Here is a 110887-nt window from a genome sequence, read left to right on the forward strand (position 1 = left end):
CACGCCCTTGCGCTCACGCTTGGCGCTGGCGTGGCGCAGCAGGTCCTCGCTCTCCGCCGCAAAGCCGACGCAGAACAGTTGCCCCGAACGCGCGCGCTCGGATTTCGCCACCTGGGCCAGGATGTCCGTGTTCTCCACGAACGCCAGCGCAGGCACCTCGCCGGAGCCGTCCTTCTTGATCTTGTGGCGGGCCGCCTGCGCGGGGCGCCAGTCGGCCACGGCAGCGGTTGCTACAAAAACAGTAGCATCCGAGGCATATTCCACTACGGCATCGAGCATGTTTTGTGCCGATTGCACGTCCACGCGGCGCACGCCGCGCGGTGTGGGCAGGTGCACCGGCCCCGCCACCAGCGTGACTTGCGCGCCGGCCTCTCGCGCGGCGCGGGCGATGGAAAAGCCCATCTTGCCGCTGGAGCGGTTGGTGATGCCGCGCACCGGGTCGATGGCCTCGAACGTGGGGCCCGCCGTCACCAGCACGTGCTGGCCGGCCAGTACCTTGGGCGCGAAGAACGCCGTCAGTTCCTCCAGCAGTTCGGCCGGCTCCAGCATGCGGCCGTCACCGGTCTCGCCGCAGGCCTGGTCGCCGTTGCCCACGGCCAGCACCACGGCGCCGTCGCGCGCGACCTGCGCCAGGTTGCGCTGCGTGGCCGGGTGCGCCCACATCTCGCGGTTCATGGCGGGGGCGAGCAGCAGCGGCACGCGGTCGATGGGCCGGGCCAGGCAGGTCAGGCTCAGCAGTTCGTCGGAGCGCCCCTGCGCCAGGCGCGCGATGAAGTCCGCGCTGCACGGCGCGATGACGATCGCGTCGGCCTCGCGGCCCAGGTTGATGTGCGGCATGTTGTTGGGCTCGCGCGCGTCCCACTGCGAGTGGTACACCGTGCGCCCCGTCAGCGCCTGCATCGTGACGGGGGTCATGAACTGCGCGGCCGCCTCGGTCATCACGACCTGCACGGTGGCCCCGGCCTTGATGAGCAGGCGGGCGAATTCGGCCGATTTGTAGCAGGCGATGCCGCCGGAGAGTCCCAGGAGAATGTGTTTGCCGGCGAGCTCGTTCATGGCGCGCAATTTAGCAGACGGAGCCTGCGGGCTTGCAAAGCGCTGGCTGGGGCCTGGATGGCCGCCCTCTATAATCCCGATTTCCCACCACCAAAAAAGACATGACCAAATTTGTCTTCGTCACCGGCGGTGTGGTGTCTTCCCTGGGCAAGGGAATCGCCTCAGCCTCCCTTGCCGCGATCCTCGAATCGCGGGGCCTCAAAGTCACCCTCATCAAGCTCGACCCGTACATCAACGTGGACCCGGGCACCATGTCCCCGTTCCAGCACGGCGAGGTCTTCGTCACCGACGACGGCGCCGAAACCGACCTCGATCTCGGCCACTATGAGCGTTTCATCGAAACGCGCATGAAAAAGACCAACAACTTCACCACGGGCCGCATCTACCAGAGCGTGCTGGAGAAGGAACGGCGCGGCGACTACCTCGGCAAGACCGTGCAGGTCATTCCGCACGTCACCAACGAAATCCAGGAATACATCAAGCGCGGCGCCGGCGTGGGCACGGGCGACGCGGTGGACGTGGCCATCGTCGAGATCGGCGGCACGGTGGGCGACATCGAGTCCCTGCCCTTCCTGGAAGCGGTGCGCCAGCTGAGCCTCAAGCTCGGCCCCAACAACGCCGCCTTCGTGCACCTGACCTACCTGCCGTGGATCGCCGCCGCGGGCGAGCTCAAGACCAAGCCGACCCAGCACACCGTGCAGGAGCTGCGCAAGATCGGCATCCAGCCCGATGCGTTGCTGTGCCGCGCCGACCGCCGCATTCCCGAGGAAGAGCGCGGCAAGATTTCGCTGTTCACCAACGTGCCCGAGTGGGGCGTGATCAGCATGTGGGACGTGGACACCATCTACAAGGTGCCGCGCATGCTGCACGAGCAGGGCCTGGACGGCCTGATCTGCGACAAGCTTCGCCTGAACACGCCGCCCACGACCCTCAAGCGCTGGGACCAGCTCGTCTACGAGACCGAGCATCCACAGGGCGAGGTCACCATCGCCATGGTGGGCAAGTACGTGGACCTGTCCGACAGCTACAAGTCGGTGAACGAGGCGCTGCGCCACGCCGGCATGAAGAACCATGTGCGCGTGAAGATCGAGCACATCGACTCCGAGACCATCGGCGCGGCCGACGCGGCCGAAAAACTCGCCAAGTACGATGCCATCCTGGTGCCCGGCGGCTTCGGCGCGCGGGGCGTGGAAGGCAAGATCAGCACGGCCCGCTATGCCCGCGAGCACCAGGTGCCCTATCTGGGCATCTGCCTGGGCATGCAGGTCGCCACCATCGAATACGCGCGCCACGTGGCCGGCCTCAAGGACGCCAACAGCACCGAGTTCGAGCCTGCCACGCCCCACCCCGTGATCGCCCTGATCACCGAGTGGAAGGACGCCGACGGCACGATCAAGACGCGCAACGAGAACTCCGACCTGGGCGGCACCATGCGCCTGGGCGCGCAGAGCTCGGACGTGGCGTCCGGCACGTTGGCGCACGAGATCTACGGCAACATCGTCACCGAGCGGCACCGCCACCGCTACGAAGCCAACGTCAACTACCTCGACCAGCTGCGCAAGGCGGGCCTGGTGATCTCGGCGCTCACGCAGCGCGAGCAGCTCACCGAGATCGTCGAGCTGCCCAAGAGCGTGCACCCCTGGTACATCGGCGTGCAGTTCCACCCCGAATTCAAATCGACGCCGTGGAACGGCCACCCGCTCTTCAACGCCTTCATCAAGGCGGCCGTGGAGCGCCAAAAGAGCCAGCAGCCAGCCCTCGCGGCGGCCTGAAAGCCTTCTTCCGAAGCAACGACGAGAAAAGAAAGAACCCCTGCCATGAAACTCTGCGGCTTCGACGTCGGCCTGGAACACCGCTTCTTCCTCATCGCGGGCCCCTGCGTGATCGAGTCCGAGCAACTGCAGATGGACGTGGCCGGCCAGCTCAAGGAGACGGCGGCGGCACTGGGCATTCCGTTCATCTTCAAGAGCAGCTTCGACAAGGCCAACCGCTCTTCGGGCACCAGCTTTCGCGGCCCCGGCCGCGAGAAGGGCCTGGAGATCCTGGCCAAGATCCGGCGCGACCTGGACGTGCCCGTGCTGACCGACGTGCACACCGAGGACGACATCACCGAGGCCGCCAAGGTGGTCGATGTGCTGCAGACGCCCGCCTTCCTGTGCCGCCAGACCGACTTCATCCGCGCGGTGGCGCAGTCGGGCAAGCCGGTGAACATCAAGAAGGGCCAGTTCCTCGCGCCGCACGACATGAAGAACGTGATCGACAAGGCCCGCGCCGCCGCGCTGGAAGCCGGCCTGCCCGAGGACAGCTTCATGGCCTGCGAGCGGGGTGCGAGCTTCGGCTACAACAATCTCGTGTCCGACATGCGCGGCCTGGCCATCATGCGCGAGACCGGGGCGCCGGTCGTGTTCGACGCCACCCACTCGGTGCAGTTGCCGGGCGGCCAGGGCACGAGCAGCGGCGGCCAGCGTGAGATGGTCCCGGTGCTGGCCCGCGCCGCCGTTGCCGTGGGCGTGGCGGGCCTCTTCATGGAAACGCACCCCGATCCGGCCAAGGCCCTGTCGGACGGCCCCAACGCCGTGCCGCTCAAGCACATGAAGGCGCTGCTGGAAACGCTGGTGGCGCTGGACACCATCACCAAGCGCAACGGATTCCTCGAAAACAACTTTGGAGCCTGAGCCATGAGCAGTGGTTACGTCATCGCATCCGTCACCGTCACCAACCCGACGCAGTACGAGGAGTACAAGAAGTGGAGCACCCACGCCATGCAGGTGCATGGCGCCGAGGTCTGCATCCGCGGCGGCAAAGTCGAGGTGCTCGAAGGCGACTGGAACCCCGGCCGCACCGTGCTGCTGAAGTTCCCGAGCTTCGAGGCGGCCCGCGCGTTCTACGACACGCCTGAGTACCAGAAGGCCAAGGCGGCCCGCGAAGGCGCGGCCGTCATGCGCATGGTGTGCGTGGAAGGCGTGTGAGCCGAGAACCTTCATTTTGCTGATTGATCAAATCTGCTGCACTCGCAACCAGCCGATGGCTTACTTTCCAGTGGTCGTGCTGTCTTCAGTGGTGATGGGGTTGTTGCTTACTCCAATGATCTATGTCGCCATCGGTGCGCTCAGCGGTTTCGCAATGGGATTTGCGTTGCTCTCCTTGCCAGCGCTGCTTGCCTGCACGCTGATTCTCTCGTACCGATTTCTTGCGCGGCCTGGGGTGCGCGAGTCTTCAAGAGCAAGATTCTCAGCAGTCGAGTCCATTGCCTGGCTTTTGGTGGGCTCTTTCTTGTTCGTCATTTCAGATTTCACCCTGCTGACTCCCTCAGAGCGCGTCGGCCTGTTTTGCACGTTGCTGTTGATCGCATCCTTTTTGGCTGCGCCCTGGATGGCACTGCGCCCCTGCGCGCTGGTGGTCCGCATCGCGCAATGGCCTAAACCACTGGTTTTGGCATGCTCATTGAGCGCAACCGTGCTTTTGATCATGGGTTCCGCAATCTACCTATACAAGCCCGACCCATTTTTGTAGCCCCACACCCTTTGCTGCATGGGTGAGTGCGGAGGATGGTAGCGATCGTCGTTGCCATTGCCAGAGCACTACCTGGGGCCAATCGATAATTCTTTAAAACTGGAGAACCTTGAATGAGTGCCATCGTTGATATCGTAGGTCGCGAAGTGCTGGACAGTCGCGGCAACCCCACCGTCGAATGCGACGTGCTGCTGGAATCGGGCGTGATGGGCCGCGCGGCCGTACCCTCGGGCGCCTCCACCGGCAGCCGCGAGGCCATTGAGCTGCGCGACGGAGACAAGGGCCGCTACCTGGGCAAGGGCGTGCTCAAGGCCGTGGAGCACATCAACACCGAGATTTCCGAGGCCGTGCTGGGCCTGGACGCCTCCGAGCAGGCCTTCCTGGACAAGACCCTGATCGATCTGGACGGCACCGACAACAAGAGCCGCCTGGGCGCCAACGCCATGCTGGCGGTTTCCATGGCCGTGGCCCGCGCCGCTGCTGAAGAGTCCGGCCTGCCCCTGTACCGCTACCTGGGCGGGATGGGCGGCATCCAGTTGCCCGTGCCGATGATGAACGTCATCAACGGCGGCGCGCATGCCAACAACAGCCTGGATCTGCAGGAATTCATGATCGTCCCCGTGGGTGCGCCGAGCTTCCGCGAAGCCGTGCGCTGGGGCGCCGAGGTGTTCCATGCCCTCAAGAAGATCATCAACGACCGCGGCATGAGCACCGCCGTGGGCGACGAGGGCGGCTTCGCCCCCAGCGTCGAGAACCACGAAGCCGCGATCCAGCTCATCCTGCAGGCCATCGATGCCGCCGGCTACACCGCCGGAGAACAGATCGCCCTGGCCCTGGACTGCGCGGCCAGCGAGTTCTACAAGGACGGCCACTACGTGCTGGAAGGCGAAGGCGGCATCCGCCTGACGGCCCAGCAATGGACCGACATGCTCGCCGCGTGGGTGGACAAGTACCCCATCATCTCCATCGAAGACGGCATGGCCGAAGGCGACTGGGACGGCTGGAAGCACCTCACCGAACGCCTGGGCGAGAAGGTGCAGCTGGTGGGCGACGACCTGTTCGTCACCAACACCAAGATCCTGAAGGAAGGCATCGACAAGCGCATCGCCAACTCGATCCTCATCAAGATCAACCAGATCGGCACGCTGACCGAAACCTTCGCCGCTATCGAGATGGCCAAGCGCGCCGGCTACACGGCCGTGATCTCGCACCGTTCGGGCGAGACCGAGGACAGCACCATCGCCGACATCGCCGTGGGCACCAACGCGGGCCAGATCAAGACGGGCTCGCTGTCGCGCTCGGACCGCATCGCCAAGTACAACCAGCTGCTGCGCATCGAGGAAGACCTGGGCGACATCGCCCACTACCCCGGCCGCGCTGCGTTCTACAACCTGCGCTGACCTGAACCCACCGCCGTGGCACGCTCCTCCCTCCTTCTGTGAGGGCCGTGCCACGGGCGGTGACCGATCCCTTTCCTGCCGCCTGATCTGACCGCCATGAGTCCCCGCATCGTTCCGCTGGTGCTGCTCCTCCTCCTCGTGGGGGTGCAGGCGCAGCTGTGGTCCGGCCGCGGCAGCGTCCACCACGTGCAGGAAATGAAGGAAAAGATCGCCGCGCAAAAGCAGGCCAATGCCGAGGCGCGCCAGGCCAACGAACGCCTTACCTCCGAAGTGCACGACCTGCGCGAAGGCCTGGACATGGTCGAGGAGAAGGCGCGCAACGAACTGGGCATGGTCAAGCCCAACGAGATCTACGTGCAGGTGACCCACCGCTGAGCGGACAGGTCTCTGCAGCGTTCATTCCCCCCGCCACCCCCGAGTCCCTTGGCCGCCGATCCGGTCCGCATCGCCCTGCTGGGCGCCCCCGGCACCGGGCTGGAGGCCTTGGCGCGCGCGGTGGCTCGGCACCTGCAGCCGGGGCATGCCATGGTCGATCCCTGCCCGGCGCTGCACGCGGCCGTGTCGCATTGCCTGGAGGCACCGGTGGGCCCCTTGCAAGATGCGGCGCAGCAGGCGCTGGCAGCGCTGGCGGCGACCCATGCGGCAACGTGCCGAGCCACGCTGCTCGGCGGACTGGATGGCGCGACGCCTTCGAAAGCCTCGGGCCAGACACCGCAGCCCTCCGGGCAGGAGCGGTTCGATGCCTGCCTGCGTGGGGCGCTTTCCGAGGCCGGCGTGGCTTATCGCGTGCTGTACGGCAGCGAGAACGAGCGGCTGCGGGCCACCCTGGATGCTATTAAAAAAATAGCACCCAAGGTATATGATCCGCCGGCACCAGCAGTTTTTGATCAAGAAACGCCGGCACGGCCTGCCCGCCTTCGCGCATGGTCGTGCGAGAAGTGCAGCGACCCCGAGTGCGAGCACAAGCTCTTCACGGCGCTGCGCGGCTGATGCGGTGCCCGCGGGCCTTGCCGCCGGCGGTTACTGAACGCTGGACGGCCCCGGCAATTGCTTGCCGGGCTCGGTGAAGATCTGCGCCGCATCCACCGCGTCGTAGCGGTACTGCTGGCCGCAGAACTCGCAGGCCACCTCGATGTCGCCGCGCTCGGCGAGGATGCTCTCGGCCTCTTCCACCCCCAGGCTGCGCAGCATGTTGCTGACGCGCTCGCGGCTGCAGGTGCAGGCGAACCGCGGGCCGTCCACGCCCTGCTGGGGCACGAAGCGCAGCAGTTTTTCTTCCCAGAACAGGCGGCGCAGGATGGTGTCCACGTCCAGGCCCAGCAGTTCGTCGCGCGTCAGGCTGGCGGCCAGGGTGGCGATGCGGTTGTAGTCCTCGTTGTGGCCGATCTGGTCCTCGTTCTCGCGGTGGGTCAGCTCGCCGGCCAGGTTGCCCTCGCCCTTGATCGGCATGCGCTGGATGAGCAGGCCGGCGGCCACCTGGTCGTCGGCGGCCAGCACCAGCGTGGTGTCCAGCTGTTCGGACTGCAGCATGTAGTGCTGCAGCACGTCGCTGAGCTTTTCGATCTTCTCGTGGTGGTCGCCATGCAGCGGCACCACGCCCTGGTAGGGCTGCCGGCCCGGCAGGCGGTCCTTCGGGTCGAGCGTGATGGCACAGCGCCCGCCGCCGCCCACGTTCACCATGTCGCTCAGGCGGGCACCGTCCGGCACTTCGCCGTTCACCGAGGCCGTGGCGCGCAGGCTGAGGTCCGACTGCACCTCGGCCACCGCCAGCTTGACGGGGCCGTCGCCGAAGACCTGCAGCACCAGCGCCCCGTTGAACTTGATGTTGGACTGCATCAGCACGCCGGCCGCGGCCATCTCGCCCAATAGCTCGCGCACGGGCGGCGGGTAGGCGCCGGAGGTGGTGTTGCCGGCGCGCCGCGCGAGGATCTCGGTCCAGGCGTCGGTGAGGCGCACGATCATGCCGCGCACGGGCAGGCCATCGAAAAGAAACTTGTGGAGTTCAGACACCCTGGTTTTCCTGAAATGTTGGCGCCGCTCAAGCCAGCTTGCGCAACCCGGCGCGAAAGCGCTGGGCGTTGTCGATGTAGGTCTGCGCATTCCGGCGCAGGCCCTCGATCTGCTCGGGCGAGAGCTGGCGCACCGCCTTCGCGGGACTGCCGATGATCATGGAGCCATCGGGAAACTCCTTGCCCTCCGTCACCAGCGCGCCGGCGCCGACGAGGCAATGCCTGCCGATCTTCGCACCGTTGAGCACCACTGCGCCGATGCCGATGAGCGATTCGTCGCCCACTGTGCAGCCATGCAGCATGACCTTGTGGCCGATCGTCACGCGCTCGCCCAGCACCAGCGGCTGGCCGGGGTCGGAGTGCAGCACGCTGCCGTCCTGCACATTGGTGCCGGCGCCGATGGTGATCGGCTCGTTGTCGCCGCGCAGCACGGCCTCGAACCAGATGCTGGACGACTCGCCCAGCACGACGTGGCCGATGACTTCGGCACTGTCCGCCACCCACGCCGACGGCGCGGTGCGGGGAGAAATGCCATCGAGTTCGTAAAGCGCCATCCAGGTCTCCTTTTTTGTCAGCAGGGCCGAATCCTAGAATTGTAGGGATGGACCTTCGCCAACGTGCCCTCGAGGCCCTGTGCCTGACAGACCCCCAGGCCAAAGCCGCCGCCACCCTGGACCTGCACGCGCGTGCGTCCGACCATGCCGTGGCCGCAACTGGCCCGCAGGGCCCCGCCGACCCCGCCGCCCTGCCCGGCCGCCCCGAGCGGCCCGCCCTGCTGCGCCACACCGAGGTGGCGCGCCGCTCGCCCGCCACGCACGAGGGCCGCGCGGTGCTGATGCACGCCATCGCGCACATCGAATTCAACGCCATCAACCTCGCACTCGACGCGGTCTGGCGCTTCGACGGCATGCCGCCGGCCTTCTACCTCGACTGGCTGCGGGTGGCGGCCGAAGAGGCCAAGCACTTCGGATTGCTGCGCGAGCACCTGCGAAGCATGGGGCACGACTACGGCGATTTTCCCGCCCACCAGGGCCTGTGGACCATGTGCGAGAAGACCGCGGGCGACATCGTCGCGCGCATGGCCCTGGTGCCGCGCACGCTCGAGGCCCGGGGCCTGGACGCCACACCGCTCATCCAGCGCAAGCTGCAGCAGGTAGGCACCGCCGATGCGCTGGCGGCCGTGGACATCCTGGACATCATCCTGCGCGAGGAGGTCGGGCATGTGGCGATTGGTAACCATTGGTATCACTTCCTGTGCGATCGGGAAGGGCTGGACCCGCTGGCGCATTACGCCCTGCTGGTCCGGCGCTACGAGGCGCCACGCCTGAAACCGCCCTTCAACGCCGATGCGCGCCGCGCGGCGGGGTTCAGCGACGCCGAAATGGAGTGGCTGCAGCATGGCTGACCCGGCCGCGTGGGCAGCCGTTCTTTCCTACAATGCGCCCAAGCCCCGCAGCCCCTTTGCCGAAGGGACGCGGCCCCTCCACCGATCGCTTTCAGTTCGCCATCCATGCCCCACACGCCTGTCGCCGGCAATTCTCCGTCCATTGCCCCCGAGAGCAGCCCTGCCGGCGCCATGATCGCCCGCCAGGCGATCATGAACGGGCAGCAGGCCGTGGTGGGCTATGAACTCTTCAACCGCTCGCGCTCCGGCCACGGCCACACGGCGGCGACGGACGTGTTCCTGGTGTTCACCGCGCTGTCGCACGCCGGGAGCGAGGAACTGGTGGGCAAGAAGCTCATCTTCGTCAACTGCACGCACGAGAGCCTGTCCGGCGGCCACCTCGAGCTGGTCGATCCCGACAAGGTCGTGCTGGAGATTCCCCCCTTGGGCCACGCGGCCGCCGAAGAGGTGAGCACGCGGCTGCCGATCCTGTCGGGCCTGCGCGAACGGGGCTTCCACCTGGCCTTCAACCACACGGTGCTGGAATCGGCCTATGCGCCGTGGCTGCCGCTGGCCGACTACATCAAGCTCGACCTGTCCGTGCTGGCGCCCGACCAGCTGGCCGTGCTCATCAAATACGCGGGGCGGCACTCCAAGGCCGAGTTGATCGCCGAGAAGGTGGAGACAGCCAAGCAGTACGACATGGCCTCCAGCAAGGGCGTGCAGCTGTTCCAGGGGTATTGGTTCTCCCGCCCCTCGCTGGTGGAGGCCAAGCTGCTCACCCCAGCGCAAAGCAGCATCATCCAGCTCATCAACCTCGTGCGCCAGCAGGCCAGCACGGACGAGATCGAGGAGGTGCTGAAGAAGGACGCGGGCCTGGCCTTCAACCTGATGCGGCTCATCAATTCGTCGGGCTTCGGACTCTCCCGCGAGATCACCTCGTTCCGGCAGGCCGTGATGCTCATGGGGCTCAAGAAGCTGTTCCGCTGGGCCGCGCTGCTGCTCACCGCCTCGCGCGCGGGCGGCATCTCCGCCGCCGTCGGCCACACGGCCGTGGTGCGCGGGCGGCTGATGGAGCTGCTGGCCCTGGAGACCATGTCGCAGGAAGACGCCGACCAGGCCTTCGTGGTGGGCATCTTCTCGATGCTCGACCGCATGCTGAGCATGCCGATGGAGTCCGCCGTGGGGCTGCTGCACGTGCCCGGCACCGTGTCGGAGGCCCTGCTGCACCGCACCGGCACGCTGGGCGAACTGCTGCGGCTGGCCGAGGCCTGCGAATCCAGCGACGACGCCGCCTTCGACCAGGCCGCCAGTTCGCTGCAGCTGTCCAGCCAGCAGATCAACATGGCCCATTTGCAGGCCCTGGCCTGGGCAGACCAGTTGACGGAATGAGCCCCAGAGTGGGCGACAGCGTGCGGCTCTGGTGGTAAGGTCACCGAATTCATCCCACTCACTGACGCAGACCCTCCATGTCGAGCAACTCAGACAACGTACCGGCTTTCGAGAACACCGCCCCGCAAGGGGAAGACGAGGACTCGAGCAACCTGGCGATCATTGCGCGCCAGGCGATCGTGGATGAGCAGCGCGCCGTTTTCGGCTACGAGCTGTTCGACCGTTCCACCGCCTCCGATGCCCACACCGCGGCCAGCGATGCTGCCCTGCTCTTCAATGCCCTGTCGTATGCGGGCACCGAGGCCCTGGTGGGAAAGAAGACGGTGTTCATCAACTGCACGCACGAAAGCCTGGCCGGCGGCCACCTCGAACTGATCCACCCCGAAAAGGTGGTGCTGGAAGTGCCGCCTTTGGCCGACGGCGCAACGGCCGAAGAGATCGAAGGGCGCGTTTCCACGCTCGAAGGCCTGCGCACGCGGGGCTTTCGCCTCGCCTTCAACCAGAACGTGCTGCGCCGCACCTATGCCAGCTGGCTGCCGCTGGCGGCCTTCGTCAAACTGGACATGCAGGCGTTCCGGGCCGAACTGGCCGAGCCCCTGGTGAAGTTCGCGCGCGCCAATTCCAAGGCCACGCTGGTGGCCGAAAAGGTGGAGACCGCCGAGCAGCACGAGCGCATGTCCGCCCTGGGCGTGAAGCTGTTCCAGGGCTACTGGTTCGCCCAGCCCGCGCTGGTGAAGGCCCAGACCATCCGGCCTTCCCAGGCGACGATCATCCAGCTCATCAACCTGGTGCGAAAGCAGGCCAGCACGGCGGAGATCGAGGAACTGCTCAAGAAGGACCCCACGCTGTCCTTCAACCTGCTGCGGTTCATCAACTCGTCGGGCTTCGGGCTGTCGTGCGAGGTCACGTCGTTCCGGCACGCCGTCATGATCCTGGGGCTCAAAAAGCTGTTCCGCTGGGCGGCGCTGCTCATGACCACCTCGCGTGCCGGCGGCTCTCCGCCCGCCGTGGGCCAGACCGCCGTGGTGCGCGGCCGCCTCATGGAGTTGCTCGCCGCCGAACTGCTGCCACCCGAGGAGTGCGACAACGCCTTCGTGGTCGGCGTGTTCTCACTGCTGGACACCATGCTGGGCGTTCCGCTGGAAAAGGCGCTCGACTCCGTTGCCCTGCCCCAGCCCGTGATCGATGCGCTGCTGCACAACACCGGCGTGTTCGCGCCGTTCCTGGAACTCACCAAGGCCTGCGAAAGCGGCGACGAGGTGGCGTTCGCTCGCTCGGCCGATGCGCTGCACCTGTCCAACCGGCAGGTGAACTGGGCCCACTTGCAGGCGCTGACCTGGGCGGAAAGCCTGGGCGAGTAACGGCCCGGCCGGCTTCGCAGCGCCCCGGCGCGGCCAGGGCACATGGCGTTTTTCCAGGCGCGCAGCGCGCGCCTGACAGGGCGCCCCGCGCCCCTTTCGATCAGTTCATCTGAATGCCCGCCGCGCGGATGATGCGGGCGTTGTTCTGCGACTCTTCGGCGATCTGCCGGGCGAAGTCGGCCGCCTTGCCCCCTTGGGGCACGTTGTCGGTGGCTTCGAGCCGGGCGCGCAAGTCCGGCAACGCCAGGGCCCGGTTGATCTCGGCGTTCAGTCGCTCCAGGATCGGAGCCGGCGTGCGGGCCGGCGCGAACACGCCGAACAGCGAACTCACGTTGGCGGCCGGAATGCCCAGTTCGGCCAGGGTGGGCACGTCGGGCAAAGTGTCGAGCCGGGCGGGTGCGCCCACGGCCAGCGCGCGCAGCTTGCCGGCCTGGATGTGCTGCATCACCGCGGGCCCGGCATTGGTGGACAGCACTTCGAACTGCCCGCTGAGCGCATCGTTGAGCTGCTGGCCGCCACCTTTGTAAGGCACATGCGTGATCTTCGCCTGGGTGGACTGCATGATCTGCTCCAGCATGATGTGCCCGAGCGACGCCAGCCCCGAGGTGGCCCAGCGCACCGCCCCTGGCTGCGCCTTCGCGGTGGCGAGCAACTGGCGGAAATCCTTGGCCTGGCTGGCGGACGTGCCCAGCAGCAGCACGGGAGAGACCATCACGCTGGCCACCGGCGCGATGTCCTTGGCCGGATCGAACGGCGATTTGCCCAGGTGCGGGTTCAGCACCAGCGGGCTGATGGACGAAAAGCCCAGCGTGTAGCCGTCCGGCGCTGCCTTGGCCACGGCATCCATGCCGATGGAGCCGCCCGCTCCTGCCTTGTTGTCCACCACCACCGAAGTGCCCAGCTGGGCCGACAGCTTGTCGCCCAGGGCCCGGGCGACCACGTCGCTCACCCCGCCGGCGGGATAGGCCACGACGATGCGGATGGGGCGGGACGGCCAGGCGGCGGCCTGCTGGGCGTGGGCAGCGAAAGGCAGCGTCGAGAGCCAAGAACAGCTGGCGGCCAGCATCCATTGCCGGCGGGAAAGATCGGTCATGAAAAGACTCCGGGTGCGCAAAAGGAACCGCGATTGTCCGCGCGCTGCGGGGCCTGCACCGGCTCCCCGATGCCGGCCTATCCGCGGGGGTGGTGCTGCGCGTGCAGGGCCTTGAGCCGCTCCCGCGCCACGTGGGTGTAGATGGTGGTGGTGGAGATGTCCGCATGCCCCAGCAGCAGCTGCACCACGCGCAGGTCGGCCCCGTGGTTGAGCAGGTGCGTGGCGAAGGCATGGCGCAGCGTGTGCGGCGACAGCGGCACGGTGATGCCCGCCCCATGCGCCTGCTTTTTCACGATGACCCAGAACATCGCCCGGGTCATGCCCGCGCCGCGCTGCGTCACGAAAAGATCGTCGGTCTGCTGCCCGCCCAGGATGGCCGCGCGCGCCTCGCCCAGGTAGCGCTCCAGCCATGCCGCCGCCTCGTCGCCGAAGGGCACCAGCCTCTCCTTGCCGCCCTTGCCCATCACCCGCAGCACGCCTTCGCGCAGGCCCAGTTGGAAGGTCTTGAGCGTGACCAGCTCGGTCACGCGCAACCCGCTGGCGTACATCAGCTCCAGCATGGCGCGGTCCCGCAGCCCCAACGGGTGGCCGGTGTCCGGGGCCCGTAGCAAGGCCTCCACATGGGCTTGCGAGAGCGTCTTCGGCACGCGCAGCGGCTGGCGCGCGGCCTGCAGCCGAACGGTGGGGTCGGCCACGATGCGCCGCTCGCGCAGGGCCCAGTGGAAATAGCGGCGCAGCACGGTCAGGCGCCGATTGGCCGAGGTGGCCCGGGTCTGCGCATGGCGCGCCGCGAAGTAGCCCTGCAGGTGGTGTTCCTGCGTGCCGTCGATGGCCAACGCGGACGGCTGCTCCGCCAGCCACTGGGCATACAGCGTCATGTCGCGCCGGTAGGCCGCCAGGGTGTTGCGCGAGAGGCCGTCCTCCAGCCACAGCGCGTCGATGAAGGTGTCGATGGAGGTCTGGCTTTCGGGCAGCATCGCAAAACCATAGCACGATAAAAAAGGCCCGCGGGCGGTACCGGCGGGCCTGGTCTGAGCAAGCGAAGACGCGCTGGCTCAGTCGAGCGACAGCTTCTGCTTTTGCACCACGGTCTTGTAGACCTCGAACTCGGCCTTGATCTGCTCGGCGAACTGCTCGGGCGTGTTGCCGATGATGATCGAGCCGGTGTCCTCGATGCGCTTGCGCACGGCCGGATCTTCCAGCGCCTTGCGCACGCCGGCGTTGATCTTGTCCACCACGTCCTTGGGCAGGTTCTTGGGGCCGAGGATGCCGTAGTACGCCATGCGGTTCACCGGCTCCAGGCCCACTTCCTTGAAGGTGGGCACGTTGGGCAGCGCCGCCACGCGCTGGGGCGCGGCGACCACGATGGGCACCAGCCGACCGTCCTTGATGAAGGCCAGCGCCGAAGGCAGGTTGTCGAAGATCATCGGCACCTGGCCGGCCACCGTGTCGTTCAAGGCCGGGCCCGCGCCGCGGTAGGGAATGTGCGTGACGAAGGTGTCGGTCAGGCTCTTGTACAGCTCCATCTGCAGATGGCCGATGCCGCCCGTGCCGGACGACGAGTACGAATACTTGCCCGGCACCTTCTTGATCTCGGCGGCGAAGCTCTTGTAGTCCTTGGCTGGAAAGCTGGGGTTCACCGCAATGATGTTGGGCGTGGCGGCGATGTTGATGATCGGCGTGAAGTCCGTCAGCGGGTTGTAGGGCGTCTTGGGGTTGATCGCCGGGTTGGCCGCCGTGGTGGACACGGTGGCGATGCCCAGGGCATAGCCGTCCGGCGTCGCCTTGGCCGTCTCGGCCGCGCCGACCACGCCACCCCCACCCGCGCGGTTGTCCACGATCACGGGCTGGCCCAGCGCGCGCGACAGCGGATCGGAGATCACGCGGGCGATGATGTCGGTCGTTCCCCCCGGAGCAAAGGGCACCACCAGCCGGATCGGTTTGGTGGGATAGCTCTGGGCCATGGCACTGCCCGTGGCCACGAGGACGGCCAGACCCAGCCAGTTTCGGCGCTGCATAGAAGTCTCCTTGTACTGCTTGAACACGATGAAAACGATGGTGTGCATCCTAATCGCTGACGCACGCCGATCGTGGTCCGCATGGCAGTCCACAGTGAGGGATTTCCCGCACGCGCAAGGGCGGTTCCCGTTGGCAGGAGATGGGTTCAGTGCCGTCGTTGAGGGGGTGGCGTTGCTCCTTGCAAGTGAGGGGTAAGGGCCGGGCGGACCGCGGATGGAAGACGGTCCGGCATCACACCATCGCGTCCCAGATCAGCTTGACGCCGACCAGCATCGTGCCTGCCAGGAAGACGGTTTTCATGCGCTCGGGCGACAGCACCCGGGCCACCCAGGCGCCCATCACACCGCCCAGGGCGCAGCCGATGAAGAGCGGAATGCCCCACTGGAAATCGACCGCGCCGTGGGTGATGAACGTCGTCACGGACGAACCCACCACGAGCAGGTTGAGGCGCGTCATCACCGAAGCGCTGTCGGAAAACGACAGGCCGAAAAAATGCATCAGCGCAAAGATGAGAAAGGTGCCGAAGCCCGCGCCGAAAAAGCCCGAATACACGCACAGCGCGAACACCGTGGCGATGCCGGCCAGCGGCAGACGTGCGGCCGGCGCCGGGGTGGCGGTGCGTGCGGAAAAATCCGTCCGGTAGGTGATCCACAGCACCACGGCCATCATGGCGGCGACGATGATGCGCAGCACCCGGTCATCGACCCCGGTGACGATCAGTGACCCCATCACGGACCCCGCCACCGCCAGGGGCCAGAGCACCCAGGGAATGCGCACCGGGGCCGCCACGGCCCGGCGGTGGGCCAGCGTGCCGGTGAAGAACGAGCCCACGAGCGCGAACTTCACGGTGGCGATGGCCGCGGCGGCGGAATGCCCCATCAGCAGCAGCAGCGGCACGCCGATGGTGACGCCCCCTCCGACCGTCACGGCCACGCCACCCACAACGAGCCCCATCAGGGCCATTGCGCAGAGCATCACCATGCGAGGGACAACTCGTCGTTGCTGAGCACGTCGATCGCGCGGCGCGACAGCGCATCCGCAGCCAATCCCCTGGCGCCACCACCGCCACTGCCGCCAGTGCCGCCGCTTCCTCCCCCCTGCGGCTGCGTCATGTAGCGCCGCAGCACGGCCATGCGCAGCGGCACGCCGTAAGCGGCCTGCAGGAAATACTTGTTTTGCGGGGTCGCGTCCACGTCGGTGTCCAGCTCGTCCGTGCGGGGCAGGCAATGCATCACCGCCAGCCACGGCGGCGCCTTGGCCAGCAGCGCGCGGTGCACGCGGCATTTGTCCAGCTGGCGCTGGTACAGCGCGGCGTCGCTGAACATCTCGCGCTGCACGCGCACGACGTACAGCAGATCGACATGACCCAGCATGGCCTGCACCGAATCGTGCAGATGGATGGGGCGCCGCGCCGCAGCGGCGAGGTCGGCCGGCAAAGGGCTGCCGTCGTCGGCTTCGCTGGCGGCATCGACGGCATGCAGTTCGACGTCGCGAAACTGCCCGAGGCCGACCAGCAGCGACTTCACCGCACGCGAGTAGCGCAGGCCGCCCACCAGCCCCACGCGCAGCCCATCGAGGGTGTCGAAATGCTCGCGGGCGGTGTACAGGTCGATCAGGGTCTGGGTAGGGTGCCGCGCGAGGCCTTCGCCGGCATTGATCAAAGGCACGTCGAGGGTGGCCTTGATCTGCTCCATCACACCATGGTCGGCGTGCCGCGCGACCAGCGCGTCGGAGTAGTAGCCTGCCATGCGGGTGGTGTCGAGCAGGCTTTCGCCCAGGGGTTGGCGGGTGCTGTGCATGTCGCAAACGCTCAGCACGCGTGCACCGAGGCGGTAGGCCGCGGATTCGAAACTCAGCCGCGTGCGCGTGCTGGGCTGGCAAAACAGGGTGAAGACGATCTTTCCGGCCAGCGCATTTCCGAACTCTCCGGGAAACCGCCGAATGTCGTCGGTATCGGAAAACAGCGACTCGATTTCGCTGCGCGAAAGGTCTTCGATGGATATCAGGTTTTTTGAGGCCATGCGCCATCAATCATTGCAGCCGACAAATACAAGGCGCTATCGGTGCGCCAATGCGCACCGATAGCAGCTTGCTCCTCCCCTCCCGGCTTTTTATTCAAGTCTCTGGAGTTTTTGCACAGGATGAATATTGACGGCATTCAATCCATAAGTGAAGATTTGCCGTCTTATACAAAACATAAGCTAAGCCTATGGAACGTACCTTGGATCTCGATCAATTACGGACCTTCGCGCTGGTGCTGGAATTGGGGAGTTTTTCTGCTGCGGCGCAACGGCTGGGGGTGACCCAGCCCGCGGTGAGTCTGCAGGTGAGAAATCTGGAGCGCCGCCTGTCGGTGCGCCTCATCGAGCGGGTGGGCCGCCGCGTGGGCCCGACCTCTGCCGGCGCGGATCTGCTGGCCCATGTGCCGCATGTGACGGCCGCCGTGGCCAATGCCGTGAGCGCCGCCACCTTCCACTCGGCCGGGGTGACGGGGCGCGTGCGGCTGGGCACGGGCCTGACCTCGTGCCTGTACCTGCTGCCGCCCATCCTGCAGGACCTGCGCAAGCGCTTTCCATCGCTGAGCATCCTCGTGAGCACGGGCAACACGGAGGACTACGTGCGCCGCATCGAGGACAACTCGATCGATGCCGCCATCGTGACGCTGCCCATTGTCTCGCGTGCGGTCGCCGTGGTCCCCATCCTGGAGGACGAGCTCATGGCCATCTGCCGCCGAGGCACCTGCCACTGGCCGCGGGCGGTCACCGCGCAGATGATGAACCAGCACCCGCTGGTGAAGTTCGAGACCGGCAGCAGCACGCGCGGGATCGTGGACGACTGGTTGAGCGCTGGCGGCACCCTGCCCACGCCCGCGCCCGTCATGGAATTCGACAGCGTGGAGGCCATCAAGGCGATGGTGGCGGCGGGCCTGGGCTGCGGCATCCTGCCGCGCATGGCGCTGTCGGGCCACAGCCGCCGCCATGAAGACCTCGAACTGCGGCCGCTGGACCCGCCCCTGTACCGCACCCAGGCCCTCATCACCCGCCACGACAAGCCCATGAACCGGGGGCTTCAGAAGGTGATCGAGGCCATCGTCGAGGGCGGCAGGGCCGCGGCGCGGGCCGGTCCCTGAGGCGTCACCCGCGCCCGGCTTCGGGGGCCACCGGGGCGGGCCGCGCGGTATCCTGCGGGCCGTGAATTACGCGCAGCTCCTCCTTCCCGACTTTGCCCTCATCCTGTGCGGTTACCTGGTCTGCCGCTACACGGCCCTCAACCGCGCCGTGTGGCAACCGGTGGAAAGCCTGGTGTACTACCTGCTCTTTCCCATCCTGCTGTTCCAGTCCATCGTCAAAAGCCCGATCCAGATCGGCGAGGCCTCGGGGCTGATCGGTGCCGGCGTGGCGACGGGCCTGGTCGGCATCGCACTGGCCTACAGCCTGCCGCGGCTGCCCGGCCTGCGTGGCCGCATCGACCCGCGCGACCACGCGGCCAGCGCCCAGGTGGCGTTCCGCTTCAATTCCTTCATGGGCCTGGCGCTGGCGGAACGACTGGCGGGCCCACAGGGCCTGCTGCTCATCGCCGTGCTGATCGGCGTGTGCGTGCCGCTGTTCAACGTGGCCGCGGTGTGGCCCATGGCGCGCGCGGGCCAGCACGGTTTTTTCAAGGAGCTGCTGCGCAACCCGCTGATCGTGGCCACCGGATCTGGGCTGGCGGCCAACCTGCTGGGCTTTCACATTCCCGTGTGGATGGAGCCCACGGTGAGCCGCATCAGCGCGGCGTCGCTCGCGCTCGGACTCATGGCAGCCGGCGCGGGCATGCAGTTCGGCCTGCTCACGCGCGGCAAGCTGCTGTCGGCATCGGTGCTGGCGATCCGCCACCTGGTGCAGCCGGTGATCGCGTTCGGCATGGCGCGGCTGCTGCGGCTGGACGGGGTGCAGACCACGGTGCTGATGGCTTTCTCCGCCCTGCCCACCGCGTCCACCTGCTACGTGCTGGCGGCCCGCATGGGCTACAACGGACCCTACGTGGCCGGGCTGGTGACGCTGTCCACCGTGCTGGGGGTGGTCAACCTGCCCTTCGCGCTCGCCGTGCTGCGCTGACAAACCCATGCGGCCCACGGGCCGCTCACCACACGCCGACCCAGTGCAGGAGCGCCGCCATCACTGGCATGAGCAGCGCCGTGGCGATGCCGTTGAGCGCCATGGCCAGCGCGGCGAACGAGCCGGCGGTGGCGTTGGTCTGCAACTCACGCGCCGTGCCGATGGCATGCGCCGTCAGCCCCACGGCGAAGCCGCGCACCACCGGGTCGCCATCGAGCCGCAGCACGCGCAGCAGCGGGCCGGCCATCACCGCGCCGGCGATGCCGGTGACCGCCACGGCCACCGCAGCCAGCGATGCGATGCCGCCCAGCCGCTCGGCCACGGCGGTCGCGATGGGAATGGTGGCCGACTTGGGCGCGAGCGACATCAGCGTCTGCATCGACCCGCCCAGCGCCCACGCCACGAGCACGGCCGATCCGATGGCCGCCACCGATCCGGCAAGCAGCGCGATCACCACCGGCCGCCAGATCTGCCGGATCCGGCCGAGTTGCCCGTACAACGGCACCGCCAGCGCCACCGTGGCCGGGCCGATGAAGAAATGGATCAGCTGCACACCCTCGAAGTACACCGGGTACGGCACGCCGAGCGCCAGCAGCACGCACACGATGCCCACCACGGCCGTGAGCACAGGCAGCAGGAACGGGTTGTGGCCGCTGCGCCGGTACAGCCACAGCGCCGCGAGGTAGGCCAGCAGCGTGAGCGTGAGCCAGGTCAGCGGGGAGCGCTCCAGCGCCCCCAGCGCGGCCAGGCCGGTGGCGGGATCCGTCATGCAGGCGCCTTCATGCCGACGGACCCGCGCGCCGACCGCGCGCCAGCAGCCAATGCAGGGTGAGCGCCGTCACGGCCATCGTCACCGCCGCACCGACGATGCAGGCGATGAGGAAGGGCTTCCACTCGTCCGCCACCCGGCCGAAGTGCACCATCACGCCGGTCACGGTGGGGATGAACAGCAGCATCATGTGCTGCAGCAGGGTGGACGCGGTGGTGGCCAGCGCTTCGGGCACGCGCCGCCGCCAGGCGAGCCAGGCCAGCAGCCAGAGCATGCCGACCAGGGCGCCCGGCAACGGCCAGCCCGTCAGGCGCACCGTGGCCTCTCCGAGCAACTGGAAGGCGATGAGAAGGCACAGGGCTTGGATCATGGGCAGGCCGGTATTGTCGGCCAGCTGCAGCCCACTCGCACCCGGGCGTTTTGCCGCAGGCGAACGCTATTTATTTGATAGCACGATGCCCTAGTACTTATTGTGCTGGAGGCCATTTTTGCTCCAAGCCCCAGGCCACGTGCTCCCGCACCAGGGCGCTGGCGTCGGCGGCGCGGGACCGCAGCGCGGCCTCGACGCCGGCGTCCCCCGTGGCATGCAGCGCATTGCCCAGCGCCACGGCCACGTTGCGCAGCCACCGTTCGTGGCCGATGCGGCGGATGGGGCCGCCTTCCGTCATGCGCAGGAAGGTGGGCTCATCCCAGGCGAACAGGTGCGCGAGCTGCTGCCCGCCCAGGCCGGGCCGCGCGTCGAAATCGGACAGCCCGCTGACCTGCGCGAACTTGTTCCAGGGGCAGATGAGCTGGCAATCGTCGCAGCCGTAGATGCGGTTGCCCATCGGGCGGCGCAGTTCGACGGGAATCGGCCCCGCATGTTCGATGGTGAGGTAAGAGATGCAACGCCGGGCGTCCACCCGGTGCGGCGCGACGATGGCCTGCGTGGGGCACACGTCAATGCACGCCTGGCAACTACCACAATGCGCGGTCACGGGCGCGCTGGGCTCGAGCGGCATGTCCACATAGATCTCGCCCAGAAAGAACATGGAGCCCGCCTCGCGGTTGAGCACCAGCGTGTGCTTGCCGCGCCAGCCCTGCCCGCTGCGGCTGGCCAGCTCCGCCTCCAGCACGGGCGCCGAATCGGTAAACACCCGGTGCCCGACCGGCCCCACGGCCTCGCCGATGCGGTCGGCCAGCCTCTGCAGCCGCTGGCGCAGCACCTTGTGGTAGTCGCGCCCCCGGGCGTACACCGACACGATGCCTTCGGAGGGGCGCTCCAGCCGCGCAAACTCCACGGCCTGCCAGCCGGGGCCGGCGCCCGGCGCGCCGTGCGCCGGCCCGGCTGGCGTGTCGCGCGGCAGGTAGTCCATGCGCGCGGTGATCACGCTCACGGTGCCGGGCACCAGTTCGGCAGGCCGGGCGCGGCGCAGGCCGTGGGTTTGCATGTAATGCATGTCGCCATGGAACCCTTGCGCCAGCCACTGCATCAACCCCGGTTCTGCGGACGACAAATCCACACCGGCCACGCCGATTTGGGAGAATCCCAATTCGCGGGCCCAGCCTTGCATTTGAGGAACGAGTTGACTGCTGCTGAACATCACCCCCGGATTGTAGAAAGCCCCCCCGCGGACACGCCCGTCGCGCTGCGCTGGGAGAGCGAGGAAGACACCGCCGCCTTCGCCGCCCGGCTGGCTGCCCAAGCCCCGATCGCCAATGCCTTCATCACCTTGCACGGCGATCTGGGCGCCGGCAAGACCACGCTGGTGCGCCACCTGCTGCGTGCGCTCGGCGTGCAGGGCCGCATCAAGAGCCCGACCTATGCCGTGGTGGAGCCGCACGAGGCACCGGGGCTGTCCATCTGGCACTTCGACTTCTACCGCTTCAACGACCCGCGCGAGTGGGAAGACGCGGGCTTTCGCGACATCTTCGCGGGGCCGGGACTCAAGATCGCGGAATGGCCCGAAAAGGCTGCCGCGCGCATCCCCGTTGAAGACCTTGCTATACACATTGAAGCAGGGGATGATGGCGAGCGGCACGTCACCCTGCAGGCCCGCACCGCATCGGGCCGCACCCTTGCACAAGGATCGAAGGCATGAGCGAAGCGCCACCCCCCCATCCACCCAGCCGGCGGTCGCTGCTCCAGGCCGGCACGCTGGTGCTGCTGCTGGGCACGCAGCAGATCGCGCGCGGTGCCAGCATCCTGGCCGTGCGCGTCTGGCCGGCGCAGGACTACTCCCGCGTCACCATCGAATCCGACCGCCAGCTGGTGGCCAAGCAATTTTTCGTGACCACGCCGCCCCGCCTGGCAGTGGACATCGAAGGCATCGACCTGAACCCCGAGCTGCGCGAACTGGTGGCCAAGGTGAAGGCAGACGATCCCAACATCGCCGGCATCCGCGTGGGCCAGAACGCGCCCAACGTGGTGCGGCTGGTGCTGGACCTCAAGCGGCCCGCCCTGCCCCAGGTGTTCACGCTGCCGCCGATCGCGGCCTACCAGCACCGGCTGGTGTTCGACCTGTACCCGGCCGAGCCCGAAGACCCGCTGGAGGCCCTCATCGCCGAGCGCCTGCGCGAAGCGCCGCCGACCGCGCCCCTGCCCAACATCGCCGCCGCCAAGCCCGGCACGGCGGGCGATCCGCTGGGTGAGCTGATCGCCCAGCAGATCCAGCGCCCCGGCGCGCCGCCCCCGCCGGTGGGCCTGCCCGCCCCGGCCGCGCCCGCCGCACCGCCAACGGCCGTGGCAGCGGCCGCTGCCGCCCCCACCCCGCCGCACGCGCCGTCGCCGCCACCGGCCACGCCCGCCATCGCGAAGGCGACCGACCGGCTCATCATCGTGGCGCTGGACCCCGGCCATGGTGGCGAAGACCCCGGCGCCACCGGCCCCGGCGGCACACGCGAGAAGGACATCGTGCTCAAGGTGGCGCACCTGCTGCGCGACCGCATCAACGCCACCACGGTCGGCGGCAATCCGATGCGGGCCTTCCTGACCCGCGACGCCGACTATTTCGTGCCGCTGGGCGTGCGGGTGGACAAGGCCCGGCGCGTGCAGGCCGACCTGTTCGTGAGCATCCACGCCGACGCCTTCACCACGCCCGCGGCGCGCGGCGCCAGCGTGTTCGCGCTGAGCCAGGGCGGCGCCTCCAGCTCGGCCGCGCGCTGGCTGGCCAACAAGGAAAACCAGTCCGACCTCATCGGCGGCCTGAACGTCCGCGTGCAGGACCGGCACGTGCAAAGCGCCCTGCTGGACATGAGCACCACGGCGCAGATCAACGACAGCCTGAAGCTCGGCAGCGTGCTGCTGGGCGAGATCGGCAGCATGGCCAAACTGCACAAGCCGCGCGTGGAGCAGGCCGGCTTTGCCGTGCTCAAGGCGCCGGACATTCCCAGCGTGCTCGTGGAAACCGCCTTCATCAGCAACCCCGAGGAAGAGGCCAAGCTGCGCACCGCCGCCTACCAGCAGCAATTGGCCGACGCGCTGATGCGCGGCATCACGCGATACTTCGCCAAGAACCCGCCGCTGGCACGCAGCCGGTCCGTCTGACGGCTCGGCGGGCCTGAGCGCGTGACCTGAAACCACGAGGAGAACCCCATGGCCCTGCACCACGCACGTTCCGGAGAAGTCGTCAGCCTGAGCCCGCTGGGCGACCGGCTGGCGAGCGCCGCCACCACGGCCATCATCAAGGCCACCCAGCTGGAAGTGATCCGCGTCGTGCTGGCGGCCGGCAAGGATTTGCGCCAGCACGACACGCCCGGCGAGATCACCGTGCAGTGCCTGGAGGGCGAGGCGGAGTTCCACACCGCTGGCGGGGCGCGCCTGCTGCGCCCGGGCGACTTCGTGCACCTGCAGCCCCGTGCTGCGCATTCGCTGCGCGCGGTGAGCGATGCCTCGCTTCTCGTGACCATCTGCCTGGCCCCGGGCTGATCCGCAGGCCGCGGTCAGGTGGGGCACCTCCTACAGCACGCGGCCTCGCCTGCCTACACCGCAGTCGCGGCGCCGGGGCGATAGTGCAGGCATGGGTTGGGACAGGCAAATGCAGCGGTTTGAATGGATCGCTGCCCTGTCCGGATCCCATGCCCTCACAGATACCAGGAGCCAAGTCATGAACTACCGCCATCTCGTTTCCGCCGCCGCTGTCGCAGCCGCACTCGGCCTCGTCGGCTGCTCTTCCAACCCCACCAATGCACAGATCGGTACCGGCGTAGGCGCCGTCGCCGGTGGCGTGCTGGGCAGTGCCGTCGGTGGCACCACCGCGACCGTGATCGGTGCCGGCGCCGGTGCGCTGGTCGGCCACGAACTCGGCGAAGACCGCGATCAACGCCGCCGCTGATCTCACAGGGATGGTTTAACCCCCATCCTTTCGATCACAAAACGCCTGCAGGGCCCCAGTGCCCTGCAGGCGTTTTTGCGTGGGTGCCAAGCGGAGCGTCTCCCAAAAGCACGGATGCAAAACGATAAAGCGTCTCGCCACTAACCGATACGGTTTAGTACATTTAAAGCGCGTGGGTGCGGCTAACATTCTTGGCTTGTTCCACTCTGCAGAATGCATTCCATGCGCCCGTCGTCCCTGGCCCCCGCCAACGAACCTCTTTCGCCCGAGCCTGCGCTGAGCCGCCGCCGTGCCGCACTGCAACTGATGGCCATACCCGCCGCCATCGCGTCGGGCAGTGCCCTGGCGAACGGCACGGCGGATGCGGCGAGCGCTGCAGTCAAGAAGCGATTCACCACATCGCAAGGCTGCCACCTGCACTACCAGGATCGTGGCCGGGGCCCGGTCGTGCTGCTCGGGCACAGCTACCTGTGGGATTCTTCGATGTGGGCGCCCCAGATCCTGGCGCTGTCGCGCCACTTCCGGGTCATCGCGCCCGACCTGTGGGGCCACGGCGCGTCGGGGCAACTTCCCGTCGACACGCAGGACCTGAAAGGCCTGGCGGCGCAGATGCTGGAACTGCTCGACGCCCTGCACGTCCGCGAATGCGCCGTGGTCGGCCTCTCGGTCGGCGGCATGTGGGGGGCGGAGCTGGCGCTGAAGGCGCCGGACCGAGTTCGCAGCCTCGTAATGATGGACACCTACCTCGGGGCCGAGCCCGAGGCCACGCGCCTGCGTTACTTCAGCCTGCTCGATGCGATCGAGGCCGGCGGGCAGATCACCCAGCCGCTGGTGGATGCCATCGTGCCGATCTTCTTTCGGCCCGGCACCGATCCCTCGAGCCCCCGCCCCGCCGCGTTCGGCCGCAGCCTGGCGGCGATGGCGCCCGATCGATTGCGTCAATCGGTGGTGCCGCTGGGCCGCATCATCTTCGGCCGCGCCGATGCGATGGACCGGCTGGCTGCGCTCCGCCCCCCGACCACGCTGCTCATGTGCGGCGACGAGGACATTCCCCGCCCGCCGCACGAGATGCACGCCATGGCCGAGGTGATCGGCTGCGATGCCGTGGTGATCCCCGAGGCCGGCCACATTTCGAACCTGGACAACCCGGAGTTCGTCACCCGCCAGCTGCTGCAGTGGCTGGACCGCACGATGCGCTGACAGCGCATTCGCTTTGGCATCGGGGATGGGGCGCGCGGTGCCCCCGGCGCCCGCTCAGGCCGTTTTCTGGCGGCCGGCGCGCCAGCCGCCGTAGAGCGCGATCAGGCCCGGCACCAGGATCAGCGCCCAGATGATCTTGTCCAGATTGGCCTGCACCCACGGGAAGTTGCCGAAGAAGTAGCCCGCCGTGCAGATGCCCAGCACCCACAGCAGCGCACCGCCCACGTTGAACGCCGTGAACTTCGCCCGGCCCATCTCGGCCACGCCGGCCACGAAGGGCGCGAAGGTGCGGATGAAGGGCATGAAGCGCGCCAGCACGATGGTGACGCCACCGTAGCGTTCGTAGAAGTCGTGCGCCTGCTGGAACGCGCGCCGGTTGAACCAGCGCGAATCGGGCCACTGGAACACCTTGGGCCCGAAATAGCGCCCGATGGTGTAGTTGCACTGGTCTCCGAGAATGGCCGCCGCGATCAGCACCGCGCAGGCCAGCGGAAAGTTCATGAGCCCCGCACCGCACAGCGCACCGACGATGAACAGCAGCGAATCGCCGGGCAGGAACGGCATCACCACCACACCCGTCTCGACGAAGACGATGAGGAACAGCAACGCATACACCCACGGGCCGTAGGCGCTGACGAAGGCCGCCAAGTGCTTGTCCACGTGCAGGATGAAGTCGATCAGGAACTGGATGATTTCCAAGGGCGGACCTTCTGAGGAAAGTGGGATGGCGGGATTGCCAATGCGGCGCGTACTCTAACCGCACTGCCTAGAATGCCGGGCAATGACCACAGAGCCCACCCTGCGCCGACCGATCCGCGACCTGCCCGACGAACTCATCAGCCAGATCGCGGCCGGCGAGGTGGTCGAAAGGCCCGCCTCCGCCGTGCGCGAGCTGGTGGACAACGCGCTCGACTCCGGCGCCACCCAGATCGCCGTGCGCCTGCTGGCCGGCGGCGTGCGGCTGATTTCGGTGGAAGACGACGGCAGCGGCATCCCTCAGGAAGAACTGCCGATCGCCCTGCGGCGCCACGCCACCAGCAAGATCACCAATCTGCACGACCTCGAATCCGTGGCCACCATGGGCTTTCGCGGCGAGGCGCTCGCCGCCATCGCTTCGGTGTCGGAAATGGCCCTGCTGTCGCGCACCGCGGAGCAGGCCAGCGCTTTCCTGCTGGATGCGCGCAGCGGCGAACTGCGGCCCGCCGCACGCAGCCAGGGCACGACGGTGGAAGTGAAGGAACTGTTCTTCGCCACGCCAGCGCGGCGCAAATTCCTCAAGACCGACGCGACCGAACTGGCCCACTGCATCGAGGCCGTGCGCCGCCACGCGCTCGCCCGTCCCGATGTGGGCTTCGCCATCTGGCACGAAGGCAAGCTGGTCGAGCAGTGGCGCGCCACCCTGGCCGCTGGCGACGAGTCCGATGGCGCGCTGCAGCAGGCGCTCAACCGGCGGCTGGCCGACGTGCTGGGAGACGACTTCCTCGCGGAATCGGTCGCTGTGCGCCACCGCCACGGCGCCATCACGGTGACCGGCCGCGCCGGCCTGCCGGATGCGGCCCGCTCGCGCGCCGACCAGCAGTTCTGCTACGTGAACGGCCGCTTCGTGCGCGACAAGGTGCTCACGCACGCCGCGCGCGCCGCCTATGAGGACGTGCTGCACGGGCAGAAGCAGCCCGTGTATGCGCTGTACGTGGCCATCGACCCGCTGCGGGTGGATGTGAACGTGCACCCCACCAAGATCGAGGTGCGCTTTCGAGACAGCCGCGAGGTCCACCAGGCCGTGCGCCATGCGGTGGAGAACGCCCTGGCCGTGCCCCGTGCCCAGGCACTCGCCACGAGCGGCTCCACCGAGACGGTGCCAGGGGCGGCCGCCCCGGCCCCTGCTCCCGGCATCGCGCCCGGCTGGAAGGCGCAGGCGGCGATCCGGTTCGATGAGCCTGTGGTCGGCCACCGGGTGACCGACCTGCAGGCGCTGTGGGGATCGCCGAAGGGGCCCGGCGCCGGCGCACAAGACAGCGCCTTCCCGGCCGGTGTGCAGGAGCCGCGCGCCGAATGGGGCCATGCCGGCGCAGCCGGCGCCGCGGCGGCCGGCACCGTTGCCTGGACTCCGCCCCCCTCCCCGCAGACCACCCCCTCTTCAGCCGCCGACGTGACGCCTGCGCCGCCCGCGCCGGACGACGACGCGCCGGCCTGGCCCCTGGGCCGCGCCGTGGCGCAGATCCAGGGCGTCTACATCCTGGCGGAGAACGCCCACGGCCTGGTCATCGTGGACATGCATGCCGCGCACGAACGCATCGTGTACGAGCGGCTCAAGGCGCAGGTGGACGGCAGCGAGCGCATCGCCAGCCAGCCGCTGCTGATCCCCGCGACCTTCGCCGCCACGCCGCAGGAAGTGGCCACGGCCGAAGCCCAGGCCGACACGCTGTCGATGCTGGGGCTGGAGATCGCCCCCTTCTCCCCGAAGACGCTGGCCGTGCGCGCCGTACCCACCTCGCTGGCCCAGGGCAATGCGGTGGAACTGGCACGCAGCGTGCTCGCGGAGTTGTCAGCACACGACGCCAGCACCGTGGTGCAGCGCGCCCGCAATGAAATTCTGGGTACGATGGCCTGCCACGGCGCGGTGCGCGCCAACCGCCGGCTCACCCTCGACGAAATGAACGCCCTGCTGCGCCAGATGGAAGTCACCGACCGATCCGACCAGTGCAATCACGGCCGCCCCACCTGGCGGCAACTGTCCATGCGCGAGCTGGACGCCCTCTTCCTGCGCGGACGCTGATCCCCGGGCGCCGCAGGCCATACGGATTCCACCCATGCCACTGCGCCGCCACCACCCCCATCACCTTCGCTCCGCCTGCCAGGGCTATGGCGTGGCGGGCCTGGCGGCCATCGCCGCCGTCACGCTACCGGCCCACGCGGGGCGGCCCCTCTCGGTGGACGACGCCGGCGTGAATGCCCCGGGCGAAGGGCACGTGGAAGTGTGGTGGGAGGGCGTGCACCGCGACCGCGGCGCCTTCTACGTGGCCCCGGCCTATGCCCCGGCGGCGCTGCCGGGCCTGGAACTGGGCGCCCTGCTGGCGCGCGATCTGGACGGCCGCGCCACGGTGCAAAGCGTGGTGGCCAAATGGCAATGGACGCCGCCGCCCGAGCAAGGCTGCCACGCGGCCAGCAGCGTGGGCCTTTGGCACACCCACCGCGAGCCGCGCAGCACGCGGGCCTTCAACCTGCTGGGTACCTGCATCGCCAGCTGGGGGGCCGTGCACGCCAATGCCGGCACGCTGCACACACCCGACCACCGCTGGCTGCCCACCTGGGGTGCCGCGGTCGAATCCACCTGGGGTGCGGTCACGGCGCACATCGAGGCGTTCGGCCAGCGTGGCAGCCCGCCCACGTTCCAGACCGGCGCGCTGTGGGAATGGACACCGGGCTGGCAACTGGACGGGGTCGTCGGGCGCCGGCAGGGCCGAACGCTGCTAAGCATCGGCGTCAAGCACAGCTTCTGACGCGCACCGAAACGGTGGCGAGCCGGCGGCGCTGCCGCCGGCAGGCCGTCGACCGAGGGATCAGTCGTCCCGCGCCGCCTTGGCGTGGTCGGGGAAGTCCGCGAACACGCCGTCCACGCCCAGGCGGTAGAACATGCGGTATTCCGCCTTCGGGTCGCCCTTGAAGTCGGAAGCCAGGCGGCGCGCCTCGCTGCGGAAGGTGTATGGATGCACGAAGAGGCCGGCCGCGTGCGCGTCGGACACGACGGAGGTCGCGGGCATCATCACGCGGTCGCGCTCGTCGATCTTGCCGTCGCCGTTCAGGTCGTCGGGCTGGCCGTCCTTGTTGTCATCCACCAGCTTCGAGGGGATCAGGTATGGCTTCCAGGGGCCGATGCCGTCCGCATAGGTCTTGACCTCCTTCAAGCCCGCGGGCGTCAGCAGGCTGGCGAAGGTGCGCTGGTCGCCGGCCACGGCGAAGTCGTAGGGCTTGTCGTAGGGCGCGGTCAGGTCCATGCTGCCGTCGGCCTTGATGTCGTTGGCATCCACCAGCTGCACCAGGCGCACCTGGGTCTTGGTGCGCAGGTACTTGAGATTGGACACTTCGAACGACTGCAGGATGACGGGGGACGTCGCGGTGGTGTAGCCGTACTGCGAGAGCGTGGTGAGCAGCCGGTCCTCGAGCTTGAGGTTCAGGTTGGCGTGGTAGGTGGGGTGCTTGGTTTCGATGTACACGCCCACGGTGCGGCCCACGCGCGTGCCTTCGGACCGGGCGAGGTCCAGCACTTCGACCAGCGTCGGGATCTGGTACTTGCCGTTGAACGACTGGTCGCGCTCGGCCAGGGGCTGGATGGCGCGCAGGGTCTTGATCTCGGCCAGGGTGAAGTCGGAGGCGAACCAGCCTTCTTCCTGAACGCCATCGACCATTTTCTTGGTCTTGCGGCTGGCGAACTCCGGGCGCTGCGACACGTCGGTGGTGCCGGTTATGTTGGGTTCGTGCCGTGCGATCAGCACACCGTCCTTGGTGGCCACGAGGTCCGGTTCGATGAAGTCCGCGCCCAGCTCGATGCCCTTCTTGTAGCCTTCCAGCGTGTGGTCCGGCAGGTAGCCGGCGGCACCGCGGTGGCCGATCACCAAGGGCTTGGCGCCGTTCAGCGTGGGGAAATCATCGTCGTTGCCGCCACAGGCGGCCAGGGCGGCAGCGGCGGCCAGGGCCAGCGCGGCCCCTTTGAAACCAGACAGGTGCATTGCTCTACCTCATTGATCGTTGAAGTGCGCCACTGTGGAGGCGCCACATGACAGGACGGTGACTCGGGGAACTTTGTCGCCGCAGCGGTATCTCGGCGCCGAACGCACCATTGTTGTGCGTTGTTGCCCCACCTTGCCCCCCGGAGTGCGCATCCTACGGGCCACCCCGTCCAGCCGTCACGGCCTATCGATGCTGCGCTGCAGCGTCAATCAGCGCTTTTCCGGGCTCCGGCCCTGGGCAGCGGTGCCGAAATCAGGCCATCTCTCCAGCACAATCCGGATGTAACAAAGCGCATCGACGGGCGCGTTTCTTGCAAAAGCCGGGGATTTCCCGATTTGCTATTGAAAAGTGAGCAACCAAGGCAATCAAAACGCCGGCATACCCGCTGAAACCCTGCCATAGAACTTTCCCGACACCGCGGCACTCAGTCCTACCCATGAAACGCTGGCCCCTCCTTTCATCCATCGCCCTCGCCATGGCCGTCACGGCAGGTTGCGCCACCCTCGACGCCAAGCAGCGCGAGTGGATCTTCCAGCCCAGCGACCGCGCCTGGGGCGGCGCCCAGTCCACCGACGACATGGAAGACGTCTGGATCGCATTCGACTCGCAAGCCACCGGCAAGGCCGAAAAGCTGCACGGCCTGTGGCTGCCGGCCGCCAAAGCCGATGCGCCCGTGCTGCTGTACCTGCACGGCGCGCGCTGGAACGTGTCGGGATCGGCGGGCCGCATGCGGCGCATGCAGAGCATGGGGTTCTCGGTGCTGGCGGTCGACTACCGCGGCTTCGGGCGCAGCAGCGCGGCCCTGCCGTCGGAGACCACGGCCCTGGAGGACGCCCGCGCCGCGTGGGACTGGCTCGCGCAGCGCGCGCCCGACCAGCCGCGCTACATCTTCGGCCACTCGCTCGGCGGCGCCATCGCCATCGACCTGGCGGCGATGGTGAACGACGAGAAGGGCACCATCGTGGAAGGCACCTTCACCAACATCCCCGAGGTCGTGGCCACGTTCAAATGGGGTTGGCTGCCGGTGTCGGGCCTCATCACGCAGCGCTTCGAGTCGGCGCGCAAGGTCGCGCACATCGGCTCGCCGCTGCTGGTGGTGCACGGCAGCGACGACAGCCTGATCCCGCCCACGCTCGGCCGCAAGTTGTACGACGCCGCCCAGGAGCCCAAGCGCTTCGTGCTGGTGGAAGGCGGCACGCACCACAGCACGAACACGGTGGGCGAGCCGCAGTACCGCGCCGCGCTGGCGGACCTGTTCCAGGTGTACTGATCCGGCCGGCGTACGCGGGCGAAGGCCGCCTGCGCACCCGGTCGGGCGGTGCCCATCTGGTAGGCTCGCCCGCATGTCCGTTCCCCCCTTCGCCGCGACGGGCCAGGAGCCGCCGGCCGTCGCCGTCGCGCCGGGTCTGGCCATCACCGTGCTCGCGCTGCTGCTGAGCCTGCAGCCCGTCACCACCGATCTCTACCTGCCTGCGCTGCCCTCCCTCACGCGCAGCCTGGACGCACCCGTGGCGTCCGCCCAGCTCACGCTCAGCGCGCTGCTGCTGGCCTTCGGGTGCTCGCAGCTCGTCTGGGGGCCGCTGTCGGACCGCTTCGGCCGCCGGCCGGTGCTGCTGGCGGGTCTTTCCATCTACACCCTGGCATCGGTCGCCAGCGTGCTCGCCCCGTCGATGCAATGGCTGATCGGCTGGCGCGTGGCGCAGGGCGCGGCCATGGGCGCGGTGGTGATGTGCGCCCGCGCCATCGTGCGCGACCTCTACACGCCGGCGCTGGGCGCGCGGGCGATGTCGCGGGCCCTCAGCGGGCTGGGCATCGCGGCCAGCCTGTGCGCACCGGTGGGCGGGCTGCTGACGGAGTGGCTGGGCTGGCGCGCGGCGCTCTCGGCCCTCACCGCCTACGGCGTGGCCACGCTGGCCGTGGTCGCCCTGGGCCTGCCCGAGACGCTGGCGCGGCGCAACCCGCACGCCCTGCGGCCGGCCACGCTGGCACGCACCTGGGCCACGGTGCTGCGGCACCGCACGTTCTGGGCCTATTCGCTGCTGACCACGGCCAGCTACGGCGGGCTGTTCACGTTCCTGGCGGCATCGTCGTTCGTCTTCATCGAGGCCCTGGGGCTTTCGCGACCGCAATACGGCGCCGTGCTGCTGTCGACCGCGCTGGCGTACCTGGTGGGCACGGTGCTCTGCCGGCAGCTGCTCGCGCGCCTGGGCGTGCGGCGCACCGTGGCGGTGGCCGGTGCCGTCAGCCTGCTCGGCGGCACGCTGATGGCCGCGGCGGCCTTCGCCGGCTGGCATGCGCCGCTGGCACTGCTGCTGCCGATGTGCGTGTTCATGGTGGCGCATGGCATTCACCAGCCGTGCGGGCAAAGCGGTGCGGTGGGCCCGTTTCCACAGGCGGCCGGCGTGGCCTCGGCCCTGAACGGCTTCATGATGATGCTGGTCGCCTTTGCCGTGGGCCGATGGGTCGGCGCGCGGCTGGACGGCACCGTGTGGCCGCTGGTGTACGGCGTGTGGGCCTGCTCGGCCGCGCTGGCGCTGACCGCCTGGACGCTGGTGCAACGACACGGAGAGCCCCATGCGCCTGCCTGAGACGCTGCCCTGCATCGCGCTGGCCGGCCCCACCGCCTCGGGCAAGACGGCAGGCGCCCTGGCGCTGGCCGCATCGCTGGCACCGCATTGCCCGGTGGAGATCGTGAGCGTCGATTCGGCGCTGGTGTACCGCGGCATGGACATCGGAACGGCCAAGCCGACGCCCGCCGAACTGGCTGCGGTGCCGCACCACCTGATCGACATCCGCGACCCGTTGCATGCCTACAGCGCGGCCGAGTTCGTGGCCGATGCGACCCGCCTCATCGCGCAGATCCGTGCCCGCGGCGCGCTGCCGCTGCTGGTGGGCGGCACCATGCTGTACTTCAAGGCCCTGCTGGACGGCATCGACGACATGCCACCCGCCGATCCCGCCGTGCGCGCCGAACTGGAGGCCCAGGCCGCCGCCATCGGCTGGCCCGGCATGCATGCCGAACTGGCCCGCGTGGACCCGATCACGGCCGCGCGCCTGGCACCGGCAGACAGCCAGCGCATCCAGCGCGCGCTGGAGGTGTGGCGCATCGCAGGGCAGCCGCTGTCGAGCTTTCATACGATTAAAAAAGGAGCAGAAGACGGCGCCAATACGGCGGTGGATGCCCTTTTCTCTCTGGAGCCCGAAGACCGCGCCTGGCTGCACGGGCGCATCGCCCAACGCTTCGACGCCATGCTGGACGCGGGCTTCGTCGATGAAGTGCGCCGGCTCCGGGCGCGCGGCGACCTGCACCCCGACCTGCCCTCCATGCGCTGCGTGGGCTACCGCCAGGCCTGGGAGGTGCTGGATGCCGAGGCGGCCACCGGCGCGCTGGACCTCGCCGGCCTGCGCGAGCGCGGCATGGCCGCCACCCGCCAACTGGCCAAGCGCCAGGTGACCTGGCTGCGCAGCATGCCGGCACGCCACACCATCCCCTGCGATGCCCCCGGCGCCACCGAGCGGCTGGTGCAGGCCGTGCACCGGCGGCTGGCCGACGAGGCCGTGGCATGAGCGCCGCACCGTCCAGCACCGCCGGCTCCGCGAACGCCGTGCTGCGCGTCGAACAACTGGGCAAGCGCTACAGCGAGGCCGACGTGTTCGCGCAGGTGGACCTGGCCGTACACCCCGGCGAGTTCGTGGCCATCGTGGGCGAATCGGGTGTGGGCAAGTCCACGCTGCTCAACTGCCTCGCGGGCCTTGATACCTGGGACACGGGCCGCATCGTGCACGGCGGCACCGACCTGTCCACGCTGGACGACACGCAGCGCGCCCTTTGGCGGCGCGCGCACGTGGGCTTCGTGTTCCAGGCCTTCCATGTGCTGCCGCACCTGGACGTGGCGCAGAACGTGGCGCTGCCGCTCATGCTGCTGGGCCGCACCGATCCGGCACGGGTGGCGCACATGCTGGCCGCCGTGGGACTGGAGGGCCTGGGCGATCGCCTGCCCCAGCAACTGAGCGGCGGGCAACTGCAGCGCGTGGCCATCGCCCGCGCGCTGGTGCACCGCCCGGCCCTGCTGCTGGCCGATGAGCCCACGGGCAACCTCGACCCCGCCACGGCCGCCCGCGTGATGGACCTGCTGCTGGCCCAGACGCGCGAACACGGCGCCGCGCTGGTCCTGGTCACCCATTCGGATGCCGCCGCGGCCCGGGCGGACCGGCGGCTGCGCCTCACGGCCAGTGGCATGGCACCTTCCGCCGGCCAACCCGGTCCGGTTGTGCCGCCCGCGACCTGACCGGCACTGCCCCCCCATTCCCATGCTCCGCCTGCTGCGCACCTTCTCCTGGCAGGAACTGCGCCACCACCCCTGGCGCGCCGCCGCCGCCGTGGCCGCCGTCATGCTCGGCGTGGCGTTGGCCTTCGCGGTGCATGTGATCAATGCATCGGCCCTGTCAGAGTTCGCGCAGGCCGTGCGCAGCATCAACGGCCAGCCCGACCTGGAACTGCGCGCCACGCAGGGCAGCTTGCCCGACGCGCTGTATGGCCCGGTCGCCACGCACCCGCTGGTGGCACGCGCCGGGCCGGTGCTGGAAACGTCCGCCCAGGCCAGCGTGCCTGGAACGGCGGGGGCCGCGGCGGTGGCCTTGCGCGTGCTGGGCGCCGACGCGTTGCTGCTGCCGGCGATGGCCCCCGCCCTGGTGCCCCGGGCCTTCGAAGGCGCCGACCGGCTGGCGCTGCTGGCGCCGGCCACGGTGTTTCTGAACGGCGCGGCCCTGCAGGCACTCGGGCTGCGCGGCGATGCCGTGGTGCCGGCACTGCAGCTGCGCACGGGCCTGCAGGTGCACACGGTTCGCGTGGCGGGCACGGTGGCCGCGGGCGGCGCGCCGCTGGCCGTGATGGACATCGGCGCGGCGCAGGACCTGTTCCAGCGCGGCGGGCAACTGAGCCGCATCGACGTGCAGCTGCGCCCCGGCGCCAGTGCCGACGCCTTCCGCCAGGCGTTGCAGGCCCTGCCCGGCGCATCGGCCGGCGTGGCCGTGCTGCAGCCCGGGGATGCCACCGCGCGCACCAGCAACCTGTCGCGCGCCTACCGCGTCAACCTGACCGTGCTGGCGCTGGTGGCGCTGTTCACCGGGGCCTTCCTCGTGTTCTCGGTGCTGGCCCTGAGCGTGGCGCAACGCGCGCCGCAGTTCGCCCTGCTGGCCGTGCTGGGCGCCACGCCCCGCCAGCGGCTGGCCCTGGTGCTGGCCGAGTCGGCGGCGCTGGGCGCGGCAGGCAGTGCAGCGGGCATCGCGCTGGGCACGGCACTGGCGGCCCTGGCGCTGCGCTGGCTCGGCGGCGATCTGGGCGGCGGCTACTTCGCCGGCGTGCAGCCGGCCCTGCAATGGAGCGCGCCGGCCGCGCTGCTGTATGGCCTGCTGGGCCTGGCCGCAGCGCTCGTGGGCGGCTGGTGGCCGGCCCGCGCGGCCCAGCAGTTGCCGCCCGCGCAGACACTCAAGGGCCTGGGCGCATCACTGGGCGGAACGCAGCGCGGCGGGCTGGCGTTGCTGCTGATGGCGGGCGGCGCGCTGCTGGCCGGCGCGCCGCCCGTCTTCGGCATTCCGCTGGCCGCCTATGCCTCGGTGGGCCTTTTGCTGGTGGGTGGCATCGCCCTGCTGCCGTGGATCGTGGGCGGGCTGCTGCGCGGGCTGGCCCCCCTGGCCGGGCGGCACCTGCTGCCCTTGCTGGCGCTGGAGCGCGCCCGCCGCACGCGTGGCACCGCCGCCGTGGCGGTGGGCGGCGTGGTGGCCAGCCTGAGCCTGGCCGTGGCGCTCACGGTGATGGTGAGCAGCTTTCGCGGATCGGTCGGCCAGTGGCTGGATGCGGTGCTGCCCGCGCCGCTCTACCTGCGCCTGGCCAGCACGTCGGGTGCCAACGCCGGGACGGACGATGCCGCGGCCTTTCCCCCCGGGTTCGACACCGCGGTGGCCCGGCTGCCGGGCGTGGCGCGCGTGCAGGCCCTGCGCACCAGCAGCCTCTTGCTGGACCCCGCCCGCCCCGCCATCGCACTGCTGGCCCGTCCGCTGGACGGCGACCCGGCCCAGGCGCTGCCGCTGGTGGGCACGCCGCTGCCCGTGCCGCCGGGGCGCATCGGCGTATACGTGAGCGAGGCGGTGCTCGACCTGTACGGCGTGCAGCCCGGCATGGACTGGCCGGCGCTTTCGCAGTCTTTTCGGCCGCTGGCGCAAGAAAGCTCCCGGCAGGTTGCTCCGTTTTTCATAGCAGGCGTCTGGCGCGACTACGTGCGCCAGTTCGGCGCGGTGACGCTGGACCGTGCGGACTTCGTGCGCCTGACCGGCGACACGCGCACGAATGACCTGGCGCTGTGGCCGCAACCGGATGCGGACGAGGCGGCGCTGCGCCAGTCGATCGAGCGGCTGGCCAGTGCCTCATCGGACGCAGCGGCAGCGGGCGGCACGGCGATCCCGGCGGAGGGGGCTCTGGAATTCGCCTCGGCGGCGGGCATCCGCGAGCGCTCGCTGCGCATCTTCGACCGCAGCTTTGCCGTCACCTACTGGCTGCAGGCGGTGGCGATCGGCATCGGCCTGTTCGGCGTGGCCGCCAGCTTCAGCGCCCAGGTGCTGGCGCGGCGCAAGGAATTCGGGCTGCTCGCGCACCTGGGCCTGACGCGCCGGCAGGTGCTGGCGGTGGTGGCCGGGGAAGGCGCCGCGTGGACCGCCATCGGCGCCGTCGCGGGCACGGTGCTGGGCCTGGCCGTGTCGGTGGTGCTGGTGCACGTCGTCAACCCCCAGAGCTTTCACTGGACCATGGACCTGCGGGTGCCCTGGCTTCGGTTGCTGGCCCTTTGCGCCGCCGTGCTGGCCACCGGCACGGTGACCGCCTGGATGGCGGGGCGCGCGGCCGGGGGACGGCAGGCGGTGCTGGCCGTGAAGGAAGACTGGTAGGCGGGACTGACCTGCATCAACGAAAGCGTGATCTGCCTTCGCCATGGGCGTTTTCCCGAGTGATGCACCATCGTCACAGGCGTTAAATTTTGTTTGCAAGACAGTATTTATTTAGCGATGATTCGGTGTCGATAGTCAATTAGAAAACCGCAATGCGGACTCTCACGGACATGGCTGACCGGGCAGGAGTGACCCGGTCGTCCAGCCTGTCCGATCAATTCAAGGAATTCGGTATGAAACAAGCACTCGGGCGGCTCCTGGTTGGGTTGACGACCGCTTTGGTCCTGTGCAGCCCCGCTGCCGCGCAATGGGTCTTTCCACCCGGCTCGTCGCTCGACGTTCCCGCGGGAGGCCAGACGGATCTGGGCTGCTCCGCACTCGACATGCAAGGCACGCTGAACCTCAATGGCGGCACGGTGACCGTGGACACCGACGCCACCTTCAGCTCGGGCTCCAACGTCACGGGCAGCAATGGCGTGATCTCGGTGGGCGGCAACCTCATCTCCGGCGGCAACATCAATACCGGCAACAACACCGTGGTGCTGCGCGACGGCTGCGATCCCGGCAACACCAGCCAGATCAGCGGCAACTTCGTGTTCCAGAACCTGACGCTGTCCAGCACCACCGGCCGCACCTTCGTGCTGCCCGCCGGCACCAACATCACCGTGCTGGGCACGCTCACCGTGCAGGGCGCTCCAGGACAGAACGTGCAGCTCGTGTCGTCCAACGGCACGACGGCCGTGGTCAACCTGGGCCCCAACGCCACCGTGGTGCGCAACTTCGCCACGGTGACCGGCACCGTTCAGTTGGGTGCATTGCCCAATCTGGCCGCCATTCCCACCCTCAGCGAGTACGGTCTGATGCTGCTTTCGCTGCTGATCGGCATGGCCATGTTCTGGAAGCGGCGCGACATTGAGGCGCATGCTCGCCGGATCAGCTGACGGGCATCGCCAGCGGATCCAACCGCTGGAAAAAAGACATTCAACACACTGCTAGACAAGAGAGGGTTTCACCATGTCCAAGAGTCGCCCGCACCGCTACTGGGCCGTTCCCGCACTGAGTTCCGTCCTGGCCCTGCATGCCGCCGGTGTGCTGGCCGCGGACATCACCGTCACGCCCCCTGCCGGCGGAGGATTCGTGGTCAAGGGCCAGGGCGGCCAGGAACGCCTGCGCGTGCAAGGCACGGGTGAGGTCTATGTGCCCGGCCTGTCCGCCTCGCCCACCAACGCCAGCCTGACTTGCTACAACGCCGCCACGGGCCAGCTGACGCAATGCGCCCCAGGTGTGGGCACCGGCGCGACGGGCGCCACCGGAGCCACGGGGGCCACCGGCCCCACCGGCGCGACGGGCCCGGTGGGAGCCACCGGGGTGACGGGTGCCACCGGCGCGGGTGCGACAGGCGCCACGGGGGTCACCGGTGCCACTGGCGTCACGGGTGCGACCGGCGTGACGGGAGCCACCGGCGCGACAGGGACGACCGGGGCCACGGGCACGACCGGCGCCACGGGCGTGACGGGGGCGACAGGTCCGACCGGTGTCACGGGCGCCACGGGCGTGACCGGTGCGACGGGCCCCACCGGCACGACGGGGCCGACGGGGCCGACCGGGCCTCAGGGTACTCAAGGCAATCAAGGCGTTCAGGGCATCCAGGGCGTTACGGGGCCGACGGGTGCCACCGGCGCGACTGGAACCACGGGAGCCACCGGTGCCACGGGCGCGACCGGTGCCACGGGCTCTGGAGGAGGCCTGATGTGGAATACCGCAGCCGCCTTGCCCTCCACGTCGGCCGCGACGATCTTCCTGCCCATGGGCGTGAGCGGACTCGGGGGGGGTACTTTTGATTATTCTGCCTGTACCGGCGGGCCGGCCAGTGGATGCCCAATCAATCCGACGGTCTACGCCAATGCCTCATCGCCGGTGTACAAGACCTGCACGACCAAGTCGCTGTATGTGCGCAACTACACCAATCAGTCAGGCACGCCGTTGGCCATGACAGTGACTCTGTTCCGCAGCGGCACGGCCACGGCGCTTGCTTGCACCGTCGCGGCGACTCGGGCCGCAACCTGCACCAGCAGCTCGGCCGTTGTGCTGGACAGCAGCGCGGACACCGTAGCATTGCAGGTCAGCACGACCAATAGTGGTGGATTTCAGACCTCGGCCCCGGCCGCTATCGAAGGCGTGTTGTCTGCCACAGTCTACTGCGAATGAGCCATTGACCCGGTCTGCTGGACTGCAGCGGCGCAGCCACTGACTTGCGCTGCAACATGCGCCCTCGCATCTGCCTGAACATGATCGTGAAGAACGAGGCACCGGTGATCACCCGGTGCCTCGCTTCGGTGCGGCCGTTCATCGACCATTGGGTCATCGTGGACACGGGCTCCACGGACGGTACGCAGGACATCGTTCGCCGCTTCCTGCAGGACCTTCCCGGCACCCTGCACGAGCGCCCTTGGAAGAATTTCGCGCACAACCGCAACGAGGCCCTGGAACTGGCCCGGCCGCACGCCGACTACCTGCTGTTCATCGACGCCGATGAGCAGCTGCGCATGCCGGCGCAGTACCGGTGGCCTGCGCTCGACGCGGACGGCTACCTCTTCCTGTGCGACATGAACGGCTGGGAATACCAGCGCAACAGCATGGTGGCCACGCGCGTGGACTGGCGCTGGGAAGGCGTGCTGCACGAATACCTGGCCGCGCCCGCGCACGGGCCCTGGCAGACGCTGGCGGGCCCGGTCATCGAGGTGGCCCATGACGGCGCGCGCGGGCGCGATCCCGACACCTATCTGCGCGACATCGCGGTGCTGGAGCAGGACCTGCGCGAGCACCCGGACAACACCCGCAATGTGTTCTATCTGGCGCAAAGCTACCGCGATGCGGGCCGCCTGCAGGACAGCCTGGAGTGGTACCGCCGCCGCGCTGGCATGGGCGGCTGGGAAGAGGAATCCTGGTACGCGCTGTTCCAGGTGGCGGTGCTGACCGAGCGCCTGCAGATGCCCGACAGCGCGGTGCGCGACGCCTACCTCGCCGCCTACGGACAGCGGCCCCAGCGCGCCGAACCGCTGTGCGAGCTGGCACGCTACCACCGCCTGCGGTCGGAGTTCGCGCTGGCGCACCTGTATGCCCAGCAGGCCGCGCGCATCCCGAGGCCGGCGGACATCCTGTTCGTGGACGGCGCGGTGTACGCCTGGCGCGCGCTGGACGAACTGGCCGTCAGTTCCTTCTACGCCCCCGGCGCGCAGGACCAGGGCCGGGACGCCTTGCGCCAATTGCTGCGCGATCAGCGCTTTCCGGCGTCGGAAGCCACGCGCATGCAAGCCAATCGCACGTTCTACGGGCTGTGATGAGCCGCTGAGGGACGGTCACAGGCATTGCGGCGCACCCCGCCAGCCACCCACCACGAGACGGTCTGCCGACCTCAGCCACTGCGCCATGGGGCCGGCCCTGTGCAGGCCCCGATCGGTCTGCGCCAAGCGCTTTTTTTCGCGCGGTGACAATGGCTGGATGCGCCTGCCTGCTTTCGTCGTCCGCCTCACCGCCCGCCGCACCCTGCGCGCGCAAGGCCACCCGCCATGCACCCCATGAAACTGCCAGCGCCCCCCGCCCCGCCCGCCGGCTGGACGCGCCGCGCCTGGTTGGCGGCCACGGCCCTGGCCGGCGGCGCGCCCTGGCTGCCCGCCCACGCCCTCGCGCCCCGCACGCTGGTGTTCCCGCAGGACCATGGCAGCCATCCGGCGCTGCGCACCGAGTGGTGGTACATCACCGGCCAGGCGCGCGCGGCGGGGCGGCTGTGGGGGTTTCAGGTGACGTTCTTTCGCTCGCGGGTCGAGGCCGCCCAGCCGCTGCAGTCGGCCTTCGCCGCCAAACAACTGGTGTTCGCGCATGCCGCTCTGACCGACCTGGGCGGCGCCGCGCTGCACCATGACCAGCGCATCGCACGCGCCGGCTTCGGCATCGCCGGAGCCAGCGAAGCCGACACCGACATCCACCTGGGCGACTGGACGCTGGCTCGCACTCCCCGCGGTGCGGGGAGCCGCTATGCGGCCCAGGTTCGCGCGGCCGACTTCGCGCTGGACCTGCAGTTCGACACCACGCAGCCCGTGCTGCTGCAGGGCGCACAGGGCCTGTCGCGCAAAGGGCCGGACGCCACCCAGGCCAGCTACTATTACAGCCAACCCCAAATGGCCGTGACCGGGCACCTGCAGCTCGCGGGCCGGCGCATGGCCTTGGAGGCCGCGGCACCCGGCAGCCTGGACAACCGCGCCTGGCTGGACCACGAATGGAGCGATGCACTGGTGCACCCCGATGCCGTGGGCTGGGACTGGATCGGCATGAACCTGCAGGACGGCAGCGCGCTCACGGCGTTTCGCCTGCGGCGCGGCGACGGTTCGGCGCTTTGGGCCGGCGGCTCGCTGCGCGCGGCCGGGGGCACCACGCAGGTGTTCGGGCCGCAGGCCGTCGCGTTCACCCCGCAGCGCCACTGGACCAGCCCCGCCAGCCAGGCACGCTACCCGGTGCAGTGGCGCGTGGACACGCCGGCCGGATCGTTCGAAGTGCATGCGCTGCTGGACGCGCAGGAGCTGGACAGCCAGGCCTCGACGGGCGCCATCTACTGGGAGGGCCTGAGCGAACTGCGGGACGGGGCCGGCCGCGCGGTGGGGCGCGGCTACCTGGAGATGACCGGCTACGCCCGGCCGTTGCGGCTGTAGCCGCAACAGGCCGATGCGCACCACCTCGGAGTCAGCCGCGCAGCCCGCGCGCTTTACGCCACCTTCGGCTCAGGCCTTGCGCCCGGCGCGCCGCGGCAGGCGCGCGATGATCTCGCCCATGATCCCGCGGCGGAAGGCCAGCACGCATACCACGAAGATGAGGCCAGTGACCATGGTGACCGACTCGCCCAGGGTGTTGAACCAGTCCACGCCCGTGATCGAAGCGACCAGGTGCCCGAACTCGCCGATCTTGTTTTCCAGCAGCACGACCACGGCCGACCCGACCAGCGGGCCCGACAGCGTGCCCAGGCCACCCACCAGCGTCATCAAGATGACCTGGCCCGAGGCCGTCCAATGCACGTCGGACAGCGTGGCGAAGCCCAGCACCAGGGTCTTGAGCGAGCCCGCCAGCCCGGCGAGCGCGGCCGAGATCACGAAGGCCAGCAACTTGAAGCGGTGCGTGTCGTAGCCCAGTGAAATGGCGCGCGGCTCGTTTTCCTTGATGCTCTTGAGCACCTGGCCGAACGGCGAGTGGATGGTGCGCACGATCAGCAGGAAGGCCAGCACCACCACCACCAGTGCCACGTAGTACATGGTGAGGTCGCTGGACAGGTCGATGAGCCCGAACAGCTTGCCGCGCGGCACGCCCTGCAGGCCGTCCTCCCCGCCCGTGAACGGCGCCTGCAGGCAGGCGAAGAACAGCATCTGCGCCAGCGCCAGCGTGATCATCGAGAAATAGATGCCCTGGCGCCGGATGGCCAGCCAGCCGAACAGCAGCCCCAGCAGCGCGCCGCCGGCGGTGCCGGCCAGCAGGCCCAGCTCGGGCGTGAGGCCCCAGACCTTGATGGCGTGGCCGGCCACGTAGGCCGCGCCGCCCAAAAAGGCCGCATGGCCGAACGACAGCAAACCGGTGTAGCCCAGCAGCAGGTTGAATGCCGAGGCGAAAAGCGCGAAGCACATGAGCTTCATCACGAAGACAGGGTAGGCGCCCAGGAAGGGCGCCGCCAGCAGGGCGGCGAGCAGCAAGCCGTAGCCGATGGGGGCGAGTTTTTGGGAGTTCATGCGTGCGGCCCCTGCTTATCTCTCTTTGCCGAACAGGCCGGCGGGGCGGATGAGGAGAACGATCACCATGATGACGAACACCACGGTGGAAGAGGCCTCGGGATAGAACACCTTGGTGAACCCTTCGATCACGCCCAGGCCCAGCCCGGTCAGGATCGAGCCCATGATCGAGCCCATGCCGCCGATCACCACCACGGCGAACACCACGATGATGAGGTTCTGCCCCATGAGCGGCGTGACCTGATAGACCGGTGCGGCCAGCACGCCGGCGAACGCGGCCAGCGCCGCACCGAACGCGTAGGTGAGCGTGATCATCACCGGCACGTTCACGCCGAAGGCCTCCACCAGGCGCGGGTTCTCGGTGCCGGCGCGCAGGTAGGCGCCGAGCTTGGTCTTTTCGATCACGTACCAGGTGCCCACGCACACCACGAGCGAGGCCACCACCACCCAGGCGCGGTAGTTGGGCAGGATCATGAAGCCGAGGTTGGTCGCGCCTTCCAGCAGTTCCGGCGTGTCGTACCCCAGCCCCGAGACGCCGTAGATGGAGCGGAACACCCCCTCGATCAGCAGCGTGAGCCCGAGGGTCAGCAGCAGGCCGTAGAGGTGGTCGAGCTTGTAGATCCAGCGCAGCAGCAGCCGCTCGATCAGCACCCCCAGGATGCCCACCACCACCGGCGCGGCCAGCAGCATCACCCAGTAGTTGATGCCCAGGTAGGTCATGCCCATCCAGGTGAGCATCGCGCCCAGCATGAACAGCGCGCCGTGCGCGAAGTTGATCACGTTGAGCAGGCCGAAGATCACCGCCAGCCCCAGGCTGAGGATGGCGTAGAACGACCCGTTGACCAGCCCCAGCAGAAGCTGGCTCAACAGGCCCGGCAGTGAGACACCGAAGATTTGCATGGGAGGGCGCGAGTGGCGGTGAAGCGGTGAAAAAAGAGGGTCAGCGGAACGGGCGGCGCGTCATGGGTGTCATTTCCAGGCCGCGCACTTGCTCTCGGCCTGGGTGGCGAACACTTCCTCGCCGGGCAGCTTCTTGACGAGCTTGTAGTAATCCCATGCGCCCTTGGATTCGGCCGGTGACTTCACCTGCATCAGGTACATGTCGTGCACGTAGCGGCCATCGGGGCGCAGCGTGCCGGAGCCGAAGAAGTCGTTCATCTTCATGCCGCGCCAGGCCTGCATCACCTTGTCGGCATCGGTGCTCTTGGCGGCTTCGACGGCCTTCAGGTAGTTCATGGTGGCCGAGTAGTCGGCCGCCTGGATCTCGGTGGGACGGCGCTTGGTCTTTTCCATGAACTTGTCGGCGAACTTGCGCGTGTCGTCGTTCAGGTCCCAATACCAGCTCGTCGTGAACTGCAGGCCCTCGGTGGTCTTGAGGCCCAGGCTGTGGATGTCGCTGAAGAAGATCAGCAGGCCGGCGAGCTTCATGCTCTTGCCGATGCCGAACTCCTTGGCGGCCTTGATGGAGTTGATGGTGTCGCCACCCGCGTTCGCCAGGCCCAGCACCTGGGCCTTGGAGTTCTGCGCCTGCAGCAGGAAGGACGAGAAGTCCGAGGCATTGAGCGGGTGCTTGACGCTGCCCACCACCGTGCCGCCCTTGGCCTTGACCACCGTGCTCGCATCGGCCTCCAGCGCGTGGCCGAACGCGTAGTCCGCCGTGAGGAAGAACCAGCTCTTGCCCCCGCCATCGACGATGGTGGCGCCCGTGCCCTTGGCCAGCGCCACGGTGTCGTAGGCGTAGTGCACCGTGTAGGGGCTGCACTGCTCGTTGGTGAGTGCCGAGGTGGCCGCGCCGTTGTTGATGAACACGCGCTTCTTCTCCTGCGCCACCTTGGCCATGGCCAGGGCCGTGCCCGAGTTGGTGCCGCCGAACACCAGGGTCAGGCCCTGCGTGTCGATCCATTCGCGCGCCTTCGATGCGGCGATGTCGGCCTTGTTCTGGTGGTCCGCGCTCATCAGTTCGATGGGCATGCCCAGCACCTTGCCACCGAAGTCGTCGATGGCCATCTGGATCGCCACCGCGCCGTTCTTGCCTTCCACGTCGGCGTACAGGCTGGACATGTCGGTGATGAAGCCGATCTTGACCTTGTCCTGGGCCTGCACGGCCGATGCGGCCAGGCCCAGGGCGCCCAGCACCAGGGCCAGTCGGGTGAGTTGTCTGTTTTTCATGGCTTTGTCTCCTGATCTCGGATGTGTTTTTTTCGATCGTGCGCGTCAGCTCATTTCCACAGCGCGCATTTGCTCTCGGCCTTGGTGGTCCACACCTGGTCGGCGGGCAGCTTGCTCACGACCTTGTAGTAGTCCCAGGGCTCCTTGGATTCGGCGGGGGCCTTCACCTGCACCAAGTACATGTCGTGCGCAAAGCGGCCGTCCGGGCGGATCACGCCCTTGCCGTAGAAGTCGTCGATGGGCGTGGACTTGAGCTTCTCCATCACCTTGTCGGCATCGAGCGTCTTGGCGGCTTCCACCGCTTTCAGGTAGTTCATGGTGGCCGAGTAGTCGGCCGCCTGGATGTCGGTCGGCATGCGCTTGGTCTTGGCGAAGAACTTGCGGCCGAAGGCACGGGTCTTGTCGTCCAGGTTCCAGTCCCAGCTGGTGGTGAGCAGCAGGCCTTCGGTGTTCTTCAGGCCCAGGCTGTGGATGTCGGTCACGAAGACCAGCAGGCCCGCCATCTTCATGGTCTTGTTGATGCCGAACTCGCGCGCGGCCTTGATGGCGTTGATGGTGTCGCCGCCGGCATTGGCCAAGCCCAGGATCTGCGCCTTGGAGTTCTGCGCCTGCAGCAGGAAGGACGAGAAGTCGGACGCGTTGATGGGGTGCTTCACGCTGCCCACCACCTTGCCACCCTTTTCCTTGACCACCTTGGCCGTATCGGCCTCCAGCGCGGCGCCGAACGCATAGTCGGCCGTGAGGAAGAACCAGTCCTTGCCGCCCTGCCCCACGATCGCGCCGCCCGTGCCCTTGGCCAGCGCCACGGTGTCGTAGGCGTAGTGCACCGTGTAGGGGCTGCACTGCTCGTTGGTGAGCGCCGAGGAGCCCGCGCCGTTGACGATGAACACGCGCTTCTTCTCCTGCGCCACCTTCGCCATCGCCAGACCCGTGCCCGAGTTGGTGCCGCCGAACAGCATCGTCAGGCCCTGCGTGTCGATCCACTCGCGCGCCTTCGATGCGGCGATGTCGGCCTTGTTCTGGTGGTCCGCGCTCAGCAGCTCGATGGGCTGGCCCAGCACCTTGCCGCCGAAGTCGTCGATGGCCATCTGGATCGCCACCGCGCCGTTCTTGCCTTCCACGTCGGCGTACAGGCTGGACATGTCGGTGATGAAGCCGATCTTCACCTTGTCCTGCGCCTGCGCGGAGAACGTCGCGAGGCCCGCGGCCCCCAGCAGCACGGCGAGCGCCTTGAGGTTCATCTTTTTCATGTCGTTGTCTCCTTGGGTCTTCGATGGAAAGGGGGATCGGGGTGCTCTGGGCGAAGGCGGTGGTCGAAGCCGTCCCGCGCCGGGTCAGACGCCCAGCAACTCGTTGAGCACGGGCATCTTGGCCTGCAGCTCGGCGGCGCCGAACTGCTCCACGATGCGGCCGTGCTCCATCACGTAGAAGCGGTCGGCCAGCGGCGCGGCGAAGTGGAAGTTCTGCTCCACCATCACCACGGTGTAGCCCTTCTGGCGCAGCGTGGTGATCATGCGGGCCAGGGCCTGCACGATCACCGGCGCCAGGCCTTCGGAGATTTCGTCGAGCAGCAGCAGCTTGGCCCCGGTGCGCAGGATGCGCGCCACCGCCAGCATCTGCTGCTCGCCGCCCGACAGGCGCGTGCCCTGGCTGTGGCGGCGCTCGGCCAGGTTGGGGAACATGGCGTAGATCTCATCGACCGACATGCCCTGCGTGCCGGTCTTGAGCACCGGGGGCAGCAGCAGGTTCTCTTCGCACGACAGGCTGGAAAAGATGCCGCGCTCTTCCGGGCAATAGCCCACGCCCAGGTGGGCGATGCGGTGCGTGGGCATCTGGATCGTCTCCTGCCCGTGGATGCGCACGGAGCCTTTGCGGGCGCCCGTCAGCCCCATCACGGCGCGCATGGTGGACGTGCGGCCCGCGCCATTGCGGCCCAGCAGGGTCACCACCTCGCCGGGCTGCACCGTGATGTCCACGCCGTGCAGCACGTGCGACTCGCCGTACCAGGCCTGCAGGCCACTGATCTCGAGGGCCGGCGCGCTCATGCGTGGGCCCCCTGCAGTTGGCCGTCCGTGGTGCCCATGTAGGCCTCCATCACCTGCGGGTTGCGCGATACCTCTTCGTACGGCCCCTCGGCCAGCACAGCGCCGCGCTGCAGCACGGTGATGCGGTCGGCGATCGTGGAGATCACCTTCATGTTGTGTTCCACCATGAGGATGGTTCGGCCGGCCGAGACCTTCTTGATGAGCTGCGTGACGCGGTCCACGTCCTCGTGGCCCATGCCCTGCGTGGGCTCGTCCAGCAGCATCAGCTCGGGCTCCATGGCCAGCGTGGTGGCGATCTCCAGCGCGCGCTTGCGGCCGTAGGGCAGGTTCACGGTGGTCTCGTCGGCCAGGTCCTGCAGGCCCACTTCGGCCAGCAGTTCCATCGCGCGGCCGTCGAGCTGCTGCAGACTGCGTTCGCTGCGCCAGAAGTGGAACGCCGTGCCCAGCTTGCGCTGCAGGCCGATGCGCACATTCTCCAGCAGCGTGAGGTGCGGGAACACGGCGGAGATCTGGAACGAGCGGATCACGCCGCGCCGCGCGATCAGCGCGGGCCGCTCGCGGGTGATGTCCTCGCCGTTGAAGCGGATCACGCCGGAGGTCGGCTCCAGGAACTTGGTCAGCAGGTTGAAGCAGGTGGTCTTGCCAGCGCCGTTGGGACCGATCAGCGCATGGATGGAGCCCCGGCGGACCGCGAGATTGACATCGCTGACCGCGGTGAAGCCTCTGAACTCTTTGGTCAGGCTGTGGGTTTCGAGAATGACGTCGCTCATTGCGCCTTGGCCGCTCCGTGGTGGTGCTGGGCGGGGCGCTTCGCCCGGGGGAGCGAGGCACCCTGGCCTGCGTTAGGTTGCACCGCATCCTAAGGCGCGCCCCCGCTGCGCAGATACTGGGACAAATGCCTATGTATAAACGCCTACCCGGCCGGCCGGCACCGCCCCCCTGGGGACGCCCGGGCGCGGTCCGGCGCACGCCTTCCGCCCCAGGCAGGGCTTTGGATGAAAACCGCTCCATGCCATAGATCCAATTGTTCGGGTAGCTATTAAATTAATAGCAAACCTGTGTCGCGGCAGGCTTCATGGCAAGGCGCATGCCGATCCGGGCGCGGGCTCCTACACTGCCACCATGCCCTCCTCCTCCCCCACCCCCGGCGCCCCGCGCTCGCTCGGCGGCCTGCTGCCGTTTCTCCGGCCCTATGCCGGACGCATTGCGCTCGCGCTGGTCTTCCTGGTGCTGGCGGCGCTGGCCACGCTGGCGTTTCCCTTGGCGCTGCGCGAACTCATCGACGGCGGGCTGGTGGGCGCCACGCGCGGCGAGCAGGCCATGGCGCTGCGCGAGCATTTCGGGCTGCTGTTCGCCGTGGCCGTGGCGCTGGGGCTGTTCTCCGCCGCGCGTTTCTACACCGTGAGCTGGCTGGGCGAGCGGGTGACGGCCGACCTGCGCAACGCCGTCTATGCGCACGTGCTGGAACAAAGCCCGCAGTTCTACGAAACCACGCAGACCGGCGAAGTGCTGTCGCGCCTGACCGTGGACACCACGCTGGTGCAGACCGTGGTGGGCTCGTCGCTGTCGATGGGCCTGCGCAACGCGGTGATGGGCGTGGGGGCGCTGGGGATGCTGGTGTGGACCAATCCGTACATCATGTCGGTGGTGTTCGCCGCCATCGTGGTCGTGGTGCTGCCCACGCTGTGGATCGGCCGCTGGGTGCGCCGCCTCTCCCGGGCCAGCCAGGACCGGGTGGCCGATTCCAGCGCCATCGCGGCCGAGGTGCTCAATGCCGTGCCCGCCGTGCAAAGCTACACGGCCGAATCGCGCGAAGCCCGCCGGTTCGAAGCCTCCACCGAGAACGCCTTCCAGACCGCCGTGCGCCGCAGCCGGGCCCGCGCGGCGCTGGTGGCCTTCATCGTGATCGCCAACGCGGCGTTGCTGCTGTGGGGCCTGTACCGGGGCACGCAGGCGGTGCTGGCGGGCGAGATGTCGGCCGGCCACCTGGGGCAGACGGTCATCTACGTCATGTTCCTTGCGGGCGCGGTGGCCGTGCTCGGCGAGGTGTACGGCGACCTGCTGCGCGCCGCCGGGGCCACCGAACGGCTCATGGAACTGCTCGCCAGCCGATCGCCCATCGCCAGCCCCGCGCAGCCCGCGGCGCTGCCGGACACGGGCGGCGGGCTGCGCGTGGACTTCGACAAAGTGGCGTTCCACTATCCCTCGCGGCCGCAGGCACCCGCCCTGCGCGGCTTTGACCTGCACCTGTCGGCCGGCGAAACCGTCGCGCTGGTGGGCGCCAGCGGCGCGGGCAAGACCACGGTGTTCCAGCTGCTGCAGCGCTTCTACGACGTGGATGCCGCAGGCGGCGGCATCGCGCTGAACGGCGTGGACATCCGCCGCCTGGCGCTCGGCGACCTGCGTGCCCACGTGGGCATCGTGCCGCAGGACGCGGTGATCTTCTCCGCCTCGGCCCTGGACAACATCCGCTACGGCCGCCCCGGTGCCACCGAGCGGGAAGTGCAGGAGGCCGCACGCGCCGCCTTCGCACACGAGTTCATCGCGGCCTTGCCCGAAGGCTACGGCACTTTCCTGGGCGAGCGTGGCGTGCGCCTGTCCGGCGGGCAGCGCCAGCGCATCGCCATCGCCCGCGCCTTGCTCAAGAACCCACCGCTGCTGTTGCTGGACGAAGCCACGAGCGCGCTCGATGCGGAAAGCGAACGCATGGTGCAGGCCGCGCTGGACGCCGCCATGCAGCGCCACAGCGGCCAGCGCACCACGCTGGTCATCGCGCACCGGCTCGCCACGGTGCAGAACGCCGACCGCATCGTGGTGATGGACCAAGGGCAGATCGTGGAGGAAGGGCGCCATGCGGACCTGGTCCGGCAGGGCGGCGTGTACGCCCGGCTGGCGGCGCTGCAGTTCACGCAGTGAAGACGGGCGGACCGAGGCCTGCCATCCGGTCGGCGATGCCGACGCACCGGCAGGCGGCTACTGCAAGGTTTCCTTGGCCGCGTCCGGAAGCACCAGGGGCAGCACTGCGATCCCCTCTTCCAGCAGTTCGGCCGCTTCCTGGGCACTGGCCTGGCCGCGGATACCGCGCTCTTCGGTTTCGCCGTGGTGCATGCGGCGCGCTTCCTGCGCGAAGCGGGGCCCCACGTCCTCGGTGTGGGCCACGATGTGCCGGGCCACCCGCAGCCACGCGGCCTGCAGGCCGGAATCGCCCGGGGGCATGGAAGGGGATGGGTTTGCCACCGCAGTGCTGCCAGCACCGTCCTCCCGGGCGCGCGGGGCAGCCGGGTTGGGCATTGCGCCCAGATTCAGGCGCGGGGCGCTCAGGCCCTTGCGGATCTCGCTGCTGCCGCACAGGGGGCATTGAACGAGATCGCGCGCCAGCTGGCTCTGGAAATCGGCCTCGGACCCGAACCAGCCCTCGAATGCATGGCCCTGTGCGCAATGGAGATCGAGCACTTTCATGGCAATGGGAATGGAGCAGGCAGCGGAGGCAGCCGGCCGGCGATGCGCAGCACCTCAGCCCTTGTTGCGCCGCAGCAGGTAGCGGTAGATGAACCCGGGAAACGCCAGCGTGATGAACAGCGTGGCAGTGATCGCGTAGAACTCCCACTGCTGGGGTGCGATCTGCCCCACGCGGCGCTCCAGCAGCAGCGCGACGCCACCGACCAGAAAGTACAGCAGGGCCATTTCGCCCAGGCGCGCCGCCATGGGCTTGGTGGGCGCGGCCTTCGGGCCCACCAGCAGCCAGCGCTGGCTGAAGAACGGCAGGTTGGCCCCGATGGCCGCCAGCACGATCACCAGCCAGATGGACGCGGTGGCGGACACAGGAGGGGCAACGGCCTGGGAAAAGGAAATCCGGGCGCGCTCAGGTCGCCAGCGCGCGCACGACGGCGTCGGCGCACAGCGCCATCAGGCCACCGGGCAGCAGGCCCAGCACCAGCACCAGCGCGCCGTTGAGCGTGAGCACCATGCGCACGTCCAGCGGGGCCGACACGTTCGCGGCGGTGAGCGGTGCATCGAAGTACATCACCTTCACCACGCGCAGGTAGTAGAAGGCGCCGATCAGCGACATCACCACCGCGAAGACGGCCAGGGCGATGTATAGCGTCTGGCCCGAAGCCACCAGGGCCTGCAGCACCGACAGCTTGGCGTAGAAGCCCACCAGCGGCGGCAGACCGGCCAGCGAGAACAAGCACACCGCCATCACGCCGGCATACAGCGGGCTGCGCTGGTTCAGGCCCGCCAGGTCGGAAATCTCTTCGCTCTCGAAGCCTTCGCGGGCCAGCAGCAGGATCACGCCGAAGCTCGCCAGCGTGGTCAGCACATAGCTCACCACGTAGAACATGGAAGAGCTGTAGGCGTTCTCGACCGCGTTGGCATCCACGTTGCCGTTGACCACGCCCGACAGCAGGCCCAGCAGCACGAAGCCCATCTGCGAGATCGTGGAGTACGCCAGCATGCGCTTGAGGTTGGTCTGGGCGATGGCCGCCAGATTGCCGACCAGCAACGAGCCGATGGCCAGCACCGCGAGCATCTGCTGCCAGTCGATGGCCAGCGGCAGCAGCCCGTCCACCAGCAGGCGGATGGTGATGGCGAAGGCCGCCAGCTTGGGCGCGCCGCCGATGATCAGCGTCACGGCCGTGGGAGCGCCCTGGTACACATCGGGAATCCACATGTGGAACGGCACCACGCCCAGCTTGAAGGCCAGGCCGGCCACCACGAACACCAGGCCGAACACCAGCACCTGGTGGCGGATCTGGCCGGAGTTGACCGCCTTGAACACCTGGCCGATGTCGAGCGAACCGGTCGCGCCGTAGATCATCGACAGGCCGTACAGCAGGAAGCCGCTCGCCATCGCGCCCAGCACGAAATACTTCATCGCGGCCTCGGTGGAGGTCGCATGGTCGCGGCGCAGGGCCACCAGCGCATAGCTGGACAGCGTGAGCAATTCCAGGCCCAGGTAGATCACCAGGAAGTTGTTGCCCGAGATCATGATGAACATGCCCAGCAGCGCGAACATCGACAGCGTGAAGAACTCGCCGCCGCGCAGCATGTCGCGGTCGCCGGCATAGGGGCGGCCATAGACGAGCGTGACCATCATGGCCACGGTGGCGAAGCACTTGAGCCAGTTGCCCATGGCATCGCTCACCACCATGTTGCCGAAGCCGTAGAACGTGTTGCCGGTGTTGGCATACAGGGCCTGCAGCACGGCCACCACGGTCAGGGTGAGCATGGTGAGCAGGTAGGTGCCCGTGCGCCGTGGGCTGGTGACGCCCAGGTCCACGAGCGCGATCACGCAGGCCATGACCAGGAGCACGATCTCCGGATACACCGCCAGCCAGCTGATGTTGTCAATCATCTCGAGTCTCTCGTTTCAGTCTGGTCAGTTGAGCTTGGACAGCGCCACGTGCTTGAGCAGCTGCGCCACCGAAGCGTCCATCACGTCGGTGAAGGGACGGGGGTACAGCCCCATGTAAAGCACGGCAATCGCGAGCACGGCCATCACCAGGAACTCGCGGGCACCGATGTCCTTGAGGTCTCTCACGTGGTCGTTGGCGACGGGGCCGAGGTAGACGCGCTTGTACATCCACAGCGTGTAGGCCGCGCCGAAGATCAGCGCCGTGGCCGCGGCCAGGCCGATCCAGAAGTTGGCCTTGACGGCGCCCAGGATCACCATCCACTCGCCCACGAATCCGGCCGTGCCCGGCAGGCCGCAGTTGGCCATGGCGAACAGCAGCGCGAAGGCCGCGAACTTGGGCATGGTGTTGACCACGCCGCCGTAGGCCGCGATCTCACGGGAATGCACGCGGTCGTACAGCACGCCGATCGACAGGAACATGGCGCCCGACACGAAGCCGTGGGCGATCATCTGCACCAGCCCGCCCGACACGCCCAGGTCGTTGAAGATGAAGAAGCCCAGCGTCACGAAGCCCATGTGCGCCACGGACGAATACGCCACCAGCTTCTTCATGTCCTTTTGCACCATCGCCACCAGGCCCACGTAGATCACGGCCACCAGCGACAGCGCGATCATCAGCCAGGCCCATTCACGCGCGGCGTCGGGGGCGATGGGCATGGAAAAGCGCAGGAAACCATAGGCACCCAGCTTCAGCATGATGGCAGCCAGCACGGCGGAGCCGCCGGTGGGGGCCTCCACGTGCACGTCGGGCAGCCAGGTGTGCACCGGCCACATCGGTACCTTCACCGCGAACGCGGCGAAGAAGGCGAAGAACAGCAGGGTCTGCGCACGGGCCGACAGCGGCAGCTGGTGCCACGTGGCGATGTCGAAGCTGCCACCGGACTGGTTGTACAGGTAGATCAGCGCGATCAGCATCAGCAGCGAGCCGAGCAGCGTGTACAGGAAGAACTTGAACGCCGCGTAGATCTTGTTGGGGCCGCCCCAGATGCCGATGATCAGGTACATCGGGATCAGCGTGGCTTCGAAGAACACGTAGAACAGCAGACCATCGAGCGCGCTGAACACGCCGATCATCAGGCCCGAGAGGATCAGGAACGCGCCCATGTACTGGTTCACGCGCTCGGTGATCGACTCCCACGACGCGATCACCACGATCACCGTGATGAACGCCGTGAGCGGTACGAACCAGAACGAGATGCCGTCCACACCCAGGTGGTAGTGGACGTTGAAGCGCTCGATCCACTGCACCTTCTCGACGAACTGCGCTGCGGCGGACGTGGCCTCGAAGCCGCCGTACAGCGGCAGCGTGACGGCCAGACCCACCAGCGACCCGATCAGGGCCAGCCAGCGCACGGCGCGTGCGTGCTCATCGCGGCCAAAGGCCAGCAGCAGGGCGCCAAACGCGATCGGCACCCAGATGGCAAGACTCAACAAACCCATTTTTGTTTTCCCTCTACTTGTTGAGCCACACGAAGTACGTCATGAGCGCGAAGATGCCCAGGATCATGACCAGCGCGTAGTGGTAGATGTAGCCCGTCTGGAACCAGCGCACCACCCCCGCCACGCGGCCCACCAGCTTCCACGAGCCGTTGACCAGCGCGCCGTCGATCACGGCCTGGTCGCCGCCCTTCCACAGGCCGGTGCCCAGCGCGCGAGCGCCCCGCGCGATGATGTTTTCGTTGATCCAGTCGAGGTAGTACTTGTTCTCGAACAGCATGTAGATCGGATGGAAGATGCGCTTGATCGCGGCCGGCAGGGCCGGGTTGACCATGTACATGTAGTAGGACGCCGCCACGCCCGCCAGGGCCAGCCAGAACGGTGCGGTCTGCAGGCCGTGAAGCGCCATGCCCACGGGGCCGTGGAAGATCTCCGCCAGTTCCGCCATCGCGGGGTGCTTGGCGGCGTCGACGAAGATCACGTCCTTGAAGAAGTCGCCGAACAGCATGGGCTGAATGAACAGGAAGCCGATGACCACCGAAGGAATGGCCAGCAGGATCAGCGGCACGGTGACGACCCAGGGCGACTCGTGCGGCTTGGCATCGTGGCCATGGCCGTGGTGGTCGTCATGGGCATGGTGGTCGTCGTGGTGCGCATCCGGGTTCTGGTCGTAGCGCTCCTTGCCGTGGAAGACCAGGAAGTACATGCGGAACGAATAGAACGCGGTGACGAACACGCCCGCCAGCACGGCGAAGTGCGCGAAACCTGCGGCCGGCAGCGTGCTGGCATGCACGGCTTCGATGATGCTGTCCTTGGAATAGAAGCCCGAGAACAGCGGCGTGCCGATCAGTGCCAGCGAACCCAGCAGCGACGTGATCCAGGTGATGGGCATGTACTTGCGCACGGCGCCCATCCAGCGGATGTCCTGGTTGTGGTGCATGCCCATGATGACCGAGCCCGCGCCGAGGAACAGCAACGCCTTGAAGAACGCGTGCGTCATCAGGTGGAACACCGCCACCGAGTAGGCGGAGGCACCGAGCGCCACCGTCATGTAGCCCAGCTGCGACAGCGTGGAATAGGCCACCACGCGCTTGATGTCGTTCTGGATGATGCCCAGAAAGCCCATGAACAGCGCCGTGATCGCACCGATCACGAGGATGAAGTTGAGCGCGGTGTCCGACAGTTCGAACAGCGGCGACATCCGCGACACCATGAAGATGCCGGCCGTCACCATGGTGGCGGCGTGGATCAGCGCGGAGATGGGCGTCGGGCCTTCCATCGAGTCCGGCAGCCACACGTGCAGCGGAAACTGAGCGCTCTTGCCCATCGCACCGATGAACAGGCAGATGCAGATGACCGTGATCAGCATCCAGCTGGTGCCCGGGAACGACAGTGTTCCGAGCTCACCCGCCTTGCCGAAGATCTCGCTGTAGTTCAGCGTGTTGGTGTACGCCGCGATCAAGCCGATGCCCAGGATGAAGCCGAAATCGCCCACGCGGTTCACCAGGAACGCCTTCATGTTGGCGAAGATGGCGGTCGGCTTGTTGAACCAGAAGCCGATCAGCAGGTACGACACCAGGCCCACCGCTTCCCAGCCGAAGAACAGCTGCAGCAGGTTGTTGCTCATGACGAGCATCAGCATCGAGAAGGTGAACAGCGAGATGTAGGCGAAGAAACGGTTGTAGCCGTCGTCTTCTTCCATGTAGCCGATCGTGTAGATGTGCACCATCAGCGACACGAAGGTCACCACGCACATCATCATGGCCGTGAGGCTGTCCACGAGGAAGCCGACCTCCATCTTGAGGCCGCCGACCACCATCCAGGTGTAGAGCGTTTCGTTGAAGCGCGCGCCGTCCATGGCCACGCTCTTGAGCGTCATGGCGGACAGGACGAAGGCCGCCAGCACGCCGAGAATGGTCAGCGTGTGGCTCAGCCGCCGGCCGATCCGGTTGCCGCCGAAGGCGGTGCCGAAGATACCCGCCAGGGCGGATCCCACCAGCGGTGCCATGGGCACCGCCAGCAGTGTCGAAGCAGAAAGGGTTTGGCTCATTCTTGAGGACCTTGGCTAGTACCGGCGACTCAACCCTTGAGGGTGTTGAGGTCTTCCGCGTTGATGCTGGATTTGTTGCGGAACAGCAGCACCAGGATCGCGAGGCCGATGGCCGACTCTGCCGCGGCGACCGTCAGGATGAAGAACACGAACACCTGGCCGTGCATGTCGCCCAGGTAGTGCGAGAACGCGACGAAGTTCATGTTCACGGCCAACAGCATCAACTCGATCGCCATCAGCAGCACGATCAGGTTCTTGCGGTTCAGGAAGATGCCGATGACGGCGAGCGCGAACAGCATCGCGCCCAGCGACAGGAAATGGCCCAGGGTCAATGTCATGCCTTCTTCTCCTCGACAGCGGGCGTTGCCGCTGCTTCCTCTGCAGGCTTTTGCGTCGCGGCGACCTTCACCAGCGCCACGCGGTCGCTGGCGCGCACACGGATCTGCTGCGATGGGTTGATCGCCTTGCTGTCCTTGCGCTGGCGCAGGGTGAGCGCGATGGCCGCGATCATCGCCACCAGCAGGATGACCGCTGCGATCTCGACGGGGTACAGGTACTCGGTGTAGAGCAGCTTGCCCAGCGCCTTGGTGTTCGAGTAAGGCAGCACATGGCCTGCCGCATCGACCACGGCCGCCACCGCCTTGGGCTCGTCCATGCCACGGAAGCCGCCCATCAGCACGGCCGCCATTTCCAGGGCGATCAGCGCGCCGATGAAGGCCGCCAGCGGAAAGTGCCGCCAGAAGCCCTGCCGAATGGAATCGATGTGGATGTCCAGCATCATCACCACGAAGAGGAAGAGCACCATCACCGCGCCGAGGTACACCAGCACCAGGGCGATGGCGAGGAACTCCGCCTTCAGCAGCAGCCAGATGGCGGCCGCCTGCGAAAACGCGAGGATGAGATACAGCACCGCATGCACGGGGTTGCGCGCGGTGATGACCCGGAAGGCTGCAAAGAGCAGCACGACCGAGAACAGATAGAAGAAACCAGTCTTGGCGTCCATGAATCGGGTCTTTGTAGGGGTTCAGGAGCCGCGCTCAGCGGTACTTGGCGTCGGCCGCCTTGGCTGCAGCGATCTCGGCCTCGTAGCGGTCCCCCACGGCCAGGAGCATGTCCTTGGTGAAGTACAGGTCGCCGCGCTTTTCGCCGTGGTATTCCAGGATCTGCGTCTCGACGATGGAGTCCACCGGGCAGCTCTCTTCGCAAAAGCCGCAGAAGATGCACTTGGTCAGATCGATGTCATAGCGCGTGGTGCGGCGCGAACCGTCCGCACGCACATCGGACTCGATGGTGATCGCCAGTGCCGGGCACACGGCCTCGCACAGCTTGCAGGCGATGCAGCGCTCTTCGCCGTTGTCGTAGCGGCGCAGCGCGTGCAGGCCGCGGAACCGGGGCGACAGGGGCGTCTTCTCTTCAGGGAACTGAACGGTCACCTTGCGCCGAAACGCGTAGCGACCCGTCAGGGCCATGCCCTTGACCAGCTCCACCAGCATGAAGCTCTTGAAAAAATCCTTGATCGAAAAGGATGAAGTAGCAGCAACAGCAGTCATCGGTGTCCCCGCTCAATTCCAGATGTTCCATGGCGAGTGCAGCCACGCGCCAACGATAAGCAGCCACACCAGCGTGACCGGAATGAAGATCTTCCAGCCCAGCCGCATGATCTGGTCATAGCGAAAGCGCGGGAAGGTCGCGCGGATCCAGATGAACATGGACACCACGAGGAAGGTCTTGAGGCCCAGCCAGATCCATCCGGGGATGAAGTCCAGCGCCGCCACCGGCGACAGCCAGCCGCCCAGGAACATGAGCACGGCCAGGATGGACACGAGCCACATGCTGGCGTATTCGGCCAGGAAGAAGATGGCGAAGCCCATGCCCGAGTACTCGACCATGTGGCCGGCCACGATCTCGGCCTCGCCTTCGACCACGTCGAAGGGGTGGCGGTTGGTTTCGGCCACGCCCGAGATGAGGTAGACGATGAAGATCGGCAGCAGCGGCAGCCAGTTCCACGACAGGAAGCCAAAGCCCTTCGCGGCTGCCATGCCGGCGCCCTGCCCCATCACGACTTCGGTCAGGTTCATGCTGCCCGACACCATGATGACGACGAGGAAACAGAAGCCCATCGCGATTTCATAGCTCACCATCTGCGCGGAAGCGCGCAGCGCCCCCAGGAAGGCGTACTTGGAGTTGGAAGCCCAGCCAGCGATGATCACGCCGTACACCTCGATGGAGGTGATGGCCATCACCAGCAGCAGGCCGGCATTCACGTTAGCCAAGGCCACATCCGGACCGAACGGAATCGCCACCCAGGCCGCCAGCGCGGGCATGATGGCCATGACTGGGCCGAGCACGAACAGGCCCTTGCTGGCCGCCGTTGGCTGGATGATTTCCTTGGTCAGCAGCTTGAGGCCGTCGGCCAGCGGCTGCAGCAGCCCGAACGGGCCGACCCGGTTGGGGCCATGGCGCACCTGCATGAAGCCGAGCAGCTTGCGCTCCCACAGCGTGAGGTAGGCCACGGCACCCATCAGGGGGGCCACGATGGCCACGATCTTGATCAGGTTCCAGATCACCGGCCACACCGCCGCCGTCCACCAGGACTGGGCGAACAGGTGCAGGCCGCCGTTGTACAGCGCGTCGATCATGCGGCAACTCCTTCAGCGGCGCGGCGTGCATCGGCCGTCAACTGCAGCGACGGCGCACGGCGAACCAGCCCGTCGAGCTGGTAGATGCTGGCCACGACCGGCGCGGCACCCGCACCGGCGGGCACGGCGATGGCAGCGCGCGTGCTGTTGCTCAGGCGGTCGGCAGGCAGTTGGGCCAGCGGAGCGGCCACCGTCGCACCCGTGGCTTTCGCCAGCACGTCCTGAGAGGTCTCGAAGTCGAGGCCCTGCACACCCAGCAGGTTGCCCAGCACCCGCAGCACCTTCCACGCGGGACGGGCATCGCCCAGCGGCTTGACCACGGCGTGGAAGCTCTGCAGGCGGCCTTCGGCATTGACGAAGGTGCCCGAGGTTTCGGTGAACGGCGCGATGGGCAGCAGCACATCGCTGAATTCCATGTTGGCCTTGAAAGGGCTCATCGTCACGACCATCTCGGCACCCGACAGCGCAGCCGCTGCCTGTGCACCTGCGGCGGAGTCATGGACAGGTTCGGTGTTCAGCAGCAGCGCCGCCTTGAGGCCGCCCGCCAGCATCTGGCCGGCGTTCAGGCCGCCCTTCTGCGGCTGTGCGCCAACGAACTGCGCGCCCAACGTATTGGCGGCTTCGGTGAGGTAGCCCACCACCGCACCCGTCTGGGCACCGATCCACTGGGCCAGCGCCAGCAGGCTCGAGGCCTGGGCGTGGTGCGCAGCGGCGTTGCCCAGCAGGATGGCCCGGCCTTCGCCCGAAGCCAATGCACGGGCCATACCGGCCGAGACGTCGGTCACACGGCCGCTGGCCACGGGGGCAGCCACACCGCGTTCCTGCGCCACGGCGGCGGCCACGTCGGCCAGGACCGCAGCCCAGTCCTGGGCCGGCGCCACGATGGACTGCGCCACGGGCATGGCCCAGTCGTAGGCCGCGGCGTTGAGGGCGCTGACGGTACAGCCCTTGCGCGCAGCCTGGCGGATGCGCTGGGCGAACAGCGGATGGTCCTTGCGCAGGTTCGAGCCCACGACCAGCACCGACTGCAGCGAGGACAGCGAGGCGATGCTCGTGCCCAGCCAATGGATGCCATCGGCCTGGGTGAACTCGGCGTGGCGCAGGCGGTGGTCGATGTTGTCGCTGCCGATGCCGCGCACGAGCGCGCCGGCCAGGAACAGCTCTTCCAGCGTGCTGTGCGGGCTCACCAGCGCACCGATGCTCTGGGCGCCATGGTCGGTGCGGATGCCCTGCAGCCCATTGGCCACGTATTCCAGCGCGGTCTGCCAGTCGACTTCCTTCCACTGGCCGCCCTGCTTGAGCATGGGGCGCGTCAGGCGCTCGTCTCCGTTGAGAGCTTCGTAGGAGAAGCGGTCACGGTCGGCGATCCAGCACTCGTTGACGTCTTCGTTCTCGAAGGGAACGACGCGCATCACCTTGTGGTTCTTCACCTGGACGATGAGATTGGCACCGGTGGAATCGTGCGGGCTCACCGACTTGCGGCGCGACAGCTCCCAGGTCCGGGCGCTGTAGCGGAAAGGCTTGCTGGTCAGCGCGCCCACAGGGCAGATGTCGATCATGTTGCCCGACAGCTCGGAATCGACCGTATCGCCCAGCACCGTGGTGATCTCGGAGTGCTCGCCGCGATGGATCATGCCCAACTCCATCACGCCGGCCACTTCCTGGCCGAAGCGCACGCAGCGGGTGCAATGGATGCAGCGGGTCATCTCCTCCATGGAGATCAGGGGACCCACGTCCTTGTGGAACACCACGCGCTTTTCCTCTTCGTAACGCGAAGAAGAGCCGCCGTAGCCCACCGCCAGATCCTGCAGCTGGCACTCGCCGCCCTGATCGCAGATCGGGCAGTCCAGCGGGTGATTGATGAGCAGGAACTCCATGACCGACTGCTGGGCCTTGATGGCCTTGTCGCTCTTGGTGCGCACGATCATGCCTTGCGTCACGGGCGTGGCACAGGCCGGCATCGGCTTGGGCGCCTTCTCCACGTCCACCAGGCACATGCGGCAATTGGCGGCGATGGAAAGCTTCTTGTGATAGCAGAAATGGGGAATATAGGTGCCCGCCTTCTCGGCCGCATGCATCACCATGCAGCCCTCGGCGACTTCTACCTTCTGCCCGTCCAGTTCGATTTCAACCATATGCTTTTCTCGCGATCAGGCAGAGGCAGACGCCTGAGGGGTCTTGTTGCGGATCAGCGCTTCGAATTCCGGACGGAAGTGCTTGATCATGGCGCGCACCGGCATGGCGGCGGCATCGCCCAGGGCGCAGATGGTGCGACCCTGGATGTTGTCGGCCACCGAATTGAGCAAATCCAGATCGCCGTCGCGGCCTTCACCGTGCTGGATGCGGTCGATCACGCGCCACATCCAGCCGGTGCCTTCGCGGCACGGCGTGCACTGTCCGCACGATTCATGCGAATAGAAATACGACAGGCGCAACAGGCTCTCCACCATGCTTCGAGAATCGTCCATCACGATCACGGCGCCCGAACCCAGCATGGAGCCGGCCTTGGCGATGGAGTCGTAGTCCATCGTGCATTCCATGATGACGGACGCCGGCAGCACCGGAGCGGACGATCCACCGGGAATCACGGCCTTGAGTTGGCGGCCCTTGCGCACGCCACCCGCCAGTTCCAGCAGCTTGGCGAATGGAGTGCCCATGGGCACTTCGTAGTTGCCGGGCTTTTCGACGTCGCCGGAGACCGAGAAGATCTTGGTGCCGCCGTTATTGGGTTTTCCGCAGGCCAGGTAGGCGGCGCCACCGTTGCGGATGATCCAGGGCACCGCGGCAAACGTCTCGGTGTTGTTGATCGTGGTGGGCTTGCCGTAGAGGCCGAAGCTCGCAGGGAATGGCGGCTTGAAGCGCGGCTGACCCTTCTTGCCTTCGAGCGACTCCAGCAGTGCGGTTTCCTCGCCGCAGATGTAGGCGCCGAAACCATGGGCGGCATGCAGCTGGAAGCTGAAGGCGCTACCCAGGATCTTGTCGCCCAGGTAGCCCGCAGCGCGTGCTTCTTCGAGCGCTTCTTCGAAGCGATCGTAGGTCTGGAAGATTTCGCCGTGGATGTAGTTGTAGCCCACGGAGATGCCCATCGCGTATGCGGCGATGATCATGCCTTCGATGACGATGTGCGGGTTGAACTGCAGGATGTCGCGGTCCTTGCAGGTGCCCGGCTCGCCTTCGTCGGAATTGCAGACGAGGTACTTCTGGCCAGGGAACGAGCGGGGCATGAAGCTCCACTTGAGGCCGGTGGGAAAGCCCGCACCGCCACGGCCACGCAGGCCCGATTCCTTGACGGTCGCAATGACCTGGTCCTGGGTGAGGCCCACACCTTCGCCCTGCTCCAGGATCTTGCGCAAGGCGGCATAGCCACCGCGCGCTTCGTAGTCCTTGAGGCTCCAGTTGGTGCCATCCAGGCCTGCATAGATCTGCGGATCGATGTGGCGGTCGTGGAAGCAGGTTTGAACGCCCGTCGCCTGGAATTGCGACAGGATCTTCTGCGCAGCGGTCGTCATGCTTGCCCTTCCGCCCGGGCCGGGGATGCCACGCCTTCGGCTTGGCGCAGGCCATCCACGAGCTGATCGAGCTTGTCGTTGTCCATGAAACTGCACATGGTGCGGTCGTTGACCAGCATCACGGGCGCATCGGCGCAGGCGCCGAGACATTCGCACTGCTGCAGCGTGAACAGGCCATCGGCCGTGGTCTCGCCCATCGCCACGCCCAGTTTCTTTTCCAGGTGGTGCAGCGCCTTCTGGCCATCGCGCAGCTGGCACGGCAGGTTGGTACAGACGTTGAGCTTGTACTTGCCCGTCGGCTGCTGGTTGTACATGTTGTAGAACGTGGTGACTTCGTGCACGGCGATCTGGGGCATGCCCAGGTAGCTCGCTATCACGGCCTCGTTCTCGGTGCTGACCCAGCCCAGTTCCTGCTGGACGATGGCCAGGCAGGCCATGACGGCCGACTGCTTCTGTTCCGCGGGGTACTTCGCCACTTCGCGCGCAAAGCGCGCCAGCGTCGCGTCGGTGATCTGGGACGCGGCGGGCACTACCGCCTTCGTTTCGGTATTCATCGGTCAATCTCCCCGAACACGATATCCATCGTGCCAATGATGGCCACGGCATCGGCAATCATGTGGCCACGGGCCATTTCGTCCAAGGTGGCCAGGTGGGCAAAGCCGGGCGCGCGGATCTTCAGGCGGTAGGGCTTGTTGGCGCCATCGCTCACCAGGTAGATGCCGAACTCGCCCTTGGGGTGCTCCACGGCTGCATACGCTTCGCCTTCGGGCACGCGGAAACCTTCGGTGAAGAGCTTGAAATGGTGGATCAACTCCTCCATGTTCGACTTCATGGATTCGCGCGAAGGAGGTGCCACCTTGTGGTTGTCCGTGATCACCGGGCCGGGGTTGGCACGCAGCCAGTCCACGCACTGCTTGATGATGCGGTTGGATTGGCGCATCTCCTGCACGCGCACCAGATAGCGGTCGTAGCAGTCGCCCGTCTTGCCCACCGGCACGTCGAAGTCCATGCGGTCATAGACGTCGTAGGGCTGCGTCTTGCGCAGATCCCATGCGATGCCCGAGCCGCGGATCATCGGGCCGGTCATGCCCAGATTGAGGGCGCGCTCCGGCGTCACGACACCGATGCCGACCGTGCGCTGCTTCCAGATGCGGTTGTCGGTGAGCAGTGTTTCGTATTCGTCCACGCACTTCGGGAACCGTTGCGTGAAGTCGTCGATGAAGTCCAGCAGGGAGCCGCTGCGGTTCTGGTTCAGCGCCTCGATGGCCTTGGCATTGCGGATCTTGTTGACCTTGTACTGCGGCATCGAATCGGGCAGGTCGCGGTACACACCACCCGGGCGGAAGTACGCCGCGTGCATGCGCGCGCCGGAGACCGCTTCGTACATGTCGAACAGGTCTTCGCGCTCGCGGAAGGTATAGATCAGGATCGTGGAGCTGCCGCAGTCGTTGCCGTGCGAACCCAGCCACATCAGGTGGTTCAGCAGGCGTGTGATCTCGGAGAACATCACGCGGATGTACTGCGCACGCACGGGCACATCCAGGCCCAGCAGCTTCTCGATGGCCAGGCAGTAGGCGTGCTCATTGCACATCATCGAGACATAGTCCAGGCGGTCCATGTAGGGCAGCGACTGGATGAAGGTCTTGTGCTCGGCCAGCTTTTCGGTGGCGCGATGCAGCAGGCCGATGTGCGGGTCGGCACGCTGCACGACTTCGCCGTCCAGTTCAAGCACGAGGCGCAGCACACCGTGTGCGGCCGGATGCTGCGGCCCGAAGTTCAGGGAATAGTTCTTGATTTCAGCCATGGTGGATCACTTTTCGGCGCGAGCGCCTCAGTGCAGGCCTCCGTACTTTTCTTCGCGGATGATGCGGGGCGTGATCTCGCGAGGCTCGATCGTGACCGGTTCGTAGACGACGCGGCGCTGCTCGGCGTCGTAGCGCATTTCCACGTGTCCGGACAACGGGAAATCCTTGCGGAAGGGGTGGCCGATGAAGCCGTAGTCGGTCAGGATGCGGCGCAGGTCGCTGTGCCCGTCGAACACGATGCCGTACAGGTCGAACGCCTCGCGCTCGTACCAGTTGGCAGAGTTCCAGAGGTCCGAGACCGACGGCACGACCGGAAAATCGTCATCCGCGCAGAACACCTTCACCCGCACGCGCTGGTTCATACTGACCGATAGCAGGTGCGAGACCACGCAGTAGCGCGGCCCCTCCACGCCGACGTCGCCATACGAGGAGTAGTCCACACCGCACAGGTCGACCAGTTGTTCGAAGCGACAGCCCGGCGCATCGCGCAGCAACTGCATGGCCGCCAGATAGTCCGCGGCAGAGACCACCAGGGTCACCTCATCCAGCGCCACCGAAAGCTGGCGCACCTTGTCGCCGAGCGCAGCGGCAATCGCGTCCCGAAGTGCTTCGGGTCGAATAGCAAAGGCAGTCATCGTCAACCCTTCAGACGCGAGCGATGGTGTTGGTGCGGCGGATCTTCTGCTGCAGCTGGATGATCCCGTAGATCAATGCCTCGGCCGTGGGCGGGCAACCCGGCACGTACACATCCACCGGAACGATGCGATCGCAGCCGCGAACCACCGAATAGCTGTAGTGGTAATAGCCGCCACCGTTGGCGCACGAACCCATGGACAGCACCCAGCGCGGCTCGGACATCTGGTCGTACACCTTGCGCAGGGCCGGCGCCATCTTGTTGCACAGCGTGCCGGCCACGATCATCAGATCGGACTGGCGCGGACTGGCGCGGAACACCTCGGCACCGAAACGGCCGATGTCGTAACGCGCCGCCGCGGCGTGCATCATCTCCACCGCGCAGCAGGCCAGACCAAAGGTCATGGGCCACAGCGAGCCGGTCTTGGCCCAATTCACCACCGAGTCGTAACTGGTGGTGATGAAGCCTTCCTTCATCACGCCTTCAATCATCGTGTCATTCCTTATGAAGACCGGTCATTCCCAATCCAGGGCACCCTTTTTCCACTCGTAGGCGAAGCCCACGACCAGGATGGCCAGGAAGATGACAACGGCAATGAAACCCGTCAGCCCCACCTCGTGGAGCGAAACCGCCCACGGAAACAGGAAGGCGATTTCCAGATCAAAAAGAATGAAGAGGATGGCAACGAGGTAGTAGCGCACATCGAACTTCATGCGCGCGTCTTCGAAGGCCTCGAAACCGCATTCGTAGGGGGAGTTTTTGGCCGCATCTGGGCGATTGGGGCCGAGGACATAGCCCAGCACCAGCGGGACGACGCCGACACCGATGCCGACCAAGATGAACAAAAGAACGGGGAGGTACTGATCGAGGTTCATCTGGAGGATGTGCTCACCGCTGAAGCTGCACCCAGACGCCCCAGGATGGGCGTGTTGGATGGGCTTTTGTTTTGGTGCCGTCGGCGAGACTCGAACTCGCACAGCTTTCGCCACTACCCCCTCAAGATAGCGTGTCTACCAATTTCACCACGACGGCTGATTTATGCATCTGGATGGCATGAGGAACCCGTTGGGTTTTTGGCTTTCCAGACAATCCGGGATTCTACTCCGGAAAAACCCTGCTCCGAGGAGCAGGATCAAATTTTGCGCTTTTCTTCTTACTTGGTAGGGATCTGCCCAGCGCCGGAGGCAGGCACCACAGGCACCGAAGGCACTTCGGAAGCCGCGCCGGAAGCAGGCTGAGCAGGCGCCACCACCCCAGGCACTTCCAGCACGCTGCCAACACCCGCGGGACGGACATTGCCAAAATATGCCAGCGCCAGCGTTGCCACGAAGAACACCCCCGCCAGCACCGCTGTGCTGCGCGACAGGAAATTGGCACTGCCGCTGGCACCGAACAGGCTGCCGGAGCTTCCGCTGCCGAAGGCCGCCCCCATGTCGGCACCCTTGCCATGCTGGATCAGGATCAAGCCGATCATGCCCAGCGCAGCCAGAATCTGCACCGCCAAAATCACATTCACAAGCGCGTTCATTCTCTATTTACTCCTAATTTGATAGCTGTATGCCGGCGTCTTTATTGCGCCGAAGCGATGATTTGCAAAAAGTCCTGCGCCTTGAGCGACGCCCCGCCCACCAACCCACCATCGATGTCGGGCTGCGCCAGCAATTGGGCGGCGTTTGCCGCATTCATGCTTCCGCCATACAGCAGACGGATGCGATCCGCCTGCGGGCTCGCCGCCGCCAATTGGGCGCGCAGCACCGCATGAACTTCCTGCGCCTGCTCAGGCGTGGCGGTGCGACCCGTGCCGATCGCCCAAACGGGCTCATAGGCCACCACGATCTCGCTGATGCAGTGCCCATTCGCGTGAACCACGGCCGCCAGTTGGCGCCTGACGACGGCCTGCGTCTGCCCCGCTTCGCGCTCTGCCAGCGTTTCTCCGACGCAGACGATGGGCGTGATGCCCGCCGCCAGCGCACGCTGCGCCTTGGCCGCGACCACCTCGTCGGTTTCTCCGTGGTACTGGCGCCGCTCGGAATGCCCCACCAGTACGTAGCGCACCCCGAACTCCAGCAGCATGGCGGCAGAAGCCTCGCCAGTGTAGGCACCGGACTCGTGCGCCGATACATCCTGCGCGGCGACTGCGACAGCGGAGCCCTCGGCCAGAGCCTGCACTTGCGCCAGGTAAGGCGCAGGCACTGCCACCACCACGTCGCAGCCGGGTTGCCCCATGCCTTGGCGCAACGCGTTCACCAATGCCTGATTGGAAGCCAGGCTGCCATTCATCTTCCAGTTGCCGGCAATCAATTTCTTTTTCATGCGTTCCACGTCAAAACAATTTTCCCTGCATGCTGGCTGGACTCCATCAGCGCATGCGCCCTAGAAGCCTCCGCCGCGGTAAACGTGCTGTGCACGATCGGGCGAACCTTCCGGGATGCCAGCAGTGGCCATACCTGCTCGCGCAGGGCACGGGCAATCGCGCCTTTGAACGCCACGGACCGGGGCCGCAGGGTGGAGCCGGTGATAGTGAGACGGCGGCGAAGCACGAGGCCCGCATTCAACTCGGCCTTGATGCCGCCCTGAACGGCAATGATCACCAGGCGCCCGTCCTCCGCCAGACACTCGATCTCGCGGGCAACGTAATCGCCTGCCACCATGTCCAGCACCACATCCGCGCCCTTGCCACCGGTGATGCGCTGCACCTCCGCGACGAAGTCCTGGGTCTTGTAGTTGATGGCGTGATGGGCACCGATTTCCAGGCAGGCCGCGCATTTTTCATCGCTGCCGGCCGTGACGATGACCGTGGCGCCGAATGCACGCCCCAATTGAATGGCCGTCACGCCGATGCCACTGCTTCCGCCCTGCACCAACAGCGTTTCACCGGATTGCAGACGACCGCGGTCGAACACGTTGCTCCACACCGTGAAAAGCGTTTCCGGCAGCGAGGCCGCCTCGACGTCGCTGAACCCGTCGGGCACGGGCAAACATTGTTCGACGGGGGCCACGCAGTACTCGGCGTAACCGCCGCCAGCGACCAGCGCACAGACGCGGTCGCCCACCTTGAGGCCCGCCTTGTCCATCGCAGCCTGATCGCCCCGCTCGATCACCCCTGCCACCTCGAGCCCCGGCAAATCCGACGCGCCCGGCGGCGGGGCATAGTGCCCCTTGCGCTGCAGAACGTCGGGCCGGTTGATGCCACTGGCAGCGACCCGAATGAGCAACTCACTCTGGGCCGGCTCGGGCACCGGGCGCTCTGCCAGACGCAGAACCTCGGGGCCGCCCGGGCTTTCGATTTCCACCACACGCATAGCCATCACCTTGCTACAAAAGTCGAGATGAATACCGCGCCGGCGCAGACAAAGCCCGCGCCGGCAGCGCTCATTTCAATCGCGTTGGGGCTCAGGCGTCCATCTGAACCGACGACTCGCCGGAAGCCAGGGACTGTTGCTGTTGCTGCTGATCGGCACCGTCGCGGCGCTCACGGCGCTCGCCACGGTCCGAGCGCTCACCCCGCTCGGCAGGTGCAGGACGGCCGCCGCTGTCGCCCATGGGGCGATCGGCCAAAGCCTTCATCGACAGCTTGACGCGACCCTTCTCGTCCGTCTCCAGCACCTTGACCTTGACGATCTGGCCCTCGGTCAGATAGTCGGTCACCTTCTCGACACGCTCGTGAGCGATCTGGCTGATGTGCAACAGGCCGTCCTTGCCGGGAAGCAGGTTGATCAATGCGCCGAAGTCCAGGATCTTGACGATGGGGCCTTCGTAGATCTTGCCGATCTCGACTTCCGCCGTGATCTGCTCGATGCGGCGCTTGGCCTCGTCTGCCTTGGCACTGTCGGTGGATGCGATCGTGATGGTGCCGTCTTCGTCGATATTGATCTGCGTGCCGGTTTCTTCCGTCAGGGCACGGATCACCGCACCGCCCTTGCCGATCACGTCACGGATCTTCTCGGGGTTGATCTTCATCGTGAACAGCTTCGGTGCGAAGTTGCTGACCTCGGTCTTGGCCTCGCCCATGGCTTCCTGCATCTTGCCCAGGATGTGCAGGCGCGCTTCCTTGGCTTGCGCCAGTGCGACCTGCATGATTTCCTTGGTGATGCCCTGGATCTTGATGTCCATCTGCAGCGCAGTGATGCCACCCGTGGTGCCAGCCACCTTGAAGTCCATGTCGCCCAAATGATCCTCGTCGCCCAGGATGTCGGTCAGCACGGCAAAACGGCTGTCTTCCTTGATCAGGCCCATGGCGATACCAGCCACGTGCGCCTTCATCGGCACGCCGGCATCCATCAGCGACAGACAGCCGCCGCACACCGAAGCCATCGAGGAAGAGCCGTTCGACTCGGTGATCTCAGACACGACGCGCATCGTGTAAGGAAACTCTTCCTTGGTCGGCAGCACCGCCACCAGCGCGCGCTTGGCCAGACGGCCGTGGCCGATTTCGCGGCGCTTGGTCGACCCCATGCGACCCACTTCACCCGTGGCGAAGGGAGGCATGTTGTAGTGCATCATGAAGCGGTCTTCGTACTCGCCGGCCAGCGCATCGATGCGCTGGGCGTCCCGCTCGGTACCCAGCGTGGAAACCACCAGTGCCTGGGTTTCGCCGCGCGTGAACAGGGCGGAACCGTGGGTGCGGGGAAGCACACCATTGCGGATTTCGATGGGACGGACCGTGCGGGTATCGCGGCCGTCGATGCGGGGCTCGCCCGCCAGGATCTGGCTGCGAACGATCTTGGCTTCGATGTCGAACAACAGGCCTTCGACCTTGACGGCGTCAAACTCGGCGCCTTCTGCCTTCAAAGCCGACAGCACCGAAGCCGTGGCTTCGCGCAAGGCCTGCGTGCGGGCCTGTTTGCTGCGGATCTGATAAGCCGCGCGCAGCTTTTCTTCCGCCAGGGCGTTGACCTTGCCGATGAAGGGCTCGTCCTTGGCTGGCGGCTGCCAGTCCCAGACGGCCTTGCCAGCGTCGCGCACCAATTCGTGGATTGCGTTGATCGCGATGTTGCCTTGCTCATGGCCGAACACCACGGCGCCCAGCATGATCTCTTCGGACAGCTGTTGCGCTTCCGACTCGACCATCAGCACGGCAGCTTCGGTGCCCGCCACCACGAGGTCCATCTGGGAATTCTTGCGCGCCGTCTGGCCGGGGTTCAGCACATATTCGCCATTGATGTAGCCCACGCGAGCGGCACCGATCGGGCCGTTGAACGGGATGCCGGAGATAGAGAGCGCAGCGCTCACGGCGATCATGGCGGCGATGTCCGCATCCACTTCAGGGTTCAGCGACACCGTATGGATGACCACGTGCACTTCGTTGAAGAAGCCTTCAGGAAACAGAGGGCGGATCGGGCGGTCGATCAGGCGGCTCGTGAGCGTTTCATGCTCGCTGGGCTTGGCTTCGCGCTTGAAGAAGCTGCCAGGGATCTTGCCGGCAGCGTACGTCTTCTCGATGTAATCCACCGTCAAGGGGAAAAAGTCCTGCCCGGGCTTGGCGGTCTTGGAGCCCACCACCGTGGCCAGAACGACGGTGTCATCGATGTTGACCAGCACGGCGCCGGACGCTTGGCGGGCGATTTCGCCCGTTTCCATGACGACGGTCTTGTCGCCCCATTGGAAGGACTTGGTAACTTTATTGAAAATGCTCATGTTTGCTCCATTTTTAATCGCTGGCTACACAGAACCAGCCTGCAAAGGAGTGCAATTCAGAACACGATGCCATTCCAGTGGCCCTGCCCTTTTCCTCGATGGAACAAGGCCATTGGAATGACACAGCTTCGCTCTGTTTTGCGGCTCCGAAGTAAAAAACGCCTGAGCTAGCGTGCTAACCCAGGCGTTTCGGCATGCGAATGCGCTTACTTGCGCAGACCCAGCTTGGCGATCAATGCCGTATAACGCTCAGCGTCCTTCGCCTTCAGGTAGTCCAGCAGCTTGCGGCGGCGGCTCACCATGCGCAGCAGGCCACGGCGACCGTGGTGATCCTTGGCATGGGTCTTGAAGTGAGGGGTCAGTTCGTTGATACGGGCCGTCAGAAGGGCCACTTGAACTTCCGGGCTACCGGTATCGTTGGCAGCACGGGCGTTAGCCTTGACGACTTCGGCCTTGATAGAGGATGCGATCATTGGTTTTCCTTGAATTGCGGGGTAGGCGATTGCAGCGCATGGCTGCCCTGCCCCTGTCTTACTTGCGCAAGCGGCTGGAATGGCCACAAGCGTGCGTCTTGCACCATGCAAAACTCGGCGATTATACCCCGAGCCATGTTTTGAGCCGTTGCACCCCTTGCACCAACCGCTCAGGATCGCGGGAGGCAAAGCACCAACGCAACCATCCTTGCGCCTCCAGACCGAACGCGTTGCCCGGTGCCAACCCCAAACCGGCTTCCCGCACCAACCGCTTGGCCAAATCCAGAGAGTCGCCCTGGCCGGGCAGCCGAAAGAACGCATACATGCCGCCACGCGGACTGGCGACCTCAATGCCCGGCAGCGCCTGCAGCAAGGGAACCAACGCATCCCTGCACACCTGAAGATGAGAGACGACACGGGGCGTGATTTCTGACGCATGCTGCAAAGCAGCAATGCCTGCCCGCTGCGTGAAGACACTGGTGCAAGACGTATTGAATTCGATAAGCTTACCCATGTGATGGGTCATCTCGGTCGGCATGACCAGCCAACCCAAACGCCAGCCCGTCATGAGGAAGCTTTTGGAAAAGCTCTGCACCACGACCAATCGGTCCTCAGCCTCTGCCAGATCCAGAAAGCTGGGCGCGCACACCGAGTTGGATGGATCGTCGTAATAAAGCCGCTCGTACACCTCGTCGGCCAGTATCCACGTGCCCGTCGTACGGCAGTGCTGGATGATTTGACGCTGTTCGTCGCACGTGAGCGTCCAGCCCGTGGGATTGTTGGGTGCATTCACGATCAGCAAACGCGTGGAGGGGGTGATGGCAGCCAACAGCGCATCCATGTCCAACACCCATGCGCCCCCCGGCTGGGAACGCAACGGAATGCATCGCAGCCGGGCGCCCATGATCTGGGGCTGCGCCGTCAAGTTGGGCCACACCGGCGTCACCGCAACCACCTCGTCACCAGGATCGAGCAACGCCTGTATGGACAGCATCAGCCCGTTCACCCCGCCCGAGGTCACGGCCACCCGGTCTGCAGCGATCGGCCCATGCAATGCGCTTGTGTACGAGGCGATCGCGCTGCGCAGCTCGGGTAGCCCCAGATTATGAGAGTAGAAGGTTTCTCCCCGCCCAAGAGACTCCATGGCCGCCTGCCGCACAGGCTCAGGGGTGACCTCATCGCTTTCGCCGAACCAGAAAGCAAGCACATCGCTGCGGCCCATTCCCGCGTTGGCCACTTCACGGATTTTGGATTCTTCAAGGTGGATGACGGTAGCGCGCATCGAAACTTCCAGGGCAAAAAGATCAGCGGGCATCGTAGCGGCTTCCACCATGCTCTTGCGCCACAATATCCGGAAATCAAAATCTAAGGGAGGAACCATGCCCACTCGAACCGCCAAACACCTTGCAGGATTTGCCTTCATGCTTTGTGCCGGGGCCTCACTCAGCATGAATACGCTTGAGGCCCATGCCACGACAACGACCCATGCTTCGAATTCAGCGCAGGGCAACAAAAGAAAGAACACGGTCAAGCTGAAAACGACCACCCCGCGAAGCGCCTCCGAAGAGTCGACTGCCGAACGCGATCGCAGGCTGTACAGAGAATGCAAAGGGCGACCGAACGCCGGGGCGTGTCTTGGATATGCCAAGCCATGAGCTTTCAAAAAGCCGAGGCGAAAATCGGGTCTTAAAAATCAGCGTGGCCGGACAGCCGGGCGACCACGCGCAGGTCCGGGCCAACCCTATCGACCGATTGAAATGCCATGTCGGTTCCGTCGGAGAGCCTGGACAGTGCAGTCCGGTGGGCAATGCCCAATCCAGGCCCCAACAATTTAGGCGCCAGATAAAGCAACACCTCATCTACCAACCCCGCTTGCAGCAACGCGCCATTCAGCTGGCTACCCGCTTCCACATGCACTTCATTCATTTGCAGGCGACCCAGATCCAACATCAGGGCAGCAAGGTCGATGTGACCCTCGGCATCGGGCAAATGCAGCACGGTAACCCCGAGTGAGGCCAGCAGCGCTTCCTTGTCAGGGTTCTGAATGGCCGTATAAATAAAAACCCGGCGCTTGGCTTTGAAAATGGCCGCGTGCAATGGCACCCTCAACTGACTGTCCAACAAAATCAAGTCAGGTTGGCGAGAAGTCTCCACCTCCCGGACATCCAGCCGTGGGTCATCCGCCAGAACGGTGCCGATTCCGGTCAACACCGCACACGCCCGTGCACGCCAGACATGGCCATCGGAGCGCGCCAAGGGCGACGTGATCCATTGACTCTCACCTCCATGCAAGGCCGTCAAGCCATCCAGAGAGGCAGCCGCCTTCATGCGAACCCAGGGGCGTCGGCGGATCATGCGGCTGAAAAAGCCAAGGTTCAACTCGCGGGATGCTTGCGCTTCAAGGCCCACGTCTACTTCCACGCCACGCTCGCGCAATTTGCCCACCCCCCGCCCCGCCACCATGGGATTGGGATCGGTGATAGAGGCAAACACCTTGCTCAATCCCGCGTCAGCCAAAGCATCGCAGCATGGACCGGTTCTCCCATGATGCGAACAGGGCTCCAAGGTGACATAGGCAGTGGCCCCTTCTACCGACAACCCACGCTCACGGGCATCGCGCAGCGCCATGATTTCCGCGTGCGCCTGACCTGCCGGCTGTGTAGATCCTTCGCCCAGCACCGTGCCAGAAGCATTGACGATCACGCAGCCGACTCGTGGATTGGGCGAGGTACGAAAGAGGCCTTGCTGCGCCAACTCCAATGCCCTCCCCATGAAGTTTGGCTCTGCTAACTTGTTCATACGGCTTGAGGAAACTCCAGTCTTGGATGCCACGGTTTGGCGGGCAGCCGCCCATTCTGCCGCCAAACGGTCAGCCTTATGGCGCCAACGGCACAGGATGGGTGGTTGAACTGGAGGAGACCTCCGTAACATTCGCACATGACATTCCCTGCCCTGTTACCAACGCCCATGCTGGCCGCCAAAACCCCTTCCCGTCCACGATCCATCAGGCAGTCTCTAGGCTTTACCTTGGTTGAAGTCCTGGTCGCGATCATGGTGCTGTCTTTCGGCATGCTGGGCTTGGTTGGCATGCAGGCTTTTGCACTGCAGTCGAACAGAGAGGCTCGATTGCAAGCACAAGCTGCGATGTTGGCGAGGGAATTAGCAGAAATGATGCGGGGCAACAGAGAAGTCGGCGTTAAGACGGCAACTGCTGATAACCCGTATCTGGTATCGCTCTATAGCGGCTCCATGGTCCCAGCCACTCCATCGTATTGCCTGAGCGTGGGCAATGCGGCCACAGGTTGCACGTCTGCAACTGATATTGCCAACGCAGAAATGACGGATTGGCTTGCCAGGGTAGACAACACCCTGCCTGGAGCCCGTGTGGTTATCTGTTTTGACAGTGCTCCATACGACAGCAACGGTATTCCTCGATGGGCATGTCCTCCTGCAGGAACAAATTCAAATGAGATTGCCGTCATAAAGATTGGATGGACCCGTAACTCTACTGACAGAAGCAAAACTGGGAGCGACTTGCTTGAGCAGGCGAGCAGTTCAACAAGCGTTCCCTATATTATTTTTCCAGTCACCAGTGGCAACGCCAGTGGAATATGAAAAAGAACGATTCTATGAAGCATTATCTGGCCGCTAAGCATCGACAACAAGGCCTGACCCTTATCGAACTGATGGTGGCAATGGTTATCAGCTTGTTGATTGTGCTTGCAGGCGTGGCCGCCCTGGTTGTGTCTAGACAAGGCTTTAGCAGTGTTGATGCAGCCTCACAACTTCGAGATAACAGCAGATTTGCCGTCGACCTTATTCAACGCCTAGGAGTTCAGGCGGGATATAAAGATGTGAGGGATGCTGCCACGAAAAAACCTCCCACTACACAAGGAATTGAATCCAATCCCCCCCCCAATATTTATGGAATTAATAACCAAAAGCGTAGCGAAAGCGATGCTTGGGATGAAAGCTCCGACTGGGGATCAGCCTTAGGTGCGGGTAGCGATATTTTGGTATTGAGGAATCAGACAAGTCAACTTGTTCCAACTGCGACCACATCCGATGAAACCATGATTGACTGTATGGGGTTAGCGCCAACCGCCATACCTATTGATCGATATGACCGGATATTGAGTATTTTGCACGTTGGTGTCGGACTAGATGGCGAGCCTGCGCTCATGTGCACCCATATAGGCTCAACTGGCCTCCTTGAAGCCGAGCCCTTAATCAGCGGAGTTGAAAACTTTCAAGTACTTTATGGGGTTGATGGAATTGGCCCGAACAATGCCACCCCACCAATAGCCACAGCCAGCTCACCAGAAAATGGGCCTGAACGTTATCTGCGGGCTGATCAGATCACAAATGCTTCAAATCCTAGTGTTAGTTATTCAAATTGGCAGAGAGTGAGAAGTTTGCGGATAGGCATGGTCATCAGAGGCCCTTCCGGATCTGCTGTAGACAAAAGCTCCAAGACATTTTATCCATTGGGCATCACAAAGGGCTCCAGCACTGGCGCGATAGGCAGCGGCATGGCTGATGCGACCAACGATCCAGGGACAGTTTTCACCTCATCAGATGGAAGATTACGGCAAACAGTTACATTCACGGTGCATCTGCGAAATTACCAAGAAGACAATTAGCATGCTGAAATTCCAAGATTTATCTGTGCAATTTAAAAATTCACCTAAAACCACCATGGAAAAAGGAGCATCATTAATAGTAGTGATGTTGCTGCTTGTGATTGTTTCTATCCTGGGAATATCTGGAGTGCAAATTTCGATGATGGCAGAGCGAGGTACGCGAAATGACCGAGATACACAAATTGCTTGGCAATCCGCCGAAGCCGCTTTGATGGATGCTGAGTTTGATATTCTGGGGTTACCGGCAGGTTCCCCGACCAAAAGGAATGGCCTTTTCACACGAGGCAATACAGATATTGATCAATTTATTCCAAATTGCGGTACATCAGGAGCCAATATTGGTCTTTGCGCTTTGAATGTTTCAGGCAAACCGGCTTGGCTGGCGGCGGACTTCACGATGACAGGAAATAATGCCCCAACCGCTGCATTTGGGACTTATACAGGACGGACATTTCCCTCCGGAAATGCCGGCATTCAACCTGCACAGCCTCCCCGCTATGTCATAGAGCTGATTCCCGAGCCTTCAATGAAAAGAACTAAAAATCCTAGCGACATGAAGTATATTTACAGAATCACTGCCATGGGCTTTGGTCCGAATGCGGACACGCAGGTCGTATCACAAGTGCTTTTTAGAAATTGAAGAGGTCTATATGAATAATTCTGCAATTTCCGCATCTACAACGGCAATAAAAATTACCGCAGCTTGCAAAGATATTTTTAGAAAATCATTTTCCGTGAAGTGGATCGCATGGATGGGGGTGTCTTTAATAGCAACTGCTTCATTCCTGGCATTCAGCGCAGGCTCAGCCCCATCCATTCCCGCAATTAATATTTCTTCGGATCCTTTGTACGCAGCAGCGGCTGTGGACAAGCCCACTTTGGCGCTAGCGTTGTCGGTTGAATACCCTACCGTGGGCTCCCAATATCCATCCGGGAACACCACGGATAATACCTACTCCAATCTACAAGAATATTTAGGATATTATGATGCAGAAAGTTGCTATGCATACAACGACGCTCCAACAGAGACTCCTGCCAGTGGCCTGACTGCGGCAGACTACAAGCGTTTTGATCGCATTGGCGCTGCAACGGCACGAAAGTGCACCAATGCTTTCAGTGGCAATTTTCTGAACTGGGCCAGCAGTTCAGCCATCGATATGCTCCGTCTGGCATTGTCAGGCGGGGATAGGTACATTGATACAGCCACTACAAACTCTTCTTTGACCATACTTCAACGTGCAGTCATTCCCAATGGGGACCCAGTCTGTATGTGGAACACAAGCAACTTCCCGGCTAAGCAATTACAAAAAGATGGAGGAAGCGCAGGAACGTATTGGGGAGCAGTCCCTACAGCGATGATTACAGCCGCCAATGGCAACGATATATGGGTAGCCAATACCCTTAATAGAATCTATTTTGGCACTTCTAATACCGGAAACTGTTCGACAGGCCCGGCATCATATAAATTGGGCGCGCCAACCGCTAATTCTTCCGTGGGACCGGTCAGCGATGCATCAACAGACCGCCCCAGCAGTACAACTCAATGCGCCACTGAAAATAATACATGCAGTTTTACAGGAACGAAAGAGGTTTGGTACGGAGTTAAAGTCAATGGTATAAATTACTGGAAGGTGGCGCCCGCCTCGAATGGCGTGGCTTGTACGAATGATATTTTTGGCGATCCAAAAAGCGGCACTCCAAAACAATGTTATTACAGAAACTATAGCGGGCCATGGACGCCTCCTGTAAATGCAAATTTGAATAGCGATGGGTTTTTCTATGCTCGCGTTCAAGTTTGCAATGCCACCTCTGGCGTTCTGCAAGATGTACGTGCTGCCTACAATTTGTGCAGGCAATATCCTAACGGCAATTACAAGCCCACTGGCGTCATTCAAAAATATAGCGATCAGATGCGGTTGGCTGCTTTTGGCTATCTTATGGATCAAACGGCCAGCTACAACAATGGACGGTATGGTGGCGTACTTCGTGCGCCAATGAAATATGTCGGCGGCAAGACCTTCAGCACCACGGGACAAGACAACACTCCAACCGGAGGAAATCCCAACGCTGAATGGAATGCAAACACTGGTGTATTTCTTGCAAACCCTGACAACGACACCAGTCAGACCCCTAACATCAGTGGCGTGATCAATTATCTGAATAAATTTGGCAGAACCGGAACCGTGCCTGGTCGATACAAGATATATGACCCTGTCGGCGAATTACATTACGAGACGATAAGATACCTACAGGGTTTGCAACCGAGCAATGCTGCAACTAGCAATATTACCTCAGACATGTACGATGGTTATCCTGTTTATGTAAACTGGACAGATCCATACGACAACAGAAGCAATGCTTCGGATTATTCATGTCTTAAAAACAATGTGGTCGTCATTGGAGATATTAACACCCATGACGGGAACAGGCTGCCTACCCCAAGTGCGGCCAATAACATTCCCGACATCAATGCCTGGCGCAGTACGGTTCAAGCTTTTGAGCGCAACCAAACTACTACCTATCAAGATGGACAGAACGTTGCGCGAACTACTGGCAACCCTAATGGAGCTAACAGTAATGTACCGACTGGTACTCAAACCAGTCAGATCATGGGATCTGCGTATTGGTCGCATACACATGACATCCGGGGGACAGGTTGGACTGCAAACCCCGCAAAACAGCGCCCTGGACTCAGAGTTAAAACTTTCCTTTTTGACGTAAACGAATATGGTGCGCAGAACAACGTATCCACGCGTCGTTTTGCCAACCAATTTTTCATGGCATCGAAGTATGGTGGTTTCGAGTCCGATCCAAGCAATACTGCGGCCAAGCCATACAACACTTACGGTAATCCTTTCAAACGCCAAGACGGCACCAATGACGACAATGTCTGGCAAAAGCAAAATGATCCTGGTGAGGCTGGAACCTACTACCTTCAAAGTAGTGCACGGGGTGTCCTTTCTGCTTTTGACGATATTTTCAGTAGGGCTTCGTCCCAAGCTAGAAGCATTGCCGGTAGTGCGGCCTCTTCTACGACCATCAGCAGTTCATCCGGAGGTATCATTTATTCCTCCAAGTTTGATACCAGTAACTGGAGTGGGGATGTCATTGCTGAACCGTTAAGTATTTCCGGCGCAGCTGTTAACGTGGGATCACAAAATTGGAGCGCTGCAGATCGCCTCTCCGTAATGGCGTCGCCTGCTGTTAATCGCAAGATTTATGTAGGCAATACGGCTGGAAACGCCAACCCCGTGGCTGCAAGCTTTACGTGGGCAACGATTGAAAGTTCTTTACAGGGCTATCTCAACAAGGCAGACCCCAATGCCTCTTCAGATGGGCAAGGCGCTGCACGCGTCAGCTTTTTAAGAGGTGACAGAAGCAAAGAAGGAGGCCTTTTCCGAGTCCGTAGCTCATTGCTGGGTGACATTGTCAATTCCGGTGTTGTTTACTCTGGAGCACCAACTACTGGATATACAGGAGCTGGTTATGCAGCTTTCAGGAATACTTATAAAAATCGTACTCAGGCGGTTTTTGTGGGTGCAAATGATGGAATGCTTCATTCATTCAATGCCAGCAACGGTGATGAGTTGTTTGCTTATATTCCGAGTTGGCTTGGGCCAAAACTTTCTGCATTGACAAATACTACATACGCGACGAGTCATCAAAGTTACGTCGATGCATCTCCGGTTGTAGAAGAAGCTCAAGTGGCATTCAATGGGACAGCATCCGACTGGAAAACCGTTTTAATTTCAGGAACAGGTGGTGGAGGTTCTGGTGTCTTCGCATTAGATGTGTCTGATCCTTCTAACTTCACTGTCTCTAACGTCATGTGGGAGTTCAAACGTTCTGACGACAGCGATATGGGTCAGGTTATTGGAAAACCGCAAATTTTGAAGCTGAAAACCAGCGGCACCGCTAGCACCGCTACGTATCGATGGTTTGCAGTGGTAGCTAGCGGCGCTAATAATTATGTTCCCGATATCAACGGCGTTTTCAGCTCTAGCGGGCAACCTGCCCTGTTTCTGCTGGCCTTAGATAAGCAACCTGGTACCTCTTGGAATTTGGGAACTAACTATTTCAAAATATCTTTGCCTATCGATACCACGCTGAGCACATCCAAAGCAACTGGTTTGGCCAACTTCAAGCCGCTCTGGGGCAGTGCTGGCGAAGTCACGCAGATATATATGGGTGACTTTCACGGTAATCTCTGGAAACTGGATTTTTCAAAAAGTCTTCCGCCCAGTGATTGGAATATGAACAAGTTGACGGCTTTCAACAAAGGCACCACAGGCTCACCTGCACCCTATCCTTTATACATAGCCAAAGATTCAAACAATATCATTCAGCCCATTACTGCAGCGCCCACCATTTTCGCTGGTCCAATCGTATCTGGCTTAGAAACCTTTTATGTAACTTTTGGCACAGGAAAATATTTGGAAACGGCGGATAATACATCTACAGCGGTCAATAGCTTTTATGCGATATACGACAACGGGCTCACGGGAGCAGACAACTCTCCTGCCACCGCAAGTGTTATTAGTGGGCGAACGCGTTTGAAACAAGGTGCGGTAGACACTGGCACAAGAGTTATTACGGTCGGAGCCTTCAAATGGGGAAGAGCGACTTCAGACACTGACACAACTCAGCGCTCTGGTTGGTATTTTGATCTGCCTGTAACGGGAGAGAAATTGGTCAGCCCCATCGTTGATCAGGAGGACCTCTTTGCCACTTTCAATACAATTATTCCCGGAGCCACAGGAGCCACAGGAACATGTACAAATACACCCGGGACCAGCAATTCCTATAGAATTAATATTGGTGAGGGAAAAGGAAATTACAATCTTTCTAATGTGGGATTGTTAGGCCCGAGTACTGACTTTGAAATGGAATCAACTCTTCCCACTCCACTCGACAGTACTGGGCGTGGCTGGAAACCCATCAGTACTGTAACTGTAACGATTGGACAATCAGGTGCCAGTACGAAAATCACCGAGGGTCCCCCAAGGCTCGTTGGTCGCCTGAGCTGGCGCCAGATCAACAACTACCAAGACATGAAAAACAAGGGAACCACGCCATGAAAGCTAAAACAAATCGCGGTTTCACTCTTATAGAACTCATGATCGTCGTGGCAGTCATAGGCATACTGGCATCAGTTGCTTATCCTGCGTATAACGACTCCATTCTGAAAGGTCGGAGAGCCCAAGGTAGGGCCGCCTTGGCAGAGCTTCTGCAGCAGCAGGAGCGATACATGACACAAAATAATTGCTACTTGGCATTCAGCAATAGTGGTGGCACTGTCACTGCCCTCGCACCCTCGCCATCTACAGCGTGCGGGGGGGTCACGGCTTCAACGGTTCCCTTTAAAACCTTTTCTGGCGATGGGGGACTATCTGCTGCGGCTTATCTGCTGTCAGCCAATACGTGCCCCGCTACAGGCAGTGGGACCTTGCCGATTTCTCAGTGTGTCAGAGTGATCGCAACCCCTGTGAAATCAGACCCAGTCGTGGGTAATTTAGAGTTGATGAGCAATGGCACGAAGAGATGCACGGGCAACACAAGCAACCCTAGACTGTGCTGGCCATGAGTGAAAAACCAAAACTACAGTCCGGTTTTACGCTGATTGAACTGGTGATAACGATGGCGATTGCTGCCATATTGCTTTTGGTGGCTGTGCCAGGTTTCCAGTCCTTCCAACGAAATTCTCAGCTTTCTTCACTGACCAATTCTCTGTTGGTGGCCATCAATACCGCAAAAGCAGAAGCCATGAAGCAAAATGCCAGTGCATATGTCATTCCCGCCAGCGGTGCCGATTGGGGCAGTGGGTGGATCGTATTTGTAGACAAGGATCGCGACCAGCTCTATAGCGAAAGCGGAGATGTGACCGTGATGAAGCAAGAGGCCTTGGCGAGCTATTTCAGCGTTTCTGGAAATGGTACGTCTTCCGGCACTGCCCCTTATCTTGCATTTGATAGCTCTGGATTTTCCAGAAAAAAAGATGGGTCCTCTCCCATCAATCTCACCCTTACCATCAAAAGAAATGATGTATCCAGCGCCACGCAAAATGAAGAAATGCGTAGAATAATTATTGGAAAGACTGGAAGAGCACGATCCTGCAAACCATCCAGCGACTTGAACTGTACCGCCACAGCTTCAAATTAAATAATAATTGCCATCGATCTGAGTCATTCACAAGATATTAATGAGTGAGACATCCCAGTTTGTACAAACATCGCGGTATTTCAGCATTCGTCACTTTGCTCTTGATTTCAGGTTGTGTCGGCCTGCCTGAAAGAGTTGAACGCTCTGTCTCGCAAGCGGAGCAACCTTCCAGCAACACGTCTTTGTCCAGGATCATGGACGACCGTCGCCAAGCCGCCCATGCAAAACACGACTCCGGCTTTCTCCTGCTCAGCGGCCCCCAGGAAGCCTATGGCAGCCGCCTTTCCCTGGTAGAGCAGGCACAGAAAACACTGGACCTGCAGTACTACGCCATCCATGCCGATGCCAGCAGCGAGCGGTTGCTGCGCGGCATTGCAGCGGCGGCACGGCGCGGGGTACGTGTTCGCATTCTCCTGGACGACTTTCACAGCACGGGGCGCAATGCCTTGGTCATGGGCATGGCGTTCCAGCCCAATGTGGAAATGCGGATGTTCAACCCGGTCGCTGGGCCGCGTGGTTCGATGCTGGGGCGCTTGTGGGGCTCTGTCACCGATTTTTCCCGCGTGCAGCAACGCATGCACAACAAGCTGTTCATCGCGGACAACGTGATGGGCGTAACGGGCGGGCGCAATCTGGGTGATGCCTATTTCGGCAATGCCGATTCGGGCAATTTCGTGGATCTGGACGTGCTCGCCGTGGGCCCCATCGTCCAGGATCTGTCTCGCAGTTTCGACAGCTATTGGAACAACCAGCGCGCCTACCCCGTGCAGTCGCTCATCACCCAGCAGGAACTGGCACGGTTGCGTGAGCAGACCTCGAAGGCGCCAGTGTCCGAACAGCAGCGACAGGGTGATGGCGACAACAACAACGCCCCCCCTTCAGGGACGCGCACTGCGGCCTCTGACCGGCGGGATGGGCCCAAGCCGCCGGACGGCGAGCCCCGACCATCCAGCGATGGACCCACGCAGGCGCAGCGCGAGCGCGTCTGGAATGAACAAGCCATGGACCTCGGTGCGGCAGCCTTCGTCTGGGCGCCGGCCGCCATGCTGGCGGACCAACCCGCGAAGATTCCCGCCGAAGGCGAGCGCGGCATTCCGGTGGCCGACATGAAGCCAGGAGCGGCCGTCGAGGTGAGCGCATCCGGCGTCCATTCCGACCACAACGCGCCCTCTTCCACGACACCGCGCACGCAGGCGCTCCAGGCCTCTGCAGAGCATGCAGCACAAGGAGAAACCGTGGTGGACGGCCTGCTGCAGTTGCTGGCCCAGGCACGGCAGGACCTGCTCATCATTTCGCCCTACTTCGTGCCCGGCGAGGACATGAAGAAGGCGTTTGCCGATGCCGTGGCACGGGGGGTCCGCGTGCGGGTGCTCACCAATTCGCTGGCCTCCAACGATGCGCCGGTCGCCCATGTGGGCTACGCACGGCACCGCGATGAATTGCTGGCCATGGGCGTGCAGCTGTATGAACTGCGCAGCGAGCAGGCAGGTCTCAAGTCGACGTTCGGCTCATCGGGGGCCGCTGCCACGGGCGAGTCCCGGTCCATGCTGCACTCCAAGGTGCTGGTGCTGGACGGCCGGCTGCTGGTAGTGGGTTCGATGAACCTGGATCTGCGCTCCCAGTTGCAGAACACCGAGATTGCCCTGCTGATCCAAAGCCGGGCCCTTTCCCGCATGGCGTCGGAGCAGATCGAGACCGCCATGCGCGAGGGCGCCTGGCGGCTGGAGAAGACCGACCAGGGGTTGGTTTGGCGAGCTCCCCAGGGCAGCGGCCTCGAAGATGCCACGACGGACCCCGATACCGGTCTGGGACTGCGTTTGCTGCTGAAGCTCCTGGGGCCATTGGCACCGGATCATCTTTTGTAGCGCGAAACAGGCGGCCTGTTTCGCAGGCCCGTTTCTCCGGGTGCGACCTGACGGAACCGTCTTGTCCGCACTCAGCCGAGGCAGCCCGCCCTACCCTCAGCGGCACTTCGGTTTCAAGCCGGATCGGGCATCGGCTGCCGTTGCAGCCATTGCGTGATGTCTTGTTGATCCGTCATGGTGCGAACCTGTTGGTACGCCACCTCACCTTCCGGAAACCGCCGGCGCAGCAGATTGAGCCATTGCTTGAGCCGGCCCGCGCGCTGGCGGGGCTCCAGGTCTTCGCAGACCAGACGCCAGAAATCGGACAGATGCGGCTGCAGCGCCGACCAAGGCAATGCAGGCGCGTCGGCGTCACCAGCGTCCGCCGAGCGGATCGCAAGGGCCAGGCCGGGATCGGCCACCATGCCCCGTCCGAGCATCAGGGCGCTGCATCCCGACACCTCGCGGCAGCGCTGCGCATCGGCCACGGTCCAGATCTCGCCATTGGCCACTACCGGGATGGAGACGGCATCCCGCACAGCCGGGATCTGCTCCCAGTAGGCCGGCGGCCGGTAGCCGTCGGCTTTGGTCCGCGCATGCACCACCAATTCGCACGCACCGCCGGCCTGCATGGCCTGTGCGCATTCACGGGCCAGGGAGGCATCGTGGTAGCCCAGCCGCATCTTGGCGGACACCGGCAGGTGCGGCGGCACGGCGCGGCGCACGGCCTCGACCACTGCAGCGATGCGCTCCGGCTCCTTGAGCAGCGCCGCACCGCCCCCATGGCGGTTGACCACGTTGGCCGGGCAGCCGAAGTTCAGATCGATCCCCTCGGGCCCCAGTGCCGCCAGGCGCGCCGCGTTCTCGGCCATGCTGACAGGATCGGAGCCCAGCAACTGCGCCCGCACCGGCACGCCCGCCAGCGTCCTGCCGCCATGGCGCAGTTCCGGGAGGTAGCGAAGGAACACCTTGTCAGGCAGCAAGGTGCCGGTGATGCGAATGAACTCGGACACACAGCGGTCCACCCCACCCACGCGGGTGAGCACGTCCCGCAGCACGAAGTCGAGTAGCCCTTCCATGGGCGCAAGCAGCAAGGTCATGGCAGCGTGAATGGCCTTTGCGCCACCGGCGCCGAGCGCCCATGGCCGTGAATCCGGAATTCCCGATGAAGGTAACGACAAGGAAAAGGACTGCCTGTAGCCCCACGAACGGCCCGGCCCCCCCCGGAAAAACAAAAAGGGCCCGAAGGGCCCTGGCGAGCAGCCGACCGGTGGCCGAAGCCACCGAAGCACCGCTATTTTATAAAGTCCCCTTCGGCAGGTCGATGCTCTTGCCGTTGAGCTTGACCTGACCGGCTTCCATTTTCACCACGCTGGTCAGGTTGTCCCCCTCCTGTCGCAGGAACCCGGCAGCCTGGGCCATGCCGATCATGGCGTCCATGTCTTCGCTCTTCATGTCTTTCTTGCCTGCAGCCTCAGCGATGGGCGCAATCCACGCCTTGGGCAAACGCGCGCTGGCATTCAGCATCGAGCCCTTGATCAACGCGGCCTTCCAGCCCGTCTGCGCAACCTCTTCGGCCGAGGGAGCGCGCTGCACTTCGCCGCCGTACTCGATCTGCCCCTGCTGGCCTTGGTAGGTGGCCATGAGCTTCATCGAGTAAGCCGGAAGGGCTGCCACCAGGCGGGGAGCGCTCTCTTCCAGCAAGGCCAGAATGCGCTCTTCCGTTTGGGAGGCCGCGTTTGCCAGGCCCTGCGTGCGATAGGCCTCGATCAGTGCCTGCTGAAAGCGCTTGATCGTTTCCAGGTCGATGCGCTGGAACTTTTCTTCGAAGCCCACCGATTCGAAATTCAGCGGGCCCATGCTGCCCTTGCCGTTGAGCGCAGTGGCGATGCTGATCGTGGCGCCATTGCTCTCGATCGTGGATGACCCGGCCACTTCTTTCAGAGAGAACAGGGACGTCGCCGCACCGCCTGCGGCCGGGGTGCTGCTGGCGTCCATCTCCGCGAGCCGCACCGTGCCGGTGCCGGGCCCGAAAAGCCACATGCCTTCGATCACTTCGTTCTCGAACGTGCCGTCCATGCCCTTCATGGCCATGGTGATGCGGGCCGCCGGCTTGGCCTCTTCGTCGTCCTCGTCCGGGGTACCGCCGGGCACTCCGACCATCGCGAATTCGGGCCACTGGAAGCTGCCTTTGACGCGTTTGCGGTCCCCGCTGAGGGTCATGTCGGTGACCATGGCTTGCCAACGCAACGTCATCTCCTCGTTGCCGACTTCACCCGCGGGCAACTGGAAATGGAGGTCGTGCCGGCCCGTCAGATGGTGCACGGTGGTCAGGGTGGGAGCGGTCACCTTGGCCAGGTCCTTGGTGGCCTGCGCGTCCAGTCCCTCCAGCGCAAAGCGCGAATCCACCACGGCGGCCGCCAGGCGGCGGCCCGCCAGAGGGCCATGGTGCACGGTGCTGTTCACGGCCAGGCGCAACGGCGCGGATGGCGGCACATTGGCCTCCACCTGCTCGGCCGTGCGGGGCGGGGTCCACTGCAGCACCAGCTTGGCCTGCGATGAGAAGAAGCCCTTGTGGTATTCCTCGGAAACGATGGCCTCCGGGCCCAGGGCCTGGCGCAGATCGACCAGCGCCTCCTCGTAGCTCGACTGGGCCCGTTGGCCCAGATACCAGGTCGCGCCACCATAGGCCACGACAACCAGCGCCACGGCGGCGCCTGCAATTGTTTTCTTGTTCATTGGGTGTTCCGTCAGCATGCTTCTCCCCCCTGGGCGAAGCCCGCGAGAATACCACCGGCCTTCGCGGCAAGGTCCGCATCCGGCGCACGAACCGTGGTGCATTGGCCGCACGCAGCCGCGTGGCCCTGCTGGCGTCATCGCCACGTCACGGGAGTGCGCTGCAATCAGGCTCCCGCCTGATCTTTGCCCTTTCCATGCTGCTCCTGAGAACCGACAAGGCCCGCCTGGAACTGTCCCCCGGCGTGCGAACACTGAGCCTGCGAGAACGCTCCCTGCTGCTGCTGGCCGATGGCCGGCCGATGAAGGACCTGCAGGCCATGTACAACGGCATCGGCGCCCAGATCGTCGAGCAACTGATGCGCCAGGGCTATCTGGCCAGCCCCAGCACAACGCCCGCGCCCTCCACTGCGCCGGCCGCCACGAACGAAGCCCCGGCACCCTCGAACGCCCTGCGTTCGCTGGCCGGCGCCCGCATGTACCTGTTCGACATTTGTGAGCGCATGTTCGCGCGGCGCAATGCCGACCTGGCCCGTAATTTCCATGAAGCGCTGCGCGGTGCGCGCGACCGCGACAGCATGCTGGACGTGAGCGAGGCGCTGCTGGACGAAATCACCTTGCTGGCCGGCCCCGAACGCGCTGCCGCCGTGCGCGAGCGCATGGAGCAGTTGCTGCCGGCGTAAAAAACGAAACCGGTGGCGCTTGGCGCTGTGCTCAGCGCCTAAAGCGCAGCCAGCCGCCAGAGCGAGGTTCGCTCGGCCGAACGTGCGGCATGCAACGGATCGGTAGCGTCCGCGGCCTTCGCATGGCGGGGCTGCACCTCGTGCCGATCGACCACCCGCAGGCCTGCGCCGGCCACCCATTCGAGCAGTTGGTCACGCGAGCGCAAGCCCAGGTGCTCCGCCAGATCGGACAGAATCAGCCACCCTTCGCCGGCCGGCGCCAGGTGCGCCTTGAGGCCCGACAGAAAGCCGCGCAGCATGCGGCTGTCTTCGTCATACACCGCATGCTCGATGGACGAGCTGGCACGTCCCGGCAGCCAGGGCGGGTTGCACACCACCAGTGGCGCCTGACCCGCGGGAAAGAGATCGGCCTGCACCACCTCGACCTGGGTCGACAGGCCCAGCCGATGGACGTTGTCGCGGGCGCAGGCCAAAGCGCGGGGGTCCTGGTCGGTGGCCACGACGCGGTGCACACCGCGCCGGGCCAGCACCGCCGCGAGCACGCCCGTTCCGGTGCCGATGTCGAAGGCCAGCTCCCTGGCCGGCAGCGGCGCCTGGGCCACCAGGTCCACATACTCCCCGCGCACTGGCGAGAACACGCCGTAATGCGGATGGATGCGGCGCGGCGCCTGGGACGTGCCCAGTGCAGGAATCTCCACGCCCTTCTTGCGCCACTCGTGCGCACCCACCAGCCCCAGCATTTCGCGCAGCGACACCACGCAGGCGGTGCCGTCGGCCGGGCCCCAGGCCTCGGCGAATGCCTCTCGCCAATCGGGCGCACGGCGCAACGCGATGGTGCGGTCCCCCTCCACGGGCACGAGCAGCATGCCCAGCGTGCGCGCACGTTGCGCCTGGGCCTGCCGGTGCAGATGGAAGGCCTGGGCAGGGATCGTGCTCTCGGCGGCAGGGCTTGCGGCCTGCGCCTTGCGGCCGGCCTTGGCCCCTTTGGCCTTGGGCTTCTTGTCCGCGCGGCGCATGAGCGCCTGCAGCAGGTGCCGCGCGTTCTGGAAATCGCCGCGCCACAACAGGCCCGTGCCCTCGCACGCCAGCCGGTAGGCGGTGTCGGCCGCGAGCGTGTCGTCGGCCAGCACCACGCGCCGGGGCTCCGCAGCGTTGCTCTCGCTGCGCCAGGGCGCTGAGCGCTCCTCGCCGTGCTCGGTCCAGTGGATCATGAAGGGTGTGCGAAAAGGAAAGTCAGGGGAGGCGGCGGATCAGTTCAAGGGGCGCTTGAGGCGCACTTCCTCGATCTTCACGCCGCCGACGACAGCGGTCTTGGCCGTGGACATTTCGCGCTTGAAGCCGGCCAGTTCATGAAAGCGCAGCGCGCGCTCATTGCGCAGCGGCACCCAAGCAGTGACATTGGTGCAGCCCTCTTCCTGCAGGCCGTCGCGTGCGGCGTCCCAAAGGGCAACGCCCACGCCCTGGCTCCAGTGGGTCGGGGCGGCGTAGATGGCCCAGATTTCGCCGGTGGTGGGACGGGATTTTTCATCGCGCGAACGGTCGAAGCCGACGAAGCCGACGATCTTGTCGCCGTCCACGGCCACCTGGACCTGGGGCTCGCAATACTCGATGGCCTCGCGCCAGTAGGCTTGGCGCTTCTCGACCGAAGACAGCGATTTCAATTGGTCGTCAGGCAACAAGCCACGGTATACCTCGGCTGCGGAGACGGTATGGATCTGTGCAATGGCTTTGGCATCGCGAAGCGTGGCGGGACGGACCTGGATACTGGACATGGAAAAAACGGGACGAAAACAGGGGATGAAAAAACGAAAGGAGCGGCATTGTCGCCGCAAATGGTTTTTCCACTCCAGCCCCCGGCTGTCCCGGGCCCTGTGCGAGGGCCCCGTGACGACTAAAGCCAGCGGCGCAGCAGGCCCATGACACGGTCGAAACGCGCGCCATACGGCGGGTAGAGCGCCGAGCCCATGGACCAGCGCGATTGCACCAGCACCGACTTCTGGTGGCAAAAGCGCAGAAAGCCCGCCTCGCCGTGGTAGGCGCCCCAGCCGCTGTCGCCGACCCCGCCGAACGGCAGGTTGTCGTGCGTGATGTGCATGAGCGTGTCGTTCACCGTGACGCCGCCGCTCACCGTGCGGCGCAGCACATCGTCGCGCACGGCTTCGTTGCGGCCGAACCAGTACAGCGCGAGCGGCCGCGGCCCGGCATTGATGTGCGCGATGGCGTCGTCCAGCCGCTCGTAGCCCAGCACGGGCAGCACGGGGCCGAAGATCTCTTCCTGCATCACCTGCATGTTCAGGCTGGCGTTGAAGACCAGCACAGGCGGCATCTGCCGCCCCACCCCGTCGCCGATGCCCTGCGCGGGCGGTGGCGGGGAGCCGGGCACGGGTTCAAGCACCTGCACGTCGGCGCCTTGCGTCTGCGCCTGCTGCAGCATGGTGCGCAGGCGCGCCAGCTGCCGGGGGTTGATGACGGAGGCGTAGTCGGGGTTGCCCTCGAAGTACGGAAAGAGCCGTGCCACGGCGGCGCGGTAGGCCTCGCCGAACGCGGCTTCGCGCCCGCGCGGCAGCAGCACATAGTCGGGTGCGATGCAGGTCTGGCCCGCGTTCAGCAGCTTGCCGTGTGCGATCTTGAGCGCGGCGTCCTGCAGGTCGCAGTCCGCATCGAGGATGCACGGGGACTTGCCGCCCAGCTCCAGCGTGGTGGGTGTCAGGTGCACGGCGGCGGCCTGGGCCACTTTGCGCCCCACGGCCGTGGAGCCGGTGAACACGAGGTGGTCGAACGGCAGCGAGGCGACCAGCGCCGCCACGGCAGCATCGCCCTGCACCACGCAGAACTCGTCGGGAGAAAAGAACTGCGAGACCAGCGAGGCCAGTTGCGCAGAGGTGTGGGGCGTGAGTTCGCTGGGCTTGAGCATCACCCGGTTGCCCGCCGCGAGAGCGCCGATGGCCGGCGCCAGCGCCAGCTGCACGGGATAGTTCCACGGCGCGATCACGCCCACCACGCCAAGCGGTTGCCGCTGCACCCAGGCATGCGCCGGCTGCAGGAACATCGGGGTGAAGACCTTGCGGGGCTTGGCCCAGCGGGCCAGGTGCCGCAGCGTGTGCGACAACTGCGCGCGCAGCACGAACAGATCGGCCACCTCGGTCAGGCGCGGCGACCGCATGCCGAAATCGGCCTGCACCGCCGCCGCGAGCACCGGGCCGTGTTCGTCCAGCATCTTGCGCACCCGCAGCAGGCGCTCTCGGCGCACCAGCAGGGGCACGTCGGCATGGTCCCGGCTGGCACGCCGCTGGATTTCGAACTGGTGGCGGATATCGGCAGGGGTCATTCCACGCATCATAGGCAGCGCCCTTGCAACCGCCTGTAAATCCAGGTCTCCAAGTGCCTCATTCGGGAAAATAAGCGGGAAACGCGTGCCCGATGGCCGACGCCCCAAGCCGGACTGGGCGCGGTGCGATCCCGGGCGCAGCCCGGCACCGATGTCCCAGCACAAAGGCAGGCGAGCGGGCCACCAAGGCCGCCCTGCCGCGCCGCCGGATCAGGACACGTCGCGCGCCTGCACGTCGGTCACCTCACGCGCGCCGGGCAGTTCGCGCGAGCGCACCGCCGGCTCGGCCGGGCCATCCGCCACCGGGCGGCCGCCCGGGGCAGCGGACCAGCGCGCCGTGCTGCGGTACACCGTGCTCCAGCCGGTGCGCGGGTCCATGCGCATGGCCCAGGGCGTCACGGGGCGGCCGGTCACCCGCGCCCACAGGGCACGGGCGCCCCAGACCACCGCCAGCAAAGCGGCCACGGCCAGCAGGCTCAGGAAAAAGACCACGCCGACGGCCACTACGGCCAGGCGCACTATCCACCGGATCACCCCGGCTGCAAAATCGTTCAAACCCAATCCTTTCCTGAGAGGGCCCGGCTCAACCCTGCGTCAGGGCCTCGCCGAACCGGAACACGCCCGGATCGAGCACCGGGTCCACATCGACCGGAATCACGCTCTTGGGCGCGAACCGGCCTTCCAGCAGCAGCTTGGACAGCGGATTTTCCAGCCGCTGCTGGATCGCCCGCTTGAGCGGCCGCGCACCGAACACGGGATCGAACCCCACCTTGGCCAGCTCGGCCAGGGCCGTGTCGGACACCTGCAGGTGCAGGTCCATTTTCGCCAAACGCGCTTCGAGCAACTGCAACTGGATGCGTGCAATCGCTTCGATGTTCTTCGCATCCAGCGCGTGGAACACCACCGTCTCGTCGATGCGGTTCAGGAATTCGGGTCGGAAATGGTTCTTGAGTTCCCCCCAAACCGCTTCCTTGAGGTCGTCCGAGTCCTGGCCCACCATCGCCTGGATGAGGTGCGAGCCGATGTTGCTCGTCATCACGATCACCGTGTTCTTGAAGTCCACGGTGCGACCCTGGCCATCGGTCAGGCGGCCATCGTCCAGCACCTGCAGCAGCACGTTGAACACGTCGGGGTGGGCCTTTTCCACCTCGTCGAGCAGCAGCACGCTGTAGGGCTTGCGGCGCACGGCCTCGGTGAGGTAGCCGCCTTCTTCATAGCCCACGTACCCGGGCGGCGCGCCGATCAGGCGGGCCACCGAGTGCTTTTCCATGAACTCGCTCATGTCGATGCGGATCAGGTGGTCTTCGCTGTCGAACAAAAAGCCCGCCAGCGCCTTGCACAGCTCGGTCTTGCCCACGCCCGTGGGGCCTAGGAACAGGAACGAGCCCGTGGGCCGGTTGGGGTCGGACAGGCCCGAGCGCGAGCGGCGGATGGCGTTGGCCACCGCGGCAATGGCATCGTCCTGGCCCACCACGCGCTCGTGCAGCTTGTCCTCCATCTGCAGGAGCTTGTCCTTCTCGCCCTGCATCATCTTGGCCACGGGAATGCCGGTGGCGCGGCTGACCACCTCGGCGATCTCCTCGGCGCCCACCTGGGTGCGCAGGAGGCGCGGGGCGCTGCCTGCGCCGTCCTTGCCGGCTTCCTTGGCCTGCGCTTCCTTGAGCTGCTTTTCCAGGTCGGGCAGCTTGCCGTACTGTAGCTCGGCCACCTTGTTGAAGTCGCCCTTGCGGGTGAACTCCTCGATCTGGAACTTGAGCTTGTCGATCGCCTCGCGCACATGCGCGCTGCCCTGGGCCTGGGCCTTTTCGGACTGCCAGATCTCGTCGTAGTCGGCGATTTCCTTTTGCAGCTTGGCGATCTCTTCCTCGATCAGCGCAAAGCGCTTTTGCGAGGATTCGTCCTTCTCGCGGCGCACGGCCTCGCGCTCGATCTGCAGCTGGATCAGCCGCCGGTCGAGCCGGTCCATGACCTCGGGCTTGGAGTCCATCTCGATCTTGATCTTGGACGCGGCCTCGTCGATGAGGTCGATGGCCTTGTCGGGCAGGAAGCGGTCGGTGATGTAGCGGTGCGACAGCTCGGCCGCGGCCACGATGGCCGGGTCGGTGATGTCCACGCCATGGTGCACCTCGTACTTTTCCTGCAGGCCGCGCAGGATGGCGATGGTGGCCTCGACCGTGGGTTCGCCCACGAGGATCTTCTGGAAGCGCCGCTCCAGGGCCGCATCCTTTTCGATGTACTTGCGGTACTCGTCGAGCGTGGTCGCGCCCACGCAGTGCAGCTCGCCGCGCGCCAGCGCCGGCTTGAGCATGTTGCCCGCATCCATGGCGCCCTCGCCCTTGCCGGCGCCGACCATGGTGTGCAGCTCGTCGATGAAGACGATGGTCTGGCCCTCGTCCTTGGCCAGCTCGTTCAGCACGCTCTTCAGGCGCTCCTCGAACTCGCCGCGGTACTTGGCGCCGGCGAGCAGGGCCGCCATGTCCAGCGACAGCACGCGCTTGCCCTTGAGCGATTCCGGCACCTCGCCGGCCACGATGCGCTGGGCCAGGCCCTCCACGATGGCGGTCTTGCCCACGCCGGGCTCGCCGATCAGCACGGGGTTGTTCTTGGTGCGGCGCTGCAGTACCTGGATGGCGCGGCGGATCTCGTCGTCGCGGCCGATCACGGGGTCGAGCTTGCCGATGCGGGCGCGCTCGGTCAGGTCCAGGCAGTACTTGGCGAGGGCGCCGCGCTGGCCTTCGGCCTCGGCGCTGTCCACCTTCTGGCCGCCGCGCACGGCGTCGATGGCGGCCTCCAGGCTCTTGCGGGTCAGGCCGTTGTCCTTGGCGATCTGGGCGGCGTCACCCTTGCTGTCCACCAGCGCGAGCAGGAACAGCTCGCTGGCGATGAACTGGTCGCCGCGCTTGATGGCCTCCTTCTCGGTGGCCTGCAGCACGCGGCCCAGCTCGGGGCCGCCCTGCACCTGGTCCTGCCCGTGCACCTGGGGCAGGCGCTTGACGGCGGCCTCGGCCGCGGACAGCAGCCCCGGCACGTTGGCGCCGGCGCGCTGCAGCAGCGCCCGCGGACCGTCTTCCTGGCGCAGCATGGCGACCAGCATGTGCACGGGTTCGATGTAGGCGTTGTCGTTGCCCAGCGCCAGCGACTGCGCGTCGCTCAGGGCTTCCTGGAACTTGGTGGTGAATTTGTCGAGACGCATGGTTGAAATGTCCTCCGAATTGCAACGCAGTTGGGGGAGGTGGAGGCACATTTCAAGCGCGCGCGCCACAGCAGGCCATGCGCCAGATCAAATTCAGGCAGGCATTTCAAAAAATGCCAAATGCTCACTTATTGATAGCTCCACGCCCTAGTGGAATATGCGGCGAAGGCCTTTTTACTTCAAACCCTGATCCGCATTGGGAAGGGCCGCGATGCCCCAGCGCGCCAGCGCGGCGTCGTCGCTCACCCGGGCATCGACCCAGCGCGCGCCCTGGGGCGTGACCTCCTTCTTCCAGAACGGCGCCTGGGTCTTGAGGTAGTCCATCAGGAACTCGCAGGCCTGAAAGCCCTGGCCCCGGTGGGCCGAGGTCACCGCCACCAGCACGATCTGGTCCTGCGGCTGCAGCAGCCCCACACGGTGCACCACCCGGGCGCCGAACAGCTCGAAGCGGCGCAGCGCCTCGTCCACCATGGCTTCGATGGACTTCTCGGTCATGCCGGGGTAATGCTCCAGCTCCATCGATGCGACGGCGTCGCCGGCATTGTGATCGCGCACGGTGCCCACGAAGCAGCACACCGCGCCCACCCGCGGATCGCCGGCGCGCAGGGCCGCCAGTTCGGCGGACACGTCGAAGTCGGCTGCCTGGACGGCCACGCGGGGCGGGGCAATGGGGAGTGGAGCGGAAACGGGGTTCATGGCCGCAGCGAAAGGGGTCTGGCGCCGGTGCGGCTCATGGCGAGCGGTGCAGGCGCGGGGCGGAGAGCAGCCCGCGCTCTTCCTCGATGATCTGGTCGAGCTGGCGCCGCGCGGGGGACGCCGGCACGCGCGCCAGCATGGCCTGCAGCCGCACCACGTCATTCACCGACGGCGCGACCTTCACCTGTGCGATGGCCGCCTGGGTGTTGCCGCCCTGGATGAGGGCGAAGACCTTGCCGGCCCACTCGTCTTTGTCTCTCGAATTGCGTGCCATGCGGCGGTGTCCTTGTGCGTGCGTTCGCAAACCGCGATTGTCACGGAAACCGCCGGGCCGCTGGCGCCGGCCGGGAAAAGAGCGCCTTTGCTAAAGTGGCCGGCTTGCCAGGCATGCCGCCGCGCCCGCCTCTTGCGCCTCGCACCGCTGCCACCCCTCCCCTTCGCTCTCCTTTCCGCATGGCCACCCAGACCGTCACCACCGACCGCTACAAGCTCTTTCCGTCACCGCGCAACCAGCACCGCGTGGTGTTCGAGCACGAGGTCTTCCAGCCCCACCCCTACGCGCTGATCGACCTGCCCAGCTACGACCTGCGGGGCCGCTACAGCCTGTTCGCCGCCCACCGCCTGGCGGACGGCAAGATGGGCCAGCTCGCCACGTTCGAGCTGGCCGAGGATGCCGAGCGGTTCGCGCGCCTGTTCACGCCCGACTGAGCCGCATCCGCCATGCACGACGAGAACCAGATCCACGTCCCGCCCTCGTTCCTGGCCTTGTACAGCGACGCCCGCCAGCGCCTGTCCGAGCCGGTCGCCGTGGTCCGCGAGCGCTACGAGCTGTGCGAAGACCTGGCCAGCCATCTGGTGGAGCAGGCGCAGACGCTCTACCACGTGCAGGCCCCGTCGGAGGCCGAGATCCTGCTGCGCATCCACGCCGGGCTGGCCACGCCCGGCTCCGGCGTGGCGCCACCCGAGGCGCGCTGGATCACGCTGCGCCTGGCCGAACTGCTGAACTGGCGCTGCCCGGAACTGCCGCCCCCTGCGGACGAGGTTCCGCAGGGCGACGCCCCTGCGCCCTAGCCCCGCCACCCATCGCGAGGGCACCGCCAGCGGCGCGACGGAGGGCCTGTACCGGCGCACCCTGGCTATACTGCCCCCATGCCTTCGCACACCCCCTCGCCTTCGCGGACCCTTTGGTCCGTGGCGGCGTGCGCAGGCAAAGCCAAAAAACCCCAGCTCATCTGACCGGAGCTGCGGTTCCGTCCGGATGAGCGACGGAACCGCACGGCAGGCACCCTCTCCCCTTTTTTCTTTTTGAACGCCTGCCGCTTTGCCGGTCGGCGCACGCATCCCTGGACGGCTCCCTCGGTCGTTGCCTGAAAGGATGTTCCCGTGCGTTCACATTCCACCCACTCCCATGCCACCACCCGCCCTGCCACCCCGCGGGCCCGTGGCGATTTCTCCGGCCTCTGGATTCCCCTGGTCACCCCGTTTCGCCACGGCGCCGTGGACCATGACGCCCTGAAGGCCCTCGTGCAGCGGCTGCGCGGCACGGGCATCGCGGGGTTCGTGGCCTGCGGCTCCACCGCCGAAGCCGGGGCGCTGGACACGCCGGAGCAGGACGCCGTGCTGGCCACGGTGCTCGCGCACGCGGGCGGCCTGCCGGTGGTCATGGGCGTGTCGGGCTGCCACATGGGCCAGGTGCTGGCGCGGGTGCGCAGCCTGGCCCCGCAGCCGCTGGCCGGGCTGCTGGTGTCGGCGCCGCATTCCATCCGGCCGTCGCAGGCGGGGCTGCAGCAGTGGTTCGGGGCGATCGCCGATGCCAGCGCGGTCCCGCTCATCGTCTACGACATTCCCTACCGCACCGGCGCCACGCTCGACCTGGCCACCTTGCGCGGCCTGGCGGCGCACCCGAACCTCCGCGCCGTGAAGGACTGCGGCGGCAGCCCGGCGAAGACGCAGGCGCTGATCGCAGACGGCGCGCTGCAAATGCTGGCGGGCGAGGACGCCCAGGCATTCACCACCGTCGCGCTCGGGGGCGCCGGGGCCATCGCCGCGAGCGCGCACTGGCAGACGGCCGAATGGGTGGCCTGCCTGAATGCCGTCGCGGCCGGGGACCTGGTGCAGGCACGCGGGCTCTGGGAGGGGATCCTTCCGTGGGTGGAGCGTTTCTTCGCCGAGCCCAACCCCGCCCCCATCAAGGCCCTGCTGGCCGCGCGGGGCGAGATGGCGGACGAACTGCGCGCGCCGATGACGTCGGCCTCGCCCGCACTGGTACAGCGGCTGCAAGAGGCCCTGGCGGCCCTGCCGCGCGGCGAGCCGGCCGCCATCGCACCCCAGGGCGCTTAAGAGCCTGCGGGAGACGGGCCTCGGGCCGCCGCCATCAAGGCGGCGGCACCCCTTCGGCCCGTGCCGTCGGGGGTTCGGATTCGCCGGGGCCGCCGGGCGCGGCAGGCGTGCCCTGGTGGAAGCGCATCTGCCACCCACGCGCAGACCGCTCCCACACCGAAGTGCGCAGCGTCCACCGCTCCAGGGTTCCGTCGTCCAACCGCTGCGCCGATCGGTACGTGAGCAGCGCGGCGAACTCACCGAGACGCCGGACCTCGAAGCGGTCCGCGACCACCACGGCATGCTGCGCCTGGGCCGGCAGTTGCGAGAGGACGTCCGCCTTGGTGTAGACCGCACCGGAGCGGCCGAACTCGCGGAAGTCGTCGTGCAGCAGTGCGTCCAGCCGGGCGGCGTCCTGGCGCGCGGCCGGCCGGTGCAACTCCACCTCCAGGGCCTGCAGCCACGGCAAAAGGGGCGCGTCGGAAGCAGGCATCGAAAAGGGGCGCGTCAGGCCACGGGCGCGCCGGCCTTCAGCCGCCCGTGACGGGCGGAAAGAACGCCACTTCCGCCCCATCGGCCAGCGCCGCGGATTCGTCGCTCAGCGTCTGGTCGAGCGCCATGCGCACCGCGCGGCCACGGCCCAGGCTGTGCGCCCAGGGCCCGCCGCGCGCGATCAGTTCGTTGCGCAGCGCGCCCAGCGTGGCCGCCTGCGTCGCCAGGCGTTCGCTGCCCTGCCCCACGGCCTCGCGGATCGCGGCGAAGTAGCGCACGGTGACGGTGCGGCTCATGACTGCAGCTCCGCCCAGGGAATGAAGCGCACGGTATCGCCCCGCGCGATGGTCTGGCCGGCCGGGGTGTCCACCACGCCGTCGCCCCAGGCGACCGACGTGAGAACGCCCGATCCCTGGTGGGGAAACAGGTCCAGCCCGCCCGCCGCATTGCGCCGCACGCGCAGGAACTCGCGGCGCCGGTCCGCGCGCGGCCAGTCGAAGTCGGCCGTGGCCGCCACGCTCTGCGGGGCGACGGCCTGCACGCCCTGCAGCCGCAGCAGGAACGGGCGCACCAGCAGCGCAAAGGTCATGAAGCTCGATACCGGGTTGCCCGGCAGCCCCATGAAGTGCGCCGCGCCGATGCGGCCATGGGCGAAAGGCTTGCCGGGCTTCATGGCGATCTGCCACAGGTCCAGCCGGCCCAGGGCCTCGACAGCGGGCTTGACGTGGTCTTCCTCGCCCACCGAGACGCCGCCGCTGGTCAGGATCAGGTCGTGCTCCAGGCTGGCGCCACGCAGCGCCTCCAGCGTGGCCTCGCGCCGGTCCGGCACGATGCCCAGGTCGGTCACCGCGCAGCCCAGGCGGCGCAGCAGCCCCCGCAGGAAGAACCGGTTGCTGTTGTAGATGGCGCCGGGCGGCATGCGGGCCGGGTCCACCTCACCGGGCATGACGAGTTCGTCACCGGTCGAAAACAGCGCCACGCGCGGGCGCCGCGCCACGGTGAGCCGCGCCAGGCCGATGCTCGCGGCCAGCCCCAGCGCGGCCGGCGTGAGCCGCATGCCCGCGGCCAGCACCTCGGCCCCGAGCGCGATGTCCTCGCCCGCGCGGCGAATCCACTGGTGGACGGCGGGCACGGCATCGATCTGCACGCGGTCGCCCTCCAGCGCCTGGCAGTCTTCCTGCATCACGATCGCATCGGCCCCGGGCGGCACCGGCGCGCCCGTGAAGATGCGCGCCGCCGTGCCCGCGGCCAGCGGCAGGCCCGCGCTGCCGGCCGCGATGCGCTGCGACACGGGCAGCTGCGCCCCGGCCACGGCCACGTCGGCCCGGCGCACGGCATAGCCGTCCATGGCGCTGTTGTCATGGGGCGGCACCTGCAGCGGCGAGACGGCCGCCACGGCCAGCACGCGGCCATCGGCCTCGAACGTGTCCACCGTGTCGGTGCCGGCCAGGGGCACGGCATGGGCCAGCAGGTCGGCCAGCGCCTCGTCCAGGGGCTTCATCGGGGGGCGGGCGGCAGCGGGCATTCAGCGGACTCCAGGCGGTGGCGGAACATAGTGAAAGCGCGGGCCCTGGGCGATCAGCCAGTCGGCCAGGGCATCGACCGGGCCGGCCCAGCCATCGAAGACAGGCAGCCCGGTGGGCACGGGCAGGCGGGCGGGGGCATCGGTCACCACGGCGACAACGAACGGGTCCTGCGGATAGCGCACGCTGCGCTCGGTGTCATCGGGCGACGGCGAGCGCCACACCTCCACCTTGGGCAGATCGCACTCCTTGAAGCCCTCCACCAGGGCCCAGTCCACCCGGTCGTCCAGCTCGGCCAGCAGGCCGTGCACGCCGGGCTCGGTGGGCTGGGCGAACTCGCGCATCAGCACCATCCGTCGGTCCGAAGCCGCCACCACCTCGAACGCCCCGGCCTCGCGGTGGCGCCAGGTGTCCTTGCCGGGGTGATCGACGTCGAACCGGTGGTGCGCGTGCTTGACCACCGACACGCGCTGCCCGCGCTGGCCCAGCGCCGGAATGAGCCGCTCGATCAGCGTGGTCTTGCCGCTGCCCGAGAACCCGGCAAAGCCCACCACCTTCATTGCGACCTCCTGGGATTTGCTATTAATTTAATAGCAAAAGGAACAATAAGCACTAGGGCATCGGCCCGATTCGGCACAAAACCCGCCTGAAAGGACTCAGGCGCAGTGGCGGCTGATGTAGGCCTTGACCAGCACCACGTCGGCCGGCATGACCTGCACGCGCTTGGGCAGCGCCTCAATGCCCTCGAACTTGGCCGGCCGCTCGGGCGGTTGGCCCAGCGCCTCGACGATGGTCTCGGCGAACTTGATCGGCAGCGCGGTTTCCAGTACCAGCATCGGCACGCCGGGACGGATGTGCTCGCGCGCCACCTTCACGCCGTCGGCGGTGTGGGTGTCGATCGTCACGCCGAAACGCTGGAACGTGTCGCGGATGGTCGCGATGCGGTCCGCATGCGTGCTCTTGCCGCTCACGAAGCCGTAGCGCCCCGCCGCCTCGGCAAATGCGGGGTCGCCGCTCAGGTCGAACGCGCCGTCCCGGGCCAGGGCCTCGCCGAACAGCGCCTGCGTGCGGGCGCCGTCGCGGCCGAGCAGGTCGAACACGAAGCGCTCGAAGTTGCTCGCCTTGCTGATGTCCATGGACGGGCTGGAGGTCTCGTGCGTGTCGGCGCTGCCGCGCACACGGTACACGCCCGTGCGGAAGAACTCGTCCAGCACGTCGTTTTCGTTCGTCGCCACCACCAGCTGGTCGATCGGCAGGCCCATCATGCGCGCCACGTGGCCCGCGCAGACGTTGCCGAAGTTGCCCGACGGTACGGTGAAGCTCACCGTCTGGTCGTTGGTATCGGTGGCCTGCACGTAGCCGGCGAAGTAGTACACGACCTGTGCCAGCAGGCGCGCCCAGTTGATCGAATTGACGGTGCCGATCTTGTACTGGCGCTTGAAGGCCAGGTCGTTGCTCACGGCCTTGACGATGTCCTGGCAATCGTCGAACACGCCCTCGATGGCGAGGTTGTGGATGTTCTCGTCCTGCAGGCTGAACATCTGCGCCTGCTGGAACGCGCTCATGCGGCCGTGCGGGCTGGTCATGAACACGCGCACGCCCTGCTTGCCCTTCATGGCGTATTCGGCGGCGCTGCCGGTGTCGCCGCTGGTCGCGCCCAGGATGTTGAGCGTCTCGCCGCGGCGCGCCAGTTCGTATTCGAACAGGTTGCCCAGCAGCTGCATCGCCATGTCCTTGAAGGCCAGCGTGGGGCCGTTGGACAGGGCTTCGAGCCACAGGCTGTTTTCCAGGTGGCGCAGCGGCACGATCTCGCCGGTGCCGAACACCTCGGCCGTGTACGTCTTCTCGCACAGGCGCTTGAGATCCGCCGCGGGAATGTCGTCGATGTAGAGCGACAGGATCTGGAAGGCCAGCTCCGCGTAGCCCTGCTCGTGGTAGGCACGGCGCAGGCGGGTGAGCGCCGCGTCGTCGATCTGCGGGTAGCGCTCGGGCAGGTACAGGCCGCCATCGGGCGCGAGGCCCTCCAGCAGGATGTCGCAGAAATGCTTGCGGTCGGTATGGCCGCGGGTCGAGACGTACAGCATCAGTTCAGCTCCTCCTTGCGGATGCGCGTGATGGGGCCCAGCACCGTGGGCAGCGCCTGCATCTGCGCGATGGCGTCGTTCATCGTGCCCTCGCGCGTGTCGTGCGTGAGGATGATGAGGTCGGTCTGCGTGGAACCCTCGCCGCCCACCTCGTCCGCCTCGCGCTGCAGCACCGCGTCGATGCTGATGCCGGCCGTGGCGAGCAGGCCCGTGACCTTGGCCAGCACGCCGGCCTCGTCGGCCACGCGCAAGCGCAGGTAGTAGCTGGTGACGACCTCGCTCATGGGCAGCACGGGCAGCGTGCCCATGGCCTGGTCGAGCGTGTGCGACTGGAAGGCCAGGTGCGGCACGCGGTGCTCGGGGTCGGCCGAGGCCAGGCGGGTGATGTCCACCAGGTCGGCGATCACGGCGCTGGCCGTGGGCTCGCTGCCGGCGCCCTTGCCGTAGTACAGCGTGGTGCCCACGGCATCGCCCTGCACGACGACGGCGTTCATGGCGCCTTCCACGTTGGCGATCAGGCGCTTGGCGGGCACGAGCGTGGGGTGCACGCGCAGCTCCACGCCGTCGGTCTGGCCGGAGGCCGCGCCCGCGCCGGAGCGGCGCTTGGCGATGCCCAGCAGCTTGATGCGGTAGCCCAGTTGCTCGGCATAGCGGATGTCGGCCGCGCCGAGCTTGGTGATGCCTTCCACATAGGCCTTGTCGAACTGCACCGGGATGCCGAAGGCGATGGCCGACATGATGGTGGCCTTGTGCGCGGCGTCTACGCCTTCGATGTCGAAGGTCGGATCGGCCTCGGCATAGCCCAGTCGCTGCGCCTCTTTCAGCACCACGTCGAAATCCAGGCCCTTGTCGCGCATCTCGGACAGGATGAAGTTGGTGGTGCCGTTGATGATGCCGGCGATCCACTGGATGCGGTTGGCGGTGAGCCCTTCGCGCAGCGCCTTGATGATCGGGATGCCCCCGGCCACGGCGGCCTCGAAGGCCACCATCACGCCCTTGGCCGATGCGGCCGCGAAGATCTCGGTGCCGTGCACGGCCAGCAGCGCCTTGTTGGCGGTGACCACGTGCTTGCCGGCGGCGATCGCCTCCAGCACCAGGGCCTTGGCGATGCCGTAGCCGCCGATCAGCTCGACCACGATGTCGATGTCGGGGTTGGTGATGACGGCGCGCGCATCGCTCACCACCTCGGCGGTGTCGCCCACGACGGTCCTGGCGCGGGCCGCGTCGAGGTCGGCCACCATGGCGATCTCGATGCCACGGCCGGCGCGGCGGCGGATTTCCTCCTGGTTGCGTTGCAGCACGTTGAAGACGCCGCTGCCGACGGTGCCAATGCCCAGCAGGCCCACTTGGATCGGTTTCATGATCGAATTACCAGTCAAATTGCACTGCAGCGCTAGATGAATATGCGCTGGCAGCTATGAAAATAGGAGTAAAAATCAGGCGGTGCCATGCTGCTGCCGGTACCGGGCGAGGAAATCCGCCAGGCGGCCGATGGCCACGCGCAGATCGTCCTCGTGGGGCAGGAACACGATGCGGAAGTGCTGTTGGTCGGGGTAATTGAAGCCCGAGCCCTGCACCAGCATCACGCGCGTGGCGCGCAACACCTCCATGAAGAATTGGCGGTCGTCGGCGATGGGGTACATCGCGGGGTCCAGGCGGGGGAACATGTAGAGCGCCGCCTTGGGTTTCACGCAGCTCACGCCCGGGATCGCCGAGATGAGTTCATAGGCCAGGTCGCGCTGGCGCCGCAGGCGCCCGCCTTCCCGGACCAGGTCGTTGATGCTCTGGTAGCCGCCCAGCGCCGTCTGGATGGCCCATTGGCCGGGCACGTTGGAGCCCAGCTTGATGTTGGCGAGCATGTTGATGCCCTCGATGTAATCGCGGGCCACTTCCTTGTTGCCCGAGATCACCATCCAGCCCGCGCGGTAGCCGCACGAGCGGTAGGCCTTGGAGAGCGAGTTGAAGGTCAGCGTGAGCACGTCGGTGGACAGGCTGGCCAGCGCCGTGTGCGTGACGCCGTCGTACAGCACCTTGTCGTACACCTCGTCGGCCAGCAGCACCAGGCCGTGCTCGCGGGCGATCTGCACCAGGGCCTTGAGCAGCTCGTCGGAGTACATCGCGCCCGTGGGGTTGTTGGGGTTGATGACCACCAGCCCCTTGGTCCGCGGCGTGATCTTGGCGCGGATGTCGTCCAGGTCAGGCATCCAGCCGTTGGCCTCGTCGCACAGGTAGTGCACGGGCTTGCCACCCGACAGGCTGGCGACGGCGGTCCACAGGGGGTAGTCGGGCGCGGGCACCAGCAGTTCATCGCCATCGTCGAGCAGCGCGTTGGTGGCCATGCCGATCAGGTCGCTCGCGCCGTTGCCCAGGTAGATGTCGTCGAGCGTCACGCCCGTAACGCCCTGCTGCTGGCTGTAGTGCATCACCGCCTTGCGCGCGCCGAAAATGCCCTTGCTGTCCGAATAGCCCGCCGAGTTGGGCAGGTTGCGGATCATGTCCTGCTGGATTTCCTCGGGGGCGTCGAAGCCGAACGGCGCGAGGTTGCCGATGTTCAGCTTGATGATCTTCTGCCCCTCGTCCTCCATCTGCTTGGCCGCGTCCACGATCGGGCCCCGGACATCGTAGAGAACGTTATTGAGCTTCGCGGATTTGTGGATGGTCTTCATGCGCTGGCGAAAAAAGGACGGGAGCCGGACACGGGGGGACTCAGAGACCCGCCAGGAGGCATTGCCTCTGTGGCGAAACCTATAATTTGACCACAGTTCCCGCAGCGCCCTGGCACCCTTTGGCCCCTCGTAGCGCACCTTTTCCCACAAACGGATATCCATCCAAAGCGAATGAAATTCCAGCCCGACCGCTCCGAAACGCAGACCATCAGCGCCTACGGCCCCGGCTGGATCGGCGTGGACGGCGAAAAGCTCACGACGAGTGTGATCCTCGGCTCGCGCGGGCTGCGCCAGGCGTGGGACTGCACGCGCTTCGAAGACCTGACGCCGGCGCACTTCGCGCAACTGGCCGGGCTCGATGCGGAACTCATCCTTTTCGGCAGCGGCACGCGCAACCGCTTTCCGCCGCCCGCCTGGCTGCAGCCGCTGATGGCCAAGCGCATGGGGCTGGAGACCATGGATACCCCGGCAGCCTGCCGCACCTACAACATCCTGGCGGGCGAGGGGCGCAACGTGGTCGCCGCCCTGCTGCTGGAGCCTTGATCGCCAGTTGTGTACTTTGGTTACAGACTGCAGGGCCTGAAAGAGTGCGAAAGAGTCCGTTTCAAGGTAAAATCTCCGGTTGCGGTCGGGGGCCCTCCAAGAGCAATAACACACACCGCTCCCCCGGCTTTTCAACGACTTTCATCCTGAGAGATTGAGTGCCATGGCGATCGTTGTCAACAAACCCCTACCTGAATTTGAAGCCAACGCGACCGGGGGGATCAAGGTCTCCAATACCTCGCATCTTGGCCAGGTTCTGATTCTGTACTTCTATCCCAAGGACAACACCCCTGGCTGCACCACCGAAGCCATGCAGTTCCGCGACAAGTACAAAGATTTCGTCAAGGCCGGCGCAGCCGTCTTCGGCGTGTCGCGCGACAACATGAAGTCGCACGACGACTTCAAGGAAAAGCTCGAACTCCCGTTCGAACTGATCGCCGACACCGAAGAAAAAATGTGCCACATGTTCGGCGTGGTCAAGAACAAGATCATGTACGGCAAGAAGGTCAAGGGCATCGAACGCAGCACGTTCCTGGTCGGCCCCGACGGCATCCTCGCCCACGAATGGCGCGGCCTCAAGGTGCCGGGCCATGTGGACGAAGTGCTCAAAGCCGTGAAGTCCATCAAGGCCCTCAAGAAAGCTGCCTGAAGCCGGCTGCGGCAGGCTGCCGCGGGCCGTCATGGGGAGCATGCATAATGGGTCGATGCTGCTGAGAAACGCAACGCCCTCCCCTCACCCAAAAGCCGCCTTGGCCTCCAGGCGGCTTTTTGCTTTCTGAACATCCCATCGAGGCCATTGCACCATGCCCCTGCCCCCCGCCCCCACCCGGCGCGCCGCGCTGCTTTCTCCGGATGCTTACCACCAGACCACGGCCCGTGCGGACCTGACCGCCGTTGACGAACCGGTCGAAGCCTTCGAACCCGCCAACCCTCCCGCCACCCGTTCCACCCGCAAGCCCGCGCGCACGGCCCCGTCCGCCCGCGATGCGGCACCCCGCACTGAAAGCACTGCCGCGCGTGCACCCGCGCCAGTGGCCAGCGAGGCACCGCCGCAACCCGGGCAGCGCGCGCCGTCGCGCCGCCGCGCCGCACCGGCCCCTGCGCCGGTGCAGGCCCGTGAGCCCGCCCTGGCTGAGCCGGTGCAGGCACGCACCGCCGCGCCCGAGCCCGCACAAGCCCCCACTCCGGCACCCAGCGCGCGCAGCCGCAAGGTGCGCAGCAACGGCCCCAAGAAGATGTTCGTGCTGGACACCAACGTGCTGCTGCACGACCCGACCAGCCTCTTCCGATTCGAGGAACACGACATCTTCCTGCCGATGATCGTGCTCGAAGAGCTGGACGGCCACAAGAAAGGCATGACCGAGGTCGCCCGCAACGGACGCCAGGCCAGCCGCACGCTCGACGCGCTGGCCGCCGCGCAGGGCGCCGACATCGCGCGCGGGCTCAAGCTCGACTCCACCGGCCAGCGCGCGGCCGGCGGCTGCCTGTATTTCCAGACGGCGCCGCTTGACTACAGCCTGCCCACCAGCCTGCCCCAGGGCAAGGCCGACAACCAGATCCTGGGCGTCGTCGAAGCGCTGCGCAAGCTGCATGCCCCGCGCGAAGTCGTGCTGGTGTCCAAGGACATCAACATGCGCGTCAAGGCGCGCGCGCTCGGCCTGAACGCCGAGGACTACCAGAACGACAAGACGCTCGAAGACGGCGACCTGCTGTACTCCGGTCTGCTCGCGCTGCCGGCCGACTTCTGGATCAAGACCGGCAAGAACGTGGAAAGCTGGCAGAGCGGCGTGCACACGTACTACCGCATCGGCGGACCGATCGTGCCGCAATTGATGATCAACCAGTTCGCGTACTTCGAGGCGCCCGGCGAGCCCAGCCTCTTCGCCCGCGTGACCGAGATCCGCGACCGCACGGCGGTGCTGCAGACACTCAAGGACTACGGCTCGGCCAAGAACGCCATCTGGGGCGTGAACACCCGCAACCGCGAGCAGAACTTCGCCATGAACCTGCTCATGGACCCCGAGGTGGACTTCGTCACCCTCACCGGCACGGCCGGCACCGGCAAGACGCTGATGGCGCTGGCCGCGGGACTCACGCAGGTGCTGGACGAGCGCCGCTACACCGAGATCATCATGACCCGCGCCACGGTGAGCGTGGGCGAGGACATCGGTTTCCTGCCCGGCACCGAAGAGGAAAAGATGGGCCCGTGGATGGGCGCGCTGGACGACAACCTGGAATTTTTGGCCAAGGGCGACGGCGGCAACGCCGGCGAATGGGGCCGCGCGGCCACCAACGAGCTGATCCGCAGCCGCATCAAGATCAAGAGCATGAACTTCATGCGCGGGCGCACGTTCCTCAACAAGTACGTGATCATCGACGAGGCGCAGAACCTGACGCCCAAGCAGATGAAGACGCTCATCACGCGGGCAGGCCCGGGCACCAAGATCATCTGCATGGGCAACCTGGCGCAGATCGACACGCCCTACCTGACCGAAGGCTCCTCGGGCCTGACCTACGCGGTGGACCGCTTCAAGGGCTGGCCGCACAGCGGCCACATCACCCTGGCGCGCGGCGAGCGCTCACGCCTGGCGGACTTCGCCAGCGAAGTGCTGTGAGCGGGAGCACCCGGTAATGGCCGTGGGATGGATGACCGCGCTGAAGCTGGTGCCCTGGGGCGACGTGATCGAGGCGACGCCCCAGATCCTGCAGGCCGCCCGGCGGCTGCTGGGCCAGACGCAGAAAGGGCCGGCAGCCACCGCCGCCGCGCCCCTGCCCAACGGCACGGAGGACGGCCTGGCCGCGCTGCGCCAGCGGGTGCAGGCGCTGGAGACCGAGCAGCAGGCGTCGGCCGTGCTGATCGGCTCGCTCGCCGAGCAGAACGCCCAGCTCGTGCGCGCGGTGGATGCGCTGCGGGTGCGCAGCCAGCGCCTGACGATCGCCGTGGCACTGGCCGGTGTCGCCACCGTGGGGCTGCTGGCCTGGGCGCTGGGCGGCAGCTGACCGGGCCCGCACCGCATTCCGGACGTTTGCTATTTAATTGATAGCAATATACCCCAGAAGGATATGTACTGGAGGCCTTTTTGACTCCAGGCGCCTAGAAATCGTCGCCGGAGCCCATGGCGAGGTTTTCGAAGCGCGTCTGGTTCTTCTGGAAAAACAGCTTCACCGTGCCGGTGGGGCCGTTCCGTTGCTTGCCGATGATGACCTCGGCCACGTTCGGCTCCTTGCTGTCCTTGTTGTAGTAGTCGTCGCGGTAGATGAACATGATGATGTCAGCATCCTGCTCGATGGCGCCGGATTCGCGCAGGTCGGACATCATCGGCCGCTTGTCGGTGCGCTGCTCCACCGATCGGTTGAGCTGCGACAGCGCGATCACCGGGCACTGCAACTCCTTGGCCAGCATCTTGAGGCCCCGGGAGATCTCGCCCAGTTCGGTGGCGCGGTTGTCCGAACTGGACGAGCCCGAACCGCTCATGAGCTGCAGGTAGTCGACCACGATCAGCCCCAGCTTGCCGCACTGGCGCGCCAGCCGGCGCGCGTTGGCGCGCAGCTCGCTGGGCGTGAGACCGGGCGTCTCGTCGATGTGCAGCGACACCGTGCGCAGGCGCTCGATGGCCTCGGTCAGCCGCGGCCATTCCTCGTCGGTCAGCTTGCCAGTGCGCAGGTTGCCCTGGTTCACACGGCCGATGGAGCCCACGATCCGCACCGCCAACTGCGCCGCACCCATTTCCATCGAGAAGATGGCCACGGGCAGGCCTTCGTTGAGCGCCACGTGCTCGGCGATGTTCACGGCAAACGAGGTCTTGCCCATGGACGGCCGCGCCGCCAGCACCACCATGTCGCCCGCCTGCAGGCCCGATGTCATGCGGTCCAGGTCGGCGAAACCCGTGGGCACGCCCGTGACGTCCACGGGGTTGTCCGCCATTTCCTGGACGCGGTCCAGCAGGTCCACCACCAGCGTGTCCAGCGACTGGAAGCCCTGCTTCATGCGCGAGCCTTCTTCGCCGATGGCGAAGATCTTCTGCTCGGCCTCGTCCAGGATGCGCTCGACCGGCTTGCCCTTGGGGTTGAAGGCGTTGGTGGCGATCTCGTCGCTGGCGGTGACCAGCTTGCGCAGGATCGAACGCTCCCGCACGATCTCGGCATAGCGCCGGATGTTGCTCGCGCTCGGCACGTACTGCGCCAGGCTGTTGAGGTAGGCCAGCCCGCCGATCTCCTCCGCCTTGCCCAGCCCCTGCAGCCGCTCGTACACCGTGATCACGTCGGCGGGCTTGCTGGCGTTCACCATGGCGCCGATGGCCGAATAGATGAGCTGGTGCTCGTGCCGGTAGAAATCGCCGTCCACCAGCAGATCGCCCACCCGGTCCCAGGCCATGTTGTCGAGCAGCAGGCCGCCCAGCACGCTGGACTCGGCCTCCAGGGAATGCGGCGGCACGCGCAGCTGAGCGACTTCGCGGTCCGGCGCCGGAGCGAAATCCTCGTCGATGGAAAGGGACTCGAGGGTCATGGCAAAAGGTCCTCTCGCGGCGGGCGCGGTGGGTTACCGTCAGGCAGATGGGAAGACTGGGATGACAAGTCTGTGGACAAGCTGTTCACAGGCGGTGGGTGACCGGTGCATGGAACAGCAGGCCAGAAACGCGAAAGCCGCCCGAGGGCGGCTTCGCGGTCGATGCCAGAGGCAGCGCTTTTTCGTTAAGCGGTTTCGCCGTAGACCGACACGGTCACGTCCACCACCACGTCGGTGTGCAGGGCCACGCTCACCGTGTTGTCGCCGACGACCTTGATCGGGCCGTTGGGCAGGCGGATCTGCGACTTCACGACCTTGTAGCCTTGCTTGTTCAGCTCTTCAGCGATGTCGTGGTTGGTCACGGAACCGAACAGGCGGCCGTCCACGCCGGCCTTTTGCGTCAGCTTGATGGTCGTGCCACCGAGCTTTTCGCCTTGGGCCTGGGACTCGGCCAGCTTCGCAGCAGCGGCCTTTTCGAGTTCGGCGCGCTTGGCTTCGAACTCGGCCTTGGCGGATTCGGTGGCGCGGCGTGCGCGGCCCGAAGGAATTAGGAAGTTGCGGGCGTAGCCGTCTTTGACCTTGACGATTTCGCCGAGGTTGCCGAGGTTCACAACCTTGTCGAGCAGGATGATTTGCATGACTGTTGCTCCTTAGATCTTGTGCTGGTCGCTGTAAGGCACCAGGGCCAGGAAGCGCGCGCGCTTGATGGCGGTGTTCAGTTGACGCTGGTAGATGGCGCGCGTGCCGGTCAGGCGTGCGGGGATGATCTTGCCGTTTTCGGCGATGAAGTCACGCAGCGTGTCGACATCCTTGTAGTCGATCTCTTCCACGCCGGCGACGGTGAAGCGGCAAAAGCGCTTGCGCTTGAACAGCAGCGACTGGGTGTTGCGCTTCGGGCGCTTGTCTTTGTTGAACTTCTTGAACGTGGCCATTTTCGGACCTCTTGAAAATTAATCTTGTTGAATATCCTGGATGTGGAACACCAGCCCCTTGCCGTTGCGCGACGTCGCCAGAAACCCCCGGAAGATCCAGAGGCTGCCGAGCGCCTGTCTTGCCAGCCGCTCTGCGAGCGTGCCGAAGGCAATGGCCTTCACGACCGCCTTGACCTCGCGCTGTGCACCGGCTTCCTGCTGCTGAGACCCGTGTTCGAGCTTCAGATCCAGGGCCGGCAGGCCAGCGGGCGTGTAGCGCAGGGCCTGAGCCTCGGCGATACAGGCGGTGAGGACAACGTGGTTTTCCACTCCTCCAGTCGATGGATCAGCGCTCGCCCGAAGCGGCGAACTCGGCCTGGCTGGCCTTGCGGGCTTCTTCGCGCTCGACGGTCTTCATCATCGAGGAAGGACCCGTGTCGGCCTTCTTCTTTTGAACCGTTAGGTGGCGCAGCACGGCGTCGTTGAACTTGAAGGCATGCTCCAGTTCAGCCATCACGGCCTGGTCGGCTTCGATGTTCACGCACAGGTAGTGGGCCTTGGCCAGCTTGTTGATCAGGTACGCCAGTTGACGGCGGCCCCAGTCTTCCACGCGGTGCACCTTGCCGCCGCCGGCGACGATCATGCCCTTGTAGCGCTCCAGCATGGCTGGAACTTGTTCGCTTTGATCCGGATGGATCAACAAAATGATTTCGTAGTGACGCATGCAAACTCCTTGTGGATGAAACCACCCGCTGCGTCTAGAAGCGGTGTGGCAAGGCAAAGCCGGCGATTATAGCCCCAAGGCCGGTCGCTTGTACACTCACGCCGGCCGAGACCGACGCCAGCCCGACGCATCTGCGTGCAAACGTCGCCTTTTCGCTTGAAATCCGCCGGGTGGCACCCATTTGCCGCGCGTACCGTTCACTTTCAGAAGAAATCGACATGTCCGATCAAAACAATCCAGCCACCGCCTCTCATGGGGACGCCTCCCCCTCTCCTGAAGAAGTCGAAGCCGCGATGGCGGCACATGCCTCCGATGAACTGGGCCGCCTGCAGGGCGAACTGGCCGAGCTGAAGGCCAAGAGCGCCGATCTCGCCGACCAATTCCTGCGCGCCAAGGCCGAGGCCGAGAACGCCCGCCGCCGCGCCGAGGAGGAAATCTCCAAGGCCCGCAAGTTCGGCATCGAGAGCTTCGCGGAAAGCATGCTCCCCGTGGCAGACAGCCTGGCCGCGGCCCTGGCCATCAAGGACGCCACGATCGAACAGCTGCGCGAAGGCTCGGACGCCACGCTGCGCCAGCTCACCTCCGCCCTGGAGCGCAACAAGGTGCTGGCCATCAACCCCAACGCGGGCGACAAGTTCGATCCGCACCAGCACCAGGCCATCAGCATGGTGCCGGCCGACCAGGAGCCCAACACGGTGGTGTCCGTGTTGCAAAAAGGCTACGTGATCGCCGAGCGCGTGCTGCGCCCGGCCCTGGTCACGGTGTCCGCGCCCAAGTAAGCACCCGCCGACCCAAAGAAAAACTGACGGCGACGGCTTGAAGCCGGCCAAGTTATCCACAAGTTATCGGCATCCAAATCTTTTTCAAAATCTCGGAGAACAACATGGGAAAAATCATCGGTATCGACCTGGGCACCACCAACAGCTGCGTGTCCATCATGGAAGGCAACACCACGCGGGTGATTGAGAACTCGGAAGGCGC

Annotated in this window: 110 protein-coding genes and 1 tRNA gene (2 of these 111 running past the window's edge); 47 read left to right on the forward strand and 64 right to left on the reverse strand. The window is 65.6% G+C overall.

The window, feature by feature from the left end:
* On the reverse strand, positions 1-1056 hold the 5' portion of the coding sequence (gene coaBC / locus AVAK2825_RS06705) for a bifunctional phosphopantothenoylcysteine decarboxylase/phosphopantothenate--cysteine ligase CoaBC (protein WP_284395446.1). The gene continues 165 nt to the left of window position 1, outside the view; 1056 of the gene's 1221 nt are visible here — the first part of the coding sequence; the start codon lies at positions 1054-1056; the stop codon falls past the left edge of the window.
* 101 nt (positions 1057-1157) lie between these two features.
* Between coaBC and pyrG the strand changes: the two genes are divergently transcribed.
* The 7 genes from pyrG to AVAK2825_RS06740 all read left to right on the forward strand — a co-directional run bounded on the left by pyrG (position 1158) and on the right by AVAK2825_RS06740 (position 6959).
* Positions 1158-2828 carry a CTP synthase gene (gene pyrG, locus AVAK2825_RS06710; RefSeq protein WP_272568057.1) on the forward strand — a complete coding sequence of 557 codons (1671 nt, stop codon included), beginning with the start codon at positions 1158-1160 and terminating at the stop codon, positions 2826-2828.
* A gap of 45 nt (positions 2829-2873) precedes the next feature.
* The gene (gene kdsA / locus AVAK2825_RS06715; RefSeq protein ID WP_272568056.1) at positions 2874-3731 is read left to right on the forward strand and encodes a 3-deoxy-8-phosphooctulonate synthase; all 858 of its coding nucleotides are present in this window, start codon (positions 2874-2876) and stop codon (positions 3729-3731) included.
* A gap of 3 nt (positions 3732-3734) precedes the next feature.
* A complete protein-coding gene (locus tag AVAK2825_RS06720) occupies positions 3735-4025 on the forward strand; it encodes a DUF1330 domain-containing protein (RefSeq protein ID WP_272568055.1) in 291 nt (96 codons plus the stop codon).
* A gap of 16 nt (positions 4026-4041) precedes the next feature.
* Positions 4042-4569 carry a hypothetical protein gene (locus AVAK2825_RS06725; protein WP_284395450.1) on the forward strand — a complete coding sequence of 176 codons (528 nt, stop codon included), beginning with the start codon at positions 4042-4044 and terminating at the stop codon, positions 4567-4569.
* 113 nt (positions 4570-4682) lie between these two features.
* Complete coding sequence (gene eno, locus AVAK2825_RS06730; RefSeq protein WP_272568051.1) at positions 4683-5969, forward strand: phosphopyruvate hydratase; 1287 nt, start codon at positions 4683-4685, stop codon at positions 5967-5969.
* A gap of 96 nt (positions 5970-6065) precedes the next feature.
* Positions 6066-6344 carry a septum formation initiator family protein gene (locus AVAK2825_RS06735; protein WP_272551727.1) on the forward strand — a complete coding sequence of 93 codons (279 nt, stop codon included), beginning with the start codon at positions 6066-6068 and terminating at the stop codon, positions 6342-6344.
* Positions 6345-6392: 48 nt separating this feature from the next.
* The gene (locus tag AVAK2825_RS06740) at positions 6393-6959 is read left to right on the forward strand and encodes a hypothetical protein (protein WP_284395453.1); all 567 of its coding nucleotides are present in this window, start codon (positions 6393-6395) and stop codon (positions 6957-6959) included.
* 30 nt (positions 6960-6989) lie between these two features.
* Here AVAK2825_RS06740 and hslO read toward each other — a convergent pair whose 3' ends face one another.
* The gene (gene hslO / locus AVAK2825_RS06745; RefSeq protein WP_272568048.1) at positions 6990-7979 is read right to left on the reverse strand and encodes an Hsp33 family molecular chaperone HslO; all 990 of its coding nucleotides are present in this window, start codon (positions 7977-7979) and stop codon (positions 6990-6992) included.
* A 28-nt stretch (positions 7980-8007) separates the two neighbouring features.
* Positions 8008-8532 carry a gamma carbonic anhydrase family protein gene (locus AVAK2825_RS06750; protein ID WP_284395456.1) on the reverse strand — a complete coding sequence of 175 codons (525 nt, stop codon included), beginning with the start codon at positions 8530-8532 and terminating at the stop codon, positions 8008-8010.
* A 47-nt stretch (positions 8533-8579) separates the two neighbouring features.
* On the opposite strand from AVAK2825_RS06750, the gene AVAK2825_RS06755 reads away from it, so the two are divergent.
* From AVAK2825_RS06755 to AVAK2825_RS06765, 3 genes are all read left to right on the forward strand, one after another.
* Positions 8580-9383: a ferritin-like domain-containing protein gene (locus AVAK2825_RS06755; RefSeq protein WP_284395459.1), complete on the forward strand. Its 804-nt coding sequence runs from the start codon at positions 8580-8582 to the stop codon at positions 9381-9383.
* A gap of 105 nt (positions 9384-9488) precedes the next feature.
* On the forward strand, positions 9489-10754 hold the full coding sequence (locus AVAK2825_RS06760; RefSeq protein WP_284395461.1) for an EAL and HDOD domain-containing protein: 1266 nt from the start codon (positions 9489-9491) through the stop codon (positions 10752-10754).
* A gap of 77 nt (positions 10755-10831) precedes the next feature.
* On the forward strand, positions 10832-12115 hold the full coding sequence (locus tag AVAK2825_RS06765; RefSeq protein WP_284395463.1) for an EAL and HDOD domain-containing protein: 1284 nt from the start codon (positions 10832-10834) through the stop codon (positions 12113-12115).
* Between the two features lie 100 nt (positions 12116-12215).
* On the opposite strand, the gene AVAK2825_RS06770 is transcribed toward AVAK2825_RS06765, so the two are convergent.
* From AVAK2825_RS06770 to pyrB, 5 genes are all read right to left on the reverse strand, one after another.
* Complete coding sequence (locus AVAK2825_RS06770; RefSeq protein ID WP_284395465.1) at positions 12216-13208, reverse strand: Bug family tripartite tricarboxylate transporter substrate binding protein; 993 nt, start codon at positions 13206-13208, stop codon at positions 12216-12218.
* A 77-nt stretch (positions 13209-13285) separates the two neighbouring features.
* A complete protein-coding gene (gene xerD, locus AVAK2825_RS06775) occupies positions 13286-14185 on the reverse strand; it encodes a site-specific tyrosine recombinase XerD (protein WP_284395467.1) in 900 nt (299 codons plus the stop codon).
* 78 nt (positions 14186-14263) lie between these two features.
* Positions 14264-15226, reverse strand: coding sequence for a tripartite tricarboxylate transporter substrate binding protein BugE (locus AVAK2825_RS06780; RefSeq protein ID WP_272568039.1), 963 nt, complete (start codon positions 15224-15226; stop codon positions 14264-14266).
* Positions 15227-15458: 232 nt separating this feature from the next.
* Positions 15459-16181, reverse strand: a complete 723-nt coding sequence (locus tag AVAK2825_RS06785) for a sulfite exporter TauE/SafE family protein (RefSeq protein ID WP_284395469.1) — start codon at positions 16179-16181, stop codon at positions 15459-15461.
* Positions 16182-16201: 20 nt separating this feature from the next.
* Positions 16202-17248 carry an aspartate carbamoyltransferase gene (gene pyrB, locus AVAK2825_RS06790; protein WP_284395471.1) on the reverse strand — a complete coding sequence of 349 codons (1047 nt, stop codon included), beginning with the start codon at positions 17246-17248 and terminating at the stop codon, positions 16202-16204.
* Between the two features lie 188 nt (positions 17249-17436).
* Between pyrB and AVAK2825_RS06795 the strand changes: the two genes are divergently transcribed.
* Together AVAK2825_RS06795 and AVAK2825_RS06800 are read left to right on the forward strand one after the other, a co-directional pair.
* Positions 17437-18357 (forward strand): LysR family transcriptional regulator, encoded by a 921-nt coding sequence (locus AVAK2825_RS06795; protein ID WP_284395473.1) that lies wholly within the window; start codon positions 17437-17439, stop codon positions 18355-18357.
* 49 nt (positions 18358-18406) lie between these two features.
* Positions 18407-19324: an AEC family transporter gene (locus AVAK2825_RS06800; RefSeq protein ID WP_284396297.1), complete on the forward strand. Its 918-nt coding sequence runs from the start codon at positions 18407-18409 to the stop codon at positions 19322-19324.
* A 25-nt stretch (positions 19325-19349) separates the two neighbouring features.
* On the opposite strand, the gene AVAK2825_RS06805 is transcribed toward AVAK2825_RS06800, so the two are convergent.
* The 3 genes from AVAK2825_RS06805 to queG form a co-directional block, all read right to left on the reverse strand.
* Positions 19350-20093 (reverse strand): LrgB family protein, encoded by a 744-nt coding sequence (locus tag AVAK2825_RS06805; protein WP_284395475.1) that lies wholly within the window; start codon positions 20091-20093, stop codon positions 19350-19352.
* Positions 20094-20103: 10 nt separating this feature from the next.
* The gene (locus AVAK2825_RS06810; RefSeq protein ID WP_284395476.1) at positions 20104-20463 is read right to left on the reverse strand and encodes a CidA/LrgA family protein; all 360 of its coding nucleotides are present in this window, start codon (positions 20461-20463) and stop codon (positions 20104-20106) included.
* A gap of 97 nt (positions 20464-20560) precedes the next feature.
* Positions 20561-21646, reverse strand: a complete 1086-nt coding sequence (queG, locus tag AVAK2825_RS06815) for a tRNA epoxyqueuosine(34) reductase QueG (protein WP_284395478.1) — start codon at positions 21644-21646, stop codon at positions 20561-20563.
* 12 nt (positions 21647-21658) lie between these two features.
* On the opposite strand from queG, the gene tsaE reads away from it, so the two are divergent.
* The 5 genes from tsaE (at position 21659) to AVAK2825_RS06840 (ending at position 25606) form a co-directional block, all read left to right on the forward strand.
* Positions 21659-22174 carry a tRNA (adenosine(37)-N6)-threonylcarbamoyltransferase complex ATPase subunit type 1 TsaE gene (gene tsaE / locus AVAK2825_RS06820; RefSeq protein WP_284395480.1) on the forward strand — a complete coding sequence of 172 codons (516 nt, stop codon included), beginning with the start codon at positions 21659-21661 and terminating at the stop codon, positions 22172-22174.
* On the forward strand, positions 22171-23619 hold the full coding sequence (locus tag AVAK2825_RS06825) for an N-acetylmuramoyl-L-alanine amidase (protein ID WP_284395482.1): 1449 nt from the start codon (positions 22171-22173) through the stop codon (positions 23617-23619). The genes tsaE and AVAK2825_RS06825 overlap by 4 nt, the downstream gene beginning before the upstream one ends.
* Positions 23620-23667: 48 nt before the next feature.
* Positions 23668-24000 (forward strand): cupin domain-containing protein, encoded by a 333-nt coding sequence (locus tag AVAK2825_RS06830; RefSeq protein ID WP_284395485.1) that lies wholly within the window; start codon positions 23668-23670, stop codon positions 23998-24000.
* Positions 24001-24178: 178 nt separating this feature from the next.
* Positions 24179-24406 (forward strand): YMGG-like glycine zipper-containing protein, encoded by a 228-nt coding sequence (locus AVAK2825_RS06835; RefSeq protein ID WP_272551696.1) that lies wholly within the window; start codon positions 24179-24181, stop codon positions 24404-24406.
* 222 nt (positions 24407-24628) lie between these two features.
* Positions 24629-25606, forward strand: a complete 978-nt coding sequence (locus AVAK2825_RS06840) for an alpha/beta fold hydrolase (RefSeq protein WP_284395488.1) — start codon at positions 24629-24631, stop codon at positions 25604-25606.
* A gap of 54 nt (positions 25607-25660) precedes the next feature.
* On the opposite strand, the gene AVAK2825_RS06845 is transcribed toward AVAK2825_RS06840, so the two are convergent.
* Positions 25661-26305, reverse strand: coding sequence for a DedA family protein (locus AVAK2825_RS06845; RefSeq protein ID WP_272568021.1), 645 nt, complete (start codon positions 26303-26305; stop codon positions 25661-25663).
* Between the two features lie 82 nt (positions 26306-26387).
* Between AVAK2825_RS06845 and mutL the strand changes: the two genes are divergently transcribed.
* Together mutL and AVAK2825_RS06855 are read left to right on the forward strand one after the other, a co-directional pair.
* The gene (gene mutL, locus AVAK2825_RS06850) at positions 26388-28382 is read left to right on the forward strand and encodes a DNA mismatch repair endonuclease MutL (protein ID WP_284395492.1); all 1995 of its coding nucleotides are present in this window, start codon (positions 26388-26390) and stop codon (positions 28380-28382) included.
* Between the two features lie 34 nt (positions 28383-28416).
* Positions 28417-29106: a PA4824 family protein gene (locus AVAK2825_RS06855; protein ID WP_284395494.1), complete on the forward strand. Its 690-nt coding sequence runs from the start codon at positions 28417-28419 to the stop codon at positions 29104-29106.
* 60 nt (positions 29107-29166) lie between these two features.
* Here the strand turns inward: AVAK2825_RS06855 and AVAK2825_RS06860 are convergent, their stop codons facing one another.
* Positions 29167-30333 carry a glycerophosphodiester phosphodiesterase gene (locus AVAK2825_RS06860; RefSeq protein ID WP_284395496.1) on the reverse strand — a complete coding sequence of 389 codons (1167 nt, stop codon included), beginning with the start codon at positions 30331-30333 and terminating at the stop codon, positions 29167-29169.
* A gap of 437 nt (positions 30334-30770) precedes the next feature.
* Between AVAK2825_RS06860 and AVAK2825_RS06865 the strand changes: the two genes are divergently transcribed.
* The 9 genes from AVAK2825_RS06865 to AVAK2825_RS06905 all read left to right on the forward strand — a co-directional run bounded on the left by AVAK2825_RS06865 (position 30771) and on the right by AVAK2825_RS06905 (position 41979).
* Complete coding sequence (locus AVAK2825_RS06865) at positions 30771-31604, forward strand: alpha/beta hydrolase (RefSeq protein WP_284395498.1); 834 nt, start codon at positions 30771-30773, stop codon at positions 31602-31604.
* 73 nt (positions 31605-31677) lie between these two features.
* Positions 31678-32922 carry a multidrug effflux MFS transporter gene (locus tag AVAK2825_RS06870; protein ID WP_284395500.1) on the forward strand — a complete coding sequence of 415 codons (1245 nt, stop codon included), beginning with the start codon at positions 31678-31680 and terminating at the stop codon, positions 32920-32922.
* The gene (gene miaA / locus AVAK2825_RS06875) at positions 32909-33901 is read left to right on the forward strand and encodes a tRNA (adenosine(37)-N6)-dimethylallyltransferase MiaA (protein WP_284395502.1); all 993 of its coding nucleotides are present in this window, start codon (positions 32909-32911) and stop codon (positions 33899-33901) included. The genes AVAK2825_RS06870 and miaA overlap by 14 nt, the downstream gene beginning before the upstream one ends.
* Positions 33898-34623 carry an ABC transporter ATP-binding protein gene (locus AVAK2825_RS06880; RefSeq protein ID WP_284395504.1) on the forward strand — a complete coding sequence of 242 codons (726 nt, stop codon included), beginning with the start codon at positions 33898-33900 and terminating at the stop codon, positions 34621-34623. Before miaA ends, AVAK2825_RS06880 begins: the two co-directional genes overlap by 4 nt.
* Positions 34624-34645: 22 nt before the next feature.
* Entirely contained in the window at positions 34646-37273 is a 2628-nt protein-coding gene (locus AVAK2825_RS06885) for an ABC transporter permease (RefSeq protein WP_284395506.1), read from the forward strand.
* A gap of 233 nt (positions 37274-37506) precedes the next feature.
* Positions 37507-38214, forward strand: coding sequence for an IPTL-CTERM sorting domain-containing protein (locus tag AVAK2825_RS06890; RefSeq protein ID WP_284395509.1), 708 nt, complete (start codon positions 37507-37509; stop codon positions 38212-38214).
* Positions 38215-38287: 73 nt separating this feature from the next.
* On the forward strand, positions 38288-39481 hold the full coding sequence (locus tag AVAK2825_RS06895) for a collagen-like protein (RefSeq protein ID WP_284395511.1): 1194 nt from the start codon (positions 38288-38290) through the stop codon (positions 39479-39481).
* A 56-nt stretch (positions 39482-39537) separates the two neighbouring features.
* On the forward strand, positions 39538-40614 hold the full coding sequence (locus tag AVAK2825_RS06900) for a tetratricopeptide repeat-containing glycosyltransferase (protein ID WP_284395515.1): 1077 nt from the start codon (positions 39538-39540) through the stop codon (positions 40612-40614).
* A 237-nt stretch (positions 40615-40851) separates the two neighbouring features.
* On the forward strand, positions 40852-41979 hold the full coding sequence (locus AVAK2825_RS06905; protein ID WP_284395518.1) for a lipocalin-like domain-containing protein: 1128 nt from the start codon (positions 40852-40854) through the stop codon (positions 41977-41979).
* 69 nt (positions 41980-42048) lie between these two features.
* On the opposite strand, the gene AVAK2825_RS06910 is transcribed toward AVAK2825_RS06905, so the two are convergent.
* The 6 genes from AVAK2825_RS06910 to AVAK2825_RS06935 form a co-directional block, all read right to left on the reverse strand.
* On the reverse strand, positions 42049-43041 hold the full coding sequence (locus tag AVAK2825_RS06910; RefSeq protein WP_272568006.1) for a branched-chain amino acid ABC transporter permease: 993 nt from the start codon (positions 43039-43041) through the stop codon (positions 42049-42051).
* 15 nt (positions 43042-43056) lie between these two features.
* Positions 43057-43941, reverse strand: coding sequence for a branched-chain amino acid ABC transporter permease (locus AVAK2825_RS06915; RefSeq protein ID WP_272568004.1), 885 nt, complete (start codon positions 43939-43941; stop codon positions 43057-43059).
* Positions 43942-44010: 69 nt separating this feature from the next.
* Positions 44011-45210 carry an ABC transporter substrate-binding protein gene (locus tag AVAK2825_RS06920; protein ID WP_284395524.1) on the reverse strand — a complete coding sequence of 400 codons (1200 nt, stop codon included), beginning with the start codon at positions 45208-45210 and terminating at the stop codon, positions 44011-44013.
* Positions 45211-45260: 50 nt separating this feature from the next.
* Entirely contained in the window at positions 45261-46460 is a 1200-nt protein-coding gene (locus AVAK2825_RS06925; protein WP_272568000.1) for an ABC transporter substrate-binding protein, read from the reverse strand.
* An 84-nt stretch (positions 46461-46544) separates the two neighbouring features.
* Positions 46545-47255, reverse strand: a complete 711-nt coding sequence (locus AVAK2825_RS06930) for an ABC transporter ATP-binding protein (protein ID WP_284395527.1) — start codon at positions 47253-47255, stop codon at positions 46545-46547.
* On the reverse strand, positions 47252-48025 hold the full coding sequence (locus AVAK2825_RS06935; protein ID WP_272551665.1) for an ABC transporter ATP-binding protein: 774 nt from the start codon (positions 48023-48025) through the stop codon (positions 47252-47254). The genes AVAK2825_RS06930 and AVAK2825_RS06935 overlap by 4 nt, the downstream gene beginning before the upstream one ends.
* 352 nt (positions 48026-48377) lie before the next feature.
* On the opposite strand from AVAK2825_RS06935, the gene AVAK2825_RS06940 reads away from it, so the two are divergent.
* Positions 48378-50171 (forward strand): ABC transporter transmembrane domain-containing protein, encoded by a 1794-nt coding sequence (locus AVAK2825_RS06940; protein ID WP_284395533.1) that lies wholly within the window; start codon positions 48378-48380, stop codon positions 50169-50171.
* Positions 50172-50228: 57 nt separating this feature from the next.
* On the opposite strand, the gene AVAK2825_RS06945 is transcribed toward AVAK2825_RS06940, so the two are convergent.
* From AVAK2825_RS06945 to AVAK2825_RS07055, 23 genes are all read right to left on the reverse strand, one after another.
* A complete protein-coding gene (locus AVAK2825_RS06945; protein ID WP_284395535.1) occupies positions 50229-50714 on the reverse strand; it encodes a DUF1178 family protein in 486 nt (161 codons plus the stop codon).
* A gap of 54 nt (positions 50715-50768) precedes the next feature.
* Positions 50769-51077: a DUF2818 family protein gene (locus tag AVAK2825_RS06950; RefSeq protein WP_284395538.1), complete on the reverse strand. Its 309-nt coding sequence runs from the start codon at positions 51075-51077 to the stop codon at positions 50769-50771.
* A 40-nt stretch (positions 51078-51117) separates the two neighbouring features.
* Positions 51118-52611 carry an NADH-quinone oxidoreductase subunit NuoN gene (gene nuoN, locus AVAK2825_RS06955; RefSeq protein ID WP_284395540.1) on the reverse strand — a complete coding sequence of 498 codons (1494 nt, stop codon included), beginning with the start codon at positions 52609-52611 and terminating at the stop codon, positions 51118-51120.
* 24 nt (positions 52612-52635) lie between these two features.
* On the reverse strand, positions 52636-54111 hold the full coding sequence (locus AVAK2825_RS06960) for an NADH-quinone oxidoreductase subunit M (protein WP_284395542.1): 1476 nt from the start codon (positions 54109-54111) through the stop codon (positions 52636-52638).
* 13 nt (positions 54112-54124) lie between these two features.
* Positions 54125-56158: an NADH-quinone oxidoreductase subunit L gene (gene nuoL / locus AVAK2825_RS06965; RefSeq protein ID WP_284395543.1), complete on the reverse strand. Its 2034-nt coding sequence runs from the start codon at positions 56156-56158 to the stop codon at positions 54125-54127.
* A 29-nt stretch (positions 56159-56187) separates the two neighbouring features.
* Complete coding sequence (gene nuoK, locus AVAK2825_RS06970; RefSeq protein WP_005793248.1) at positions 56188-56496, reverse strand: NADH-quinone oxidoreductase subunit NuoK; 309 nt, start codon at positions 56494-56496, stop codon at positions 56188-56190.
* Positions 56493-57161, reverse strand: coding sequence for an NADH-quinone oxidoreductase subunit J (locus AVAK2825_RS06975; protein ID WP_284395584.1), 669 nt, complete (start codon positions 57159-57161; stop codon positions 56493-56495). Before AVAK2825_RS06975 ends, nuoK begins: the two co-directional genes overlap by 4 nt.
* A gap of 34 nt (positions 57162-57195) precedes the next feature.
* Positions 57196-57708, reverse strand: a complete 513-nt coding sequence (gene nuoI, locus AVAK2825_RS06980) for an NADH-quinone oxidoreductase subunit NuoI (protein ID WP_284395586.1) — start codon at positions 57706-57708, stop codon at positions 57196-57198.
* Between the two features lie 12 nt (positions 57709-57720).
* Positions 57721-58797 carry an NADH-quinone oxidoreductase subunit NuoH gene (gene nuoH / locus AVAK2825_RS06985; RefSeq protein WP_272567990.1) on the reverse strand — a complete coding sequence of 359 codons (1077 nt, stop codon included), beginning with the start codon at positions 58795-58797 and terminating at the stop codon, positions 57721-57723.
* Complete coding sequence (nuoG, locus tag AVAK2825_RS06990; RefSeq protein WP_284395589.1) at positions 58794-60932, reverse strand: NADH-quinone oxidoreductase subunit NuoG; 2139 nt, start codon at positions 60930-60932, stop codon at positions 58794-58796. The genes nuoH and nuoG overlap by 4 nt, the downstream gene beginning before the upstream one ends.
* A gap of 15 nt (positions 60933-60947) precedes the next feature.
* Positions 60948-62306, reverse strand: coding sequence for an NADH-quinone oxidoreductase subunit NuoF (gene nuoF / locus AVAK2825_RS06995; protein ID WP_284395590.1), 1359 nt, complete (start codon positions 62304-62306; stop codon positions 60948-60950).
* Positions 62303-62860, reverse strand: coding sequence for an NADH-quinone oxidoreductase subunit NuoE (nuoE, locus tag AVAK2825_RS07000; RefSeq protein ID WP_284395595.1), 558 nt, complete (start codon positions 62858-62860; stop codon positions 62303-62305). The genes nuoF and nuoE overlap by 4 nt, the downstream gene beginning before the upstream one ends.
* Entirely contained in the window at positions 62857-64110 is a 1254-nt protein-coding gene (locus AVAK2825_RS07005; protein ID WP_272567984.1) for an NADH-quinone oxidoreductase subunit D, read from the reverse strand. Before AVAK2825_RS07005 ends, nuoE begins: the two co-directional genes overlap by 4 nt.
* 27 nt (positions 64111-64137) lie before the next feature.
* Positions 64138-64746: an NADH-quinone oxidoreductase subunit C gene (locus AVAK2825_RS07010; protein ID WP_284395598.1), complete on the reverse strand. Its 609-nt coding sequence runs from the start codon at positions 64744-64746 to the stop codon at positions 64138-64140.
* Positions 64747-64756: 10 nt separating this feature from the next.
* Positions 64757-65236, reverse strand: a complete 480-nt coding sequence (locus tag AVAK2825_RS07015; RefSeq protein ID WP_007849129.1) for a NuoB/complex I 20 kDa subunit family protein — start codon at positions 65234-65236, stop codon at positions 64757-64759.
* Between the two features lie 24 nt (positions 65237-65260).
* Entirely contained in the window at positions 65261-65620 is a 360-nt protein-coding gene (locus tag AVAK2825_RS07020; protein WP_092744429.1) for an NADH-quinone oxidoreductase subunit A, read from the reverse strand.
* A gap of 72 nt (positions 65621-65692) precedes the next feature.
* A tRNA-Leu gene (locus tag AVAK2825_RS07025) sits at positions 65693-65777 on the reverse strand.
* 121 nt (positions 65778-65898) lie between these two features.
* Positions 65899-66273, reverse strand: a complete 375-nt coding sequence (gene secG, locus AVAK2825_RS07030) for a preprotein translocase subunit SecG (protein WP_284395671.1) — start codon at positions 66271-66273, stop codon at positions 65899-65901.
* Between the two features lie 41 nt (positions 66274-66314).
* Complete coding sequence (gene tpiA / locus AVAK2825_RS07035) at positions 66315-67058, reverse strand: triose-phosphate isomerase (RefSeq protein WP_284395673.1); 744 nt, start codon at positions 67056-67058, stop codon at positions 66315-66317.
* Positions 67055-68047 carry an NAD(P)H-quinone oxidoreductase gene (locus tag AVAK2825_RS07040; protein WP_284395676.1) on the reverse strand — a complete coding sequence of 331 codons (993 nt, stop codon included), beginning with the start codon at positions 68045-68047 and terminating at the stop codon, positions 67055-67057. Before AVAK2825_RS07040 ends, tpiA begins: the two co-directional genes overlap by 4 nt.
* A gap of 91 nt (positions 68048-68138) precedes the next feature.
* Positions 68139-70382, reverse strand: a complete 2244-nt coding sequence (gene pnp / locus AVAK2825_RS07045) for a polyribonucleotide nucleotidyltransferase (RefSeq protein ID WP_284395679.1) — start codon at positions 70380-70382, stop codon at positions 68139-68141.
* A gap of 206 nt (positions 70383-70588) precedes the next feature.
* Positions 70589-70855 carry a 30S ribosomal protein S15 gene (gene rpsO, locus AVAK2825_RS07050; protein ID WP_007849123.1) on the reverse strand — a complete coding sequence of 89 codons (267 nt, stop codon included), beginning with the start codon at positions 70853-70855 and terminating at the stop codon, positions 70589-70591.
* A gap of 121 nt (positions 70856-70976) precedes the next feature.
* Positions 70977-72137, reverse strand: coding sequence for a pyridoxal phosphate-dependent aminotransferase (locus AVAK2825_RS07055; protein ID WP_284396300.1), 1161 nt, complete (start codon positions 72135-72137; stop codon positions 70977-70979).
* A 97-nt stretch (positions 72138-72234) separates the two neighbouring features.
* On the opposite strand from AVAK2825_RS07055, the gene AVAK2825_RS24860 reads away from it, so the two are divergent.
* Positions 72235-72510, forward strand: coding sequence for a hypothetical protein (locus tag AVAK2825_RS24860; protein WP_502870498.1), 276 nt, complete (start codon positions 72235-72237; stop codon positions 72508-72510).
* A 31-nt stretch (positions 72511-72541) separates the two neighbouring features.
* Here AVAK2825_RS24860 and ribD read toward each other — a convergent pair whose 3' ends face one another.
* Positions 72542-73654, reverse strand: coding sequence for a bifunctional diaminohydroxyphosphoribosylaminopyrimidine deaminase/5-amino-6-(5-phosphoribosylamino)uracil reductase RibD (gene ribD / locus AVAK2825_RS07060; RefSeq protein WP_284395686.1), 1113 nt, complete (start codon positions 73652-73654; stop codon positions 72542-72544).
* 138 nt (positions 73655-73792) lie between these two features.
* Here ribD and pilV point away from each other — a divergent pair, with 138 nt between their 5' ends.
* The 7 genes from pilV (at position 73793) to AVAK2825_RS07095 (ending at position 83522) form a co-directional block, all read left to right on the forward strand.
* The gene (pilV, locus tag AVAK2825_RS07065) at positions 73793-74470 is read left to right on the forward strand and encodes a type IV pilus modification protein PilV (protein ID WP_284395687.1); all 678 of its coding nucleotides are present in this window, start codon (positions 73793-73795) and stop codon (positions 74468-74470) included.
* Positions 74467-75498 (forward strand): PilW family protein, encoded by a 1032-nt coding sequence (locus tag AVAK2825_RS07070; RefSeq protein WP_284395689.1) that lies wholly within the window; start codon positions 74467-74469, stop codon positions 75496-75498. Before pilV ends, AVAK2825_RS07070 begins: the two co-directional genes overlap by 4 nt.
* 1 nt (position 75499) lies before the next feature.
* Entirely contained in the window at positions 75500-76138 is a 639-nt protein-coding gene (locus AVAK2825_RS07075) for a pilus assembly PilX family protein (RefSeq protein WP_284395691.1), read from the forward strand.
* A gap of 10 nt (positions 76139-76148) precedes the next feature.
* Entirely contained in the window at positions 76149-80576 is a 4428-nt protein-coding gene (locus AVAK2825_RS07080; RefSeq protein WP_284395692.1) for a pilus assembly protein, read from the forward strand.
* Entirely contained in the window at positions 80573-81082 is a 510-nt protein-coding gene (locus AVAK2825_RS07085; RefSeq protein ID WP_284395694.1) for a type IV pilin protein, read from the forward strand. The genes AVAK2825_RS07080 and AVAK2825_RS07085 overlap by 4 nt, the downstream gene beginning before the upstream one ends.
* The gene (locus AVAK2825_RS07090; protein ID WP_284395695.1) at positions 81079-81657 is read left to right on the forward strand and encodes a GspH/FimT family pseudopilin; all 579 of its coding nucleotides are present in this window, start codon (positions 81079-81081) and stop codon (positions 81655-81657) included. Before AVAK2825_RS07085 ends, AVAK2825_RS07090 begins: the two co-directional genes overlap by 4 nt.
* A 194-nt stretch (positions 81658-81851) precedes the next feature.
* The gene (locus tag AVAK2825_RS07095) at positions 81852-83522 is read left to right on the forward strand and encodes a phospholipase D family protein (protein WP_284395697.1); all 1671 of its coding nucleotides are present in this window, start codon (positions 81852-81854) and stop codon (positions 83520-83522) included.
* A gap of 113 nt (positions 83523-83635) precedes the next feature.
* On the opposite strand, the gene AVAK2825_RS07100 is transcribed toward AVAK2825_RS07095, so the two are convergent.
* Positions 83636-84601 carry a tRNA dihydrouridine synthase gene (locus AVAK2825_RS07100; protein ID WP_284395702.1) on the reverse strand — a complete coding sequence of 322 codons (966 nt, stop codon included), beginning with the start codon at positions 84599-84601 and terminating at the stop codon, positions 83636-83638.
* Between the two features lie 199 nt (positions 84602-84800).
* Positions 84801-86240, reverse strand: coding sequence for a YdgA family protein (locus AVAK2825_RS07105; RefSeq protein ID WP_284395705.1), 1440 nt, complete (start codon positions 86238-86240; stop codon positions 84801-84803).
* Positions 86241-86434: 194 nt separating this feature from the next.
* Here AVAK2825_RS07105 and AVAK2825_RS07110 point away from each other — a divergent pair, with 194 nt between their 5' ends.
* Positions 86435-86920: a hypothetical protein gene (locus AVAK2825_RS07110; protein ID WP_284395708.1), complete on the forward strand. Its 486-nt coding sequence runs from the start codon at positions 86435-86437 to the stop codon at positions 86918-86920.
* A gap of 38 nt (positions 86921-86958) precedes the next feature.
* Here AVAK2825_RS07110 and AVAK2825_RS07115 read toward each other — a convergent pair whose 3' ends face one another.
* From AVAK2825_RS07115 to AVAK2825_RS07145, 7 genes are all read right to left on the reverse strand, one after another.
* Complete coding sequence (locus AVAK2825_RS07115; protein WP_284395711.1) at positions 86959-88131, reverse strand: methyltransferase; 1173 nt, start codon at positions 88129-88131, stop codon at positions 86959-86961.
* Between the two features lie 39 nt (positions 88132-88170).
* Positions 88171-88692, reverse strand: a complete 522-nt coding sequence (locus AVAK2825_RS07120; RefSeq protein WP_092744242.1) for a GNAT family N-acetyltransferase — start codon at positions 88690-88692, stop codon at positions 88171-88173.
* A 119-nt stretch (positions 88693-88811) separates the two neighbouring features.
* Positions 88812-90248 (reverse strand): coniferyl aldehyde dehydrogenase, encoded by a 1437-nt coding sequence (locus AVAK2825_RS07125; protein ID WP_284395718.1) that lies wholly within the window; start codon positions 90246-90248, stop codon positions 88812-88814.
* Between the two features lie 210 nt (positions 90249-90458).
* On the reverse strand, positions 90459-90803 hold the full coding sequence (locus AVAK2825_RS07130) for a hypothetical protein (protein ID WP_284395719.1): 345 nt from the start codon (positions 90801-90803) through the stop codon (positions 90459-90461).
* A gap of 28 nt (positions 90804-90831) precedes the next feature.
* Positions 90832-93441: an ATP-dependent chaperone ClpB gene (clpB, locus tag AVAK2825_RS07135; RefSeq protein WP_284395721.1), complete on the reverse strand. Its 2610-nt coding sequence runs from the start codon at positions 93439-93441 to the stop codon at positions 90832-90834.
* A gap of 174 nt (positions 93442-93615) precedes the next feature.
* A complete protein-coding gene (gene moaE, locus AVAK2825_RS07140) occupies positions 93616-94137 on the reverse strand; it encodes a molybdopterin synthase catalytic subunit MoaE (protein ID WP_284395723.1) in 522 nt (173 codons plus the stop codon).
* Positions 94138-94171: 34 nt separating this feature from the next.
* Positions 94172-94411 (reverse strand): hypothetical protein, encoded by a 240-nt coding sequence (locus AVAK2825_RS07145; RefSeq protein WP_272567946.1) that lies wholly within the window; start codon positions 94409-94411, stop codon positions 94172-94174.
* 179 nt (positions 94412-94590) lie between these two features.
* Between AVAK2825_RS07145 and AVAK2825_RS07150 the strand changes: the two genes are divergently transcribed.
* The 3 genes from AVAK2825_RS07150 to AVAK2825_RS07160 all read left to right on the forward strand — a co-directional run bounded on the left by AVAK2825_RS07150 (position 94591) and on the right by AVAK2825_RS07160 (position 96477).
* A complete protein-coding gene (locus AVAK2825_RS07150) occupies positions 94591-94845 on the forward strand; it encodes a hypothetical protein (RefSeq protein ID WP_272567945.1) in 255 nt (84 codons plus the stop codon).
* A gap of 12 nt (positions 94846-94857) precedes the next feature.
* Complete coding sequence (locus AVAK2825_RS07155) at positions 94858-95208, forward strand: hypothetical protein (protein WP_284395728.1); 351 nt, start codon at positions 94858-94860, stop codon at positions 95206-95208.
* A gap of 312 nt (positions 95209-95520) precedes the next feature.
* Entirely contained in the window at positions 95521-96477 is a 957-nt protein-coding gene (locus AVAK2825_RS07160; RefSeq protein ID WP_502870501.1) for a dihydrodipicolinate synthase family protein, read from the forward strand.
* Between the two features lie 34 nt (positions 96478-96511).
* On the opposite strand, the gene AVAK2825_RS07165 is transcribed toward AVAK2825_RS07160, so the two are convergent.
* The 7 genes from AVAK2825_RS07165 to AVAK2825_RS07195 all read right to left on the reverse strand — a co-directional run bounded on the left by AVAK2825_RS07165 (position 96512) and on the right by AVAK2825_RS07195 (position 103221).
* Positions 96512-96949, reverse strand: coding sequence for a nuclear transport factor 2 family protein (locus tag AVAK2825_RS07165; protein WP_284395730.1), 438 nt, complete (start codon positions 96947-96949; stop codon positions 96512-96514).
* Between the two features lie 37 nt (positions 96950-96986).
* Complete coding sequence (gene moaD, locus AVAK2825_RS07170; protein WP_284395731.1) at positions 96987-97244, reverse strand: molybdopterin converting factor subunit 1; 258 nt, start codon at positions 97242-97244, stop codon at positions 96987-96989.
* Complete coding sequence (locus tag AVAK2825_RS07175) at positions 97241-98473, reverse strand: molybdopterin molybdotransferase MoeA (protein WP_284395734.1); 1233 nt, start codon at positions 98471-98473, stop codon at positions 97241-97243. The genes moaD and AVAK2825_RS07175 overlap by 4 nt, the downstream gene beginning before the upstream one ends.
* Positions 98474-99031 (reverse strand): molybdopterin-guanine dinucleotide biosynthesis protein B, encoded by a 558-nt coding sequence (mobB, locus tag AVAK2825_RS07180; protein WP_284395737.1) that lies wholly within the window; start codon positions 99029-99031, stop codon positions 98474-98476.
* Between the two features lie 96 nt (positions 99032-99127).
* Positions 99128-100555 (reverse strand): threonine synthase, encoded by a 1428-nt coding sequence (gene thrC / locus AVAK2825_RS07185; RefSeq protein WP_284395740.1) that lies wholly within the window; start codon positions 100553-100555, stop codon positions 99128-99130.
* Positions 100555-101916, reverse strand: coding sequence for a homoserine dehydrogenase (locus AVAK2825_RS07190; RefSeq protein ID WP_284395742.1), 1362 nt, complete (start codon positions 101914-101916; stop codon positions 100555-100557). Before AVAK2825_RS07190 ends, thrC begins: the two co-directional genes overlap by 1 nt.
* A gap of 75 nt (positions 101917-101991) precedes the next feature.
* Positions 101992-103221, reverse strand: coding sequence for a pyridoxal phosphate-dependent aminotransferase (locus tag AVAK2825_RS07195; protein WP_284395745.1), 1230 nt, complete (start codon positions 103219-103221; stop codon positions 101992-101994).
* A gap of 171 nt (positions 103222-103392) precedes the next feature.
* Between AVAK2825_RS07195 and AVAK2825_RS07200 the strand changes: the two genes are divergently transcribed.
* The 4 genes from AVAK2825_RS07200 to AVAK2825_RS07215 all read left to right on the forward strand — a co-directional run bounded on the left by AVAK2825_RS07200 (position 103393) and on the right by AVAK2825_RS07215 (position 106764).
* Positions 103393-103764 carry an Mth938-like domain-containing protein gene (locus tag AVAK2825_RS07200; RefSeq protein ID WP_284395750.1) on the forward strand — a complete coding sequence of 124 codons (372 nt, stop codon included), beginning with the start codon at positions 103393-103395 and terminating at the stop codon, positions 103762-103764.
* Positions 103765-103927: 163 nt separating this feature from the next.
* On the forward strand, positions 103928-104413 hold the full coding sequence (locus AVAK2825_RS07205; RefSeq protein WP_272551605.1) for a peroxiredoxin: 486 nt from the start codon (positions 103928-103930) through the stop codon (positions 104411-104413).
* Positions 104414-104567: 154 nt separating this feature from the next.
* The gene (locus AVAK2825_RS07210; RefSeq protein ID WP_284395754.1) at positions 104568-106379 is read left to right on the forward strand and encodes a PhoH family protein; all 1812 of its coding nucleotides are present in this window, start codon (positions 104568-104570) and stop codon (positions 106377-106379) included.
* 16 nt (positions 106380-106395) lie between these two features.
* A complete protein-coding gene (locus AVAK2825_RS07215; protein WP_284395757.1) occupies positions 106396-106764 on the forward strand; it encodes a hypothetical protein in 369 nt (122 codons plus the stop codon).
* 94 nt (positions 106765-106858) lie between these two features.
* Here the strand turns inward: AVAK2825_RS07215 and dnaB are convergent, their stop codons facing one another.
* The 5 genes from dnaB to rpsF all read right to left on the reverse strand — a co-directional run bounded on the left by dnaB (position 106859) and on the right by rpsF (position 109906).
* Positions 106859-108271: a replicative DNA helicase gene (gene dnaB / locus AVAK2825_RS07220; RefSeq protein WP_284395760.1), complete on the reverse strand. Its 1413-nt coding sequence runs from the start codon at positions 108269-108271 to the stop codon at positions 106859-106861.
* 185 nt (positions 108272-108456) lie between these two features.
* Complete coding sequence (gene rplI / locus AVAK2825_RS07225; RefSeq protein ID WP_272551600.1) at positions 108457-108909, reverse strand: 50S ribosomal protein L9; 453 nt, start codon at positions 108907-108909, stop codon at positions 108457-108459.
* Between the two features lie 12 nt (positions 108910-108921).
* On the reverse strand, positions 108922-109203 hold the full coding sequence (gene rpsR, locus AVAK2825_RS07230) for a 30S ribosomal protein S18 (RefSeq protein ID WP_011794373.1): 282 nt from the start codon (positions 109201-109203) through the stop codon (positions 108922-108924).
* Between the two features lie 18 nt (positions 109204-109221).
* Positions 109222-109512, reverse strand: coding sequence for a primosomal replication protein N (gene priB / locus AVAK2825_RS07235; protein WP_272551598.1), 291 nt, complete (start codon positions 109510-109512; stop codon positions 109222-109224).
* A gap of 16 nt (positions 109513-109528) precedes the next feature.
* Entirely contained in the window at positions 109529-109906 is a 378-nt protein-coding gene (gene rpsF / locus AVAK2825_RS07240; protein ID WP_272551597.1) for a 30S ribosomal protein S6, read from the reverse strand.
* A 218-nt stretch (positions 109907-110124) separates the two neighbouring features.
* On the opposite strand from rpsF, the gene grpE reads away from it, so the two are divergent.
* Together grpE and dnaK are read left to right on the forward strand one after the other, a co-directional pair.
* Complete coding sequence (gene grpE / locus AVAK2825_RS07245) at positions 110125-110685, forward strand: nucleotide exchange factor GrpE (protein WP_272567926.1); 561 nt, start codon at positions 110125-110127, stop codon at positions 110683-110685.
* A 104-nt stretch (positions 110686-110789) separates the two neighbouring features.
* Positions 110790-110887 carry the start of a molecular chaperone DnaK gene (dnaK, locus tag AVAK2825_RS07250; RefSeq protein WP_284395883.1) on the forward strand. 1858 nt of this gene lie beyond the right edge of the window, so the window shows 98 of its 1956 coding nt (coding positions 1-98); the start codon lies at positions 110790-110792; the stop codon falls past the right edge of the window.

The organism is Acidovorax sp. SUPP2825 (genome assembly GCF_030158995.1).
In the GTDB taxonomy this organism is placed as follows: Bacteria; Pseudomonadota; Gammaproteobacteria; order Burkholderiales; family Burkholderiaceae_C; genus Paracidovorax.

What these genes read in the sequence shown, in the direction of transcription:
- pyrG (WP_272568057.1), top strand. Translation starts at nt 1,158, where the DNA reads ATGACCAAATTTGTCTTCGTCACCGGCGGTGTGGTGTCTTCCCTGGGC.
- kdsA (WP_272568056.1), top strand. Translation starts at nt 2,874, where the DNA reads ATGAAACTCTGCGGCTTCGACGTCGGCCTGGAACACCGCTTCTTCCTC.
- AVAK2825_RS06720 (WP_272568055.1), top strand. Translation starts at nt 3,735, where the DNA reads ATGAGCAGTGGTTACGTCATCGCATCCGTCACCGTCACCAACCCGACG.
- eno (WP_272568051.1), top strand. Translation starts at nt 4,683, where the DNA reads ATGAGTGCCATCGTTGATATCGTAGGTCGCGAAGTGCTGGACAGTCGC.
- AVAK2825_RS06735 (WP_272551727.1), top strand. Translation starts at nt 6,066, where the DNA reads ATGAGTCCCCGCATCGTTCCGCTGGTGCTGCTCCTCCTCCTCGTGGGG.
- AVAK2825_RS06750 (WP_284395456.1), bottom strand. Translation starts at nt 8,532, where the DNA reads ATGGCGCTTTACGAACTCGATGGCATTTCTCCCCGCACCGCGCCGTCG.
- AVAK2825_RS06755 (WP_284395459.1), top strand. Translation starts at nt 8,580, where the DNA reads ATGGACCTTCGCCAACGTGCCCTCGAGGCCCTGTGCCTGACAGACCCC.
- AVAK2825_RS06760 (WP_284395461.1), top strand. Translation starts at nt 9,489, where the DNA reads ATGCCCCACACGCCTGTCGCCGGCAATTCTCCGTCCATTGCCCCCGAG.
- AVAK2825_RS06765 (WP_284395463.1), top strand. Translation starts at nt 10,832, where the DNA reads ATGTCGAGCAACTCAGACAACGTACCGGCTTTCGAGAACACCGCCCCG.
- AVAK2825_RS06770 (WP_284395465.1), bottom strand. Translation starts at nt 13,208, where the DNA reads ATGACCGATCTTTCCCGCCGGCAATGGATGCTGGCCGCCAGCTGTTCT.
- xerD (WP_284395467.1), bottom strand. Translation starts at nt 14,185, where the DNA reads ATGCTGCCCGAAAGCCAGACCTCCATCGACACCTTCATCGACGCGCTG.
- AVAK2825_RS06780 (WP_272568039.1), bottom strand. Translation starts at nt 15,226, where the DNA reads ATGCAGCGCCGAAACTGGCTGGGTCTGGCCGTCCTCGTGGCCACGGGC.
- AVAK2825_RS06785 (WP_284395469.1), bottom strand. Translation starts at nt 16,181, where the DNA reads ATGGGGCTCGTTGTGGGTGGCGTGGCCGTGACGGTCGGAGGGGGCGTC.
- pyrB (WP_284395471.1), bottom strand. Translation starts at nt 17,248, where the DNA reads ATGGCCTCAAAAAACCTGATATCCATCGAAGACCTTTCGCGCAGCGAA.
- AVAK2825_RS06795 (WP_284395473.1), top strand. Translation starts at nt 17,437, where the DNA reads ATGGAACGTACCTTGGATCTCGATCAATTACGGACCTTCGCGCTGGTG.
- AVAK2825_RS06805 (WP_284395475.1), bottom strand. Translation starts at nt 20,093, where the DNA reads ATGACGGATCCCGCCACCGGCCTGGCCGCGCTGGGGGCGCTGGAGCGC.
- AVAK2825_RS06810 (WP_284395476.1), bottom strand. Translation starts at nt 20,463, where the DNA reads ATGATCCAAGCCCTGTGCCTTCTCATCGCCTTCCAGTTGCTCGGAGAG.
- queG (WP_284395478.1), bottom strand. Translation starts at nt 21,646, where the DNA reads ATGCAAGGCTGGGCCCGCGAATTGGGATTCTCCCAAATCGGCGTGGCC.
- AVAK2825_RS06825 (WP_284395482.1), top strand. Translation starts at nt 22,171, where the DNA reads ATGAGCGAAGCGCCACCCCCCCATCCACCCAGCCGGCGGTCGCTGCTC.
- AVAK2825_RS06830 (WP_284395485.1), top strand. Translation starts at nt 23,668, where the DNA reads ATGGCCCTGCACCACGCACGTTCCGGAGAAGTCGTCAGCCTGAGCCCG.
- AVAK2825_RS06835 (WP_272551696.1), top strand. Translation starts at nt 24,179, where the DNA reads ATGAACTACCGCCATCTCGTTTCCGCCGCCGCTGTCGCAGCCGCACTC.
- AVAK2825_RS06840 (WP_284395488.1), top strand. Translation starts at nt 24,629, where the DNA reads ATGCGCCCGTCGTCCCTGGCCCCCGCCAACGAACCTCTTTCGCCCGAG.
- mutL (WP_284395492.1), top strand. Translation starts at nt 26,388, where the DNA reads ATGACCACAGAGCCCACCCTGCGCCGACCGATCCGCGACCTGCCCGAC.
- AVAK2825_RS06855 (WP_284395494.1), top strand. Translation starts at nt 28,417, where the DNA reads ATGCCACTGCGCCGCCACCACCCCCATCACCTTCGCTCCGCCTGCCAG.
- AVAK2825_RS06860 (WP_284395496.1), bottom strand. Translation starts at nt 30,333, where the DNA reads ATGCACCTGTCTGGTTTCAAAGGGGCCGCGCTGGCCCTGGCCGCCGCT.
- AVAK2825_RS06865 (WP_284395498.1), top strand. Translation starts at nt 30,771, where the DNA reads ATGAAACGCTGGCCCCTCCTTTCATCCATCGCCCTCGCCATGGCCGTC.
- AVAK2825_RS06870 (WP_284395500.1), top strand. Translation starts at nt 31,678, where the DNA reads ATGTCCGTTCCCCCCTTCGCCGCGACGGGCCAGGAGCCGCCGGCCGTC.
- miaA (WP_284395502.1), top strand. Translation starts at nt 32,909, where the DNA reads ATGCGCCTGCCTGAGACGCTGCCCTGCATCGCGCTGGCCGGCCCCACC.
- AVAK2825_RS06880 (WP_284395504.1), top strand. Translation starts at nt 33,898, where the DNA reads ATGAGCGCCGCACCGTCCAGCACCGCCGGCTCCGCGAACGCCGTGCTG.
- AVAK2825_RS06885 (WP_284395506.1), top strand. Translation starts at nt 34,646, where the DNA reads ATGCTCCGCCTGCTGCGCACCTTCTCCTGGCAGGAACTGCGCCACCAC.
- AVAK2825_RS06890 (WP_284395509.1), top strand. Translation starts at nt 37,507, where the DNA reads ATGAAACAAGCACTCGGGCGGCTCCTGGTTGGGTTGACGACCGCTTTG.
- AVAK2825_RS06895 (WP_284395511.1), top strand. Translation starts at nt 38,288, where the DNA reads ATGTCCAAGAGTCGCCCGCACCGCTACTGGGCCGTTCCCGCACTGAGT.
- AVAK2825_RS06900 (WP_284395515.1), top strand. Translation starts at nt 39,538, where the DNA reads ATGCGCCCTCGCATCTGCCTGAACATGATCGTGAAGAACGAGGCACCG.
- AVAK2825_RS06905 (WP_284395518.1), top strand. Translation starts at nt 40,852, where the DNA reads ATGAAACTGCCAGCGCCCCCCGCCCCGCCCGCCGGCTGGACGCGCCGC.
- AVAK2825_RS06910 (WP_272568006.1), bottom strand. Translation starts at nt 43,041, where the DNA reads ATGAACTCCCAAAAACTCGCCCCCATCGGCTACGGCTTGCTGCTCGCC.
- AVAK2825_RS06915 (WP_272568004.1), bottom strand. Translation starts at nt 43,941, where the DNA reads ATGCAAATCTTCGGTGTCTCACTGCCGGGCCTGTTGAGCCAGCTTCTG.
- AVAK2825_RS06920 (WP_284395524.1), bottom strand. Translation starts at nt 45,210, where the DNA reads ATGAAAAACAGACAACTCACCCGACTGGCCCTGGTGCTGGGCGCCCTG.
- AVAK2825_RS06925 (WP_272568000.1), bottom strand. Translation starts at nt 46,460, where the DNA reads ATGAAAAAGATGAACCTCAAGGCGCTCGCCGTGCTGCTGGGGGCCGCG.
- AVAK2825_RS06930 (WP_284395527.1), bottom strand. Translation starts at nt 47,255, where the DNA reads ATGAGCGCGCCGGCCCTCGAGATCAGTGGCCTGCAGGCCTGGTACGGC.
- AVAK2825_RS06935 (WP_272551665.1), bottom strand. Translation starts at nt 48,025, where the DNA reads ATGAGCGACGTCATTCTCGAAACCCACAGCCTGACCAAAGAGTTCAGA.
- AVAK2825_RS06940 (WP_284395533.1), top strand. Translation starts at nt 48,378, where the DNA reads ATGCCCTCCTCCTCCCCCACCCCCGGCGCCCCGCGCTCGCTCGGCGGC.
- AVAK2825_RS06945 (WP_284395535.1), bottom strand. Translation starts at nt 50,714, where the DNA reads ATGAAAGTGCTCGATCTCCATTGCGCACAGGGCCATGCATTCGAGGGC.
- nuoN (WP_284395540.1), bottom strand. Translation starts at nt 52,611, where the DNA reads ATGATTGACAACATCAGCTGGCTGGCGGTGTATCCGGAGATCGTGCTC.
- AVAK2825_RS06960 (WP_284395542.1), bottom strand. Translation starts at nt 54,111, where the DNA reads ATGGGTTTGTTGAGTCTTGCCATCTGGGTGCCGATCGCGTTTGGCGCC.
- nuoL (WP_284395543.1), bottom strand. Translation starts at nt 56,158, where the DNA reads ATGAGCCAAACCCTTTCTGCTTCGACACTGCTGGCGGTGCCCATGGCA.
- nuoK (WP_005793248.1), bottom strand. Translation starts at nt 56,496, where the DNA reads ATGACATTGACCCTGGGCCATTTCCTGTCGCTGGGCGCGATGCTGTTC.
- AVAK2825_RS06975 (WP_284395584.1), bottom strand. Translation starts at nt 57,161, where the DNA reads ATGGACGCCAAGACTGGTTTCTTCTATCTGTTCTCGGTCGTGCTGCTC.
- nuoI (WP_284395586.1), bottom strand. Translation starts at nt 57,708, where the DNA reads ATGACTGCTGTTGCTGCTACTTCATCCTTTTCGATCAAGGATTTTTTC.
- nuoH (WP_272567990.1), bottom strand. Translation starts at nt 58,797, where the DNA reads ATGATCGACGCGCTGTACAACGGCGGCCTGCACCTGTTCGCCCAGTCC.
- nuoG (WP_284395589.1), bottom strand. Translation starts at nt 60,932, where the DNA reads ATGGTTGAAATCGAACTGGACGGGCAGAAGGTAGAAGTCGCCGAGGGC.
- nuoF (WP_284395590.1), bottom strand. Translation starts at nt 62,306, where the DNA reads ATGACGACCGCTGCGCAGAAGATCCTGTCGCAATTCCAGGCGACGGGC.
- nuoE (WP_284395595.1), bottom strand. Translation starts at nt 62,860, where the DNA reads ATGAATACCGAAACGAAGGCGGTAGTGCCCGCCGCGTCCCAGATCACC.
- AVAK2825_RS07005 (WP_272567984.1), bottom strand. Translation starts at nt 64,110, where the DNA reads ATGGCTGAAATCAAGAACTATTCCCTGAACTTCGGGCCGCAGCATCCG.
- AVAK2825_RS07010 (WP_284395598.1), bottom strand. Translation starts at nt 64,746, where the DNA reads ATGACTGCCTTTGCTATTCGACCCGAAGCACTTCGGGACGCGATTGCC.
- AVAK2825_RS07015 (WP_007849129.1), bottom strand. Translation starts at nt 65,236, where the DNA reads ATGATTGAAGGCGTGATGAAGGAAGGCTTCATCACCACCAGTTACGAC.
- AVAK2825_RS07020 (WP_092744429.1), bottom strand. Translation starts at nt 65,620, where the DNA reads ATGAACCTCGATCAGTACCTCCCCGTTCTTTTGTTCATCTTGGTCGGC.
- secG (WP_284395671.1), bottom strand. Translation starts at nt 66,273, where the DNA reads ATGAACGCGCTTGTGAATGTGATTTTGGCGGTGCAGATTCTGGCTGCG.
- tpiA (WP_284395673.1), bottom strand. Translation starts at nt 67,058, where the DNA reads ATGAAAAAGAAATTGATTGCCGGCAACTGGAAGATGAATGGCAGCCTG.
- AVAK2825_RS07040 (WP_284395676.1), bottom strand. Translation starts at nt 68,047, where the DNA reads ATGCGTGTGGTGGAAATCGAAAGCCCGGGCGGCCCCGAGGTTCTGCGT.
- pnp (WP_284395679.1), bottom strand. Translation starts at nt 70,382, where the DNA reads ATGAGCATTTTCAATAAAGTTACCAAGTCCTTCCAATGGGGCGACAAG.
- rpsO (WP_007849123.1), bottom strand. Translation starts at nt 70,855, where the DNA reads ATGATCGCATCCTCTATCAAGGCCGAAGTCGTCAAGGCTAACGCCCGT.
- AVAK2825_RS07055 (WP_284396300.1), bottom strand. Translation starts at nt 72,137, where the DNA reads ATGCGCGCTACCGTCATCCACCTTGAAGAATCCAAAATCCGTGAAGTG.
- AVAK2825_RS24860 (WP_502870498.1), top strand. Translation starts at nt 72,235, where the DNA reads ATGCCCACTCGAACCGCCAAACACCTTGCAGGATTTGCCTTCATGCTT.
- ribD (WP_284395686.1), bottom strand. Translation starts at nt 73,654, where the DNA reads ATGAACAAGTTAGCAGAGCCAAACTTCATGGGGAGGGCATTGGAGTTG.
- pilV (WP_284395687.1), top strand. Translation starts at nt 73,793, where the DNA reads ATGACATTCCCTGCCCTGTTACCAACGCCCATGCTGGCCGCCAAAACC.
- AVAK2825_RS07070 (WP_284395689.1), top strand. Translation starts at nt 74,467, where the DNA reads ATGAAAAAGAACGATTCTATGAAGCATTATCTGGCCGCTAAGCATCGA.
- AVAK2825_RS07075 (WP_284395691.1), top strand. Translation starts at nt 75,500, where the DNA reads ATGCTGAAATTCCAAGATTTATCTGTGCAATTTAAAAATTCACCTAAA.
- AVAK2825_RS07080 (WP_284395692.1), top strand. Translation starts at nt 76,149, where the DNA reads ATGAATAATTCTGCAATTTCCGCATCTACAACGGCAATAAAAATTACC.
- AVAK2825_RS07085 (WP_284395694.1), top strand. Translation starts at nt 80,573, where the DNA reads ATGAAAGCTAAAACAAATCGCGGTTTCACTCTTATAGAACTCATGATC.
- AVAK2825_RS07090 (WP_284395695.1), top strand. Translation starts at nt 81,079, where the DNA reads ATGAGTGAAAAACCAAAACTACAGTCCGGTTTTACGCTGATTGAACTG.
- AVAK2825_RS07095 (WP_284395697.1), top strand. Translation starts at nt 81,852, where the DNA reads ATGGACGACCGTCGCCAAGCCGCCCATGCAAAACACGACTCCGGCTTT.
- AVAK2825_RS07100 (WP_284395702.1), bottom strand. Translation starts at nt 84,601, where the DNA reads ATGACCTTGCTGCTTGCGCCCATGGAAGGGCTACTCGACTTCGTGCTG.
- AVAK2825_RS07105 (WP_284395705.1), bottom strand. Translation starts at nt 86,240, where the DNA reads ATGAACAAGAAAACAATTGCAGGCGCCGCCGTGGCGCTGGTTGTCGTG.
- AVAK2825_RS07110 (WP_284395708.1), top strand. Translation starts at nt 86,435, where the DNA reads ATGCTGCTCCTGAGAACCGACAAGGCCCGCCTGGAACTGTCCCCCGGC.
- AVAK2825_RS07115 (WP_284395711.1), bottom strand. Translation starts at nt 88,131, where the DNA reads ATGATCCACTGGACCGAGCACGGCGAGGAGCGCTCAGCGCCCTGGCGC.
- AVAK2825_RS07120 (WP_092744242.1), bottom strand. Translation starts at nt 88,692, where the DNA reads ATGTCCAGTATCCAGGTCCGTCCCGCCACGCTTCGCGATGCCAAAGCC.
- AVAK2825_RS07125 (WP_284395718.1), bottom strand. Translation starts at nt 90,248, where the DNA reads ATGACCCCTGCCGATATCCGCCACCAGTTCGAAATCCAGCGGCGTGCC.
- clpB (WP_284395721.1), bottom strand. Translation starts at nt 93,441, where the DNA reads ATGCGTCTCGACAAATTCACCACCAAGTTCCAGGAAGCCCTGAGCGAC.
- moaE (WP_284395723.1), bottom strand. Translation starts at nt 94,137, where the DNA reads ATGAACCCCGTTTCCGCTCCACTCCCCATTGCCCCGCCCCGCGTGGCC.
- AVAK2825_RS07145 (WP_272567946.1), bottom strand. Translation starts at nt 94,411, where the DNA reads ATGGCACGCAATTCGAGAGACAAAGACGAGTGGGCCGGCAAGGTCTTC.
- AVAK2825_RS07150 (WP_272567945.1), top strand. Translation starts at nt 94,591, where the DNA reads ATGGCCACCCAGACCGTCACCACCGACCGCTACAAGCTCTTTCCGTCA.
- AVAK2825_RS07155 (WP_284395728.1), top strand. Translation starts at nt 94,858, where the DNA reads ATGCACGACGAGAACCAGATCCACGTCCCGCCCTCGTTCCTGGCCTTG.
- AVAK2825_RS07165 (WP_284395730.1), bottom strand. Translation starts at nt 96,949, where the DNA reads ATGCCTGCTTCCGACGCGCCCCTTTTGCCGTGGCTGCAGGCCCTGGAG.
- moaD (WP_284395731.1), bottom strand. Translation starts at nt 97,244, where the DNA reads ATGAGCCGCACCGTCACCGTGCGCTACTTCGCCGCGATCCGCGAGGCC.
- AVAK2825_RS07175 (WP_284395734.1), bottom strand. Translation starts at nt 98,473, where the DNA reads ATGCCCGCTGCCGCCCGCCCCCCGATGAAGCCCCTGGACGAGGCGCTG.
- mobB (WP_284395737.1), bottom strand. Translation starts at nt 99,031, where the DNA reads ATGAAGGTGGTGGGCTTTGCCGGGTTCTCGGGCAGCGGCAAGACCACG.
- thrC (WP_284395740.1), bottom strand. Translation starts at nt 100,555, where the DNA reads ATGCTGTACGTCTCGACCCGCGGCCATACCGACCGCAAGCATTTCTGC.
- AVAK2825_RS07190 (WP_284395742.1), bottom strand. Translation starts at nt 101,916, where the DNA reads ATGAAACCGATCCAAGTGGGCCTGCTGGGCATTGGCACCGTCGGCAGC.
- AVAK2825_RS07195 (WP_284395745.1), bottom strand. Translation starts at nt 103,221, where the DNA reads ATGAAGACCATCCACAAATCCGCGAAGCTCAATAACGTTCTCTACGAT.
- AVAK2825_RS07200 (WP_284395750.1), top strand. Translation starts at nt 103,393, where the DNA reads ATGAAATTCCAGCCCGACCGCTCCGAAACGCAGACCATCAGCGCCTAC.
- AVAK2825_RS07205 (WP_272551605.1), top strand. Translation starts at nt 103,928, where the DNA reads ATGGCGATCGTTGTCAACAAACCCCTACCTGAATTTGAAGCCAACGCG.
- AVAK2825_RS07210 (WP_284395754.1), top strand. Translation starts at nt 104,568, where the DNA reads ATGCCCCTGCCCCCCGCCCCCACCCGGCGCGCCGCGCTGCTTTCTCCG.
- AVAK2825_RS07215 (WP_284395757.1), top strand. Translation starts at nt 106,396, where the DNA reads ATGGCCGTGGGATGGATGACCGCGCTGAAGCTGGTGCCCTGGGGCGAC.
- dnaB (WP_284395760.1), bottom strand. Translation starts at nt 108,271, where the DNA reads ATGACCCTCGAGTCCCTTTCCATCGACGAGGATTTCGCTCCGGCGCCG.
- rplI (WP_272551600.1), bottom strand. Translation starts at nt 108,909, where the DNA reads ATGCAAATCATCCTGCTCGACAAGGTTGTGAACCTCGGCAACCTCGGC.
- rpsR (WP_011794373.1), bottom strand. Translation starts at nt 109,203, where the DNA reads ATGGCCACGTTCAAGAAGTTCAACAAAGACAAGCGCCCGAAGCGCAAC.
- rpsF (WP_272551597.1), bottom strand. Translation starts at nt 109,906, where the DNA reads ATGCGTCACTACGAAATCATTTTGTTGATCCATCCGGATCAAAGCGAA.
- grpE (WP_272567926.1), top strand. Translation starts at nt 110,125, where the DNA reads ATGTCCGATCAAAACAATCCAGCCACCGCCTCTCATGGGGACGCCTCC.